The 115343-nt window shown below is 58.9% G+C and carries 87 protein-coding genes and 1 pseudogene (2 of these 88 running past the window's edge); 48 read left to right on the top strand and 40 right to left on the bottom strand.

Going from position 1 to position 115343, the window contains the following annotated elements:
- Both argF and KGB14_RS23995 read left to right on the top strand, forming a co-directional pair.
- Nucleotides 1-551: the 3' portion of an ornithine carbamoyltransferase gene (gene argF / locus KGB14_RS24000; RefSeq protein ID WP_223489111.1), read on the top strand. Its footprint begins 370 nt before the window's first position; 551 of the gene's 921 nt are visible here — the last part of the coding sequence; its start codon lies beyond the left edge, outside the window; it ends in the stop codon at nucleotides 549-551.
- On the top strand, nucleotides 548-1657 hold the full coding sequence (locus KGB14_RS23995; RefSeq protein WP_223489110.1) for an ABC transporter ATP-binding protein: 1110 nt from the start codon (nucleotides 548-550) through the stop codon (nucleotides 1655-1657). Before argF ends, KGB14_RS23995 begins: the two co-directional genes overlap by 4 nt.
- A 173-nt stretch (nucleotides 1658-1830) precedes the next feature.
- On the opposite strand, the gene ybaK is transcribed toward KGB14_RS23995, so the two are convergent.
- Nucleotides 1831-2301 (bottom strand): Cys-tRNA(Pro) deacylase, encoded by a 471-nt coding sequence (gene ybaK, locus KGB14_RS23990; protein WP_223489109.1) that lies wholly within the window; start codon nucleotides 2299-2301, stop codon nucleotides 1831-1833.
- Nucleotides 2302-2670: 369 nt separating this feature from the next.
- Between ybaK and KGB14_RS23985 the strand changes: the two genes are divergently transcribed.
- The 16 genes from KGB14_RS23985 (at nucleotide 2671) to KGB14_RS23910 (ending at nucleotide 22139) form a co-directional block, all read left to right on the top strand.
- Nucleotides 2671-3522, top strand: coding sequence for an MIP/aquaporin family protein (locus KGB14_RS23985; RefSeq protein ID WP_223489173.1), 852 nt, complete (start codon nucleotides 2671-2673; stop codon nucleotides 3520-3522).
- A gap of 76 nt (nucleotides 3523-3598) precedes the next feature.
- The gene (glpK, locus tag KGB14_RS23980) at nucleotides 3599-5104 is read left to right on the top strand and encodes a glycerol kinase GlpK (protein WP_223489108.1); all 1506 of its coding nucleotides are present in this window, start codon (nucleotides 3599-3601) and stop codon (nucleotides 5102-5104) included.
- A gap of 94 nt (nucleotides 5105-5198) precedes the next feature.
- Entirely contained in the window at nucleotides 5199-5954 is a 756-nt protein-coding gene (locus KGB14_RS23975; RefSeq protein ID WP_007898523.1) for a DeoR/GlpR family transcriptional regulator, read from the top strand.
- Between the two features lie 295 nt (nucleotides 5955-6249).
- Nucleotides 6250-7788 (top strand): glycerol-3-phosphate dehydrogenase, encoded by a 1539-nt coding sequence (gene glpD / locus KGB14_RS23970; protein ID WP_223489107.1) that lies wholly within the window; start codon nucleotides 6250-6252, stop codon nucleotides 7786-7788.
- 445 nt (nucleotides 7789-8233) lie between these two features.
- On the top strand, nucleotides 8234-9148 hold the full coding sequence (locus KGB14_RS23965) for a glutamate/aspartate ABC transporter substrate-binding protein (RefSeq protein WP_223489106.1): 915 nt from the start codon (nucleotides 8234-8236) through the stop codon (nucleotides 9146-9148).
- Nucleotides 9149-9342: 194 nt separating this feature from the next.
- Nucleotides 9343-10089 (top strand): amino acid ABC transporter permease, encoded by a 747-nt coding sequence (locus KGB14_RS23960; protein WP_223489105.1) that lies wholly within the window; start codon nucleotides 9343-9345, stop codon nucleotides 10087-10089.
- Nucleotides 10089-10760, top strand: coding sequence for an amino acid ABC transporter permease (locus KGB14_RS23955; RefSeq protein WP_223489104.1), 672 nt, complete (start codon nucleotides 10089-10091; stop codon nucleotides 10758-10760). Before KGB14_RS23960 ends, KGB14_RS23955 begins: the two co-directional genes overlap by 1 nt.
- A complete protein-coding gene (locus tag KGB14_RS23950; RefSeq protein ID WP_223489103.1) occupies nucleotides 10757-11491 on the top strand; it encodes an amino acid ABC transporter ATP-binding protein in 735 nt (244 codons plus the stop codon). Before KGB14_RS23955 ends, KGB14_RS23950 begins: the two co-directional genes overlap by 4 nt.
- A gap of 191 nt (nucleotides 11492-11682) precedes the next feature.
- The gene (locus KGB14_RS23945) at nucleotides 11683-13584 is read left to right on the top strand and encodes a sensor histidine kinase (protein ID WP_223489102.1); all 1902 of its coding nucleotides are present in this window, start codon (nucleotides 11683-11685) and stop codon (nucleotides 13582-13584) included.
- Nucleotides 13581-14909, top strand: a complete 1329-nt coding sequence (locus KGB14_RS23940; protein ID WP_223489101.1) for a sigma-54-dependent transcriptional regulator — start codon at nucleotides 13581-13583, stop codon at nucleotides 14907-14909. Before KGB14_RS23945 ends, KGB14_RS23940 begins: the two co-directional genes overlap by 4 nt.
- Before the next feature lie 8 nt (nucleotides 14910-14917).
- On the top strand, nucleotides 14918-15247 hold the full coding sequence (locus KGB14_RS23935; protein ID WP_223489171.1) for a GlpM family protein: 330 nt from the start codon (nucleotides 14918-14920) through the stop codon (nucleotides 15245-15247).
- Nucleotides 15248-15441: 194 nt separating this feature from the next.
- Nucleotides 15442-17511: a type VI secretion system tip protein VgrG gene (locus KGB14_RS23930; RefSeq protein WP_223489100.1), complete on the top strand. Its 2070-nt coding sequence runs from the start codon at nucleotides 15442-15444 to the stop codon at nucleotides 17509-17511.
- Nucleotides 17508-18362, top strand: coding sequence for a DUF4123 domain-containing protein (locus tag KGB14_RS23925; protein WP_223489099.1), 855 nt, complete (start codon nucleotides 17508-17510; stop codon nucleotides 18360-18362). Before KGB14_RS23930 ends, KGB14_RS23925 begins: the two co-directional genes overlap by 4 nt.
- Nucleotides 18359-19132, top strand: coding sequence for a hypothetical protein (locus KGB14_RS23920; protein ID WP_223489098.1), 774 nt, complete (start codon nucleotides 18359-18361; stop codon nucleotides 19130-19132). Before KGB14_RS23925 ends, KGB14_RS23920 begins: the two co-directional genes overlap by 4 nt.
- A 13-nt stretch (nucleotides 19133-19145) precedes the next feature.
- Nucleotides 19146-19940 carry a hypothetical protein gene (locus tag KGB14_RS23915; RefSeq protein ID WP_223489097.1) on the top strand — a complete coding sequence of 265 codons (795 nt, stop codon included), beginning with the start codon at nucleotides 19146-19148 and terminating at the stop codon, nucleotides 19938-19940.
- 12 nt (nucleotides 19941-19952) lie between these two features.
- Nucleotides 19953-22139: a lipase family protein gene (locus tag KGB14_RS23910; RefSeq protein WP_223489096.1), complete on the top strand. Its 2187-nt coding sequence runs from the start codon at nucleotides 19953-19955 to the stop codon at nucleotides 22137-22139.
- Between the two features lie 79 nt (nucleotides 22140-22218).
- Here the strand turns inward: KGB14_RS23910 and KGB14_RS23905 are convergent, their stop codons facing one another.
- The 3 genes from KGB14_RS23905 to KGB14_RS23895 form a co-directional block, all read right to left on the bottom strand.
- Nucleotides 22219-22884 (bottom strand): DsbA family oxidoreductase, encoded by a 666-nt coding sequence (locus KGB14_RS23905; RefSeq protein WP_223489169.1) that lies wholly within the window; start codon nucleotides 22882-22884, stop codon nucleotides 22219-22221.
- A 167-nt stretch (nucleotides 22885-23051) separates the two neighbouring features.
- Nucleotides 23052-23960 (bottom strand): hypothetical protein, encoded by a 909-nt coding sequence (locus KGB14_RS23900; RefSeq protein ID WP_223489095.1) that lies wholly within the window; start codon nucleotides 23958-23960, stop codon nucleotides 23052-23054.
- Nucleotides 23957-24652, bottom strand: coding sequence for a hypothetical protein (locus KGB14_RS23895; protein WP_223489094.1), 696 nt, complete (start codon nucleotides 24650-24652; stop codon nucleotides 23957-23959). Before KGB14_RS23895 ends, KGB14_RS23900 begins: the two co-directional genes overlap by 4 nt.
- Nucleotides 24653-25295: 643 nt before the next feature.
- Between KGB14_RS23895 and KGB14_RS23890 the strand changes: the two genes are divergently transcribed.
- Complete coding sequence (locus KGB14_RS23890; protein WP_223489093.1) at nucleotides 25296-25652, top strand: DUF6124 family protein; 357 nt, start codon at nucleotides 25296-25298, stop codon at nucleotides 25650-25652.
- A 111-nt stretch (nucleotides 25653-25763) separates the two neighbouring features.
- Here KGB14_RS23890 and KGB14_RS23885 read toward each other — a convergent pair whose 3' ends face one another.
- Entirely contained in the window at nucleotides 25764-26798 is a 1035-nt protein-coding gene (locus KGB14_RS23885; RefSeq protein WP_223489092.1) for an alpha/beta fold hydrolase, read from the bottom strand.
- Between the two features lie 233 nt (nucleotides 26799-27031).
- Nucleotides 27032-29344, bottom strand: coding sequence for a 5-methyltetrahydropteroyltriglutamate--homocysteine S-methyltransferase (gene metE, locus KGB14_RS23880; RefSeq protein WP_223489091.1), 2313 nt, complete (start codon nucleotides 29342-29344; stop codon nucleotides 27032-27034).
- A gap of 120 nt (nucleotides 29345-29464) precedes the next feature.
- Between metE and metR the strand changes: the two genes are divergently transcribed.
- Nucleotides 29465-30382: a transcriptional regulator MetR gene (gene metR / locus KGB14_RS23875; protein ID WP_223489090.1), complete on the top strand. Its 918-nt coding sequence runs from the start codon at nucleotides 29465-29467 to the stop codon at nucleotides 30380-30382.
- A 127-nt stretch (nucleotides 30383-30509) separates the two neighbouring features.
- Here the strand turns inward: metR and KGB14_RS23870 are convergent, their stop codons facing one another.
- The 4 genes from KGB14_RS23870 to KGB14_RS23855 all read right to left on the bottom strand — a co-directional run bounded on the left by KGB14_RS23870 (nucleotide 30510) and on the right by KGB14_RS23855 (nucleotide 33663).
- Nucleotides 30510-31007, bottom strand: a complete 498-nt coding sequence (locus KGB14_RS23870; protein WP_223489089.1) for a GNAT family N-acetyltransferase — start codon at nucleotides 31005-31007, stop codon at nucleotides 30510-30512.
- A 2-nt stretch (nucleotides 31008-31009) separates the two neighbouring features.
- Nucleotides 31010-31648 (bottom strand): LysE family translocator, encoded by a 639-nt coding sequence (locus KGB14_RS23865; RefSeq protein WP_223489088.1) that lies wholly within the window; start codon nucleotides 31646-31648, stop codon nucleotides 31010-31012.
- Nucleotides 31649-31671: 23 nt separating this feature from the next.
- A complete protein-coding gene (locus tag KGB14_RS23860; RefSeq protein ID WP_223489087.1) occupies nucleotides 31672-32106 on the bottom strand; it encodes an NUDIX hydrolase in 435 nt (144 codons plus the stop codon).
- Between the two features lie 201 nt (nucleotides 32107-32307).
- Nucleotides 32308-33663 (bottom strand): HD domain-containing phosphohydrolase, encoded by a 1356-nt coding sequence (locus tag KGB14_RS23855; RefSeq protein ID WP_223489086.1) that lies wholly within the window; start codon nucleotides 33661-33663, stop codon nucleotides 32308-32310.
- Between the two features lie 257 nt (nucleotides 33664-33920).
- On the opposite strand from KGB14_RS23855, the gene KGB14_RS23850 reads away from it, so the two are divergent.
- From KGB14_RS23850 to KGB14_RS23820, 7 genes and pseudogenes are all read left to right on the top strand, one after another.
- Nucleotides 33921-36227, top strand: a complete 2307-nt coding sequence (locus KGB14_RS23850) for an EAL domain-containing protein (protein WP_223489085.1) — start codon at nucleotides 33921-33923, stop codon at nucleotides 36225-36227.
- On the top strand, nucleotides 36224-38098 hold the full coding sequence (locus tag KGB14_RS23845) for a putative bifunctional diguanylate cyclase/phosphodiesterase (protein WP_223489084.1): 1875 nt from the start codon (nucleotides 36224-36226) through the stop codon (nucleotides 38096-38098). The genes KGB14_RS23850 and KGB14_RS23845 overlap by 4 nt, the downstream gene beginning before the upstream one ends.
- Before the next feature lie 44 nt (nucleotides 38099-38142).
- A complete protein-coding gene (locus KGB14_RS23840; protein ID WP_223489083.1) occupies nucleotides 38143-39120 on the top strand; it encodes a cytochrome-c peroxidase in 978 nt (325 codons plus the stop codon).
- Nucleotides 39117-40928 (top strand): DAHL domain-containing protein, encoded by a 1812-nt coding sequence (locus KGB14_RS23835; protein WP_223489082.1) that lies wholly within the window; start codon nucleotides 39117-39119, stop codon nucleotides 40926-40928. The genes KGB14_RS23840 and KGB14_RS23835 overlap by 4 nt, the downstream gene beginning before the upstream one ends.
- Complete coding sequence (locus KGB14_RS23830) at nucleotides 40925-42322, top strand: ATP-binding protein (protein ID WP_223489081.1); 1398 nt, start codon at nucleotides 40925-40927, stop codon at nucleotides 42320-42322. The genes KGB14_RS23835 and KGB14_RS23830 overlap by 4 nt, the downstream gene beginning before the upstream one ends.
- Nucleotides 42323-42557: 235 nt before the next feature.
- Nucleotides 42558-42638, top strand: a pseudogene (locus tag KGB14_RS23825) (helix-turn-helix transcriptional regulator); the annotation flags it as partial.
- Between the two features lie 129 nt (nucleotides 42639-42767).
- Nucleotides 42768-44387 (top strand): FMN-binding glutamate synthase family protein, encoded by a 1620-nt coding sequence (locus KGB14_RS23820; RefSeq protein WP_223489080.1) that lies wholly within the window; start codon nucleotides 42768-42770, stop codon nucleotides 44385-44387.
- On the opposite strand, the gene KGB14_RS23815 is transcribed toward KGB14_RS23820, so the two are convergent.
- The 6 genes from KGB14_RS23815 to KGB14_RS23790 form a co-directional block, all read right to left on the bottom strand.
- Entirely contained in the window at nucleotides 44365-45936 is a 1572-nt protein-coding gene (locus tag KGB14_RS23815; RefSeq protein ID WP_223489079.1) for a glycosyltransferase family 39 protein, read from the bottom strand. The genes KGB14_RS23820 and KGB14_RS23815 overlap by 23 nt on opposite strands.
- Complete coding sequence (locus KGB14_RS23810; RefSeq protein WP_223489078.1) at nucleotides 45937-46902, bottom strand: glycosyltransferase family 2 protein; 966 nt, start codon at nucleotides 46900-46902, stop codon at nucleotides 45937-45939.
- On the bottom strand, nucleotides 46899-47273 hold the full coding sequence (locus KGB14_RS23805; RefSeq protein WP_223489077.1) for a GtrA family protein: 375 nt from the start codon (nucleotides 47271-47273) through the stop codon (nucleotides 46899-46901). The genes KGB14_RS23810 and KGB14_RS23805 overlap by 4 nt, the downstream gene beginning before the upstream one ends.
- Before the next feature lie 143 nt (nucleotides 47274-47416).
- Nucleotides 47417-48985: a glycosyltransferase family 39 protein gene (locus tag KGB14_RS23800; protein WP_223489166.1), complete on the bottom strand. Its 1569-nt coding sequence runs from the start codon at nucleotides 48983-48985 to the stop codon at nucleotides 47417-47419.
- Between the two features lie 32 nt (nucleotides 48986-49017).
- Nucleotides 49018-50526, bottom strand: coding sequence for a glucosyltransferase domain-containing protein (locus KGB14_RS23795; RefSeq protein ID WP_223489076.1), 1509 nt, complete (start codon nucleotides 50524-50526; stop codon nucleotides 49018-49020).
- Nucleotide 50527: 1 nt separating this feature from the next.
- Nucleotides 50528-51469, bottom strand: coding sequence for a glycosyltransferase family 2 protein (locus KGB14_RS23790; protein ID WP_223489075.1), 942 nt, complete (start codon nucleotides 51467-51469; stop codon nucleotides 50528-50530).
- 231 nt (nucleotides 51470-51700) lie between these two features.
- Here KGB14_RS23790 and KGB14_RS23785 point away from each other — a divergent pair, with 231 nt between their 5' ends.
- Nucleotides 51701-52825 carry an OpgC family protein gene (locus KGB14_RS23785; protein ID WP_223489074.1) on the top strand — a complete coding sequence of 375 codons (1125 nt, stop codon included), beginning with the start codon at nucleotides 51701-51703 and terminating at the stop codon, nucleotides 52823-52825.
- A gap of 170 nt (nucleotides 52826-52995) precedes the next feature.
- Here the strand turns inward: KGB14_RS23785 and KGB14_RS23780 are convergent, their stop codons facing one another.
- Nucleotides 52996-54414: an amino acid permease gene (locus tag KGB14_RS23780; protein ID WP_223489073.1), complete on the bottom strand. Its 1419-nt coding sequence runs from the start codon at nucleotides 54412-54414 to the stop codon at nucleotides 52996-52998.
- Nucleotides 54415-55105: 691 nt separating this feature from the next.
- Between KGB14_RS23780 and KGB14_RS23775 the strand changes: the two genes are divergently transcribed.
- Entirely contained in the window at nucleotides 55106-58231 is a 3126-nt protein-coding gene (locus KGB14_RS23775) for a transglycosylase domain-containing protein (protein ID WP_223489072.1), read from the top strand.
- Between the two features lie 160 nt (nucleotides 58232-58391).
- Nucleotides 58392-63308, top strand: coding sequence for an NEL-type E3 ubiquitin ligase domain-containing protein (locus KGB14_RS23770; protein WP_223489071.1), 4917 nt, complete (start codon nucleotides 58392-58394; stop codon nucleotides 63306-63308).
- 21 nt (nucleotides 63309-63329) lie between these two features.
- Here KGB14_RS23770 and KGB14_RS23765 read toward each other — a convergent pair whose 3' ends face one another.
- The 5 genes from KGB14_RS23765 to KGB14_RS23745 all read right to left on the bottom strand — a co-directional run bounded on the left by KGB14_RS23765 (nucleotide 63330) and on the right by KGB14_RS23745 (nucleotide 68973).
- Nucleotides 63330-63830 carry a CS1 type fimbrial major subunit gene (locus KGB14_RS23765; RefSeq protein ID WP_223489070.1) on the bottom strand — a complete coding sequence of 167 codons (501 nt, stop codon included), beginning with the start codon at nucleotides 63828-63830 and terminating at the stop codon, nucleotides 63330-63332.
- 33 nt (nucleotides 63831-63863) lie between these two features.
- Nucleotides 63864-64607: a molecular chaperone gene (locus tag KGB14_RS23760; protein ID WP_223489069.1), complete on the bottom strand. Its 744-nt coding sequence runs from the start codon at nucleotides 64605-64607 to the stop codon at nucleotides 63864-63866.
- A 44-nt stretch (nucleotides 64608-64651) separates the two neighbouring features.
- Nucleotides 64652-65857 (bottom strand): hypothetical protein, encoded by a 1206-nt coding sequence (locus tag KGB14_RS23755; RefSeq protein WP_223489164.1) that lies wholly within the window; start codon nucleotides 65855-65857, stop codon nucleotides 64652-64654.
- Between the two features lie 4 nt (nucleotides 65858-65861).
- Nucleotides 65862-68384: a TcfC E-set like domain-containing protein gene (locus KGB14_RS23750; protein WP_223489068.1), complete on the bottom strand. Its 2523-nt coding sequence runs from the start codon at nucleotides 68382-68384 to the stop codon at nucleotides 65862-65864.
- A 109-nt stretch (nucleotides 68385-68493) separates the two neighbouring features.
- Nucleotides 68494-68973, bottom strand: a complete 480-nt coding sequence (locus tag KGB14_RS23745; protein WP_223489067.1) for a CS1 type fimbrial major subunit — start codon at nucleotides 68971-68973, stop codon at nucleotides 68494-68496.
- A 525-nt stretch (nucleotides 68974-69498) separates the two neighbouring features.
- On the opposite strand from KGB14_RS23745, the gene KGB14_RS23740 reads away from it, so the two are divergent.
- Both KGB14_RS23740 and KGB14_RS23735 read left to right on the top strand, forming a co-directional pair.
- Nucleotides 69499-70080: a PadR family transcriptional regulator gene (locus tag KGB14_RS23740; RefSeq protein WP_223489066.1), complete on the top strand. Its 582-nt coding sequence runs from the start codon at nucleotides 69499-69501 to the stop codon at nucleotides 70078-70080.
- Nucleotides 70077-70868, top strand: a complete 792-nt coding sequence (locus KGB14_RS23735; RefSeq protein WP_223489065.1) for a siderophore-interacting protein — start codon at nucleotides 70077-70079, stop codon at nucleotides 70866-70868. Before KGB14_RS23740 ends, KGB14_RS23735 begins: the two co-directional genes overlap by 4 nt.
- A gap of 126 nt (nucleotides 70869-70994) precedes the next feature.
- Here the strand turns inward: KGB14_RS23735 and KGB14_RS23730 are convergent, their stop codons facing one another.
- From KGB14_RS23730 to KGB14_RS23720, 3 genes are all read right to left on the bottom strand, one after another.
- The gene (locus KGB14_RS23730) at nucleotides 70995-71645 is read right to left on the bottom strand and encodes a Pr6Pr family membrane protein (protein WP_223489064.1); all 651 of its coding nucleotides are present in this window, start codon (nucleotides 71643-71645) and stop codon (nucleotides 70995-70997) included.
- A 2-nt stretch (nucleotides 71646-71647) separates the two neighbouring features.
- Nucleotides 71648-71878, bottom strand: a complete 231-nt coding sequence (locus KGB14_RS23725) for a VF530 family DNA-binding protein (protein WP_007941719.1) — start codon at nucleotides 71876-71878, stop codon at nucleotides 71648-71650.
- A 163-nt stretch (nucleotides 71879-72041) separates the two neighbouring features.
- On the bottom strand, nucleotides 72042-73430 hold the full coding sequence (locus tag KGB14_RS23720) for a PLP-dependent aminotransferase family protein (RefSeq protein ID WP_223489063.1): 1389 nt from the start codon (nucleotides 73428-73430) through the stop codon (nucleotides 72042-72044).
- A 349-nt stretch (nucleotides 73431-73779) separates the two neighbouring features.
- Here KGB14_RS23720 and KGB14_RS23715 point away from each other — a divergent pair, with 349 nt between their 5' ends.
- The 9 genes from KGB14_RS23715 (at nucleotide 73780) to cmoB (ending at nucleotide 85196) form a co-directional block, all read left to right on the top strand.
- Nucleotides 73780-74985: a benzoate/H(+) symporter BenE family transporter gene (locus KGB14_RS23715; RefSeq protein WP_223489062.1), complete on the top strand. Its 1206-nt coding sequence runs from the start codon at nucleotides 73780-73782 to the stop codon at nucleotides 74983-74985.
- Complete coding sequence (locus KGB14_RS28500; RefSeq protein WP_263294733.1) at nucleotides 74982-75113, top strand: FAD-dependent oxidoreductase; 132 nt, start codon at nucleotides 74982-74984, stop codon at nucleotides 75111-75113. Before KGB14_RS23715 ends, KGB14_RS28500 begins: the two co-directional genes overlap by 4 nt.
- Nucleotides 75114-75356: 243 nt before the next feature.
- Nucleotides 75357-76739: a carbohydrate porin gene (locus KGB14_RS23710; RefSeq protein WP_223489061.1), complete on the top strand. Its 1383-nt coding sequence runs from the start codon at nucleotides 75357-75359 to the stop codon at nucleotides 76737-76739.
- Between the two features lie 205 nt (nucleotides 76740-76944).
- Nucleotides 76945-79353, top strand: coding sequence for a glucose/quinate/shikimate family membrane-bound PQQ-dependent dehydrogenase (locus tag KGB14_RS23705; protein WP_223489060.1), 2409 nt, complete (start codon nucleotides 76945-76947; stop codon nucleotides 79351-79353).
- A gap of 302 nt (nucleotides 79354-79655) precedes the next feature.
- Nucleotides 79656-82073 carry an endopeptidase La gene (gene lon / locus KGB14_RS23700; protein ID WP_223489059.1) on the top strand — a complete coding sequence of 806 codons (2418 nt, stop codon included), beginning with the start codon at nucleotides 79656-79658 and terminating at the stop codon, nucleotides 82071-82073.
- Between the two features lie 205 nt (nucleotides 82074-82278).
- Nucleotides 82279-82671 carry a protease inhibitor I42 family protein gene (locus KGB14_RS23695; RefSeq protein WP_223489058.1) on the top strand — a complete coding sequence of 131 codons (393 nt, stop codon included), beginning with the start codon at nucleotides 82279-82281 and terminating at the stop codon, nucleotides 82669-82671.
- Nucleotides 82672-82673: 2 nt separating this feature from the next.
- The gene (locus KGB14_RS23690; protein ID WP_223489057.1) at nucleotides 82674-83309 is read left to right on the top strand and encodes a lysoplasmalogenase; all 636 of its coding nucleotides are present in this window, start codon (nucleotides 82674-82676) and stop codon (nucleotides 83307-83309) included.
- A gap of 154 nt (nucleotides 83310-83463) precedes the next feature.
- Nucleotides 83464-84243, top strand: a complete 780-nt coding sequence (gene cmoA, locus KGB14_RS23685; protein WP_223489056.1) for a carboxy-S-adenosyl-L-methionine synthase CmoA — start codon at nucleotides 83464-83466, stop codon at nucleotides 84241-84243.
- Nucleotides 84240-85196 carry a tRNA 5-methoxyuridine(34)/uridine 5-oxyacetic acid(34) synthase CmoB gene (gene cmoB, locus KGB14_RS23680; RefSeq protein ID WP_223489055.1) on the top strand — a complete coding sequence of 319 codons (957 nt, stop codon included), beginning with the start codon at nucleotides 84240-84242 and terminating at the stop codon, nucleotides 85194-85196. The genes cmoA and cmoB overlap by 4 nt, the downstream gene beginning before the upstream one ends.
- Nucleotides 85197-85329: 133 nt before the next feature.
- Here cmoB and tadA read toward each other — a convergent pair whose 3' ends face one another.
- Both tadA and KGB14_RS23670 read right to left on the bottom strand, forming a co-directional pair.
- Nucleotides 85330-85827, bottom strand: a complete 498-nt coding sequence (gene tadA, locus KGB14_RS23675) for a tRNA adenosine(34) deaminase TadA (protein WP_008014671.1) — start codon at nucleotides 85825-85827, stop codon at nucleotides 85330-85332.
- Nucleotides 85827-87203, bottom strand: a complete 1377-nt coding sequence (locus KGB14_RS23670) for a multicopper oxidase family protein (RefSeq protein ID WP_223489054.1) — start codon at nucleotides 87201-87203, stop codon at nucleotides 85827-85829. Before KGB14_RS23670 ends, tadA begins: the two co-directional genes overlap by 1 nt.
- Nucleotides 87204-88098: 895 nt before the next feature.
- Between KGB14_RS23670 and KGB14_RS23665 the strand changes: the two genes are divergently transcribed.
- Nucleotides 88099-88422, top strand: a complete 324-nt coding sequence (locus KGB14_RS23665; RefSeq protein WP_223489053.1) for a hypothetical protein — start codon at nucleotides 88099-88101, stop codon at nucleotides 88420-88422.
- Nucleotides 88423-88556: 134 nt separating this feature from the next.
- On the opposite strand, the gene KGB14_RS23660 is transcribed toward KGB14_RS23665, so the two are convergent.
- The 5 genes from KGB14_RS23660 to treP form a co-directional block, all read right to left on the bottom strand.
- Nucleotides 88557-88847 (bottom strand): PTS transporter subunit EIIB, encoded by a 291-nt coding sequence (locus KGB14_RS23660; RefSeq protein WP_223489052.1) that lies wholly within the window; start codon nucleotides 88845-88847, stop codon nucleotides 88557-88559.
- Between the two features lie 2 nt (nucleotides 88848-88849).
- The gene (gene ptsP / locus KGB14_RS23655) at nucleotides 88850-91384 is read right to left on the bottom strand and encodes a phosphoenolpyruvate--protein phosphotransferase (protein ID WP_223489051.1); all 2535 of its coding nucleotides are present in this window, start codon (nucleotides 91382-91384) and stop codon (nucleotides 88850-88852) included.
- Between the two features lie 67 nt (nucleotides 91385-91451).
- On the bottom strand, nucleotides 91452-92675 hold the full coding sequence (locus tag KGB14_RS23650) for a maltoporin (protein ID WP_223489050.1): 1224 nt from the start codon (nucleotides 92673-92675) through the stop codon (nucleotides 91452-91454).
- Between the two features lie 108 nt (nucleotides 92676-92783).
- Entirely contained in the window at nucleotides 92784-94433 is a 1650-nt protein-coding gene (treC, locus tag KGB14_RS23645; RefSeq protein ID WP_223489049.1) for an alpha,alpha-phosphotrehalase, read from the bottom strand.
- Between the two features lie 117 nt (nucleotides 94434-94550).
- Nucleotides 94551-95993 (bottom strand): PTS system trehalose-specific EIIBC component, encoded by a 1443-nt coding sequence (gene treP / locus KGB14_RS23640; RefSeq protein WP_223489048.1) that lies wholly within the window; start codon nucleotides 95991-95993, stop codon nucleotides 94551-94553.
- Between the two features lie 237 nt (nucleotides 95994-96230).
- Between treP and treR the strand changes: the two genes are divergently transcribed.
- The gene (gene treR, locus KGB14_RS23635) at nucleotides 96231-96935 is read left to right on the top strand and encodes a trehalose operon repressor (protein WP_008014686.1); all 705 of its coding nucleotides are present in this window, start codon (nucleotides 96231-96233) and stop codon (nucleotides 96933-96935) included.
- A gap of 101 nt (nucleotides 96936-97036) precedes the next feature.
- Nucleotides 97037-100153 carry a membrane-targeted effector domain-containing toxin gene (locus tag KGB14_RS23630; RefSeq protein WP_223489047.1) on the top strand — a complete coding sequence of 1039 codons (3117 nt, stop codon included), beginning with the start codon at nucleotides 97037-97039 and terminating at the stop codon, nucleotides 100151-100153.
- Nucleotides 100154-100251: 98 nt separating this feature from the next.
- On the opposite strand, the gene guaA is transcribed toward KGB14_RS23630, so the two are convergent.
- From guaA to KGB14_RS23610, 4 genes are all read right to left on the bottom strand, one after another.
- A complete protein-coding gene (gene guaA / locus KGB14_RS23625) occupies nucleotides 100252-101829 on the bottom strand; it encodes a glutamine-hydrolyzing GMP synthase (RefSeq protein ID WP_223489046.1) in 1578 nt (525 codons plus the stop codon).
- 99 nt (nucleotides 101830-101928) lie between these two features.
- A complete protein-coding gene (gene guaB / locus KGB14_RS23620; protein ID WP_223489045.1) occupies nucleotides 101929-103398 on the bottom strand; it encodes an IMP dehydrogenase in 1470 nt (489 codons plus the stop codon).
- Nucleotides 103399-103614: 216 nt separating this feature from the next.
- Nucleotides 103615-104163: a hypothetical protein gene (locus tag KGB14_RS23615; protein ID WP_007903617.1), complete on the bottom strand. Its 549-nt coding sequence runs from the start codon at nucleotides 104161-104163 to the stop codon at nucleotides 103615-103617.
- A 164-nt stretch (nucleotides 104164-104327) separates the two neighbouring features.
- Nucleotides 104328-105095 (bottom strand): sulfite exporter TauE/SafE family protein, encoded by a 768-nt coding sequence (locus KGB14_RS23610; RefSeq protein ID WP_223489044.1) that lies wholly within the window; start codon nucleotides 105093-105095, stop codon nucleotides 104328-104330.
- Between the two features lie 100 nt (nucleotides 105096-105195).
- Here KGB14_RS23610 and KGB14_RS23605 point away from each other — a divergent pair, with 100 nt between their 5' ends.
- The 3 genes from KGB14_RS23605 to KGB14_RS23595 all read left to right on the top strand — a co-directional run bounded on the left by KGB14_RS23605 (nucleotide 105196) and on the right by KGB14_RS23595 (nucleotide 109272).
- The gene (locus KGB14_RS23605; RefSeq protein WP_223489043.1) at nucleotides 105196-106119 is read left to right on the top strand and encodes a LysR family transcriptional regulator; all 924 of its coding nucleotides are present in this window, start codon (nucleotides 105196-105198) and stop codon (nucleotides 106117-106119) included.
- Between the two features lie 948 nt (nucleotides 106120-107067).
- Complete coding sequence (gene xseA / locus KGB14_RS23600; protein WP_223489162.1) at nucleotides 107068-108447, top strand: exodeoxyribonuclease VII large subunit; 1380 nt, start codon at nucleotides 107068-107070, stop codon at nucleotides 108445-108447.
- A 3-nt stretch (nucleotides 108448-108450) separates the two neighbouring features.
- Entirely contained in the window at nucleotides 108451-109272 is an 822-nt protein-coding gene (locus KGB14_RS23595) for a M23 family metallopeptidase (protein ID WP_223489042.1), read from the top strand.
- Nucleotides 109273-109408: 136 nt separating this feature from the next.
- On the opposite strand, the gene KGB14_RS23590 is transcribed toward KGB14_RS23595, so the two are convergent.
- A complete protein-coding gene (locus KGB14_RS23590; protein ID WP_223489041.1) occupies nucleotides 109409-109765 on the bottom strand; it encodes a hypothetical protein in 357 nt (118 codons plus the stop codon).
- A 397-nt stretch (nucleotides 109766-110162) separates the two neighbouring features.
- Here KGB14_RS23590 and leuA point away from each other — a divergent pair, with 397 nt between their 5' ends.
- A complete protein-coding gene (gene leuA, locus KGB14_RS23585) occupies nucleotides 110163-111842 on the top strand; it encodes a 2-isopropylmalate synthase (protein ID WP_223489040.1) in 1680 nt (559 codons plus the stop codon).
- 165 nt (nucleotides 111843-112007) lie between these two features.
- On the opposite strand, the gene KGB14_RS23580 is transcribed toward leuA, so the two are convergent.
- The 3 genes from KGB14_RS23580 to der form a co-directional block, all read right to left on the bottom strand.
- The gene (locus KGB14_RS23580) at nucleotides 112008-112799 is read right to left on the bottom strand and encodes an amidohydrolase (protein WP_223489039.1); all 792 of its coding nucleotides are present in this window, start codon (nucleotides 112797-112799) and stop codon (nucleotides 112008-112010) included.
- Nucleotides 112787-113935 carry a pyridoxal phosphate-dependent aminotransferase gene (locus KGB14_RS23575; protein WP_223489038.1) on the bottom strand — a complete coding sequence of 383 codons (1149 nt, stop codon included), beginning with the start codon at nucleotides 113933-113935 and terminating at the stop codon, nucleotides 112787-112789. The genes KGB14_RS23580 and KGB14_RS23575 overlap by 13 nt, the downstream gene beginning before the upstream one ends.
- Nucleotides 113936-114160: 225 nt before the next feature.
- A protein-coding gene (gene der, locus KGB14_RS23570) for a ribosome biogenesis GTPase Der (RefSeq protein WP_150798797.1) crosses the window boundary here: on the bottom strand, nucleotides 114161-115343 show its 3' portion. It continues 287 nt past the right edge of the window; the window shows 1183 of its 1470 coding nt (coding positions 288-1470); its start codon lies beyond the right edge, outside the window — the gene reads right to left on this strand; its stop codon occupies nucleotides 114161-114163.

Raw genomic sequence — 115343 nt, 5'->3', positions numbered from 1 at the left:
ACGGCCTGTCCGATGACCTGCATCCGTGCCAGTTGCTGGCCGACATGCAAACCTTCCTCGAACACCGTGGTTCGATTCAAGGCAAGACCGTGGCCTGGATCGGTGACGGCAACAACATGTGCAACAGCTATATAGAAGCGGCGATCCAGTTCGACTTCCAGTTGCGCATCGCCTGCCCGGAAGGCTACGAACCCAACCCTGAATTTGTGGCCAAAGCCGGCGATCGGGTGAGCATCGTCCGCGATCCGCAGGACGCCGTGCGCGGTGCGCATCTGGTGAGCACCGACGTCTGGACCTCCATGGGCCAGGAAGAGGAAACCGCCAAACGCCTGAAGCTGTTCGCACCGTTCCAGGTCAACCGTGCCCTGCTCGACCTGGCCGCCCCAGACGTGCTGTTCATGCATTGCCTGCCGGCCCACCGTGGCGAGGAAATCAGCCTCGACCTGCTCGACGATCCGCGCTCGGTGGCGTGGGATCAGGCAGAAAACCGTCTGCATGCACAAAAGGCCCTGCTCGAGTTTCTCGTCCCGCCTTCGTACCACCACGCATGAGCCAGCCTTTACTGTTGAACCTGCGCAATCTGGCTTGCGGTTATCAAGACCAGCGGGTTGTGCAAAACCTCAACCTGCATTTGAACGCTGGCGATATCGGTTGCCTGCTGGGATCTTCGGGCTGCGGCAAAACCACCACTCTGCGGGCGATTGCCGGTTTCGAACCGGTGCACGAAGGTGAAATCCAGCTGGGGGGCGAGACCATCTCCAGTGCCGGCTTCACCCTCGCCCCGGAGAAACGCCGGATCGGCATGGTGTTCCAGGATTACGCGCTGTTTCCGCACTTGAGCGTGGCCGAGAACATTGCCTTCGGGATCCGCAAGCACCCGCAAAAGGATCGCGTCACCGAAGAACTGCTGGAACTGGTCAACCTGAAAAACCTCGGCAAGCGCTTCCCCCATGAACTGTCTGGCGGGCAGCAGCAACGTGTCGCCCTGGCCCGTGCCCTGGCACCAGAACCGCAACTGCTGTTGCTCGACGAACCATTCTCCAACCTCGACGGCGAACTTCGACGCAAGCTCAGTCATGAGGTACGCGACATTCTCAAGGCTCGCGGCACCAGTGCGATTCTGGTAACCCACGATCAGGAAGAAGCCTTCGCGGTCAGCGACCACGTGGGCGTTTTCAAGGAAGGTCGCCTCGAGCAGTGGGACACGCCCTACAACCTCTACCACGAACCCCTGACGCCGTTTGTGGCCAGTTTCATTGGCCAGGGGTACTTCATTCGCGGTCAGTTGAGCAGCCCGGAGTCGGTGCAGACCGAGCTGGGTGAACTGCGCGGCAATCGTGCCTACACCTGGCCAATCGGTGGCGCCGTGGACGTGTTGCTGCGTCCGGACGATATCGTCTATGCGCCGGACGGCCCATTGAGGGCGCGGATTATCGGCAAGAGTTTCCAGGGTGCATCAACCTTGTACCGCTTGCAGTTGCCTACGGGCGCGCAGCTGGAGTCGATTTTCCCGAGTCATGCCGATCATCTGGTCGGTGCTGAAGTCGGCATACGGGTAGCGGCGGAACACCTTGTGCTGTTCCAGGCATCCGGCAGCACAGCGGCGCAGATTCCGGTGATCGAATCCGGTGTTCGGCGGTACAGCACCGCCAGCTGACACCAGAATCTGTGTAGGAGCGAGGCTTGCCCGCGAAAGCGTCATGCCAGTCAATGATGATGTCGACTGACACTACGCCTTCGCGGGCAAACCTCGCTCCTACAAGAAATCAGCCGAGCAATATTCTGCCGCTCGCAACCAGCGTCGCCTCCCCAATTCCCACCCTATAGCGCTCAGGCGCGCCCGATATCGGCGAACTTCGCCTGGGTGTGCTCGGCCAGCACTGCGGGCGCCAGTTCAACTTCCAGACCACGCCGTCCAGCGCTGACGAAGATGCTGGAAAAAGGTTGAGCTGAATTATCGATAAAAGTGCGCAAGCGCTTCTTCTGCCCCAGCGGGCTGATACCCCCTAACAGATACCCCGTCGACCGTTGCGCGGCCGCGGGATCAGCCATTTCGACTTTTTTCACGCCAGCGGCATGCGCCAGTGCCTTCAAGTCCAGACTTCCGACGACCGGCACCACCGCCACCAACAATTCCCCCTTCTCACTGGCCGCCAGCAACGTCTTGAACACCTGCGCCGGTGCCAACCCCAGTTTTTCCGCGGCCTCCAGGCCATAGGATGCTGCCTTCGGATCATGTTCGTAACTGTGCACGCGATGTTCGGCACGAACTTTTTTCAACAAATCCAATGCGGGGGTCATGGCAGCTCCAGGCTTGGCGACAGAAGAAAAACACTGCGCAGGATTCTAGGTCATTGATCGATAAAAGGCTCTATTGCGCCGCTATTTCAAGGGATTGGTCAGATCTTCTGCCGTTCGTCTACGTTCTGCCTGCCGCGTGAACGATAGGATCATTCATGTGACTAATAGTTGAAATGTGACCGATAGTTCACTTTCGACCTTTGACAGCAGTCATTCTTGTCTATATTTTTTCGAATCTGAATACTGTACGAATGTTTCACTGCAGCACCCAGCAGTAAGCCGAGCACAGGATGGGGATCCTGCCTCGGTGAAAATCGCGCTTTGACCTTGATGAAAAAGCGCCAGACAACAACAAAAAAGAGGTTTTCAATGACAACTGCTTTACAACAACCGTCGCTCTCAAGCCAATGCATGGCCGAATTTCTGGGTACTGCACTGCTGATCTTTTTTGGTACCGGCTGCGTTGCCGCGCTCAAGGTGGCGGGTGCCAGCTTCGGTTTGTGGGAAATCAGCATCATCTGGGGGGTTGGCGTCAGCATGGCGATCTACCTCACTGCCGGAGTTTCCGGCGCGCACCTCAATCCTGCCGTGAGTATCGCGCTGAGCATTTTCGCTGACTTCGAAAAACGTAAACTGCCCTTTTATATCTTCTCCCAGGTGGCTGGCGCCTTCTGCGGCGCCTTGTTGGTTTACACGCTGTACAGCAACCTATTCTTCGATTTCGAACAAACTCACCATATGGTTCGTGGCACCCAAGCCAGCCTTGAATTGGCTTCGGTGTTCTCCACCTTCCCGAACCCTGCCCTGTCCACGGCCCAGGCGTTTTTGGTTGAAGTGATCATCACCGCCATCCTGATGGGCGTGATCATGTCGCTGACCGACGACAACAACGGCCTGCCCAAGGGACCACTGGCACCGCTGCTGATCGGCCTGCTGATTGCTGTGATTGGCAGCTCGATGGGCCCGCTGACCGGTTTCGCGATGAACCCGGCCCGCGACTTCGGTCCTAAGCTAATGACTTTCTTCGCGGGCTGGGGTGAAATTTCCTTCACTGGCGGGCGCGATATCCCGTACTTCCTGATCCCGATTTTTGCACCGATCGTCGGTGCCTGCCTCGGCGCTGCAGCTTATCGCGGGTTGATCGCCCGCCATCTGCCCGGCGCCATACCTGCTACAAGGGACGCAACACCGGCCATTGACGGCAAACCCAGAACGTCTTGAAACCGTTGGCGCGTGATCCTGCCCAATAAGATCGCGCGCCTGACCTCACTTCCTTATTTCGTCCAAGGCAATCGACATGACCGACATTCAGAATAAGAACTACATCATTGCCCTCGATCAGGGTACGACCAGCTCCCGCGCGATCATCTTCGATCGTGATGCGAACGTGGTCTGCACCGCCCAGCGCGAATTCGCGCAGCATTACCCGCAAGCCGGCTGGGTCGAACATGACCCGATGGAAATCTTCGCCACCCAAAGCGCCGTGATGGTCGAGGCCCTGGCGCAAGCCGGCCTGCATCACGATCAGGTCGCGGCCATCGGCATCACTAACCAGCGCGAAACCACCGTGGTCTGGGACAAGACCACCGGCCGCCCGATCTACAACGCGATCGTCTGGCAGTGCCGCCGCAGCACCGAAATCTGCCAGCAGCTCAAGCGCGATGGCCACGAACAATACATCAGCGACACCACCGGCCTGGTCACCGACCCGTACTTCTCCGGCACCAAACTCAAGTGGATCCTCGACAACGTCGAAGGCAGCCGCGAGCGTGCGCGCAAGGGTGAACTGCTGTTCGGCACCGTCGACAGCTGGCTGATCTGGAAATTTACCGGCGGCAAGGTGCACGTCACCGACTACACCAACGCCTCGCGCACCATGCTCTTCAACATCCACACGCTGGAGTGGGACGCGAAGATGCTGGAAGTTCTCGACATCCCGCGCGAGATGCTGCCAGAAGTTAAGTCTTCGTCCGAAATCTACGGCCACACCAAAAGCGGCATCGCCATTGGCGGTATCGCCGGTGACCAGCAAGCCGCCCTCTTCGGCCAAATGTGCGTCGAGCCAGGCCAGGCGAAAAACACTTACGGCACCGGTTGCTTCCTGCTGATGAACACCGGCGACAAAGCAGTGAAATCCAAGCACGGCATGCTCACTACTATCGCTTGCGGCCCGCGCGGCGAAGTGGCCTACGCCCTGGAAGGCGCGGTGTTCAACGGTGGCTCCACCGTGCAGTGGCTGCGTGACGAGTTGAAAATCATCAACGACGCCCACGACACCGAATACTTCGCCAACAAGGTCAAGGACAGCAACGGCGTGTACCTGGTGCCGGCCTTCACCGGTCTGGGTGCTCCGTACTGGGACCCGTATGCCCGTGGCGCGCTGTTCGGCCTGACTCGCGGCGTACGCGTGGATCACATTATTCGTGCCGCGCTGGAGTCGATTGCCTACCAGACCCGCGACGTTCTGGACGCCATGCAGCAGGATTCCGGCGAACGCCTCAAATCCCTGCGCGTCGACGGCGGTGCAGTCGCGAACAACTTCCTGATGCAGTTCCAGGCCGACATCCTCGGCACTCAGGTCGAGCGTCCGCAAATGCGCGAAACCACCGCGCTGGGCGCAGCGTACCTGGCAGGTTTGGCGTGCGGCTTCTGGGGCAGCCTGGACGAGCTACGCGGCAAAGCGGTAATCGAGCGCGAGTTCGAACCAACGCTGGACGAAACCGCGAAGGAAAGACTCTATGCCGGCTGGAAAAAAGCCGTCAGCCGCACCCGCGATTGGGAACCGCACGAGGGCGCTGAATAAGCCAGGCTGAGAACTCGTATCGGTATGTAACTGGCAGGGAGTGGATTCGTGCGGCATCATGGGCAAATTTTGCACGGCAGCCAAAGGAAGCCCCATGAATCTGCCTCCCCGTCAGCAGCAAATCCTCGAACTGGTCCGCGAACGCGGCTATGTCAGCATCGAGGAAATGGCTCAGCTGTTCGTCGTTACACCGCAAACCATCCGCCGTGATATCAATCAACTGGCGGAAGTCAATCTGCTGCGTCGCTACCACGGCGGCGCGGCCTATGATTCCAGCGTCGAAAACACCGCCTACGCCATGCGCGCCGATCAGATGCGCGATGAAAAGCAGCGTATCGGCGAAGCCATTGCCGCTCAGATTCCCGATCACGCCTCGCTGTTCATCAATATCGGCACCACCACCGAATCCATTGCCCGGGCGTTGCTCAACCACAACCACCTGAAGATCATCACCAACAACCTGCATGTGGCCTCGATGCTCAGCGCCAAGGACGACTTCGACGTGCTGCTGACGGGCGGCAACGTGCGGCGTGACGGCGGCGTAGTGGGTCAGGCCAGCGTCGACTTCATTAACCAGTTCAAGGTCGACTTCGCACTGGTCGGCATCAGCGGCATTGATGAAGACGGTAGCCTGCTCGACTTCGATTACCAGGAAGTACGGGTGTCCCAAGCGATCATCGCCAATGCCCGACAGGTCATCCTCGCGGCGGACTCCAGCAAATTCGGGCGCAACGCCATGATTCGCCTGGGACCGATCAGCCTGATCGATTGCCTGGTCACCGATCAGCAGCCTTCGCCGGCCTTGGCGCAGTTGTTGAGCCAGCACAAGATTCGGCTGGAAGTCGTTTAACCCCCCTCACATCTTAGTTGTCTGTCCGGACGCCATCGCGAGCAGGCTCGCTCCCACAGGTTCAGCGCAACCCTTGTGGGAGCGAGCCTGCTCGCGATAGCAATCCCTGCCGCACCTCTTCTTTCGCGCCCTTACGCGCATCTAAATGTTCGTAAATTTTCCTTTAGCCGCCCTTCGATCAGTATTTTCAATCGAAGTTGACTGGCTGTGGGCGCCTTTATGGGCTAATATTTTCGCAAATGAACATTAATGTTCGAATTCAAATATAGAAATTCAAAAAAACCGAGGCCAGCCGATGCCCACTTCTACCTTGCCTACGCCCCCTCTCGCCGAGGTTTACGATATCGCCGTCATCGGTGGTGGAATCAATGGCGTGGGGATCGCAGCGGATGCCGCCGGTCGCGGCCTTTCGGTGTTCCTTTGCGAAAAGGATGATCTGGCCAGCCACACCTCGTCGGCCAGCAGCAAACTGATCCACGGTGGCCTGCGCTACCTTGAACATTACGAATTTCGCCTGGTGCGCGAAGCCCTTGCCGAGCGCGAAGTGCTGCTGGCCAAGGCGCCGCACATCGTCAAACAGATGCGCTTCGTGCTGCCGCACCGCCCGCACCTGCGTCCGGCCTGGATGATCCGCGCCGGTCTGTTCCTTTATGACCATCTCGGCAAACGGGAAAAACTCGAAGGCTCGAAAAGCCTGAAGTTCGGCCCGGACAGCCCGCTGAAAAGCGAAATCACCAAAGGCTTTGAATACTCCGATTGCTGGGTCGATGACGCGCGCCTGGTCGTGCTCAACGCCATGGCCGCCCGCGAGAACGGTGCCCATGTCCACACCCAGACCCGTTGCGTCAACGCCCGTCGCACCAAAGGCCTGTGGCACCTGCACCTGGAACGCGCCGATGGCAGCCTGTTTTCGATCCGCGCCAAGGCACTGGTCAACGCTGCCGGCCCATGGGTCGCCAAGTTCATTCGTGACGACCTGAAGATGGAATCGCCGTATGGCATCCGCCTGATTCAGGGCAGCCATTTGATCGTGCCGAAACTGTATGAAGGCGAACATGCGCACATTCTGCAAAACGAAGATCAGCGCATCGTCTTCACTATTCCGTATCTGAACCACTTCACCCTGATCGGCACCACCGACCGCGAATACACCGGCGACCCGGCGAAAGTTGCGATCACCGAGGGCGAAACCGATTACCTGCTCAAAGTGGTCAACGCCCACTTCAAGAAGCAAATCAGCCGCGACGACATCCTGCACAGCTATTCCGGTGTTCGTCCGTTGTGCAACGACGAATCCGACAACCCGTCGGCCGTCACCCGCGACTACACCCTGGCGTTGTCGGGCAATGGCGAAGAGGCACCGCTGTTGTCAGTGTTCGGCGGCAAACTGACGACTTACCGCAAACTGGCCGAGTCGGCGCTGGCGCAACTGGCCCCGTACTTCACGCACGTCAAGCCAAGCTGGACTGCCAGCGCCCCCCTGCCCGGCGGCGAAGACATGACCACGCCACAGGCACTGAGCGCGCGGATCCGCGACAAGTTCGACTGGGTACCCACCGAGATCGCCCGTCGTTGGGCCACCACTTACGGCAGCCGCACCTGGCGCATGCTCGAAGGTGTGGAAAGCCTCAGTGACCTGGGCGAACACATCGGTGGCGGCCTCTACACCCGGGAAGTCGATTACCTGTGCAGCGAAGAATGGGCGACCACCGCCCACGACATTCTGTGGCGCCGCAGCAAGCTTGGGTTGTTCACCACCTCGGCGGAACAGGAAAAGCTCAAGGATTACCTGAACAAGGTCGAACAGAACCGCAGCAAGATCGAAGCGGCCTGATCGGGAATCCGGTTAAAACGAAGCCCCTGAATCTCACGATTCAGGGGCTTTTTTCATCCCAGACACCGCATATCCCTTGTGGGAGCGAGCCTGCTCGCGATGAGGCCATTCAATTCAACATCGACGTGGCTGACACACTGCTATCGCGAGCAGGCTCGCTCCCACAAGGGATGAGGTAAACCCAGGATTGCATTCGGTTTTCCGAACGCGACTTGTCGGTCGATTCGGATAACCGGATTACTGATCTTGAAAAAATGCGCCATAAATATTTAATACCTTTATAAATCAATAACTTGACCAACTATGCCTGGCCTGGCACGAGTCATGCTCTAATCTCTTGGACGAATGCCTGTTTGTGCCAACACCTCAGGAGCCATCAGGCATTCGAAGCTGAAAAAGGCCGATGAACTGGCTCCATAAAAAAAACAATGTCGAGGAAAGTTTGATGCGCATCGTTCCCCATATCCTGGGCGCAGCCATTGCTGCCGCTCTGATTAGCACTCCAGTTTTCGCCGCCGAACTCACCGGCACACTGAAGAAGATCAAAGAGTCCGGCACCATCACCCTCGGGCATCGTGACGCTTCCATTCCGTTTTCCTACATCGCGGACGCTTCCGGCAAACCGGTTGGCTACGCCCACGATATCCAGCTGAAAATCGTCGAAGCCATCAAGAAAGACCTGGACATGCCCAACCTCCAGGTCAAATACAACCTGGTGACCTCGCAAACCCGTATCCCGCTGGTGCAGAACGGCACCGTGGACGTCGAATGCGGTTCCACCACCAACAACGTCGAGCGTCAGCAGCAAGTTGACTTCTCCGTCGGCATCTTCGAAATCGGCACCAAGCTGCTGACCAAGAAAGACTCGCCGTACAAAGACTTCCCGGACCTCAAAGGCAAGAACGTCGTGACCACCGCCGGCACCACGTCCGAGCGCATCCTCAAGTCGATGAACGCCGACAAGCAGATGGGCATGAACATCATCTCCGCCAAAGACCACGGCGAGTCATTCCAGATGCTGGAGTCGGGCCGTGCCGTCGCGTTCATGATGGACGACGCCCTGCTGGCCGGCGAAGCAGCCAAGGCCAAGAAGGCGGATGACTGGGTGGTAACCGGTACTCCACAGTCCTACGAAATCTACGGCTGCATGGTCCGCAAGGGCGACGAGCCGTTCAAGAAGGCTGTGGATGACGCCATTGTCGCCACCTACAAGTCGGGCGAGATCAACAAGATCTACGAAAAATGGTTCATGCAGCCGATCCCGCCAAAAGGCCTGAACCTGAACTTCCCGATGAGCAACGAGCTCAAGGCCCTGATCGCCAATCCGACCGATAAAGCGGCTGACGACAAGAAGTCCTGATTTTCTGACTACCCTTATCTCCTGAGAGGGCCCGGCCCTTCCAGGAGTTTGTCACCCCCTGCTGGCATTTTTGGAAACACTCGAACCGGTGGCTGTCGAGCCGTTCGTGTGTGCCTGATCTTCACGATCAGGGCGGGAACGAAGCTTCCCCTGGCGGGTACTTGTACATCGATCGAATCCGAGGGGAGACCCTAATGAATTACAACTGGGACTGGGGCGTGTTCTTCAAGTCCACCGGCGTGGGCAGCGAGACCTATCTCGACTGGTACATCACCGGTTTGGGCTGGACCATTGCCATCGCCATCGTGGCCTGGGTCATCGCCCTGACACTGGGCTCGATTCTGGGCGTCATGCGCACCGTACCGAATCGCCTCGTATCGGGCATCGCGACCTGCTACGTCGAACTCTTCCGTAACGTGCCGCTGCTGGTGCAGCTGTTCATCTGGTACTTCCTGGTGCCTGATCTGCTGCCACAAAACCTGCAGGACTGGTACAAACAGGACCTTAACCCGACCACTTCGGCTTTCCTGAGCGTCGTCGTCTGCCTGGGCCTGTTCACCACCGCTCGGGTTTGCGAACAAGTGCGCACCGGTATCCAGGCGCTGCCTCGCGGCCAGGAATCCGCCGCCCGCGCCATGGGTTTCAAGCTGCCGCAGATCTACTGGAACGTGCTGCTGCCCCAGGCCTACCGGATCATCATTCCGCCGCTCACCTCCGAATTCCTCAACGTGTTCAAGAACACATCCGTGGCCTCGCTGATCGGCTTGATGGAACTGCTCGCGCAAACCAAACAGACCGCCGAGTTCTCCGCCAACCTGTTCGAAGCCTTCACCCTGGCAACGCTGATCTACTTCACCCTGAACATGAGCCTGATGCTGCTGATGCGCCTGGTCGAGAAGAAAGTCGCCGTACCGGGCCTGATCTCCGTAGGGGGTAAATGATGGAATTCGACTTCTCGGGCATCATCCCTTCCCTGCCGGGTATGTGGAACGGCATGGTCATGACCCTCAAGCTGATGGCCATGGGCGTAATCGGCGGGATCATCCTCGGCACCATCCTGGCCCTGATGCGCCTGTCCCACAGCAAACTGCTGTCGAACCTGGCCGGCGCCTACGTCAACTACTTCCGCTCGATCCCGCTGCTGCTGGTGATCACCTGGTTCTACCTGGCGGTACCGTTCGTGCTGCGCTGGATCACCGGCGAAGATACCCCGATTGGTGCGTTCGCCTCGTGCATCGTGGCCTTCATGATGTTTGAAGCGGCGTACTTCTGCGAAATCGTCCGGGCCGGCGTGCAGTCGATTCCCAAGGGGCAGATGGGCGCAGCTCAGGCCCTGGGCATGACGTACGGCCAGATGATGCGTCTGATCATCCTGCCGCAAGCGTTCCGCAAGATGACCCCGCTGCTGCTGCAACAGAGCATCATCCTGTTTCAAGACACCTCGCTGGTTTACGCGGTGGGTCTGGTGGACTTCCTCAATGCCTCGCGCGCCAGTGGCGACATCATCGGCCGCTCCAATGAGTTCCTGATCTTCGCCGGTTTCACATACTTCATCATCAGCTTTGCCGCCTCGCAGCTGGTCAAGCGTCTGCAAAAAAGGTTTGCCGTATGATCTCTATCAAGAATGTCAACAAGTGGTATGGCGACTTCCAGGTACTGACTGACTGCAGCACCGAGGTCAAAAAAGGCGAAGTGATCGTGGTGTGCGGGCCGTCCGGTTCCGGCAAATCCACCCTGATCAAATGCGTCAACGCACTGGAACCGTTCCAGAAAGGCGACGTGATCGTCGATGGCACCTCCATCGCCGACCCGAAGACCAACCTGCCGAAACTGCGTTCGCGCGTGGGCATGGTGTTCCAGCATTTCGAACTGTTCCCGCACCTGACCATTACCGAAAACCTGACCATCGCGCAGATCAAGGTGTTGGGCCGCAGCAAGGAAGAAGCCACCAAGAAAGGCCTGCAACTGCTTGAGCGCGTCGGGCTGTCTGCCCATGCGCATAAGCATCCTGGCCAGCTCTCCGGCGGTCAGCAACAGCGTGTGGCGATTGCCCGTGCGCTGGCGATGGACCCGATCGTCATGCTGTTCGACGAACCGACCTCGGCGCTGGACCCGGAAATGGTCAACGAAGTGCTCGACGTGATGGTGCAACTGGCCCATGAAGGCATGACCATGATGTGCGTGACCCACGAAATGGGCTTCGCCCGCAAAGTGGCGGACCGGGTGATCTTCATGGACGCGGGCAAAATCATCGAAGACTGCAAGAAAGAAGAGTTCTTCGGCGACATCAACGCCCGCTCCGAGCGTGCGCAGCATTTCCTCGAGAAAATTCTGCAGCACTAAGCAGGAAGACACCGCTCCCCAACTAATGTGGGAGCGGACAGCTTTTCGTAGGAGCCAAGCTTGCCGGCGAAGGCGCTCTCAAGGACGCCTTCGCCGGCAAGCCTGGCTCCTACGGATCACCACACAGCAGCTCCCACAGGGGCCCGTGGGTATATGGATATTTGTGTTGTGGTTGACCCAAGGCATCTGTGATGAAATGCGACTCCACTCTCTACCGCGCAGCGCCGCCATCACTCGCCGTGAAACCCCGTCTGATTCGCCATCTGTTCCTGCCGCCGCTGATCATCGCCCTGATGATCGGATTGGGTTACATCGGCTTCTGGGTCAGTGAACACTACGGCATTCGCAGCCTCAGCGAGAACGGCCAGCGTCAGCTGGAGCTGCACGCCCGCGCCGTCGAGAGCGAGATCAGCAAGTACACCTACCTGCCCAGCCTGCTGGAACTGGAATCCAGTGTTTCCAGGCTGTTGGCCGACCCGTCGCCGGAACTCCGGCAGACGGTCAACGAATACCTTGAAGGCCTGAACCGGCGCAGCCGCAGTCGGGCCATTTATGTGATGGACACCACCGGTCGCGTACTGGCCACCAGCAACTGGCGCGATGTCGACAGTTATCTGGGTGAAGACCTGTCCTTCCGCGCCTATTTCCAGAACGCCGTGCGTGGTCAGCCGGGGCGTTTCTACGGCATCGGCAGCACCAGCGGCGAACCCGGCTATTACCTGGCTCATGGCCTGGAAGAGCATGGCAAGATCATCGGCGTCGCGGTGGTCAAGGTTCGCCTCGAAGCCATGGAAGAACGCTGGCAGCGCGCGCGCCTGGAAGCCTTCGTCAGCGACGAGAACGGCATCATCATTCTCTCCAGCGATCCGGCGCGACGGCTCAAGTCGGTGGTGCCGTTGAGCGACGACACCAAGGAACGCCTGGCCCGCAGCCTCCAGTATTACTGGTATCCGCTGAATGAACTGCAACCGCTGGCGCGGGAGAAACTGGCCGAAGGCGAGGAAAAACTGACCTTCCCCGCCAACAGCGAACTGATGTCCGATGAAGAGAACATCAGCTACCTGTCGCAAACCCGACCGCTGAGTGATACCCCATGGAATTTCACCCTGCTCACGCCCCTGCAAGACCTGCGGCGTGAAGCGATCAATCAAGGGATTCTGGTGGCGGTGGCGTTTGCCCTGGTGGCGTTTCTGCTGATTGCCTGGAACGAGCGGCGCAAGGTGATCGCCACCCGCCTCGCGGCGCGGGAAGCCCTGCAGGAAGCCAACAATCAACTGGAGCGTCGGATTACCGAACGCACCACCGACCTGCGCGCCAGCAACGAACGGCTCAAGGGCCAGATCCGTGAACGCCGGCAGGCTGAAGAAACCTTGCGCCGCGCCCAGGATGAACTGGTCCAGGCCGGCAAACTGGCCGCCATCGGCCAGATGTCCACCAGCATCGCCCACGAATTGAACCAGCCGCTGGCCGCCTTGCGGACCTTGTCCGGCAACACCGTGCGTTTTCTGGAACGCGGTCAGCTGGATGTGGCCAGCACCAACCTCAAAACCATCAATGAACTGATCGACCGCATGGGCCGGATCACCGCCAGCCTGCGTTCCTTCGCCCGACGCGGTGACGACAAGGGCCAGGCCAGCCTTGGCAAAGCCGTGGAGGCCGCCCTGCAACTGCTGGGCAGCCGGATGGAAAGCGCGCATCTGCAATTGCACCGCGACTTTGCCGACGTGCAGGTGCAGATCGACCAGACCCGTCTGGAGCAGATTCTGGTGAACCTGATCGGCAATGCGCTCGACGCCATGCAGTCACAACCTCAACCGGCGTTATGGCTTGAAGGCGAGGAATTCGACGGCAAGTATCGCCTGCGGGTGCGCGACAACGGCCACGGCATCGATGCCGAAGCGCGCAAGCATCTGTTCGAACCGTTCTTCACCACCAAACCCGGTGAACAGGGCCTGGGCCTCGGCCTGACTCTTTCAGCGAGCCTGGCTGCCGCCACGGGCGGGCATCTGGGTGTCGAGCACCCCGCCAGCGGTGGTACCACCTTCGTCCTCAGTTTACCGTTGGTAAGCCCCACTCCCGCCGAGCCAATATGAACAACGACCTTAGTGTGCTGATCGTCGAAGACGACCCCCATGTCCTGCTCGGCTGCCAACAGGCGCTGACCCTGGAAGACATTCCCTGCGTGGGCGTCGGCAGCGCCGAAGAAGCGCTGGAGCGGGTCGGCGATAACTTCGCCGGGATCGTCATCAGCGACATCCGCCTGCCGGGCATCGATGGCCTGGAACTGCTGACCCGGCTCAAGGCCCGCGATCGCAGCCTGCCGGTGGTGCTGATTACCGGCCATGGCGACATCTCGATGGCCGTCGGCGCGATGCAGAAAGGCGCCTACGACTTCATGGAGAAACCCTTCTCCCCCGAACGTTTGGTGGATGTTGCCCGCCGCGCGCTGGAGCAACGCAGCCTGGCGCGGGAAGTGTCTTCGTTGCGCCGGCAACTGGCGGAACGCGATTCCCTCGAAGGCCGGATCATCGGGCGCTCGCCGGCCATGCAGAACCTGCGGGAACTGATCGCCAACGTCGCCGACACCTCGGCCAACGTGCTGATCGAAGGCGAGACCGGCACCGGTAAAGAGTTGGTTGCGCGCTGCCTGCACGACTTCAGCCGTCGGCACACCAAACAGTTCGTCGCGCTGAACTGCGGTGGCCTGCCGGAGAACCTGTTCGAAAGCGAAATCTTCGGCCACGAGGCCAACGCCTTCACCGGTGCCGGCAAGCGGCGGATCGGCAAGATCGAACACGCCGATGGCGGCACGCTGTTCCTCGACGAAGTGGAAAGCATGCCGCTGCCATTGCAGATCAAACTGCTGCGGGTGTTGCAGGAACGCACCCTCGAACGCCTCGGCTCGAACCAGAGCGTGGCGGTGGATTGCCGGGTGATTGCCGCGACCAAGTCCGATCTGGATCAATCGAGCAAGGCCGGCGAATTTCGCAGCGACCTGTATTACCGCCTGAACGTGGTAACCCTGGAACTGCCGCCGCTGCGCGAACGCCGCGAAGACATCCTGCAATTGTTCGAACACTTTTTGCAGCAGTCATCCCTGCGCTTCGACCGCGCCGTGCCGGAGCTGGACAATCAGACTGTATCGATCCTGATGAGCCACGACTGGCCGGGCAACGTGCGAGAATTGCGCAACGTCGCCGAACGCTTCGCCCTCGGCCTGCCGGCCTTCAAAAAATCCGGCGCCAGCGGCAGTAACCAGGGCCTGGCCTTCGCCGAAGCGGTGGAAGCCTTCGAACGCAACCTGCTCAGCGATGCCTTGCAACGCAGTGGCGGCAACCTGACCCAAGCCAGTCTGGAACTGGGGATGGCCAAGACCACGTTGTTCGACAAAGTGAAGAAATACGGGCTGAGCCACTGATGGACCTGATTTTCAAAGCAACCCTGGGCGCGGCGGTGGTGGTGATCCTGGCCATGCTGGCCAAGACCAAAAACTATTACATCGCAGGCCTGGTGCCGCTGTTTCCGACCTTTGCGCTGATCGCCCATTACATCGTCGGCAAAGGGCGCTCGCTCGATGATCTGAAAACCACCATCGTGTTTGGCATGTGGTCGATCATTCCGTACTTCGTCTACCTGGCGACCTTGTATGTGATGGTCGACCGGATGCGGCTGGAGGCGTCGCTGGCGGTGGCGGCGGTGGCGTGGTTGATGGCGGCGACGGTGCTCGTAACTGTCTGGGTTCGCCTCCAGGCCTGACCACCAACCGTCGCGAGTACTGTGATGTGTAACAGCATTTTGGGAAGCGTCTGACATCAATTCGTTTAATCCCTTGTTAGCGTGGCATTGAACCCGGCTTCAGGACGTTCAGTTGTGACTGACCATGGAAGGTCTTTTGCACCGGTGCATCAACGTCCCGAAGCCAATGCCACGCATAGGACAAGGAGTCATGGATGTTCGACGCCAACCCACACGCCCGTTTCAGCCTGACTGTCGACGATTTATTGCACGACCTTCAGGTGCTTTCATTCAGCGGCAAGGAATTCATCAGCCAGCCTTACGCCTTTGATCTCGAACTGGTCAGCGAACGACGGGACCTCACCGCGAAAATCCTGCTGCACAAACGCGCCTTTTTGGCCTTCAACGACAGCGGCGCTGGCATTCACGGGCAGGTGTACGATTTTGCCCGAGGCAGCCCGGGTAAACGCCTGACCCGCTACCGCATGACCTTGGTTCCTCAGCTGGCCTATCTGGCGCATCGCACCAACCAGCGGATTTTTCAAAACCTGTCGGTCCCGCAGATCATCCAGCGGCTACTCGCGGAACACGGGATCCTCAAAGACGCCTGCCTGTTCCAGCTCGGCTCGACTTACCCACCACGTGACTTCTGCGTTCAATACCATGAGTCCGATCTGGGTTTCATACAGCGACTGTGCGAGGAAGAGGGGCTGCATTACCACTTTCGCCATCGCCGCGATCAGCATGTGCTGGTGTTCGGTGACGACCAGACCGTGTTTCCCCGACTCGACGGTGCGACGCCTTTCAAGCAGGACAGCGGCATGGTCGCGCAAAAGCCGGTAGTCAATTTCTTTGATGTGTGGGAGCAAACCCGCTCCAACCGAAGCGCTCGCCGCGCCTACGACTTTGAGAAAGCCCGTATCCAGCTCGACTCCGGCTATCACCCCACCCTCGACACTGCCCAGCCGGATCTGGAGATTTACGATTACCCGGGCCGCTTTACCCAGCGTGAGCGGGGTAAGCGCCTGAGTCTGCGTGAGCTGGAACGCCATCGTGCCGATTGCGAGCAAGCGCAGGGGAAAAGCGATCAGGCCTCACTGGCCGCCGGGCACTTTTTGCAACTGTCCGAGCATCCCATTGATGAATGGAACCAGCTGTGGTTGCTGACTGAGGTTCAGCACGAAGGGCGGATGCCGCAAGTCCTCGAAGAGAGTGCGGTGAGTAACGCCGCCGATGTCGAACAGGGTTTTCAAGGCTATCGCAACCAATTCGTCGCCACGCCCTGGGAGGTGTTCTACCGCCCGCCACAGATCCACGACAAACCGAGAATGTCCGGCAATCAAACGGCCGTGGTCACCGGCCCCGAGGGTGAAGAGATCCACTGCGACCAATACGGTCGGGTGAAGGTGCAGTTTTTCTGGGATCGCGAAGGCCGTTACGACGACAAAAGCAGTTTTTGGGTGCGGGTGGCCACCGGTTGGGCCGGCAATGCGTATGGCAGTAGCACACTCCCGCGAGTGGGCATGGAAGTACTGGTCAGCTTTCTCGAAGGTGACCCGGATCAACCAGTGATCAGCGGATGTTTTGTGAACAGCGCGAATCCAGCGCCTTATGAATTGCCCAAGCACAAGACCCGCAGCGTGTTTCGCTCCCGCAGTTCGCCCGACAGCACGGGTTTCAATGAACTGCACCTGGAAGACCGTACCGGCCAGGAGTTGATTTACCTGCGTGCCCAGCGAGATATGGAGCAGAAGGTTGAAAACGACAGCCGCCTGGAAGTGGGCAACGAACGTCGGGAAACCGTTAACGGCGACAGCTTCACCGTACTGAAAGCCAAAGAACATCGAACCATTACCGGGGACCGGCAGGTCCAGCTCCAGGCCAGTGACTACCTGCACGTCGCCGGCAACAGCCACACCCTGGTCGATGGGATGCTGGTGACCAAAGCGGGCCGGGAAATTGTCATCGAGGCTGATTACCTGATTCTGAAAGCGCGCGTGGGTGTCAGTATCAGCACCGGCAGCGAACACTTTGTGATGGGCCCCGGTGGAATTTTCAGCAGCAGCCAAATCCAGATTGGCGGTACGCCCGTGCCGGGCCCGGACGCATCGCTACCGATGCCGGGATCCACTGATGCCTTGTCTGCGCCCCCCGAATTGCCCCCGATCATCGCGCCTTCCCAGAATGAGCTAATGGCGGTCAGTCACGCGCTGGAGGCGGATTTCTGCCCCCTCTGCGAAACCTGCCGGGCTGGCCTCTGCCCGACTGAAGGAGCTGCCGCATGATGGATACACTCCCCCGCCAGTGGATGACCGAACAGCGGCGCTTTGGCCATGAAGTATGTCTGGTGCTGGACTCGGAGAATGAGCGCGAAACGCGCCAGTTATTGCTGAACTCCAGCCAATTTGAACAGTACTTGGGCGTCTACAGCGGCACCCACATCGCTGACCTGGCTGACGCCGGTCCGTTCATTTTCACCTTGGACCAACCCGGCGACCGCCGTATTGACGAACTGCTCGAGCACCCGCAGCGAAACTGGGGCTGGCTGGTCAGCCTGCCAAAAGGCGAACTGCGCAAACTGGTGAGTCACTGGCAGGAGCGCCTGATCATCGGCACGCGTCCCCATCGGGCGCTGTATCGCTTTCACGACAATCGAGTATTGGCTCGCGCACTTGAACATCTGCCTGTCGAGGCTTATCCGGCCTATCTCGGACCGGCGATCAGTGTGTGCTACTGGAACGGTACAGGCTGGAAAACCGCCGTCAGCCCTGCCCCCGGCACGTATCCAGTACCGGATGAACCTCTTTGGTTGCACGCACCGACCCCACATCCGCAGGCTTCAGAGATTCGCCGGCTCAATGCCCACCGCTACTTGTTGGCAGCGCATCTGAAAGCCTACGTCAGACTCGCCGAACTGCATGACCCAGACACCTGGTTACGCGACCGACTGGCCTTGGCGCAGGCATGGGGCTGGCTGGAGCCGGAGCAATTGGCGTTTCTGCTGACCCAGAGTTTGCAGGCGCCCGCGTACACGCTGCCGCCGCACTGGCAGGCGCGTCCTGATGAAACGCCCATTGAGCATTTCGAACGGGTGCATCAGGTAACGGAGTTTTGGCAAGGAGAAGCCCCGCCATGAAACGCGCATTACGAACCGCTAACTTGGGTTGTTGTCTCGCGTTAACCGCAGGCTGTGCCACCAGCCAGCCGAACACATTCACCTTCACCGCCGATTTACCGCCCGACTTCGCCTACCAGGCCATTGCCGCGTATGTGCCCGCCAAAGGCGAAACCTGCACCGTGCCGGGAGGACGAAATACTGAAGTCGGGTACAACATGAAATGGCGTGAAAACTACCAGCCAACCGCTGAAATCGCCCTGCGCCGAACGGTTAGTGGGTGCCCGTTGGTCATTAGCCGCATCAAGCTGGATATCAAATCGGCTTATGGCAAGGACTGGGGAGATCAAAGCGGGGATACAGCTGGGGTCGTCATTCGCGATGAACTGGAGGAGCAGTACAAACGTGCCTTCAACGAGGCAGGTGAAAGTACCTTCTTCGGTGAGTGCCAATGGCTGTTTCGCACCGTCGGGCCAAAACGGCGCATCGTAAAAATCCTTGATTGCAAAAAAACCGATGCGCAGGGCGAACCGGGGCGGGGTCGACCGTTTTCGGCGTACACGCTCGATCAACTGCCGGGGAAAACCGTGAGGATGCGCATCAAGTTGGCTGAAGAGGAAAGGCCAGCCATTGGGGATACATGGGTCAAAGTGCCGAACGGTTGGAAGCGATGCATGGGCGATAACTTCGAAGACCAATACGCGTTTTGCTTTGGCAACTACAAGGACTTCAGCGGCTTTCAGATGCCCGACGGAAAGCAATGCACCATTTACCCAGGCTGCACTGAATAAGGACATCTCCCCCATGACAACGTCGTATCCACTGGTGAAGTCGCTGTTTAAAAGCCCCGTTTTAGGCTGTTGTCTCGCGTTAACCGCAGGCTGTGCCACCAGCCAGCCGAACACGTTCACCTTCACCGCCGATTTACCGCCCGACTTCACCTACCAGGCCATTGCCGTGTATGTGCCCGCCAAAGGCGAAACCTGCACCGTGCCCGGCGGGAGAAATACAGAAGTCGGGTACAACATGAAATGGCGTGAAAACTACCAGCCAAACGCTGAGATTGCCCTGCGCCGAACGGTCAGTGGGTGCCCGCTGGTCATTAGCCGCATCGAGCTGAAAATCTATGGGACTTACGGTAAAGCCCGGGGAGATTTTGGTACGGATATCGCCAGCGTGTTCATTCGCGACGAGGTGGAAGATCGATACAAAGGCATCGTTAACAAGGCGGGTGAAAGCACCTTCGACGGTGAATGCCAATGGCTGTTCCGCACCTCAGGCAAGCCTCGCATCCTTAGAAAACTCCTCAACTGCAAAACGATCAACGCACAGGGCGAGCGCGGACGTGGCCAACCCTTCGCTGCGTACACCCCGGACCAACTGCCGGGAAAAACCGTGAGGATGCGCATCAAGTTGGCTGAAGAGGAAAAGCCAGCCATTGGGGATACATGGGTCAAAGTGCCGAACGGTTGGAAGCGATGCATGGGCGATAACTTCGAAGACCAATACGCGTTTTGCTTTGGCAACTACAAGGACTTCAGCGGCTTTCAGATGCCCGACGGAAAGCAATGCACCATTTACCCAGGCTGTACTGAATAAGGAGATTTCGACATGACGTCATTGGAAAAAGAACTGGAGTCGCCGCTGAGCAGCCGCGTATTGGCGTGCCCCGCACAGGGTCGATGGAGCAGCTTTCAGTTAGTCGACGAGTTCGGCTCTGGCGAACCCTATGCCGGGTTGGCCTACGTCGTAACCGATTCGGAAGGGCAAGAATACGACGGAGTGTTGGATATATCGGGCATGGGAAAAGTGGACAACCACTTTGCCGGCCCTATCTTGCTACTCCTTGACCAAAAATACCAAGGGCATGAAAAGGCCTATGCGTTTTTACAAGGAAGACCTCATTACCCCCTCAAAATCACTGAACTCCAAGTACGCGCCGAGCAAACCCGCTACTTGAACCAAAACTCCACCCGCACCAAAGAAAACCCCGCACAAGCCTGCGCTGATGCTTTTTTTCAAGTGGAAGTGCGCCATCTGGTCAGGCATGCCTCGCATTTACCGCCGCAGGTTTACAGCCATTACCCGATTGAAACGGGGCCGGCGAAGATCATGGGTAAACAGGGTCAAAGCGGTGTTGCTCTCATGCCGCTACAACACACGGTACTGGAAGTGCGCCCGCTACGGGCCTTGCGCCCCATGCTGTCAACCGACGCCGAGTTCTGTGCGCTCAACCTCTATCAACTGGCACTGATGGCCACCTTGAGCTATTGCCCCTTCGGTCAGCAGCCCGATGATCAACCCGTCAGAACCAGGACCGTGAGCTTCCCCCTGCAACCAAGCGTCGGCAACTGGTTCGGGGATGCACTGGCCAAATTCGATGAACTTTGGAAAGTCGATGCGGCGCAAACAAAAGCTTATTACCCACTGTACGAGGATGTGCCGTACTCCAAGCGTTTGGAAATCATGCCATTCGACCCAGATCTCTATCCAGTAAACAAGCCGGAGCTCGAAGGTGACCAGGAACATCCCGCCAAAATTCACTTCTTAGACGACAGGAAACTTGGCTCGGAATCCACCGATACCCAGGCATTCATCACCCATCACGACGAGCTGATCCTGATTTCGGTACGTGGCACCTATGAAATCGTCGCGGATGGCCTGCGCGACGCCGATGCGTTTCAAGTGCCATTTGAAGACACCGACAGCAGGGTACACCGTGGTTTTTACCGGGCAGCGCAGCAAGCCTATAACTTCGTCGTGGAATACCTCGACAGGTTTTATGCTGGTCAAAAACTGCTGATCTGCGGCCACAGCCTCGGTGGCGCAGTGGCCTTGTTACTCTCAGAAATGCTGCGTCGCAGGCCGGAAGCCTACAACATCCAGCTCTACACCTACGGCGCCCCCCGCGCCGGTGATGCCAATTTCGTAAAAGGTGCCAAGGGTCTGGTGCACTACCGCATGGTCGCCCACAACGACCCGGTGCCGAGCGTGCCCGGCACCTGGATGGACACCAAGGTTGACGTTTTCGGGACCGGGGCAGCGCTGACCTTCGTCAACGTGCCCGTTGGCCTCTCGGTATTTGTCGCCGGCATCACTAACTGGAACGGCGAACCCTACGAACACCATGGCACCCTGCATCACGCGATGCCGGTGCAGTTCAGCCGCAAGGAAATGTCCATGATCCTGTGGGAGCCCGGCTGCGACACCATTGCCCAGCATGCCGCCTGCTCGGTGGCCATCCAGCAAAAAAACGGCCTCCCGGATCGACCTTCGCTGCTGACCCAACTGTTTAATGCCGGTAACCACTCGATGGTCGGCAGCTACGTTCCCACCTGCTGGGCATCACTCAAGCGTTCTCAGGAAGCACTGGGGGCAAAACGCTCCCTCGTCACCGACCTGGAGTTTGGATGGGTCGAGCAGGCACTCCAAAGTATTACCGCTCAGTTGCGAGCCAGGCGAGGTCATTTATCGAACCAAACCCTGAAGCACCGACAAACTCACGAAGCGCAAATCAACGCCTTCATGCTTGAGATCGACAAAATACACGTGACGCTCGAACGGCTGAAAACCTTGCGGCGCGAGCGTGTCAGCGAAAAAAAGGTCTATGGATCGCTTTCGACTCAGCCCGAGCGGCTGGCAGAAAACCTGCAACGCTGGCTTGCCCATGCAGAAAATCAAGTCGTTGAGCAGTGGGCCATGGCGCCGAAGAGCGTAAACGAAGACGCGTTATTGACGTCGATCTACGGGCATACCATAGGGGCGCCGCATACCCTCGACATCGATTCGATTACTTGAACAAACACAACCGGGCTTTGCCCGAGCCTCCCGTGTGGCGATGGAGCAAGCTCCCTCGCCACAAAAGCGGCTTGCACGATCAGCTGACAGTACCGCCCTTCGCCTCACTCATGATCTGCCGAATCGCCCCGACAAACGTCTCCACCGGCTGCCCGCCGCTCACCGCGTATTGCCCGTTGAACACCACGGTGGGCACTGAACTCACGCCACGCGACAGCCACAACTGCTCTTCTTCGCGAACCTCTTTGGCGAATTCATCCGATGCCAGAATCGCTTCGGCCCGCTGGCGATTCAGCCCCACGTTTTCGGCGATCTGTGCCAGTTGAGTGTGATCGGAAGGGTTGCCGCCCTCGATGAAATACGCCTGGAACAAGGCGTCTTTCAGATTGAACTGCAACCCTTCCAGCCCCGCCCAAAACAGCAACCGATGAGCATCGAACGTGTTGTAGATGCGGCTGTTGCCGTCGGTGCGAAACGCAAACCCGACCTCGGCGCCGCGCGCGCGGATCATTTCGCGATTCTTCTGCGATTGCTCTGGGGTCGAGCCGTATTTTTCGCTGATGTGTTCGGTGATGTTCTGGCCTTCGGGGGCCATTTTCGGGTTCAGTTCGAACGGCTGAAAACGAATTTCGGCCTGGACTTCATCGCCGAGCAAATCCAGGGCACGGGTCAGGCCGTACAAGCCGACGACGCACCAGGGGCAGGACACGTCGCTGACGAAATCGATTTTCAGGGGGGTACTCATCATTTACCTCACAGGCTTGAATCGCGCCGGAAAGTTCGAACGATACACCCGGAGCTGCCGCAGGCTGCGCTCTTTTGATCCTGACCTTCAGCGGTCTAGAAAAAATCAAGATCAAAAGATCGCAGTCTGCGGCAGCTCGGGTACGGGGTAAGGGGCAGGTTTCTTGGTTACTGCCCGTAAACCTTCTGCAACTGCGCTTGTGTCAACGCATCCTCAAACGGCACCGGCACCGATTTCACTGCCCCGTAGAGGTTGCGATAACGCCAATAGTTTCCGTTGTTGGCCAGTTGATAACCACGCTCGACCACTCGCTGGCCATCAAGGTTATAACGCAAGGTTTCCTGGGCGGCCGCTGGCGGTGTTGGCTGCATCAGGTCAGTGGCCAGAACCCGCATCGATTCATCGATACATTCGTCGAGCACCGCAGTGACCTTCGCCAAATCGAGGTCGCCGTCGTCGATGCACTGCTTGCCACAGCGCCGAATCGGCTGGCTGACGACTTCGATCCGCATGCGATACAGCGCCGAACCGGCAATGTCCTGGACCTGCACCTGATTGATCAGCACGAAACTGCCGCGATCGGGGGTAAGCATCAGTTTGGGTTCAATCACCAAGCGTGCGGTGACCTGCCCTTCTCCTTGCTTGAACCCGGCCACTTGCGAAGCCTGTTGATAGCGCTGTTGCAGACGCTCCTGCAACGGAACGCCTGCAAGCAAATCGGCCATCGGTCGCGCCTCGTTGAGCGCGGTTTTTTCCGCATCGCGCTGCAAGCTGCCGCTGCCCATCTGAGTGTTAATCAGGCTGGCCACCAGCAAGCCGGCAAGCCCGGCACCGTTGCCTGAGCTGGCCACCAGATTATGACTCGACGACGCAGCCTTCAAGGCCGCCTGCGAGTCAATCACGGTGCTGGCACCGACAAAGGATTGCGGCAACTGCACGTCGACCTTAAGCCCGTGTGCCTGGACGTAAGGCAAGGCACTCTGGTCCTTGAAACCGGCCTCGGGGGCCGGTTTTTGCGCACACCCCGTCAGCATCAGCAGGGCCAGCACACCCGCCACTATGGGCAGGCGCGTCATTGCGCGAACGGGGTGATCATTTGCTGACGGCTATTGTCCATAGCCTGATAGAACGCGTTGGACAAGTTGGTATAGGTCGGCTCGTCCCATTCGCCCTGGGCGGCTTGCGTAGCGACAAAGGGTTTGAACCACAGCAGTTTGTTGTCTGCCAGATCGATCACCATGCCCTGCCCGCCCACCTGCGCCATCGGCACGCTGGTCGGCACAACGCTGTAGTAGCTGCGGGTGGCACCGGTGGCGTAGACATTCACCAGCAGCAGACGATCGACGCCGTAGGCGGCCTTGACCGGCGTCATGTCACGGGTCATGTAGCCTTCGCGGAAACTGGTTTCCTTATAAGCCTTCAGGTCGACCGGCTCGTTGATGCGCTTGGCTTTGTAACCCTTGGCCTGCAGCTTGGCGACAAGGACATCCGGCAAGGTGTGAAGGTCGCCCACTTGCCATTTTTCGACGTTGTCACTGAGCTTGCTGTTAACACCCTTGTTGATGGCGTAATCGAGAAGCCCCTGATTGCCGGTCAACGCCAGCACCGGCTCCGGCACCACAGTGATCGCCACGCCAATAGTCGGTTCTTTTGCATCCCAGAACTGCTGGTCCAGCGGTACTGGAGGTTGTACGTGGGCACAGCCAGTGAGGGTCAGGCAGGCGAACAACATCAGTGCTGCCCAGGTGCGTAGAGCGTGAAGATTCATGGATCAAGTCCTTATGATTATTAACGATGCTGCTTATGTCGGCAGCCTCGGCAAAAACCATAGTGGCACATTGATATATTTTTTGACCAGCCGTTCCACTCTCCCTGTGGGAGCCGGGCTTGCCCTAATGCCAGTCAGTTAAGCGAGCAAACCGCTTTTTGTAGGAGCCAGGGTTGCCGGCGAAGGCGTCCTTAAGTGCGCTTTCGCCGGCAAGCCTGGCTCCTACAGGTCCGATTTATCCTTAACTGACTGGCATTAGGGCTTGCCCGCTCCCACAGGTTTTGGGGTGTTTGGGAGGGTGTGTTTAGTTCTGTTTAGCGTTACTTCCTGAAAGCTACAGCGTCTTGCGTCGTCGCCTACAACCACGTCAGAATCCGCCGGCTTGTGCGCCTGGAGGCCCGTCGGTAACTTGGTTCGTGTCACTGATTCCCAGTGATCGGGTTTAGTAGCCCGGCTTTTCCTAACTGGCCGTACAAGTGTCATCTAGTCAGGTATTCGCCTGCACTTGATGGTGGCTGTGCGCATGGTGCCCTCGGGCGCGCCGGTTTGGTCGGTAGCCGGTCTACTAACTTGCGCACAGCTGCCTCCCATTCCGTTTAGTAGCGAGATAGGTTGCGGCTCTACTAAAAGGATTACCGTACCAATGTTCAAAATTACTCCAAACCCGCCGGAAACCGACGACGTTTCCCCATACGAAACCCCAAACTCAAATAAGCTCAACAAAGCCGCCGACCGCGCCCTCGATTACTACCTCAAACCAGTCATTCCCAAAGACACTCCACGCAGACCCAGCACCCTTTACTCCGTCGCCCCCGACGCCGATAACGAAACCCTGCTGGTCAGCGCCTGCGAATCCCTGGCGTCAGCGAGCGTGATGTTGAGCGATTTCGCGGGGCTGCTGAACGGCCCGCAACGCAACACCGTGCTCGGCATCCAGAACTCCGTCATGTTGGGTGAACTGGCGGTGAACCGGATGCTTGATAACTTCGTTCCAACGTAAAACCAGAACCTGTGGGAGCGAGCCTGCTCGCGATAGCGGTCTGTCTGCTACAGCAATGCTGACTGGTCCGCCATCGCGAGCAGGCTCGCTCCCACAATTGGATTGGGGGGGTTATAGAAGATTGTGTTCGACCACTGGATCGATCTGTGCCCAGTGTGAAGTGTCTTCGCGATGGGCCTGCAAGTACGGCAACACCGCCGCCAGCAACGGCGCTTTGAAGGCTTCCTGGAATCGATGCGCCAACCCCGGGATCAGCTTCAACTGACTGCCACGAATGTGCGCCGCCAGGTGCACGCCATGCATCACCGGCAACAGCGGATCGGCAGTGCCGTGCACCACCAGCGTCGGCACGCGCAATTGGTTGAGCAGGTCCACGCGACTGCGCTCGGCAAGGATCGCCATGATCTGGCGCTTGACGCCTTCAGGGTTGAACGCCCGGTCATAAGACAGCGCCGCTTGATGCAGCAACGCCTGCCGATCATCAGTGACCGAAGGACTGCCCAGCGCCGCGAGCAAATCAGCCTGTTGCTCCAGCGCCACTTCGCGATTCGGCGCACCGCGTCGCGCGAGTAACTGCACCAGCGCCGCACTCGGCGCCGGCAAACCTTCGGCGCCCGAGCTGGTCATCAGCAACGTCAGGCTCTCGACCCGCTGCGGTGCCATGGCCGCCATATGCTGGGCGATCATCCCGCCCATGCTGGCGCCCAGTACGTGAAATTGCTGGATGTGCAAGGCATCCATCAGTCCAAAGGCATCGCCCGCCATGTCGGTCAGGGTGTAGGGCGCCGATACCGGCAGGCCGAGTTTGTAGCGCAACACTTCGAACGTCAGGTTGGCGTCGACGGGCTTCTGCCGCCAGGTCGACAGGCCGACATCGCGATTGTCATAGCGAATCACCCGAAAACCCTGCTGACACAACGCGACCACCACCTCGTCCGGCCAGTGAATCAACTGCCCGCCCAGGCCCATCACCAGCAACAACGCCGGGTCCGAGGCACGGCCAATGCTCTGGTACGCCAGGCTCACCTGATCCAGATCGACCCGTTCGGTCGGAACATTGACATCGCAACGAGACGCCGCAAGAGACGGAAAGCCGAATAACACAGCGGCCAGAAAGACCGCTGTGGATAAAAATCGTGCACGCATGAAAAACACCGAAACGCAGAACTCCAGTAGAGCGCGAGTCTGATGAAGTTTGTTCAAGCGCGCTGCCACAGTTACGTGACAGTTTGATGAAGAGTGCTGAACGGTCATTTTCAAGACCGCGTTATCGTTCATCGCGAGCAGGCTCGCTCCCACATTTTTTGATGGATGTCGTACACAAAACCTGCGATCGACCTCAATCCAATGTGGGAGCGAGCCTGCTCGCGATGGCGTCCTTAAGCCAACTGACTCCGCAACTGCCTCGCCGCCGCCACCATATTGACCAACGCCGCCTCAGTCTCCGGCCAGCCGCGAGTCTTCAACCCGCAATCGGGATTGACCCACAACCGCTCCGCCGGAATCCGTTTCACTGCTTTGCTCATCAACTTCACCATCTCGGCCGTGTCCGGCACCCGTGGTGAGTGGATGTCATAAACGCCCGGGCCGATGTCGTTCGGGTAGTCGAACGCTTCGAAGGCCTCCAGCAGCTCCATGTCCGAGCGCGAGGTTTCGATGGTGATCACGTCGGCGTCCATGGCGGCGATGGACTGGATCACGTCATTGAATTCGCTGTAGCACATATGGGTGTGAATCTGGGTTTCGTCATGCACGCCCGATGCACTCAGGCGGAAGGCTTCCACCGCCCAGTCGAGGTATTCCTGCCATTGCGCCCGGCGTAGCGGCAGCCCTTCGCGGAAGGCGGCTTCGTCGATCTGCACGATCTTGATGCCGGCGTTTTCCAGGTCCACCACTTCATCGCGCAGGGCCAACGCCAGTTGCTGCGCCTGGACTTTGCGCGACACGTCTTCGCGCGGGAACGACCACATCAGCATGGTCACGGGACCGGTGAGCATGCCCTTCATGACCTTGTCGGTGAGGCTCTGGGCATAGGTGATCCAGTCGACCGTCATCGGCTTTGGACGGCTCAGGTCGCCGTAAATAATCGCCGGTTTGACGCAGCGCGAACCGTAGCTCTGCACCCAGCCGAAGCGGGTGAACAGGTAACCGTCCAGTTGTTCGGCGAAGTACTCGACCATGTCGTTGCGCTCGGCTTCACCGTGCACCAGCACGTCCAGCCCCAGGCGTTCCTGAATTTGCACCGCGTGGCGGATTTCGCTGTGCATGGCATCGGTGTAATCGTTGGCCGACAGCTTGCCTTGCTTGAAGGCCTGACGCGCCAGACGGATCGAGGCGGTCTGCGGGAACGAACCGATGGTGGTGGTCGGGAACGCCGGCAGTTTCAGCCGTGCCTGTTGTTGTTCGATGCGTTTGGCAAAGGGTGAATGGCGTTGGCTGTCCGCCGCGCCGATGGCGTTGATTCGAGCCTGAATATCCGCCTTGTGGATACGCGGGGATTGGGCGCGACTGGCCGCAATGGCGCGGCTTTCAGCCAGGGCGGTTTGCACCTTGGGTGATTGCGGATCGTTGAGGGCATCACGCAGCACGGCGATTTCACCGCACTTCTGCACGGCAAACGCCAGCCAGCTTTTCAGTTCCGGGTCGAGTTTGTCTTCACGCTCCAGGTCCACCGGGCTGTGCAGCAGCGAGCAGGAACTGCTGACCCACAGGTTGTCGCCAAAGCGTTCCTGAGCCGGTTGCAGTTGTGCCAGCACTTGCTCCAGTTCGCAGCGCCAGACGTTGCGACCGTTGACCAGACCTACCGAGAGAATCTTGTAGGTGGGCAGGCGATCCAGCACTTGGCCCAGTTGATCCGGCGCGCGCACGGCGTCGATGTGCAAGCCTTGCACCGGCAAGCCGACGGCCAGGCCGAGGTTGTCTTCCAGACCACTGAAGTAGGTCGCCACGAGCTTTTTCAGCGGCGAGTATTGAAGGATGTGATAGGCGCGCTCGAAGGCGTTTTTCCAGGCCTGTGGCAGGTCGAGGGTCAGGATCGGTTCGTCGATCTGCACCCACTCCACGCCTTGGCCGGCGAGGCGACCGAGGATTTCGCCATAGATCGGCAGCAGGCGCTCCAGCAGATCCAGCCTATCAAAGTCGTTGCCTTTCGCCTTGCCCAGCCACAGGTAAGTCAGCGGGCCGATAATCACCGGTTTGATGTTGTGGCCCAGGGCTTTGGCTTCTTCGACTTCGTCGAACAGCTGTCCCCAACTCAGTTTGAATTGTTGGTCAACGGTGAATTCCGGGACCAGATAGTGGTAATTCGTGTCGAACCACTTGGTCAGTTCCTGAGCGTATTGCGCCTTGCCATGTTCACCGTCGCAGCAGGCCGCGGTAGCACCACGGGCCATGGCGAACAGGGTGTCGAGTGTCGGCAGGCCGCGGGAATCCTTGGCACTGTCGAAACGTTCGGGGATGACACCGAAGGTCAGAGAATGAGTCAGCACCTGGTCGTACCAGGCGAAGTCGCCCACGGGCAGCAAGTCAATGCCGGCGTCTTTCTGCAATCGCCAATGGGTGGCGCGCAATTGGCGGCCGACGTTTTTCAAGGCGTCCTGATCGAGATCGCCCTTCCAGTAGGATTCAAGGGCTTTTTTCAATTCGCGGTCGGCGCCGATGCGCGGAAAACCAAGTGTGTGAGCCTGAGCCATGGTGAACGTTCTCTCTCTAAAAGATGCTGTAAAACATGGCCCTATTGTCGACACCCAAGCCAACATGAGACAAACTCAACCTTTTCGTGTTGATCACAAGTTTTCCTCATGGAGCCCCCGGTGCTTGAAATCCGTCACCTGAAAACCCTGCATGCCTTGCGCGAAGCCGACAGCCTGGTGGATGCGGCCGACCGCCTGCACCTGACCCAGTCGGCGCTGTCTCACCAGTTCAAGGAGCTTGAGGAACGACTGGGGATGCCGCTGTTCGTGCGCAAGACCAAACCGGTGCGCTTCACCAGCGCCGGCTTGCGCCTGCTGCAACTGGCCGACGCCACCTTGCCGTTGCTGCGCGGCGCCGAGCGTGACATTGCGCGGCTGGCCGGCGGCACTGCGGGGCGTTTGCACATGGCGATCGAGTGCCACAGTTGCTTTCAATGGCTGATGCCGACCATCGATCAGTTCCGCGATGCCTGGCCGGAAGTCGAGCTGGACCTGACCTCGGGTTTCTCCTTCGCCCCGCTGCCGGCTTTGGCCCGGGGCGATCTGGACCTGGTGGTGACCTCCGACCCGCTGGAACTGGTCGGGATCACTTATGTGCCGTTGTTCACCTACGAAGCCATGCTCGCGGTGGCTAACCAGCACCGCCTGGCAAACAAGCCGTACATCGTGCCCGAAGATTTGCTCACGGAAACCTTGATCACCTACCCGGTGGAGCGTGATCGGCTGGACATCTTCACCCGCTTCCTGGAACCGGCCGACATCGAACCGGCCCAGGTCCGCACGTCGGAACTGACGGTGATGATGATGCAACTGGTAGCCAGCGGTCGCGGCGTCTGCGGCATGCCCCATTGGGCGCTGCATGAATACAGCTCACGGGGTTATGTGAAGGCCAAGCGGCTTGGCGAGAAAGGTTTGTTTGCGACGCTCTACGCCGGGATTCGCGCCGACATGCTGGACGCGCCGTACATGCGCGACTTCTTGCTGACGGCCAAGGACACGTCGTTTTCGACGCTGGATGGGGTTAGTGCCGTCCGATAGAACACCACAGCCCCTGTAGGAGCGAGGCTTGCCCGCGAAAGCGGTGTGTCAGCCAACATCAACGCTGGATATGAAGCCGCCTTCGCGGGCAAGCCTCGCTCCTACAGGGGATCGGATCGGGGTGGTTTCAAAGCTCGCGCCACATATGGATCTTGTCGAAGTAGTCTTCGCCCACCCGCACCGCCATGGGCTCGAGGCCGAACTGTACGAAGCCGCAGCGCTGATACAGCTTGAACGCGGCCTCGTTGCCAGCGGTGACGGTCAGCTGGATCAGCCGCAGGCCCTGACGGGTCTGCGCTTCGTCCAACACGGCCTGAACCAGTTGAAAGCCAAGGCCGCGCTGCCGAACCTTGCCTGTCACGTACATGCCAAACAGCGTCGCCTTGTGCCGGGCCTTTTCCCGGGATTCGAAGGCCAGGCCGACGATGCCCGCCAGCTCACCCCCCTCGAACGCCCCGAACACAATGTCCAGCTTGCTGGTCAGGCGCGATTCCCACCAGCTCAGGGGCATCACGGCGCGCTCGCGCACGCTGGAAGTGAACGCCTGGGGATGCAAGTCGTAGGCTTCCAGCATCAGCGCCCGATAATCCAGGGCATGGCTGGCATCAAGTCGCTGAATCCACATGTTCAGGCTACCCGCCGCTGCTCAAGCATCAACCGCACCGCCAGCCCGGACAGCACAAAACCCATGAAGTAACGCTGCACCGCCAACCAGCTCGGGTTGTTGACGAACCAGGACGCGATGCCGGCGGCGAACATTGCGATCAGCAGGTTGACGCTGAAACTCACGCCGATTTGAGTCATGCCCAGGACAATACTTTGGGTGAACACCGAGCCATGCTCAGGCGTAATGAACTGCGGGAACACCGACAGGTAGAACACCGCGATCTTCGGGTTCAGCGCGCTGGTGAGAAAGCCCATGGTAATCAGCTTGCGGGACGAGTCCGCTGGCAGTTGCTGCGCCTCGAACGGCGAGCGCGCACCGGGCTTTACCGCCTGCCAGCCCAGCCACAACAGGTACAGCGCGCCGGCCCATTTCAGCACTTCGTAGGCCATCGGCACCGCCAGGAACACGGCGGTCAAACCCGCAGCCGCGGCGAACAGGTGCACGAAAAAGCCCGCGACCACGCCCAGCAACGACGTCACCCCGGCCTTGCGCCCCTGGCAGATTGAACGAGAGATCAGGTAGATCATGTTCGGCCCGGGCGTGAGCACCATCAGCAACGCCGCGGCGGCAAAAATCAGCAAGTCTTGAAGCGGGATCATGGGCAGTCTCCGTCCTTGGACGATCAGGCGGTTTCGATCAGTGAAGCTCGATAAAACGGCAGGATCTGGTCCCGTGTCAATGGCGCCAGCATGACATCGCCATCGGTGGCCGGATCGATCCAGCACACCTCTTCGATCTCCGCCGCCGGGCAGACTGCTGCATCAATGGTCAGTTGAAAGAGTTCGGCTTGTACGACATGACCTGGCTCATTGGCGGCCGGTGCCGAGAACTGCCCCAGGTAGGCGGCATGCGCCGGATCGATGACCAGCCCCAGTTCCTCTTCCAGCTCCCGAGCGAGGGCGTGGACCGGTTGCTCATGGGCCTCGATCTTGCCCCCCGGCTGCATGAACGCCTGGGTGCCACGCTTGCGGACCAGCAAGGTGCGACCGTCAGGGCCTATCAGCAGGGCCGCGGCAATGCGGATGAGGCGGGGCGAAGCGGCGGATGAAAGCGTCATGGATCGTGATTGGCCTTGGGTAAAAGCCGCAAGGATCACATGAGCGCCGGTTCTTCGTCACGCCGAAAAAACAATTGCCGAGCGCCCCTGTGGGAGCGAGCCTGCTCGCGATGGCGACGGCACATCCTGCATAGATGTGACTGACACACCGCATCGCGAGCAGGCTCGCTCCCACAGTTGATCAGTGCTGAGCCTGAAGACTTAACTGGTTTCGAGAATCGCCTCCACTTCCTCCGGCACTTTCACAAAAATGCTGTACTTGGCCCCCTCCATTGCCTCGAAGGCGATCAGTTTCTCCACCAGCAGCCCATTCAACACCTTGCCGGCATTGAGCAGCAGCATGCCGTTGTCGGCATTGAGGTTGCGCGCCAGGATCATGCCCGCCACCAGATCCCGGGTGGTCAGCACCTTGACCGTCGGATCGGCCAGCGTCACGTCGCTCAAATAAGCTGCGCAGACCTGAATGAAATCCTCCACCAGTTCCGGGTCATAGAGCCGACCGGCGTATTGGCGGATATACACCAGGGCTTCATCGCTGTTCATCTGCCGCTCGAGGATCAACCCACGCTGCAACTCGATGAAATCCACCGCCAGCTTCAGCAACCGCGAACCGAACGGAATCGCTTCGCCCTTGAGCCGATCCGGAAAACCGCTGCCGTCCCAACGCTCCTGGTGATGCAGGATCAGCCGAGCGGCATCCTTCATTGGATCGAGCGTCATCAACAGCGACTCGCTCTGCTTCGGATAACCCCGATAGCGCTCGCGGTCATTGTGATGCAGCAGGTCCGAGGGCGTGCTCATCATGTTGTCGGTCCAGCCCAATTTACCCATGTTGTAGAGCGCCGCCGCCATGGTCAGGTCTCGACTGGTGCCTTCATCCAGGCCATGGAGTTTGCAGTACACCCGCACCAGCTCGATGATCTGCCGGTTGGTCTGCTTGGCAGGTGGCAGACGCAGATTGGCCAGCAACGAAAAGACTTCGGTGCCGGTGACATAACTGCGTTTGAGCTCTTCGTAGGCCAGGTCCAGCATGTCGGCGGTCTGTTGCAGCTCGCTGGTGCGGGCCGCGACATGTTTTTCCAGGGTGGCGTTGAGCAGTTTCAATTTCTCGTTCTGATCCCACGTCTCCTGCACCAGACGCAACCGCTCACGCTCGGAATGCTGATAGGCGAGTGATTGTCGCAACGTCAGCAGCATTTCCTCATCGTGCCAGGGCTTGCTGATGTAACGATGAATCTGCCCTTCATTGATGGCTTTGATGATGGCCGACGGATCGGCGTAACCGGTCAGCATGATCCGGGTGGTATCGGGGTAGAGCTGATGGACGTGAGCCAGCAGCGTGGCGCCGTCCATATTGGGCATGCGCGCATCCGTCATCACCAGATCGACCGGCTGCTGCGCCATGATCTCCAGGGCCTGGGCACCGCTGGTGGCCAGCAGCACCTCGTAGGGCTGGCCGCGCAGCAGGCGGCGCAGGCTGTTGAGAATCGACTCCTCATCGTCGACCAGCAGTAACTTGGGTTTATCGGTCACAGTCGTGGGGAGTTGCTCTTCCATGGCATTACCTCAAGCGAGACGGGGGTCTTTATGTCGCGCGCGGGCGATATCTTCCGGCTTTCCCGCGCCTGACTTACAGGCTAGATGATTTTCCGCCCGACCCCGGAAATGATTCGTTTCAGTCAACCGGGCGAATTGCTGGCCGGGCGACTATGCTCAGACCACTCGGATCCAAAATGTTTCTCGCTCCGTCCAGTGATCAGGGAAGGGATATCCTTTATGAGCTCACCGCACCAAACTGCTGTCGGTCCAGGCGCATGTCAGTGAATACGCTGCTTGCGCGGACTAATCGTCGGGTTCTCATTGTCGACGACACCGCGTCGATCCATGAGGATTTCGCCAAGATTCTCAGCCCTCCATCGATTGAAGACGACAGCTTGATCAGCGCCGAAAATGCTCTGTTCGGGTCTGCGGCGTCGGTATCGTTGCAAAGTTTCGTCCTCGATTCGGCGTTTCAGGGCCGCGAAGCGCTGGACAAGGTCGAAACCGCACTGGCGAACGACTCGCCCTACGCGATGGCCTTCATCGACATGCGCATGCCCCCGGGCTGGGACGGCCTGGAAACCATCGAACGCCTGTGGCAGGTCGATCCCAAGCTGCAAGTGGCGCTCTGCACCGCGTATTCCGACTATTCCTGGGAAGACATCGCCGAGCGGCTGGAGCTGGGTGATCGTCTGCTCATCCTGAAAAAACCCTTCGATGCCATCGAAATCCGTCAGATGGCCAGCGCATTGACCGCCAAGTGGCAAATGACCGAAGACGCGGCCCTGAAAATGTCTTTGCTGGAAAACGCGGTCGAGGAGCGCACCCGGGAGTTGTCCGACGCCAACATCATCGTGCAGAACAGCCCGACCATTCTGTATCGACTGCGGGGCGAACCGTCGTTTCCGTTGATGTACATCTCCCACAACATCACCAAATACGGTCACGTTGCAGCGGCCCTGGTGGCCTCGGCCAATTGGGCTCAGGAACTGATCCATCCCGACGATCAATCGAAAGTCGATACCGCCATGGCCCGGGTGCTGGACCGTCATGCAGCGGGCGCCTCCATCGAGTTCCGGATGCGCACCGGGGACGGTGACTGGCGCTGGGTCGAAAATCGCTATATCCCGGTGCGCGACGATGAAGGCCGCTTGCTCGAAGTCGAAGGCATCATCATCGACATCACCGAACGCAAACTGGCCGAGGAAAAGATCGCCCTGCTGGCCCGCACCGACGGGCTGACCGGGCTGGCCAATCGCGCGACGCTGATCGAGCGGCTGCATCAGGCGTTTGCCGGCGCCCGGCGCGGGGCCGCCCCCTTCGCGATGTTTTACCTGGACCTTGATCACTTCAAACGGATCAATGACACCCTGGGCCATCCGGTGGGTGACCTGCTGTTGCAGGAGGTCGCCAGACGCATAAAAAACTGCGTGCGCGAAAACGACGTGGTCGCCCGACTGGGTGGCGACGAGTTCGCGATACTGCAACTGGACGTCGTCGATCCGACCCAATCGGCGGCCCTGGCCGCCAAGGTCCGCGATGCACTGGTGCTGCCCTACTCTCTGGCCGGCAATGATGTGCGGGTCTCGGTCAGCATCGGCATCAGCAGCTACGCGCCGGTCAGCCTCAGCGCCGACAGCCTGTTGACCCAGGCCGACATGGCGCTGTATCGCTCCAAGGAAAAGGGCCGCAACCAGTATCACTTCCACTCCGAGGAGATCAATCAGGAAGTGGTCGAGCGCATGACCATCGCCAATGACCTGAAAACCGCCATCGAGCACGACGAACTCGAACTGCGCTACTGGCCGGAAGTGGACCTGAGCAGCGGCAAGATCCTCGGCATGGAAGCGCAGGTCAGTTGGAACCACCCCCAGCGCGGTTTGCTGGAAGCTCAGGCGTTTCTACCCGCGGCGGAAAAAACCGGCACCATCATTGCCCTCGGCCACTGGGTGCTGGAGCATGCCTGCCGGCAAATGCGCCAGTGGCGAGACGAGGGTGTGGCACCACCGGTGGTGGCGATAAAACTGTCCCTGGCCCAGCTCAAGAGCGGCCCCGAGCTGATCTATGACGTGTTGCGCACCACCGCGCGCTGGGAGCTGTGCCCCTGGGACCTGCGTTTCGACGTCACCGAAGCGACCCTGGCCCAGACCAAGTGGACGCACAACGATGTGCTGCCCCGCCTGCGTGAGCTGGGGGTGAAGATTGCCATCGACGACTTCGGCACCGAATATTCCTCGTTCGATTACCTCAAGACTTACCAGGTCAATCACCTGAAACTCGCACAGGCATTCATCGACACCGCCGCCCACGACCCGGCCAGTGCGACCACCTTGCGGGCCATCATCAATTTCGCCCGCGAAGTAGGGATCGGCATCATTGCCGAGGGCGTCGAAACCCAGGAGCAGCGCAGTTCGCTGATGGCCACCGGCTCACCGATGAACGCCCAGGGTTACTACTTCAGCAAAGCGGTCAGCAGCCAACAGGCCGCCGAGCTGCTGAAGGCCGGAAGCATCGTGCATATGGGCCACGACACAGGAGCGATAGCCGACGATCCGCGGCGTGCCACGGAGGGCAAGGAATGAAGAGTCTGTTCGTCCAGGCCAACCGGCGCATCCTGATCATCGACGACACTCCCTCGATCCATCAGGACTTTCGCAAGATTCTCGGCCCCGATATCGATGATGAACAGACCCTCGCCGGTACTGAAGCGGCGCTGTTCGGCACCCGACAGGCGGCGCGGCTGACCTTCCAGCTCGACTCCGCTTATCAGGGCGAGGAAGCGCTCGAACTGGTCAAGCTTGCACTGGCAGCCGGTCGCCCTTACGCCATGGCGTTCACCGACATGCGCATGCCCCCGGGCTGGGACGGTCTGGAAACCATTGAACGGCTCTGGAAGGTCGATCCTCACCTGCAAATCGCCTTGTGCACGGCCTTTTCGGATTACACCTGGGAAGCCATGGCCGAACGGCTGGAATTCGGTGATCAGTTACTGGTGCTGAAAAAACCCTTCGACAGTCTGGAAATCCGTCAGATGGCCAGCGCCCTGACCTGGAAGTGGCAGATGGCGCAGGACGCGGCCATAAAAGTGCTGACCCTGGAGCAAACCATCGAAGCCCGGGTTCACGAACTGCTCAAGGTGTCTCATCTGTTGCAGTACGACGTACTGACCGAGTTGCCCAACAGCACGTTACTGGGCGATCGCCTGAACCAGTCTCTTGCCCTGTCCAGACGCCACGACAAACAACTGGCGGTGATGTTTCTGGGGCTCGATCGTTTCAAGCGCATCAACAACGCTTTGGGTCACCCGACCGGTGATGAGATGCTCAAACGAGTGGGGCAAAATCTGGTGGCCTGCGTGCGCGCGTCCGACTCGGTGTTTCGCTACGGCTCCGATGAATTTGTGGTGATCCTGGCGGACATTCACCACCCCCAACAGACCAAGGGCATCGCCGAAAAACTCTTGCACGCCATACGTGCGCCCCAGCATATCGCCGGCCACGATCTGAGCGTGACGGCCAGCCTGGGCATCAGCGTTTATCCCGATGACGGTTTCGATGCCATCGCGCTGATCAAGAAAGCCGAAACCGCCATGCGCAACATCAAGGAAAGCGGCCCGAACGATTTCAGCTTTTTCATCGACGAGATGAACCAGCGCGCCCGGGAACAGCAGAGCATCGAGTCGGGTATTCGCCTGGCGCTCGAACGGAACGAGTTTGTCCTTCACTATCAACCCAAACTCGACCTGGGCAGCGGCAAGGTGGTCGGCGCCGAGGCGTTGATCCGCTGGCAAAAACCGGGGCATGGCTGGGTTTACCCTGCCGACTTTATCGGCGTGGCCGAAGACAGCGGCCTGATCGTGCCATTGAGCAAATGGGTGCTGGCTCAGGCTTGCCAACAAGCCCGTGCCTGGCAGGCGAAGGGGCTGCCCAGGCTCTGCATGTCGGTGAACGTGTCGGCCATTGATTTCCGTCAGCGGGATTTTGTCGAAGGCATCGAACAGATACTCCAACAAACCGGCCTGGAGCCGGCATTGCTGGAACTGGAAATCACCGAAGGTGTATTGATGCAGAACGTCGATGCCACGATGGTCGCGCTGAATCGGCTCAAGGCATTGGGAGTGCGGCTGGCCATCGATGACTTCGGCACCGGCTATTCCAGCCTGAGTTACTTACAACGGTTTCCCATCGATGTGCTGAAAATCGACCAGTCGTTCATTCGTGACCTGAACCGTGACAGCAATGACGCAGCCCTGGTCAGCGCCATCATCAGCCTGGGCAAGAGCCTCAAACTGACCATCATTGCCGAAGGGGTGGAAACCCTCGAACAACTGAATTTTCTCAAGGCCCACCACTGCGAGGAGGGCCAGGGTTACTATTTCAGCAAAGCCGTGGAACCGGATGCCTTCGTGCAATACCTGACGTCGGTGCAGCCCACTCCATCCGCAGCCGAATGAACGATGTGCAACGACACTCAGGCCCTTCGCCAAGGAATCATAAGATGTCGCGCTCCTTCCACTTCCACTTCCACTTCCACTTCCTGTTCCTGGTGCCGCTGCTCGGATGGTGTCTGATCGCCAGCGGCGATCCGCTGGACGAACCGCTCAAACCCTTGCCCGCCATACCCGCGCAGAACCCTTTGCAAGTCGAACTCGGTCAGCGGTTGTTCAACGAGCCGCGCCTGTCGGTCAACAACAGCCTGTCCTGCGCCAGTTGTCATCGACTGGGAAGCGGAGGCGCCGACGACAAGGCGTTGTCTATCGGCTTCAACGGCGCGCCCTTGACGATCAACACCCCCAGCGTGTTCAACGCCAGCCTGAACTTCCGGCAATTCTGGAACGGCCGCGCCGACACCCTGGAAACCCAGGCCCACGAAGTGGTGCAAAGCCCCACCGAAATGGGCAGTAACTGGGAGCATGTGGTTCAGACACTGACCGCCGACGCGGCTTATAAAAGCGCTTTCGTCCAGGCCTACCCGGACGGCGTGACCATGAAGAATGTGCAAAATGCCCTGGCCTCCTACGAACGCACGCTGATCAGCGCCAACTCGCGTTTCGACCAATACCTGCTGGGCAATACCGAGATTCTGACGATCGACGAAAAGTACGGTTACCAACGCTTCAAGGACTACGGCTGCATCGCCTGCCACCAAGGGGTGAACATCGGCGGCAACATGTTCCAGAAGTTCGGGGTCATGGGCGATTACTTCAAGGTCCGGGGCAACCCCACCGAAGCCGATCTGGGGCGCTATCTGATCACCAAGGCTGAAGAGGACCGCAATGTGTTCAAGGTTCCGAGCCTGCGCAACGTGGCCGTGACCGCGCCGTACTTTCACGATGGCTCGGCGAAAACCCTCGAAGACGCGGTAGACGTGATGTTCAAGTTTCAGCTGGGGCGCGTGCCCTCTGACGAAGACAAGACCTTGATCATCAAATTCCTCAAGACCCTGACCGGTGAGTGGGGAGGCAAACCTTTATGAAAACATACCACCGTCGCAACCTGGCATTGCTCAGTGGCCTGGCCTTGCTGCTGGCCTCGACGCTACTGTTCCTGTACCTCAAATCAAGCTCCGACCAGACCGCGACGTATGCCGAGTCCCGGGACCTGATTGGCCAGATCAAGCAGCTCAACGCACAGTGGGAAACCGAGATTCTCAAGGCCAGAATTGCCATCAGCCACAATTACGACCCCCTGGTTACACCGCTGACCGAGATGACCCACCTGTGGGAGCGGTTCGAGACCATGCAGTCCAATCATGGCCGCAATGACTCAACCACTTGGCGTGCCAGCCACGATGCCTACCACGCCGCCATCGAGGAAAAAACCCGGCTGGTGGAGCAGTTCAAATCCCACAATGCGGTGCTGCGTAACTCACTGGCATTTTTGCCCACTGCCGAAGACGACATCCAGCAACCGCTTTCCCAACTGGTCGACGAAGACAAACTGCAACTTCAGAACATTGCCACCGACACCTACGACTTGCTGCTCAGCAGCCTGGAGTTTGCCCAGGTCACCTCCGACGACAGAGCCGCCGACATCCTGGTGGGGCTGAACAAACTGGGGGTGAACAAGCAGCGATTGCCGGAGCAGTTTCATAGCCCGATCGATATTTTGAGTAATCACATCGCACTGATCCTGCGTGAACAACCAGTGGTCAATCGGTTGCTGGAAAACATTGAAGCCATTCCTGTGGCTGAACGGCTGGACGACATCACCAGCCTGCTGAACCAGGATCAGCAATACGCCGATGAAGTCGATCGACGCTATCACTTTTACCTGCTGGTGTTTTCAACGCTGCTGGTACTGGTGCTGGTGTACCTGGCGATTCGCCTGATGCGCAGCTTTGCGGAGACCAACCGGGTCAACAAGGAACTGCAAACCGCTAACGAAGTCCTCGAACAACGGGTCGAAGAGCGCACCCGCGAACTCAAGGATACCCAGAGCGAACTGCTCGACACCGCGCGCCAGGCCGGCATGGCCGAAATCGCCACCAATGTGCTGCACAACGTCGGCAACGTGCTCAACAGCGTGAACATCTCGGCCGACCTGGTCACCCGCAAACTGCGTGGCAGCAAGGCCCAGGGGCTGGGCAAGGCGATGCAGCTGATCAACGAACATCAAGGCGACCTGGGCGTCTTTTTGACTCAGGACGAGAAAGGAAAACTGCTGCCCGGTTACCTGAACCAACTGGTGGACGCCATTGCCCTCGAGCAACAGGGCATGGCCGACGAACTCGCGCAACTGAGCAAAAGCGTCGACCACATCAAGGACATTGTTGCCACCCAGCAGTCTTATGCCGGTGCCAACAGCCTGGTGGAACCGCTGCACATCAGCGAGTTGCTGGAGGATGCCCTGCGCATGAACGCCGGCGCCCTGACCCGACATCACGTCACCGTGGTCAAGGAATACGGCGAGGTGCCGCAGATCATGGGCGACAAACACCGGCTGCTGCTGATCCTGATCAACCTGATCAGCAACGCCAAATACGCCATGTCCGATCTCAGCAACCGCCCTCGGCAAATGACCCTCGGGGTAAAAGTCGTCGAGGACACGATCCTGCAAATCAGTGTCAAGGATGACGGCGAAGGCATCGACCCGCAGAACATGACGCGCATCTTTGCCCACGGTTTTACCACCCGCAAGGAAGGTCACGGTTTCGGCCTGCACAGCTGTGCGCTGGCCGCGATCGAGATGAACGGCCATCTCACCGCCTACAGCGACGGGCCGGGCAAAGGCGCCCTGTTCACCTTGCAGATCCCGCTGAAACCCGTCCTGGAGGAAGCATGAGCGATCTTGCAAACCGACGTATTCTGCTGATCGACGACACGCCTTCCATCCACGAAGATTTTCGCAAGATCCTCACCCCAACGCCGGCGCAACACCTGGAACTGGACGTGATGGAGGCTGCGCTCTTTGGCAGTGAAGTGAAGTCCGCCAGCGCCTTGTTCGAACTGGATTCTGCCTATGGCGGCCAGGAGGGCCTGGGCAAACTCATCCAGGCATTGAAGGAAAACCGTCCTTACGCCCTGGCCTTCGTCGACATGCGCATGCCCGAGGGCTGGGACGGCGCGCAAACGATCGAACACCTGTGGCAGGAAGACCCGCAGCTGCAAGTGGTGGTGTGTACCGCCTACTCCGATTATTCCTGGGACGAACTGCTGGACCGTTTGCAGGCCCACGATCGCCTGCTGATCCTGAAAAAACCGTTCGATAACATTGAAGTCCAGCAGATGGCCAACACCCTGCTCACCAAATGGGACATGACCGAACGGGCCTCCATTCACATGAGCCATCTGGAGCACTTGGTGGACCAGCGCACGGCCCAGTTCAAGCAAGCCAGCGAAGCATTGCAGCGAGAAATCGACGAACGCAAACAACTGGAAAGCCAGTTGGTGCAGTCGGAAAAGCTCGCCTCTCTGGGGCAATTGGCGGCGGGCGTTGCCCATGAAATCAATAACCCCATCGGCTTCATTTCCTCCAACCTCGGCACCCTCGATGGCTACTTCAAGCAACTGCAGGACATGCTCGATGCCTATCGGGAGGCAGAAGCGTCCATTACCTCAAGCGAGGTCATCGACCGTCTCGGCCAGTTACGCGAACGGGTCGAACTGGCGTTTCTGCGCGAGGACATTCCGCTGCTGATCAAGGAGTCCAAGGACGGGATCAGCCGGGTCGGGAAAATCGTCAAAGACCTGAAGGACTTCTCCCGGGTGGACGCCAATCAGGAATGGCAGTGGGCCAATCTGCAACAGGGCATCGAGTCGACCCTGAACATCGTCGCCAATGAACTCAAGTACAAGGCCGATGTGGTGAAGGAGTATCAAGACCTGCCCGACATCGAATGCCTGCCTTCACAAATCAATCAGGTGATCATGAACCTGATCGTCAACGCCTCTCAGGCCATGGGACCGGAACGGGGCACCATTACACTGCGTACCGGGCTTGAGGGTGAAAGGGTATCGATCGAGGTCGCGGACACGGGATCGGGCATCGAACCAGACAACCTGCAGAAAATATTCGACCCGTTCTACACCACCAAACCGGTGGGCCAGGGGACAGGCCTCGGGTTGTCCCTGTCCTATGGCATCGTGAAAAAACACCGGGGTGATATTTCGGTACGTAGCGAAGTCGGGGTGGGCAGCACGTTTCGGGTCGAGTTGCCGGTGCGTCAATCAGCCTGACGACACCCCCTCCCGTAGGAGCTGCCGAAGGCTGCGATCTTTTGATCTTGAGGTCAGCAGGTGCGCCGAAAATCCGAAATTCAAAATCCGAAGATCAAAAGATCGCAGCCTTCGGCGGCGCAGTGTGGCCTATTCGCGGGCAAGCCCGCTCCCACAGATGTATCTGTCGTACGCAAATTCTGTGTTCGCTGAACATCTCTGTGGGAGCGGGCTTGCCCGCGAAGGCGTCAGCCCTGAGAAACACATGTACAGCCAACCAGGGATCAAATCCCAGTCAGAGCTGTTTTCGATTTTTCTCCAGGCGCAGAATGCCTGACGTTTTCTGTTGGAGCGAAGCTTGCTCGCGAAGGGGCCATCAATTTCAACATTGATGTAGGCTGACATACCGCTTTCGCGAGCAAGCTTCGCTCCTACAATCAACCGAGTCCGAACCCAAGGAAACCGTATGAGCCTGTCACTCCTGAGCCGCTACGCCTTCTTTGCCGTCTGTGTGATCTTCACCCTCGCCAGCCTGCCCTTTCTGCAGAACGACTGGCTCTGGCCGATCACCGCGGTCACCGGCGTCCTCAGCCTCGTAGGGCTGTTCGATCTGCTGCAAAGCCCTCACGCGGTGCGTCGTAATTATCCGATCCTCGGCAACATCCGTTATCTGGTGGAGGGCATTCGCCCGGAAATCCGCCAGTACCTGCTCGAATCCGACAGCGACGCCCTGCCCTTCTCCCGGGCCCAGCGCTCGCTGGTGTATTCGCGGGCCAAGAACGAGAGCGCCGACAAACCTTTCGGCACGCTGATCGACGTGTATCAGTCGGGTTTCGAATTCATCGGCCATTCCATGCGCCCGGCGCCGTTGAGCGACCCGAGCGGTTTCCGGGTGATGGTCGGCGGCCCGCAGTGCACCCAGCCGTACTCGGCGTCGGTGTTCAACATCTCGGCCATGAGCTTCGGCTCCCTCAGCGCCAACGCCATTCGCGCACTGAACCAGGGCGCCAAGCTCGGCAACTTCGCCCATGACACCGGTGAAGGCAGCATCAGCGCTTATCACCGGGAGAACGGCGGCGACCTGACCTGGGAACTGGGCAGCGGCTACTTCGGCTGCCGCACCGCCGATGGCCGCTTCGACCCGGAACGTTTCGCCGCCCAGGCACAGACTCCGCAAGTGCGGATGATTGAAATCAAGATGAGCCAAGGCGCCAAACCTGGCCACGGCGGCATTCTGCCCAAGCACAAAGTCACCAAGGAAATCGCCGAAACCCGCGGCATCCTGATGGGCGAAGACTGCATCTCACCGTCGCGCCACAGCGCGTTTTCCACGCCGATCGAACTGATGCACTTCATCGCGCAGCTGCGTGAATTGTCCGGCGGTAAACCGGTGGGCTTCAAGTTTTGCCTGGGCCACCCGTGGGAATTCATGGGCATCGCCAAGGCCATGCTGGAAACCGGCATCCTCCCGGACTTCATCGTGGTCGACGGCAAGGAAGGTGGCACCGGCGCCGCGCCCGTGGAGTTCACCGACCACATCGGCGTGCCGATGCGCGAGGGCCTGCTGTTCGTACACAACACACTGGTGGGTCTGAACCTGCGGGACAAAATCAAACTCGGCGCCAGCGGCAAGATCGTCAGCGCCTTCGACATCGCCAGCGTCCTGGCCATCGGTGCCGACTGGGCCAACTCGGCGCGCGGCTTCATGTTCGCCATCGGCTGCATCCAGTCGCAAAGCTGCCACACCAACAAATGCCCGACCGGTGTCGCCACCCAGGACACCCTGCGCCAACGCGCCCTCGTGGTTCCGGACAAGGCTCAACGCGTGTTCAACTTCCACCGCAATACGCTCAAAGCCCTGGCGGAAATGCTCGCGGCGGCTGGCCTCGATCATCCGTCGCAGTTGTCGGCCAAGCATCTGGTGCGGCGTATGTCGGCGACCGAAATCAAGTTGTTCTCGCAGTTGCATGTGTTTTTGAAACCGGGGGAATTACTGACCGGTGAGGTGAACGGCGAGTTTTATTCGCGGATGTGGCAGATGGCGCGGGCGGACAGTTTTGAGCCTAATGAAGCGGCCGCTGCGTAAGGAGTGATTGCGCGCCAGCTTCAGGGGAGGTTGGCGTTGTATCGAATGTGAACAGACGGGCTTCGACTTCCCCACCATCAAGGGTCACCGTTTGTTTCCATTGTTTTGGAAGCACCGTTGTATTTTCGGTCTGCTCTTTGTCTGTTACCCACCAAATCCTTCCGGCGTTCAGTTTCAATACCCCAACCTCATCGAAAAAGATCCATTTCAAATGTTGGGGTATGAGCGCATATCCGCCCTGATCGTTGCCCCGGACTTCATCCATGGATGACGCGATGTAAAACCTCGGTTGAATGCCTGTTGTGTTGTAGTACCAGAACGGCAAGTAGTACATCAAAGTATCGAACACTATCGTGTCATTCGGTCGGGCCTGCCTGTTGATCTCGGCTGCCAGTGTGTCAACCCTGAAATCTTTGCGTAGAGCCGTTCCATTCAGCCCATCTTCTTGACTGTAAACCGCACGCAGCCCCTGCAATTGTCCCATGACAAAAAACACCACGGCTACGGCAACTAGGAGAGGTCGTTGTCGGCCCCATGTATCCACAGCGACGGCACAAATCATGGGCAGCCCAACTGCTGCGAACACAAGGTATCGCGGAACAAAGACCGGAACGATTAAAGCCACTAGAAAGAGAACAATCAGAGGGATAAAAAAATAGTCGATCAACAACCTACTGAAACGTTGTTCACTTTGATCACTTAAAACAGCCGTTGCGGCACAACCAAGGATCAAGACCAGCGGCACTATGCGCCACCAGGAAGATTCAGCAACCCCATCATTCATCACGGTGAACTGCCAAACGATAGTTGCCACAGACTGCCAGGTCACAGGCGGTATCCACTCGAGTCCATTCATTCCAGTCATCTGATGTATGAAATGGGGTAGCCACGGCAAGTACAACAGGACGATTAAACTATTGACTCCAATCCACCAACGAACAGCGATTACCGTACCACTGGCACTGCGACGGCTGCACCACCAACAGTGCCAATGAACCAAAACACACAAGGCAGCGAAGTAATGCGTGTAGAACGCGGCCGTCATGAGCAGTACATAAATAAGCGGAAAACGTTTTTGCTCAGGTGCCTTGACCCAGCACACCAGCGCCACAGTAGCGCCCATCAGCCAAAAGCTGACCAAGGTGTACATCCGGACTTCCTGGCTGTAGCGAACCGAAATCGGTAGCAAGGCCAATAACAACGCAGCTATCCAAGTCGCCCTTCGCGTCGCCACCAGACTCATCAATTTTACGCAAAGCAACAGCGTGCCGACGTCTGCTAGTGCACTCAGCGACCGCACAGACAAAACGCCATTACCGAATAACAGCATCCAGTAATGCAGAAAGACATAGTAAAGAGGTGGATGCACGTCCCGTGCAGTAATGGTCCAGATCTGCCACGGAGTCTCCTTGGCAAGCAGCAGACTGAAGGCTTCGTCGTACCAGACAGACGGCACGGTGATAGCGTGAAATCGCACGATCAAAGCAAGGGTGATCACAGCGATCAAACCAGCCCCGTCAACAATCAGGTTCGAAGATCGATTCATCATTCAAATAATCCTATTCAAACGAGTCGACTCACCGTGTCGAGTGGCGCACGCCTCAATGCTTTTAATCACATACCTGGGCCGGTGTTTGGATTCCATGTAGATCCGTCCGATGTACTCCCCCAATATTCCGATCCCAATCAACTGCACGCCCCCTAGAAAGAGAATCGCGGTTATCAGGGACGGATAGCCTGGCACTTCATTTCCGTACAAAAGTTTGTCCAGCACCATATAAGCCGCATAGACCAACGCCAGCAGCGAGATGGCGCTGCCGACATAGCTCCACACACGCAACGGCACCGTACTGAATGAGGTAATCCCTTCCAGCGCCAGATTCCACAATTTCCATCCATTGAATTTGCTCTTGCCTGCCGATCGCGATGCACGGTCATACTCGATGACCACCGTTCTAAAACCGACCCAAGCCAGCACGCCTTTCATGAATAGCTGCTGTTCAGGCAGCGTCTTGATCACATCCACCACCTTGCGATCCATCAAACGAAAGTCGCCGACGTTTTCTTCAATCCAAGTAAAAGATATCCAGTTCAGCAGGTGATAAAACATCGCCGCGCAATGGCGTTTTATGTAGCTGTCGGACGAGCGATCCCGACGCTTGGCCAAGACCACTTCAGCGCCTTTTTTCCACTCCGCGATAAGCCGAGGAATGACGTCTATCGGGTCTTGCAAGTCCACATCCATGGGAATAACCACATCCCCACTGGCGTACTCCAGACCCGCGAATAACGCCGGTTCCTTGCCAAAATTACGAGAGAAGTTGATCAGCAATACATTACTGTCGACCAAAGCGATGGCTTGAGCGAGATCCGCCGTTCCATCAGTACTACCGTCGTTGATGAACACGATTTCTACCGGGTACTCGCGCAAGGACGGTTCCTGGCGTACAGCCTGATAGAAACGCCCGATCGCCTGCTCTTCATTGAATACCGGAACAATCAGTGAAATCTTCATGCCTCGCGCTCTCGAAACACAACAAACCGCCAAATAAAGAACCCGAAAAACAGACTCAACGATGAATACGACGCAACGGTCACCAGCCCATGGAACCGCCACACATCAGCAAAACGCCCGATGGCAAAACTCAATACGCCCATGAAGCCGACAAAGAGCAGGTATCCGAATACCGACACTCTTGCATCAAACGTATAAAGCGCATTCACGTAGAAAGAAAATGATGCGGCCACGCAAAACGCCGCAAAGTTACTGGCGGCCTGACTGAGTTCTGCCGCAGTGTTCAGCACGTAAAATATCTGCCAATGAATGAGCGTATTGGCGACGCCGACTACCGCGTAGGGGGTGAATCCTTTCCACAAGGCTTGCATATCAGCGCCTGCCACGTTTCCGTTTTCGTGACCTTTAAACTAAAAGCATGTCCTGCCAGGCGTCTACTGTCAGAAATAACAGGCTGAGCAATGTTCCAGACCAACGGTCATGTTAACGAAGGGGACCCACAATCACCTGACGCTCACCATTCTCCACGCCTGATGATGCGGTTGGGTGCCAATTCAGGCGTTGGTTCCAGGATGAACAAACGGGCTTCGCTGTCCCCTTCCTTTAACGTCAGCACTGGCTTCCACTGTTTGGGAAACAATGCGTCATGTTCAGGACGAGCGTTGCCCGTGACCCACCAGATCCGCTTGGCATTCAGTTTCAGGGTTGAAAAATCATCGAAGAGAATCGAGTCCAGAGGACGGGGAATGAGTGCCCAACCACCGTATTCGGCGGTTCCCCAAAGGGTGCCTGTCGGTGTTTTGAAGGCGTATAACCTCGGCTGAATACCGGTCGAGTTGTAGTACGTGAACGGCAAGTACCAATACAAGTTATCCACGATGATTTCGTCCCCCGGACGGACTTCGCGGCCAAGACCTGCGACCACGGCGTCCAGCCTTGCATCCTTGCGAATGCTTGTCCCGTTCATCTCATCCGTTTGCGCGTAAACTGCCGACAGCCCGTGTGCTTCCGCCAATAAAACAAAAACCATGGCGACAGCGGCAAGGGCGGCGTGGCGTTGGCTCCATGCGTCCAGCGCGAGCGCAACGATAAGCGGCAACGCGGCGGCAGCGAACACCAGGTATCTGGCGTTGAAAACCGGCACGATCAGCGACACCAGAAAAACGCTCAGCACCGGCACAAAGAAATAGCCCACCAGCAAGACACTGAAAGGTCGCTCATGCCGTGCCTTGAGCAGCACCGCAGCGGCGCAAACAACGATCATTACCCAAGGCAACGCACGCCACAAGAATGAATAACTGGCCGAGTCCCCCATCATCACCAGCTGCCAAACGAAGGTCAGCGCGGTTGGCCAGGTGAGCGGCGGTATCCACTCGAGCCCGTCCATCCGCAGCAATTGATCGATGAAATCGGGTAACCATGGCAGGTACAACACGACGATTGCACCGTTAGCCACTATCCACGCACGAACAGGTAATACCGAGCCCCGGACATTGGACACTCGCCAGCAAAAAAGCCAATGAACCAAAACGCACAGCGCGGCGAAGTAATGCGTATAGAAAGCGGCCGTCATCAGCAGCACATAAAGGATTGGATAACGCTTTTGATCCGGTGCCTTTACCCAACACACCAGCGCCACGGTCGCGCCCATCAGCCAGAAGCCGAGCAAGGTGTACATTCGCACTTCCTGGCTGTAGCGCACCGATATTGGAAGCAATGCCAACAGCAATGCCGCTATCCAGGTCGCCTTTCGCGTTGTCACCAGGCTCATCAATTTAATGCACAGCAACAGCGTGCCGACATCGGCCAGTGCACTCAGGGATCGCGCAGCCAACACGCCATTGCCGAACAGCAACATCCAAAAATGCAGCAAGACGTAGTAAAGCGGCGGATGAACATCCCGTGCCGTCGTAGCCCAGATATACGCAGGCGAGCCCTCGGCCAGCAGCAGGCTGTAGGCCTCGTCGTACCAGATGACCGGCACGGTGATGGCGTGAAACCTTGCGAACAACGCGATGGCTACCACCGCCACCAGACCTGCCGTGTCGGCCACCCGGGATGGAACATTTGTGGGAAGGATCATCGATGCGCTCACCGGCAGATCACCCTCGTTGCTCACCACTGAAGTTTGGTGATCGGGGCTGGCTCTTTCATGACGATGAAACCGTAATCGCCCAGCAGATAGATGTGGTAGAACTGGCTCTCCACCAGCGGTAGATAACCCTGGTAACCCATCAGAGTCGCGTTACGCCGTTCCCTCTCCACCTCCACGTTGGTGATGCCCACCTTCGGCAGGTTTTCGGCCAGCATGAAGAAGTTGATGTTCAGCAGATAATGCAAGACCGGCATCTGCTTGAACGAGCCCGCGGCCCCCACCAGCCAGTGATCGGAATAACTCACCGCCAGGTAAATGCGTTTGGCCTCGCGCAATGGCCGCTGAGCCGCAATGTCATGCCCCAGGGAAAATAACGCGCTGGTTGCGAAGGTGTTCTGCACCGTCAGCACGCGACCATAGGCATAAGACAACGACAGCATGGCCAGCAGAGGCACCGCCAACAGCAGCGGCAGCCGCTCATGGATGGGCGCCAGCGCCAGATGGCTCAAATAGAACAACAGCACCAGCAAGACCGCAAACCCCATCAAGGTTCTGGCGCCTTCATTGAAGTCGCGAAAAAACAGCGCAGCCCCCGACACCAGTAAAGTTACAACCGGCACCGTCAGCACGCACGCCAGGCCCATCACGATTTTTCTCAGCCCCGAGTCCTGGCGTTCAATCACGTTGCGGGCCAACCGTGCGCAGCCCACCAGGGCACATAACAGCAGCACGGCGAACACCCAAGTGAATCCACCGTGAAACAGCAGCGCGACTTTTTCCAGCACCCGGCCGATATTGATTTCAACTTGCAGCAAAGGCGCCGCCGCCCAGTTCAGCAACTGGGCGCGATCCAGATTCATGTACGGATAAGCCGTGACGCTGTAGATCAACCCGCCGAGCCCTGCCTGCGCGATTTTCCAGCCGATCAATTCGTACCATTGCGACCAGGCCCACTTGTCATTCGCGCCCCTGAGCAGTTCCAGACAACACAGCCCCAGAAACACATTGAGGCTCACCTGATAGAGCCCCAGCGCCAGTGCAATCAGGAAGGACGGCACCAGCCATTGCAAAATGCGCGAGGGATGACGAAAAGTGATTGCGTAGATCACCGCCACCAGACTCAAGGCATCGGCCGGCCCGTCGTATTGATAAGACAGGTTCTGCAAAAAAAACGGGTTGTACCAGAGTGGCAACAGCACCAGGCAGCGGGACAATGTCGGCTGGGGGTAGTAATGAAACGTCAGACTGGTCAACGCCGAGGCCATGGCCAGCGTGGCAATCAACAGCGGCAACGGAAAGATGTTCGGCGCGGCATGGCTGAAGGTCAGCACGTTGTAGAACAGCTCGGTGAACAACCGCCCCTGCCCCGCCCAGGCAGTACCGGCCGACAAGGAGCGCCAGTTGTCATCGATATAGGAGTAGTCCGCGAGGATCAGTGGAATGACATACACCAGCGTCGCGATCAGGAAAAACCGCCAGACCTGACGGCGCCCGAGTTCTCTGCTTAAAAAGTCGCTCAGTCTGCCCATGCTAAAGCCCGATACGGTCTTTGCCGCCAATGACGTCTTTGACTACATAACGGGGCCGGTGCTTGGCTTCGATATAGATACGGCCGATGTACTCACCGAGGATGCCGATGCCAATCAATTGGACACCGCCAAGAAACAGAATGGCCGTCATCAACGAGGGGTAACCGGGGACGTTGTTGCCGAAGAAAATCTTGTCCAGCACCATGTACACCGCGTACAGCACCGCGAAGATCGAAATGCCGCCACCGATGTAAGTCCACAATCGCAACGGCACGGTGCTGAACGAGGTAATGCCTTCCAGCGCCAGGTTCCACAGTTTCCAGCCATTGAACTTGCTGCTGCCCGCCACTCGCCGAGGCCGTTCGTACTCCACCACCGCCGTGGTGAACCCGGCCCAGGACAGAACACCTTTCATGAACAACTGATGCTCGGGAAGTGCGCGAATCACATTGACCACCTTGCGGTCCATGAGCCGGAAATCCCCGACGTTTTCTTCGATCCGGGTGTAGGAAATCCTGTTCAGCAAATGATAGAAAAGCGATGCGCTGTGTCGTTTCAAATAACTGTCACTGTCGCGATTCCGGCGTTTGGCGAGCACCACATCGGCACCCTTTTGCCACTCGGTAATCAACTGCGGGATGACGCTGATCGGATCCTGCAGGTCCACGTCCATGGGGATCACTGCATCGCCAGTGGCGTATTCCAGCCCGGCAAACAACGCCGGTTCCTTGCCGAAGTTGCGTGAGAAGTTGATCAGCAATACCTGTTCATCGACCTGTGCCAGCGCCTTGGCTTGCTCAGCCGTACGGTCGGTACTGCCGTCGTTGATGAACACGATCTCGACCTCACACGGGTCAAGTTTCAATTCGCGACGCACCGCCTGATAAAACAGACTGATCGCCTGCTCTTCATTGAATACCGGAACAATCAGCGAAACCTTCACATTTCACACTCCTGAGAAAACGAAGTGTAGATGTTCGACAGACGCCCATCAGGGATCGTTCTGGTGGGCGAGTTACCGGGCAGACCGACGGATACACCATTCAATGCGTTCGCTATAGGCATCTGAGACATTCGGTAATATCCGGTCTTTTGCAATTACCTGCGAATCACGCCACCCTGCGCGCCGCACCGCTCGCTCCTACCCAACAACCCCGTTCAAGAGCCCGCCGTCATGACGTTTGAACGCGATCACCGAATCGACTTTTTTCGCGGCCTGGCGCTGATCTTTATCTTCTGGGATCACGTGCCGCAAAACCCGCTCGCGCAGTTCACGGTGCGCAACTTTGGCTTCAGCGATGCGGCGGAGATTTTCGTGTTCCTGGCCGGGTACGCGGCCGTACTGGCCTACGGCAAAATCGCCCGGCGCGACGGGTTCGTGGTCGCCACGGTAAAGATCCTGCGACGCGCCTGGGTGCTTTATGTGGTGCATATCTTTTTGCTGGCGCTGCTGATGGGCATCGTGTTTTTCGCCAACAGCCATGTGCAAACCCGTGATCTGGTGCAGGAAATGGGCTTGCAGTATTTCCTCAGTCATCCGCAGCAGGCGTTGATGGATGAGCTGTTGCTGCGTTTTAAACCAAACCTGATGGACCCGTTGCCGCTGTATATTTTTTTGCTGCTCGGCCTGCCATTGGTGCTGCCGATGCTGCTGCGCAAGGCTGAATACGTGGTGGGGTTGTCGGTGGTCTTGTACCTGCTGGCGCCATGGTTTCAGTGGAACCTGGCGGGCACCGACGGGGGCGTGTGGTTTTTCAATCCGATGGCCTGGCAGCTGCTGTTTATTCTCGGGGGCGCGGCGGCGATTCATGGGCAAAGGCCTCGGGTGCCGCAACCCCGGCCGCTGGCTCGGCAGCCGGTTTTCATCGCCGCGCTGTTCTATTTGCTACTGACCGGGCTAATCGCGCTGTCGTGGAAATGGCCGACCGTGCATGACGCCTTCATGCCCCAACAGCTCGGCGAATGGCTCTATCCAATCAGCAAGACCAACCTCTCGCCGGTGCGTCTGCTGCACTTCCTCGCCCTCGCTTACGTCACCGCCAGGTTGTTGCCGAACACAGGCTGGACGCAACACTGGCTGGCGCAACAAAGCTGTCGCATGGGGCGTTATTCGTTGGAGGTGTTCTGCTTTGGCGTGTTGCTGGCGCCGTTGGCGGACATGCTCAACGCTTTGGGCGGGAACGCGCTGGTGATGCAGATATTCAGCGCATTGCTGGGGGTCGGGTTGATGGCGTTGCTGGGGGGCTGGCTGGATTTCAACAAGCGGTTGAATCGGCCGATATCCGTCGCAACCATTTAACGTCAAAAGATCGCAGCCTTCGGCAGCTCCTACGCCTACCGAGTACACCCGCAATATCGCGGATGTACACAAATCCCGTAGGAGCTGCCGAAGGCTGCGATCTTTTGATCTTGAAAATACAAAAGCCCCGATCATTCAGACCGGGGCTTTTGCATTTCTGGCATTACAACTTACGAAGCCGAACCCACCGCACCGTGCGACACAGTGGTCGGTTGCAACTTGAACACGTAGAACAACACCGTCAGCAGCACCAGGAAAGCCGGCCCGACATACAGCGCCACGCGAGTGTCCGGGAAGTACGCCATCAGGCCGACCACCAGCACCAAAAACGCTAGCGCCAGATACGAGCTGACCGGGTACAGCCACATGCGGTATTTGAGGCCGGCACGTTCGCTGGCGCTCAGGCCTTTGCGGAATTTGAGCTGGGCCAGCAGGATCATCACCCAGGTCCAGATCGCACCGAAGGTGGCAATCGAAGTGACCCAGACGAAGACCTTCTCAGGCACCAGATAGTTAAGCAGCACGCCCAACAGCAAAGCACCGATCGACAGCAACAGCGCGCGACGCGGCACGCCATTCGAGGTCTTGGCGAAAGCGGCCGGGGCCTGGCCGTTCTGCGCCAGGCTGTAGAGCATGCGCCCGGTGCTGAAGATGCCGCCGTTGCAGGACGACAGCGCGGCGGTGATCACCACGAAGTTGATGATGCCGGCGGCGGTCTTGATGCCCAGACGCTCGAAGGTCATCACGAACGGGCTGCCCTGGGTGCCGATTTCGTTCCATGGATAGATCGACAGGATCACGAACAAGGCGCCGACGTAGAACAGCAGAATCCGCCAGAACACCGAGCCGATCGCATTGGGGATGGTCTTCTGCGGGTTCTTCGCTTCACCGGCGGTCAGGCCGATCATCTCGACGCCGAGGTAGGCGAACATCACCATTTGCAGGGACATCAACACGCCTTGCACACCGTTGGGCATAAAGCCGCCGTGGGCCCAGAGATTGGAAATCCCCAGGGCTACACCGTCATTGCCGAAGCCGAACGCGATCACGCCGATGCCGCCGACCACCATCGCAATGATGGTGACGATTTTGATCAGGGCGAACCAGAATTCGAACTCACCGAAGGCTTTCACCGCGATCAGGTTGATCGAGCCCATGCTGACCAATGCGGCGAGTGCCCAGATCCAGCGCGGCACATCGGGGAACCAGACGCCCATGTACACCGCCACCGCGGTGATTTCGGCGACGCAGGTCACCAGCCACAGGAACCAGTAGTTCCAGCCGGTCAGAAAGCCCGCCAATGGGCCGAGGTAGTCTTGTGCATAACGGCTGAACGAACCGGCGACCGGGTTGTGCACCGCCATTTCGCCGAGGGCGCGCATGATCACCAGAATCGCCAGACCGCCGATGATGTAGGAAAGCATGATGGCCGGGCCGGCCATTTCGATGGCCTTGGCCGAACCCAGGAACAGGCCGACGCCGATACAGGCACCAAGCGCCATCAAGCGAATATGCCGTTCACCGAGTTCGCGTTTAAGCGGGCCGCCCTGAGCGGTCTCGCCGTGAGACAAGTGATTGTCGACTGGCATAGGGGTGCAACCTCATCTTGTTATTGGATATGACCGCCGAGCATCGAAGCGCTGACCGATAAACCAGCACTTGCGCGAAACCGGGCCTGCTTCATGGGCAGACGCGTCTTGCAGGACAAAACCTGCAAGATCAGCGGGGCATGCAGTATAAAAAGCTTCCGATAGGGTTTTTCACTCTATAAATCACAACATTCAGCCATAACTCTCGGCAAAAGCCCGGTTTACGGAGTGGCATTACCTGGCTTATGCAGGATTATTCGCAGATAAAACGGCGTTGAGTATTGCACAGCAATGGTGCATCGTCATGCCCAAAACCAGGCAATATTTATCTCTTTAATGCGTCTAGTTCGGCCATTTCAGACGACATCCCCCCTGTGGTGATGGAACTATTGTGGCGAGGGGGCTTGCCCCCGTTCGGCTGCGCAGCAGTCGTTAATCCGTTACACGCGGTATGCCCTGATACAGCACAGGCCTGCTGGTTTTTTAGGACTGCTGCGCAGTCCAACGGAGGCAACTCCCCTCGCCACAGCAAGTCCCTAACCACAGCAAACCCCATAACTACTGCAAGCGCCCTCGCCACAGAGAATGGTGCGTACCCGACATTTGGTTGTTCACAATTTTTTCACCAACGCCAACCACCGTCTAAGCTTCAGACAAGTCCGATCAATCTGCGTGAATGGATCAGTCGACTATGGGCGCTTTATGGCAATCCGATTCGAGTAAAACTGTGGTTCCGACTGAACGTGTGGATGAAGCGCCTTTACCTGAGAAACCCCGTCGTTCCCGACACGGCTGGGGGGCTTTCTGGTTACTGCTGCTGATTATCCTGATTGTCCTGGGCCTCGCCGCAGCCAAGGAAATGCGCACCTCCAGGTTTCAGGCCCGGGAAATCAGTAAATTTGCCGCCTCGCTGAAATACGAGCTCAAACCCGGCCCCAGCGACGCCATTCGTTACCCTGGTGCAGGCCCTTTCGATCAACGTCTGGGTTACAGCGCCCTCGACGAATTTCTGCCGCGCCTGCTCAAGCGCGATTACGTGGTGGTGGCACAAACCCGCTTTTCTCCAGCACTGATGAACTACAGCGACAAGGGCTTTTTCGTGCCCTATGCAGAGAAAATCCAGGCCGGGCTGTCGATCACCGATTGCCGCGCGGCACCGCTGTACCAGTTCAAATATCCACAACAACTCTATTCAAGCTTTGCGGCGATCCCTCCGGTGGTGGTCAACAGTTTGCTGTTCATCGAGAACCGCTTTCTGCTCGATCCCCACCAGCCCCTGGCCAACCCCGCCGTGGACTGGCCACGGTTCGGCATGGCGGCGTGGTCTCAGGTGTCCAAGCTGTTGCGCCTGCCTGGCCAGTCGGCGGGCGGCAGTACGTTGGCGACGCAACTTGAGAAATATCGACACTCACCCGAAGGCTTGACGGTGTCGGGCATGGAAAAGATCCGGCAAATGATTTCCGCCAGCGTGCGGGCCTATCAGGCGGGGCCGGAAACCCTCCAGGCCCGGCAAAATATAGTGCGTGACTACCTCAACAGTGTTCCGCTGTCAGCGGTACCGGGCCACGGTGAAGTGCATGGCATGGCCGAAGGCTTGCGCGTCTGGTACGGCGCCGACTTCAACAAGGCCAACGAACGGCTGGCCAGCCCCGACACGGATCCGAAAAGTCTGGCGGAAAAGGGCCTGGCCCTGCGTGAGATGCTGTCACTGATGATTGCTCAACGCCGCCCCTCCCATTATTTGACCAAGGGCCGTGATGAACTCGCCAGCCTCACCGACAGCCACATTCGCCTGCTGGCACAAAATAGTGTGATCGATGCGCCACTCGCATCGGCGGCATTGGCCAGCCAAGTGACTTACCGAGACTGGGCCACCCAGCCCACCATTCAGCCGATCGAAACCAACAAAGGCATCAGTGTGGCGCGCAGCCGTCTGGGTGGTTTGCTCAACCGTCCGCTGTATGACCTCGACCGCCTCGACCTGTCCGCCACCAGCACCCTGCAAGGCGAACTGCAAAGCCAGGCCACCGCCTACCTCAAGCATCTGGCGGACCCGGCCTATGCAGCGCAAATCGGCCTGATCGGCGAACACCTGCTCACACCCACCAGCACCACGCAAGTGCGCTACAGCTTCACCCTGTTCGAACTGACCCCGGACGGCTCGCGGGTACGGGTGCAGACCGACAGCACCGACCAGCCGTTCGACATCAATGAGGGCAGCAAGCTGGAACTGGGCTCCACGGCAAAAATGCGCGTGCTCACCTCCTACTTGCAAATCATCGCCGAGCTGCACGATAAATACGGGGCAATGACCGTCCCTGAACTGAAAAAAGTCGACATCCCGGACCAGGACCGCCTGAGCAGCTGGGCCGTCGATTACCTGATTCAGAACACCGACCGTGATCTGCCAAAAATGCTCGGTGCCGCTCTGGACCGTAAATACTCCGCCAGCCCCGGCGAAGCTTTTTTTACCGGTGGCGGGCTGCATGTTTTCCATAACTTTCGCAAGGAAGACAACGGCCGCATGCCGACCCTGCGCGATGCCATTCGTGAGTCGATCAACCTGCCATTCATTCGGCTGATGCGCGACCTGGTGCGCTACAGCACCTATTCGGGCCCTAACAGCAGTGCCGAATTGCTCAAGGACGACCAGGACCCACGCCGTCAGGAATACCTGGCTCAGTTCGCCGACCGCGAAGGCACTTCATTCCTGCTGAAGTTCTGGAAGAAATACCGCAACAAGGACACCCAGGCGCGGCTCGAGACCTTTCTCGACGGCATGCGCCCGACACCAATTCGCATGGCCGCGGTGCACCGTTATCTGCTGCCGCAGGCCAGTCAGGAAAGTTTCAACACCTTCGTGCGCTCGCACCTCAAAGGCGCCAAGCTCAATGAAAAACTGACCGACGAACGCCTCGAACGCCTCTACCTGAGCTACGGCCCCGGCGCCTACGACCTGCCGGATCAGGGCTTCATCGCCAAGGTTCACCCGCTGGATCTGTGGCTGATGGGTTACCTGCTGAATAACCCCGACGCCAAGTTCAGCCAGATCGTCAAAGCCAGCGAGTTCGAACGTCAGGAAGTCTACAGCTGGCTGTTCAAAAGCCGCCACAAAGGTGCCCGCGACAGCCGAATCCGCACCATGCTGGAGATCGAAGCGTTCCTGGACATTCACCAGCGCTGGCAGAAAGTCGGCTATCCGTTCGATCACCTGGTGCCCTCACTGGCCACCGCCATCGGCAGTTCCGGCGACCGTCCGGCAGCATTGGCGGAATTGATCGGCACCATCCTCAACGACGGTGTGCGCATGCCGACGCTGCGTATCGACAGCCTGCACTTTGCGGAAAATACACCGTATGAAACCAAGTTGATCAATGATCCGCACGTCGGCAAACGGGTCATGCCGTCCGAAGTCGCCACAGCCATGCGTGAAGCCTTGTCGCAAGTGGTGGATGCCGGCACGGCCAAACGGGTGTCCGGCAGTTTTGTATCGCCGGATGGCAAACCCTTGGCGATGGGCGGCAAAACCGGCACCGGGGACAACCGCATTGAAGCCATTGGTTCGGGCGGGCGAATTCTGAGTTCCAAATCCATCAACCGGACAGCGACGTTCGTGTTCTATATCGGCGATTCACACTTCGGCACTTTGACCGCGTTCGTGCCCGGACGCACGGCCGAAGCCTTCAAGTTCACTTCAGCGTTGCCCGTGCAGGTGCTCAAGGGCATGGCGCCGATTCTCACACCGTACCTGCAACCGGGAAGTGAAACACAGTGCCATCCGGTTCAAACAGCCCAAGTGGTGAACACAAACAGGTAACCCTTATTAAAAGAGGAAGTGCGGTAAGTATTTATTTTATACACCGCGATATTCAATCAATCCTCACAGGAACACTTCGCGGCAACAGCAGATATTTCAACTATTCAAAAAAGCCTTGAACGTTAGACTGAAAACTCTGACCTCACTCAAGACTTTAATGATGACTGAAACAATCGATAACAAAGGACCGCATTACAACTTGATCAAATCGCGCATCGACACTGTCTTCACCGACATGTCATTGGCCCGAAGTGCTGCCTTGAAAAACACTCGACCGCGTCGCGAAGACTGGATGATCAAAGCGACACGTAGTGATCATAGGCGCCTCGCCGCTGCTAACAAGCAGGCCTGGAGTGCGCAAAACGACATCGACAAACAACTGGGCAAGCTCAAGGACATTTATTCGTTCGCCGAGCCGTTGCTCAAGGCCAGGCTTCGCGAACAATACAACGTGGATGTGGATGTCAAAAATACTTATTTAAGATTGTACGCTTCCAAGGAAATGCCTTGGTACACAATTGATCTGCAAAGTGGCTCTACCGCCCGAACCGTTTCATTACTCGACGCCGCATTACACAACTTTGCTTACAATGAAACTTATCAAAGCGATTCAACATTTATTAACAAACTCGATGACCCTCGAGACGTGTACGATGTTTCGCCGATCGAAAAGAAAATCACCGTCAGTCAGTTTCAGGCACTGTGTCGCGACCTGGATATCGGTGCGCAATACAAGGCGCATCTCGAAAGTAACTTGCTGAACAATGAACCGGTGGCCGATGCCTGGCTGAGAATCCAGGTTCAGAAGAGTCAGCAAGCCGCACTTAACGCGGCGGCGCACCTGGCCTTTGTAAAAAAAGACATCAGCCTCGACGCTCTCGCGCTGATCATCGAACTGATTGCCGGCCAACGGGAGCTCAAGCTCAACAACCAGCCCATGCAGGTTTGCGAACTGGGCATCATGGATCTCAAGCTCACCGGCATCCTTCTCATCACCCCGGACGCCAATCGAGCGCAGCGTTCTACCGCCATGATCGCCTACGTTCCCCATGACCCCGAGCACCCGCTCAAGCAATACGGCTCGTCTGTCGAATTCGTGCAAGCGCTGACCCGGCAGCTGCGGGACAACAAGCAGCAGTCCCCCACCGAGCCCAGCTATCGCCAGTTCTTCAGCCAGTTCATCGATCATGAACAACGCGGTCATTTTTTTGCCGGGCTCGAGCAACGTCTCTCCACCGTCAAGTGGTATGCCAAAGAGCCGGGCGATCCGCGTCCCTCGTGGCGCGAGACGGCGATTGACCATCCCAGGCTGCAATTCAGCGCACTGCCGATTACCGCGCCAGTGTGGACGCACGTCTATCAGCTACAGCTGAGCAAAATCCTCAATGACGCCCGGGTTATCGCGGTGTCGACCGCCGACGCGGACAGCAACGCGCGCTGGGCCTGGTGGGAAAACTTCAAAAAGATTGCCTCGGACATTTTCAATGCAGCCTTGTTGGTCCTGACGCCATTCGTTCCGGGGCTTGGCGAACTGATGCTGGTCTACACCGCGTATCAGTTGACTCATGATGTCGTCGAGGGGGTCGTGGATCTGGCCGAAGGCCTGTGGACGGAAGCGGCTGAACACATCGTTGGTATCACTTGCGACGTGGTCCAGTTGATTGCGTTCGGAGCGGGTGCGCAGCTCGCCGGCGAGTTCACGCTCAAAGCCTCGTCATTCATCGATGGCATGAAACCGGTGCAATTGCCCAATGGCGAGCCCCGTTTATGGCACCCGGACATTCAACCTTACGCACATAAGAACCTCGCGTTACCCAAGAACTCCAGCCCTGACGCACTGGGTCTGCATCGCCACGCCGGCCAAGACGTGCTGACACTCGACGAGCGGAAATTCGTGGTGAAGAAGGAGCCCGCCAGCGGACAGCATCGCCTCGAACATCCTACCCGTCCTGATGCCTATGCGCCGAAGCTCAACCACAACGGGCGCGGCGCCTGGACGGTTGAAGGTGAAGAGCCGCGTAGCTGGGATCGCCGGACATTGATGAAGCGCCTCGGCCACGAAACGGATGGCTTCAGTGACGAGCAACTGGAAAATATCCGCCTGATCAGTGGCACCGACGAAGATGCCCTGCGCCGCATGCATGTCGAAAACAGCGAGCCGCCACTGCTGCTCGATGACAGCCTCAAACGCTTTCGGGCATTCGATGACGCGGGCATCGCCGGCCAGCAGGTCCGTGCGGGTCGCCCGATGGACCCGGCGTCCTACTGGTTCGGACAGATGGTCACCGACCTGCCCGGCTGGCCGCACGAGTGCGCCTTGAAGGTGTATCAAAACGCCGACTTCAACGGCATGGCCCGCACCTATGGCAACGCCAACGCCAACGCGAACCAGACGCTGACCATGACGCTGGGGCAGGTCATGGACGGCAAGCTGCCGGACAAGGTCGTCGATTTTCTCGATGAGGCACAACTTGAGCGTCTGGTCGGTTCAAGATTGCCCAAGGAGCAATCTATCCAGGCATTGCGCGATCGCCTGGCTGACGCGGTCGATGGACGCCGGGCCGCGATCAGCGACTACACCTATCGCCTCAGGGAAGCGCGCCGCGATCCACGCATCCTGCAACTGCAACGCCAGTATCCCGAGTTGCCCGGCGCCATTGCCGAGCGCCTGGTGGCCTACGCTTCAAAATCTGAACTCGATACCCTCGATGAGCAACAACGGTTGTCGTCGAGCCTCAGGGACCAGGCTCGAGAATGCGCCTTTGAAACCCGCGCAAACCGGGCCTGCGAAGGCCTTTACCAGCCAGAGCTGCTGACGCCCGACACCGAGCGCCTGGCATTGAACGCGTTGGGTTTGCGCAGCGATCTCTACAACGATCTGCGCATGGAAATACTCAATGGCACGTTCGACGGCCCCTTGCGCTGCAGCGCCGGCCCCGTCAACACCAGCAATGTGCGATTGCTGATACGTGACGAGTTTGGCCGCTACGAGGTTCGCGACAACGACCATCACAAACTCTTCGAAGCCGATAACCTGTACGAGTCGATCCTGCGGGCACTGCCCGAGCGTGCGCGACAGGACCTGGGTTTTCAGCCAGGCCAGGGACGCGATTTCAAGCAATGGCTGATGACCAACACACAAACACCGGCGCAACGCCGCACCTTGTTGCTGGAACCTTCGATCCGCCCGGTACCGGTGCGCGAAACCCAAATCCTTCTGCGCGGCCCCCTGCTGTCCAGGCAACCCAGGACGCTTGAGCGACGCGTGGCGGATCTGTATCCCCATCTGAACGAACATGAAATCGATACGTTTGTCCGTTCCCTGCCGGCCGGGGCCGATCATATGGCGCTGATGAAAGGGCTTGAACAGGAACTGAACGAGCTGCGCAATACCCTGGAGATGTGGAAGGAACGCATGGCCTTGACCCTGCCCGATGAGCCTGCCATTGCGCCAGACGCGGTCAGGCACATCGCCGATCGACTGGTGGAATGCTTTGAGAGAAAGCCCAAGGTATTCGGGGCACGCAGCACTCAACTGGAAGGCGGGTATGCCCTGGACCTGTCCACCGAGTTCTTCGGTCACAAGCTGGAAGCCTGGTGGAAAAAACTGCCTGATATCGGCAAATACCTGGAGCAGATCACCACGCTGAACCTGGACAACATGACCTTCTCGAGTGGCCCCCGAAGCCTGTTGAGAAACTTTACTCAGTTGCGCCAGTTCAGTGCCCGCCGCTGCAACCTGACCCGCCTGCCGGAGGGCGTGGGCAAGATGCCGCTGCTCGAAACCCTGCGTCTGAACGACAACGCCATCACGTTGACGCCCGAGGCGGTGGAACAGTTGCGCAACCTGACGCGCCTGCAAACCATCCGGCTCGATCACAACCCGCTGCGTCTGGCGCCGAACATCGAACGCATGCCCGGCCTCAAAATACTGAGCCTGAACCGCACTGGCATTGACACCTGGCCGCAGGGGCTGACGGCCAAACATCGGCCCCGGGGATTTTTCCTCGACTTGCGGGGTAACCCGATCAAGACCCTCCCGGAGGTCGTCCCGGGTTCGCATAACGCACTGACCCTGGCTCGCACCCGGCTGGACGTCGGCAATCTTGACGATGTAGATCGCGTGACCTATTTCAATCTCCGCCAATCGGTGGGCTTGCCCGAGGGTAATGCCTACAGCCGGCTTGCCGCCGATGCACGGTCCAGCTGGCCGCTCGATCAGGATTCAGCGTTATGGGGCAGTCAGGCTCCGGGTTTGGGCGCCTACCGCGACGAAGCCTGGGATTTCCTCATGCGCGAGCCGAATTCGGCAGGCTTCTTCAGGGTCATCAACAGCCTGACCGAGTCCGCCGACTACCGTACCGGCGGCATGACGCGTGAACTGTTGTCCCGGCGCGTCTGGGACTTGATCGACGCCGCGGATCTGGATGCGACGTTGCGCGAGAATGTGTTCCGGACCGCCGAGGAGCCCACGACCTGCGCGGACGCCGGCAGTGAAGTCTTCAATAACATGGGAATACAGGCGCTCGCCTCCCAGGCGTATTCATATTCCACGTCCGCGCTGGAACTGGAGACCAAACTGGTGACACTGGCCAAAGGCGCCGCACGACTGGACCGGGTCAACGACATTGCCCGAGCCGACTCGTTGTCGCGTCCCAGCAGAGCCGAGGAGGTCGAGATTTACCTGGCGTATCAAACCGCGCTGGCGCAGCGCCTTGATCTGCCCTGGCAGTCCAAAGACCTGTTGCACGGGGACATCGCGGCGGTCAGCGATAGCGCCATCGACCAGGCGTTCGAGACAGTGATGGCCAGAGAAGCAGGCGACGGACTGGTCAATGGCATGCTCGAGCAGCCGTTCTGGGAAAAATACCTGCGTGAGCGCTATCCCTATCAATTCGAGGTCAACGATGAAATCCACAATCAGCAAATGGACCTGCTCGAAGACCAACGCAGCGGTGACGCCGGCATTCCCCTGACCGACGAGGAGTACTCGAAAGCAGTCAGTGACCTGGCCTACAAGCGCCTGGAGCACGGTCGCAATCTGACTCGCGACTTGTTGCAAAAGCACGGGCTGTAAAACCGACACGACTGACGTTGATCAGGCACCGGGCGCCTTGGCGTTGAACAGCAACAGCACGTTGCCGTAGTAATCGCCCGCCCGGTATCCACCGGCGGGCTCCTGCGCTTCGATCTCAAGCAATGCCCGCACACCCACTGCCGCATCGGCTTGCGACACCACGTCCTGGGGAGTGATTTGAGTGCTCAACAGCACCCCGTTGAAGCTGACTCGCAGCACGATCTCCTCGCCCGCCCTGCCGTTCGACAGGTAGGGAGTGGTTTCCAGACGTGCCTGGATCGCGCTGGTGCTGTGCAATACATCAAAATATTTGCGCAAAGAGCCCAGGGATGAGCTGGGGTAATCCCAATGAAGCTCCTGGGTCTGATGAATCCAGCTCGGGTCGGTGGGTACGACGTAAAACGAGCGGGTCGGGACCGTCAGCGACACCTCGAAGGTATGCTGTTCCCGAGCCGCCCACGCCAGCGACCCCGTCAATACGGTGCTCGCCACCAGCGCGATGAGGGTGCATTGTTTGATCATGTTCACTACCCGCTAAGTCAATGGAGCGCGGGCCTATCGGCTCGCGACCGTGAAGGCTTTCTTCTGGTCGCCCTCAACCAGATTGAAACGATATTCACGCCCCTTCTCTTTATCGAAGCCGAACGACTTGCCCGCCAGCACATGGTGCTTGGTGGTCGCGCCGCAGTCGGTCTCCTCGGTCACCGAACAGCTCTTGAACTCATCGACCACGATCACGGTGTTGCCGTTGTTGACGAGCTCATAACGGCTCGCGGTTTCGCTGATGGCGGTGTCGAATCGGGCGTTGGCGGGCCGCACGAAAAAGATCGTGCCGAAGCCGGTCATCACATTGACCCCGGCCGACAAGGTCTTCTTGTAGTCTTCACGCTCTTCACTGCTGACCAGAAACTCATCTTCCTTTTCCGGCACCACGGGCACGAAACGCACACGAAAGTAGCGTTCACGGTCACGCTCGCCCATGAACAACAAACGTGCGCCCTGCATGCCCTGCGCGGGCACGATCAGTCGCGCCGGGCTCGCCATCACGCCATTGCGCGAAGCGCCGTCGGCAGCGGTTTCGACCGGCACCTCCCGCGTTGTGCCGTCAGCGTCGTAGAGGATTTCCAGCACGTTGACCTTGACGAAGGCTGTGGCATCGCCACTGTTGAAAACCCGTTTGAGGTAGGTACTGCTTTTGCCGTCCAGATAGTCATACACAGTGCCAACATTGATTTGCGGCCCCGCCTGCGCCAGGCCGCAGGACAGGCTGAGCAGCCATATTGCAAACACACGATTCATCGTCTTCTATCCTGCAGAAATGTGGAAATGGGCAACCCGGGCGCTCAAACCTCCGAGTCCCAGATGATGGTGATGTTGGTGTAGAGCGAAGCGCCGACTCCGGGCTGGAGCAGCCGATCGATCGCATCGCTGGGGATCTCGAAATGCAACACGCCGACTTGACGATCCACGTACTGACTGGGCTGGAAGGCTTCGGTCCAGACTTCATGGCGTAACGGGAAACGATTCACGGGCGTGCCGTTGTAAGTGATCCCGGCTGGCAAGGTCATGCGGGTCGTCACGTCAGTGACATTGCCCCCGCCAAACATTCGGCAGCGTTCGCCACCGAGCGAGTCCTGACACTGCATCATGACTTTGAAGCGCGACGACGCCGAGATGAAGAACGTCTGATCGCGAAAGATCCTTCGGGGTTTGGGGCCACCGTTGATCCACGTCTGCCAGCCGCCCTCCGGCTCCAGCGCAACCTTGTTGCCGCCCGGTGGCAGATCGACTTTCAGGGTGTGCTGCACGTCCAGCACGAAGTCCAGGGTCAGGGTGCTGTCATCCGGCTTCATATAGGGGCCGAAGTCGAAATCCCCGCTGCTGCCAAGAGCGTACGTCAGCGAACCGGTGTAGAGTCCACTGGACATGCCCAAAGGGTTGGGCGTACGCAGTTCGTAGGCAAAGTCGAAGGTGTCGAAGTACATCCACGGGATCGGGAAAGCGGCCAACTTGAAACAGTAGGCCTCCACCGGAGCCTTCCAGAAAAACCGGTATGTATTCGCCGTGTACATCCCTACCCCGCTGTACTGGCAGGGAGGTGAGGCATTGACCCAACTGCTGGTGGTCCATAGCTTTTGATGACCGGCGAGGTTATCCGTCTCGCCGGTCAGGTTGGCGGCTGAGTCGCTCAGAACGTAGTCGGAGCCAAATCCGGTAATGCGAACCTCGACAATTTCCGTTTCTTGCGTCGCCGGGTTGGTAATCGTCAGTTGTCGCCAATTGGCGGGCACTTTCATCGCAATGCCGTAGTCGATCGGCCCATTTGAGTTGAAACGCACCGGAACCTGAATACTGAACGTCTGGTTATCAGCGCATTGATCCGGATAACTCGCGCAATAGCCGCTGTTGGGCGTTTTATTAATAAATGTATTGTTGTTTGGTTGCGAAGGATCCGGCTGAAATAACGCCCTGATCTCGCGGTTTACCGCCTCTGCCGAGGGCACCGTCAACACGGCCAGCAGCCCTAGCCAACACTTTGATTTGTTCATCATCTCAACCCGCCTTTTGCTCGGTCGACGTGACGTCGGCCAGGGTGTCCGGCGTGCACCGCAGATCGCCGATCATCAACACATTGTTTTCATTGCGATGCCGACTGGCATCGAGACGGAACTGGCACAGCAGCTGGCTGCCCTGACGCACTTCCAGGGTCGGCGACCCGGCGTTCATTTCCATCGAGAAGAAGCCATCGACTTCGGTCACCCCACGACTGGCGTGGTTGATCACGTGGTGGCCCTTGAGCGGCAGACCCTGCGCATTGACCAGTCGGCCAAGCACGGTCAGGGTCTTCATCACCCGGACCTTGCGATACTCCACCCCGCCCTTGTTCAGGTGATAGCGCGTGCGCGCCGGCTCGATCGTGGCGGCAGGCACGCTGTTGCCTTCGAAATCGAAACTCACCGAGCTGTTCTGGTAGGCGGTAATCGGGATGAAATTGCGCCCCGGCCGCAACGCCGCGCTGCCGCCGCTGTAGTCGTCCGCGCGTAACGCGATGTCATCGATGTCCGATTCCACATCGACGATCATCCCCGCGCCACGCATGTCATGCCGGCTGGTCAGCACCATATGCCGACCGCCGACGATCAGGGTGCTGTCCATGTTCAGGCCACCGGTGAGGTTGCCGTTGTAGGACGAGCGCTGGATGAAACCGTCGCCGTTGATCGCATCAGTGCGAAAGTTCGCCAGGCTGGACACGCCCACGCCATAGGTGTCGGTCAGTGCAGTCACCGAGACGTTCTGCAACACATGATCTTTGAGGTCCTTGCGCCAACCGAGGGAGGCGTTGTTGTCGCGGCCGCCATCGCGGGCGGTGCGCGAGCCGATGCTGCCGGTGATCTGCTGGCCCGGCGCACCCAGCGCCACGTTGATGCTCAAATCAACGCCGCGATTGCGCGCCTCGCCGCTGCTGAAACTGCCGGGCCGATCGAACAGCGACAAGCGCCAGTTGGCATCGCTGCCGAACAGCACAGTGCGCTGGTTCCAGCCCAGGTCCAGACCGACGCCTTCGACATTGCCTTCGCTGTGGGCCACACGGGCGTTGATTGAACTCTTGCTGCTGATCCGATGGTTGAGCGCCAGGGACGAGTTGCTGGTCTCGCCGACAAAAACATTCTGCTGACGGACGCGCGTGCCATCCGGCAAGGTGTCGTACAGATTGGTGGTGTCCAGCCAACTGCGGTTGTGGCTGATCACCAGGCTGCCGGCGCCATAGTTATAAAGGCTCTGCAGATCCAGGCCGGTGCCGTGATCCTGCGTCTGGTAAACGTTGGCGTACAGGCTGATGTGATTGGCCAGGGTCCAGTCGATGGACGTGCCTAACTGCATTTTTTCGCGAATCTGCCGCGCCGACGCCCCGACAATCACCCGCGGATGCAGCAGGTAATTGATCGAGGCCCCCGCCGTCGTACTGCCGCTGGCCTGTTGATCCCAGTTACTGAGCAGTTTGCTTTCTTCACCGGCGAACAGGTTGTAGCGCCAGCGCTCGTCAAGATTGCGCCAGTTGTTGGGTTTGTAGACCAGTTCCTGGGTGGTGGACGTGATCTGGCCGTCTTCGATCAGCCGCACCTCCACTTCGTAGATCCCGCCGGGCAGCGGTCGGGTGTCGAGCGTCTGCAAACCGGCGGGTACCGATTGGGTATTGATCAACAGGCCGTCGCGATAGATCTCCACCGAGCCCTGGCGATTGGCCGTGACATAAATCGGATAGACGCTGGGCATGGGACTGTTGATGGCCAGGCTGTCGGAGCTGCCGTACATGACGCCGACGGCCGTGTCGGGGCTGGTGCCGAACGTACGCGGCTGGCGGGTCAGCCCTTCGGAATTGGGGGTGAAATAGCCCAGGCGGACGAAACTGCCTTGCAGTTCGCGCTGGGTGTAAAGCTCGTGTATCGCATGGTAAAGCTTGTCATCCGGACCGCCGAGGCGGGCCAGTTGCATGTTGAACGTCTGGCTCCAGTTACCCAGGCTGCCACTGGCCTCAAGGCCAAAGCGCCCGCCCAGATCCTGATCCTGACCGCCATTGAGATTGAGCTGATTGCGCACCATCAGGCCGCTGCTGCCGTCCAGGGGTTGATCGAAGTACCGCTTGGCTTCGAGGTCGCGCTCAGCGTTTTCGGTGAGGATAGAGACCAACGAATTTTCCAGGTTGTAATGCACCGCCAACACTTGGTCCGGGCAGGAACCGGTGCAGGTGCCCAGCGCCACGCCAGGTTTGAGATAACTGGCCCATTTTTCCCGCTCGGCCGGGCCGTAGCGGTTCTCGCTGGTGTCAGTGAATTCGAGCAGGGTCACGCGATCATCACGGGACAACACCACCATGGCCTCCCCCAGGGGTTGCTGATCCAGTTCGACCCGCACCGCCAGAGGCACATCAAAAAAATGCTCCTCGAAATCGGCCGGCAAACCTTTGGCCTGAGCCAACAAACTTCGTGGTGTCGTACCGACGGAAACAGGAGCCGCCACCGCGCTGGCACAAAACAACAGCGCAAGCGCGGCCGCGATGGGTGTCATCGGGAACATGAACTCGTACTCTGATTACGGACAAGTTGAAGTCCGGCGGACAGCCCTGCTGGGTATCCGCCGGAGAACGCTACTTGAAAAAGTTAGCGCTTAGTGCCTGATCGTTTGATCAAGGGGTGACAGCATCAAAGATCATTGCTACGGCACCGGTGTAATCACCCGGCTGGAAATTGGTACCCACTGCCTTAATGTTCAGCGGTGCACGGAAGTTCACATCAGACTCAGCCTCCCCCACAACCATTTGCGGTGTCAGGGTCAGCACTTTGTTGTTGAACGAGACTTGCAGATCGATCGCTTCGGCGCCGGCGATCAGCTTCGGCAAACTTTCCAGGCTGGCGTGAACCGAGCCGTTGTTGTTGCGCACGTCGAAGAAGCCGTTGACTTCACCCATCTTGCCGGTGGTCGGCTGATAGCTCATGTCCTGGTCCTTGTTGACCAGGTCAGGGTCGGTCGGCACCACGTAGAAACCGTTGGTAGGTACGTGGGCGATGAGGCTGATGGAGTGACGAGCTTCGCCCGCGCCGAAAGCCATGGAAGAACCCAGTGCCAGAACAGCCAATGGAGCAGCAATCGCGAATTTCTTGAACATCGTTCAGTACCTGTATTTATAAAGGATCGAGTCACTGAAAGTTCCAGCAGAACAAAAACCGTCACGAGCAGCCATGTGTTCTTCGGAACTTTCAACGCCGAAGAATGATCAAGCAATCGTTCTGGAAAGTAAGCAGGCAAGTTCCGACAAACATGTAGCCAGAGCACCATTACCTTGGAAAGAAAAAACCTGAAATAACAATAAAATCGCTGACCGACTGTAAGAGACAGACTACAAACAACATAAACTCCGTCATAACCGACAATCCGGATTAAACCAACTTCTGTAAGATCGATACCACACGACCCGTTTATAAAGGAGCAAACCGGATAATTAGAGAGTTAATACTAATTTTGATGTTTCCATCTGAATAAAAATCGTTATTTTTTCGATAGAAATGGATTTTTCATGCGTTATCTCGAAGCCCCCACTGCCGGAATCTTTTTTGACCATTGGTCTGAGGGGCTTGCCTAGCCGTAAAGATATATCTTAAGTTGTATCTAAACACGACGAGAGCAAGCAGAAATGAGAGACCATCATTCCCCCCACCGCGAACACGGTGACGGCCGCGACGGCTTCGAGAAACGCCCGGGACCTGGCCGCGAACGCGGTGGACGCGGGCCACGGGTGTTCGCCCCTGGCGACCTGAAATTACTGCTGCTGGCGCTGATCGCCGAGCAGCCGTGCCATGGCTATGACCTGATCCGCCAGATCGAAAACATGTTCGACGGCGCCTACAGCCCCAGCCCCGGCGTGATCTACCCGACCCTGACCTTCCTTGAAGAAAGCGAAATGATCCTGGGCGATGCCGAGGGCGGGAAAAAACGCTACACAATCACCGACGCCGGACGTCTGTCTTTAAGTGAACAGGCGATTGCCCTGGACGGCGTGCGCACGCGCATCGAAGTCAGCAAGCGCTCATTACGCGGCCATGACCGGCCGGCCGAAATTCACGAAGCGGTGCACAACCTGCGCCATGCCCTGCAAATGCACCATGGCCGCTGGAGCCCGGAAGAAATCCTGCGGGTACGCGACCTGCTCAACAACACGGCCAAAGCCATCGTCGACGGCCCTGTCGTTCAACCCACTTCGGAGAAAGCCGAATGACCGACGTTATCCTGCAATCGCCCTCCATTCATCGTGTCAGCCACGAGATCAAACGTCGTCGTCTGCAAGTGCTGCGGGTGGTCGACCTGACCCCGCGCATGCGCCGGATTACCCTGGGTGGCCCAGAGCTGACTGGCTTTGTCAGCCTCGGAACGGATGACCACGTCAAACTGTTGTTCCCGCAAAACGCAGCAGAGCAAGCGGCACTGGAAACCCTGGTACTCGGGGCAGGCAAAGACAACGGGCCGATGCCGGCGATGCGCGACTACACGCCTCGTCGTTATGACCTGAACACGCTGGAGCTGGACATCGATTTTGTGCTGCACGGCGATGGCCCTGCTTCGACCTGGGCCGAGCAGGCCAAACCCGGCCAGTTTCTGCACATCGGCGGGCCTCGGGGCTCGATGATCGTGCCGGACATCTTCGACAGCTACCTGCTGATCGGCGACGAAACCGCCCTGCCCGCCATCACCCGCCGCCTCGAAGGCCTGGCCGCCAATCGGCGTGCGCTGGTGATCGTGGAAGTGGAAAACGGCGCCGAACAACAACGCCTGGAAAGCGCAGCCCAGGTCGATGTGATCTGGGTGTTGCGTGAAGGAGGCAGGAATAACCTGCTGACCACCGTGCAGCAGATCAAGGTGCCCGCTGGCAATCTGTACGCGTGGGTGGCGACTGAGTCCAAGGTGTCGCGGCAGATTCGTCGGGTATTGCTCGATGAGCACGGCTTGAACGAACAGTTCGTCAAAGCCGTCGGCTATTGGCGGCTGGATGACCGCGACGAGGAATAAGCCTTAAAAGATCGCAGCCTTCGGCAGCTCCTACAGGATTTGTGTTCGCCCGATGATTCACGGGTGTACATGATTCCCGTAGGAGCTGCCGCAGGCTGCGATCTTTTGACCTTCAACAAATATTTATTAATGGCGAAAACGCCGATCCAACCCAATCATCACCAGCGCAATCACCACAAACCCCGCCAACAACCCGCCGGCATTGATGAACACCTGTGGATAACCCAACTTGTCGACATCAATGAACGGATAGGGATAAACCGCCAGCAGATGCCCGCGCCATAACGTATAGCCGAAGTACACCAGCGGATAGATCACCCACACCGCAATGTGCCGCACCCGCAACGTACCTTTGGGCACACAGCACCACCAATAAGCCAGAAACAGCAGCGGCATGACGTCATGCATCAGTTCATCGGCCAGCCATTGCCAGCCTTCGGGATGCCACAAATGGCGTAACAACAGGCTGTACGCCAAACCGACCACGGCGATGCTCACCGCAATTGCACTGCTTACCCACGGCAGCAAAAACCAGCGTCGCGCCGCAGACTCACGGGACGTCAGTTCACAGGTCAGCACCACCGCCACCAGCGTATTGGTCAGCACGGTAAAAAAGCTGAAGAAACTCACCAGCCCACCCAGCAGACTGGCCGCAATACTCCAGCGTGAGTAAAGAATCAGGTACATCTGAATGCTTAAACCGGCCCAGCCCAAAACCGCAGCCACGGCAACACAACGACGCCTCGCGGCAGAACCTGGCGTCGAGGGTATGAGCATGCTCAGACCGGTCGCTTGGTGCGCATCAGCTTCACGTACAAGCGTTCGACCTTCTCCCGCGCCCATGGGGTTTTGCGCAGGAACGTCAGGCTCGACTTGATGCTGGGGTCGCTCTTGAAGCAGCGGATATCGATGCGCTCGGCCAGCCCCGACCATTCGTAGTGTTCAACCAGGGCGTTGAGGATTTGCTCCAGCGTCACGCCGTGCAGGGGGTTGGTGTTCTGTTCGGTCATGCCGGGCCTTCGAGCGATGAAAGGATTGGAAGCCGCGCACCTTAGCCGAGGCCTTCGTGCGGTGGAAGGGCCCCGGAAAAAAGGCATTCGTCAGAGGCTGAATTAACTGTAGGTGAGTTGGCCATCATCTGAGGGACAAACGTCAGGCGATAGCGCCGTCGGCTCAGTAATAACGTCGCGGGTCCGAATCGATCAGGCTGGCCAGCTTGGTCAGGGCAAACCTCAATTCGTCCTGGCTGGTGGGCGACATCAACACCAATCGCACACAGCGGGTATTTCCGCTACGTTCGGCCTGGAACTGGGTGCCACTGAGGACCAACACACCATTGGCACGGGCCAGCATGGCGAATTCGTCGCTGGTCCAAGGCTCGGGCAGCGTCAACCAGACATGGTAGGAGTACGGCTGGGTCTTGAGTTCGACATTGGCGAAGATTTCCTGAGCGATCGCCTGCCGTCCGGCGGCTTCGTTGCGCTGAATGCGGATCAGCTTTTTATCCAACCCCTGCGTGATCACATTGCTGGCCAATTGAGCGGTCAATGGCGACGGCATCCAGACGCTGCTGCGCACCATGGAGGTCAGACGCGACAGCAGTTTCGGCGGGCTATAAAGATAGCCAATCCGCAAGGCCGGCATGATCGACTTCGACAGACTGGTCAGGTACACCGAACGATCCGGGGCAAACGCCGACAGCGGTTTGATCGACGGGTCAGTGGCCAGGAAACCGTAGATGTCATCGTCCAGGATGATGAAGTCGAACTCCTCGGCCAACGCCGCGATTTGCGCCCGACGTTTTTGCGACATGATCGCGGCCGTCGGGTTCTGACAGGTCGCCACGCAGACCAGCATCGCCGGTTTCTCGCGCTGGCACAGTTCGCGCAGCGCTTCGGGAATGATCCCTTCATCGTCCATTGGCACGCCACGCAGACGTCGTTCCAGTCCATGGGCCAGGGAAATGATGCCGGGGTAGCAAAGCGCCTCGCAGAGCACCAGATCACCGGCGTTGGTCAACGCACTCATCGCGACCATCAAACCATGCTGTGCGCCGGCGGTGATCACCACTTGCTGCCATTGTGCATCGGGCAACGAATGGCGCAGCCATTGCGCGCCTGCCTCGCGATGAGCTGGATGTCCGCCATCGGGGGCGTAATCGAGGGCACGGGCAAAATCCGTGCTCTTGGCCATGCCCACCAACGCGTCGCGCAACCAGTACTCCAGCGTTTCGCTGTAAGGCTTGATGATCGAAAGATCCAATAATTCGGACTGCCCCAGATTCAGTGGGGCGGCACTGTTGCTGGCCGGCAGTTCCAGTTGCTGCTGGTTGAGCACATAAGTGCCACGCCCTACTTCCCCCTGCACCAGACGCCGTCGTTGGGCTTCGCTATAGGCCCGGCTGATGGTCCCCGGCGTGACATTCAGCGTGGTGGCCAGCTCGCGCAGGGTCGGCAAACGATCACCTTCGTTCAACACGCCGTTGCTGATATCGCGCGCCAACGCGTCGGCAATCGACAAATACATCGGCTGGCTGAACTCGCTTAGCTGAGGAACCCACATGAATGATCGCTACCCATCGTAGAAATGATGAATACCCGAGAATATCACATGGAGGTTAGGCAACTAATAAATCGACTCAATCCATAAATTGATTCGATTGATGCCGCGATTGATTCGAGCAACACCTCTCACAACAAACTTTCTTCAAAAACATTATTTTATTAACAATCAAATAGTTATGTAAAAAAACCCTGACAAGTAAACACTGATAGCCAAAAAACATACCCTAACAAGTTCCCGGCCTATTGAATCAACTCAATTCATTCAAATACACTCATCACAAATCGAAGCAATCGAAGCAATCTCACTCCTGAACCACCGCGTGCCCGCCACGCCAAGTCGAGACATCATGGACACACTCAGAAAGGATCTATCCCTGTCAGCGATCATCGCAGGCTTCATTGCCGTGATCATTTCCTATGCCGGCCCGCTGATCATTGTGTTTCAGGCGGCCCGGGAGGCACACCTGCCCAATGATCAAGTGTCGTCCTGGATCTGGGCCATTTCCATCGGCAGCGGCGTGACCGGCCTGTTGTTGAGCTGGCGTCTGCGGGTTCCGGTGATTACGGCCTGGTCGACACCGGGCGCGGCGTTGCTGGTGTCGATGCTGCCCACGGTCTCCCTGCCCGAGGCCATCGGCGCCTATGTGGTGGCTTCGGTGATTATCGCGGTGGTCGGCCTGTCCGGTGCGTTCGACAAACTGATGAGTCGCCTGCCCAAAGCCATCGCCGCCGCCATGCTCGCCGGTATTTTGTTTCGTTTCGGCGCCGAACTCTTCACCTCGATCAAGCTGCAGCCGGCGCTGGTGCTGTCGATGATCGCGGCCTACCTGATCTTCAAACGCTTTTCACCGCGCTACGCCATCCTGTCGGTATTGATTGTCGGCGGCGCCGTGGCCGCCTCGTCCGGTGAACTCAACACAGGTTCGATCACCATCGATGTCGCCCACCCGATCTTCATCGCCCCGCAATGGAGCTGGCACGCGATCATCAATATCGGCCTGCCGCTGGCCCTGGTCACCTTGACCGGGCAGTACGTGCCGGGCATGGCGGTGATGCGCACCTCGGGTTACAACACCCCGGCGCGCTCGATCATTTCGGTCACGGCCATCGGTTCAATTTTGATGGCACCATTCGGCTCCCATGGTCTCAATCTCGCGGCCATTACCGCCGCGATCTGCACCGGCCGCGAAGCCCATGAAGATCGCGACAAGCGTTACATCGCCGGGATCGCCTGCGGGGTGTTCTACATTCTGATGGGCACCTTCGGCGCGACCCTGGCTTCGGTGTTTTCTGCCTTGCCCAAAGAGCTGATTGCCTCCCTCGCCGGCCTGGCCCTGTTCGGGGCGATCAGCGCCGGGCTGACCGGCGCCATGGCTGACGAGAAACAACGTGAAGCGGCCCTGATCACCTTCCTGGTCACCGCCTCGGGCATGAGTTTCCTGGGGCTGGCCGCTGCATTCTGGGGGCTGATCTTCGGGCTCGTGGCCCATTTCGTACTGACCTACACCCGGGAAAGCAAAGCCAGTGCCGTCGCCGAGGGCAGCCGACCATGACCGCTCGTTACGACTTCATTGTGGTCGGCGGCGGGATTGCGGGGGTATCCGTTGCCTATGAACTGGCGGCTCTCCGCCGACGGGTGATGCATTTGTGTGAATGCTTCCCGGTCTATCTGTTGAATTAACGGCACTGAAACATAAGCGGGCGGACGCTTAAGTCCGCCTTTTTTTGGCACCACCTGGCACTGCGGCGACCGGTCGCAGCCGACTGTTACCAAATCCGAAATGATCCATGTCAGTAAAAGCCCTTTCTCTATGTGTTACAGAACATTATCCTTACGCCCGTCCAGCTGAAACGCTTCTCCCCTGCTGCATTCCTGCTGCGTTCAGCTCATCCCCTTTAGAAAAAGATCAAGAATTCCTTCTCTATGCCTGATTTTCAAACTCCGCGAGACAGCGCTGTCTTACTCCCTGTGGCCAGTCGAAAAGCCCTGAACCTGATCGGTGGGTTCACCGCATTGAGCCTCGCCACCTGCACCCAGGCTGCGCCGGCCTTCGATAGCGATTCACCGTGGATGCTCGGCGACTGGAACGGCACGCGCACCGAACTTTCGGAAAAGGGCTACGACTTCAAGGTCGATTACACCGGTGAAATGGGCAGCAACCTGCACGGCGGCTACGACCATGACCGCACCGCTCGCTACAGCGACCAGTTCGGCTTTGGCAGCCATCTGGACTTGCAGAAGATTCTCGGCTGGGACGACGCTGAATTTCAGCTGACCATCACCGAACGCAACGGCAACAACATCAGCAACGACCGGATCAACGATCCGCGTGTCGGCGGTTTCACCTCGGCTCAGGAAGTCTGGGGCCGCGGCCAGACCTGGCGCCTGACGCAGATGTGGTATCAGCAGAAATTCTTCGATCAGAAACTCGATATCAAAGTCGGCCGCTTCGGCGAGGGCGAAGACTTCAACAGCTTTCCTTGCGACTTCCAGAACCTGGCGTTCTGCGGTTCCCAGGTCGGCAACTGGGTGGGCGGCATCTGGTACAACTGGCCGGTCAGCCAATGGGCAATGCGCGTCAAATATCACCTGACGCCGGAGCTCTACGCGCAAGTCGGGGCTTACGAGCAAAACCCGTCCAATCTGGATCGCAACAACGGCTTCAAGCTCAGTGGCAGCGGCACTCAGGGCGCGATCCTGCCGGTGGAACTGGTCTGGACCCCGAAGCTCAATGGCCTGCCGGGTGAATACCGTGCCGGTTACTACTACAGCAGCGCCAAAGCCACCGATGTCTACAAGGACAGCAACGGCCAGCCGGCAGCCCTGAGCGGCGAGGCGTACCGCAGCGCATCGAGCAAGCATGGCGTGTGGCTGGGCGTGCAGCAGCAGCTGACCAGCCGTGCCAGTGACAACTCTCGGGGCCTGAGCGTGTTCGCCAACGGCACGATGCACGACAAAAAGACCAACGCTATCGACAACTATGTCCAGGCCGGCGCCGTCTACAAAGGCTTGTTCGATGCTCGCACCAAGGACGACATCGGTTTTGCCCTGGCCCGTGTCCACGTCAACCCGGCCTACCGCAAGAACGCCGAAGCGACCAACCAGGCCCGCGCCGTCCAGGACTTCGACGACCCGTCGTTCCTGCCACCGCAAGACACCGAATACAGCGCCGAGCTCTATTACGGCGTGCACGTCACGAACTGGCTGACCGTGCGCCCGAACCTGCAATACATCCGCCACCCCGGTGGCGTGGACAAGGTCGATGACGCACTGATTGGCGGGATCAAGATCCAGTCGTCCTTTTAAGACTGATGCAAAACCTGTGGGAGCGAGCCTGCTCGCGATGGCGGTATGTCAGTCGACATCAATGCTGAGCCGCCATCGCGAGCAGGCTCGCTCCCACAAGGACCGCATCAACTGAACACTTTTTAACCTGAACCATGCCCACGCCAGATCGTCATCTACAGTGAACTTGCGCGGGACTACTTAAAACGTCACGGAGAACCACACTATGAGCACTGATGGTGCTTTGAGTCGAAGCCGTCTATTGCCGAGCCTGCTCGGTATCGTGCTTCTGCTAATGGGCCTGGCCTTGCTGGCCGGGGGGATCAAGCTGAGCATGCTCGGCGGCTCGCTGTATTACCTGCTGGCCGGTATCGGCCTGGTGCTGACCGGGGGGCTGCTGCTGGCCGACCGTTATGCGGCACTGAGCCTGTACGCGGTGGTGCTGTTCGCCAGTACGGTCTGGGCACTGTGGGAAGTCGGTCTGGACTGGTGGCAACTGGTGCCACGTCTGGCGCTGCTCTTTACCCTCGGCATCGTCATGCTGCTGCCATGGTTTCGTCGCCCATTGCGTACCGGCGAGTTCAACCCGGTCGGCACCGGTGTGCTGAGCGCTGCCGTGGTCATCGCCGGTATCGCCGCGCTGGCCAGCCTGTTCACCACCCCCGGTGAAATCAAAGGCGAACTGGATCGTGACGCCGTGCCTGGCATGACCAACACCGCCCCGGCCATGCCCGACGGTGACTGGAACTCCTACGGCCGCAGCGCCCATGGCGATCGTTACTCGCCACTGGCGCAGATCACGCCGCAGAACGTCAGCAAACTGGTCCCGGCCTGGACCTACCGCACCGGCGACCTGCCAGGCCCGAACGATCCGGGCGAAACCACCGCCGAAAACACCCCGCTCAAAGCCAACGGCATGCTCTATGTCTGCACGCCGCACAGCAAGGTGATCGCCCTGGACCCGGACACCGGCAAGGAACTCTGGCGTTTCGATCCGAAGCTCTCCACGCAGAACGCGGCGAACTTCAAGGGTTGGGCGCACATGACCTGCCGTGGCGTGAGCTATCACGATGACGCCGCCTACGCGTCCGAGCAGAGCCCGACCGGCACGGCCAATGCGCCGGTGACCAGCGTCTGCCCACGCCGGATCTTCCTGCCGACCGCCGACACCCGTCTGATCGCCCTGAACGCCGACACCGGCAAAATGTGCGAAGACTTCGGCAACGGTGGCCAGGTAGACCTGACCGCCAACATCGGCAGCTTCACCGCTGGCGGTTACTACTCCACTTCGCCACCGGCGGTCACCAAAGACCTGGTGGTGATTGGCGGCCACGTTACCGACAACGTCTCCACCGACGAGCCAAGCGGCGTGATCCGCGCGTTCGACGTGCACACCGGCAAACTGGTGTGGAACTGGGACAGCGGCAAACCGGACGACACCACGCCGATTGCCGACGGCAAGGTCTACACCCGCAACTCGCCGAACATGTGGTCCATGTTCAGCGTCGATGAAAAACTCGGCATGCTCTACCTGCCGATGGGCAACCAGACCCCGGATCAGTTCGGTGGCGCGCGTACCCCTGAATCGGAATTGCACGCCGCCGGCCTGACCGCGCTGGACATCGCCACCGGCAAAGTGCGCTGGCACTTCCAGTTCACGCACCATGACCTGTGGGACATGGACGTCGGCGGCCAGCCAACCCTGATGGACCTGAAAACCGCAGACGGTGTGAAACCGGCGGTGCTCGCGTCCACCAAGCAAGGCAGCATCTACGTGCTGGACCGCAGCACCGGCAAAGCGATCGTGCCGATCAACGAAGTGCCAGTGCCACAGGGCGCTGTCGAAGGTGATCACACCTCGCCGACCCAACCGAAATCCGACCTCAACCTGATGCCGCCTCCGTTGAAAGAACGCGACATGTGGGGCGTCACCCCGTTCGACCAACTGATCTGCCGGATCAACTTCAAATCTCTGCGATACGACGGCCCGTTTACCCCGCCATCGCTGCAAGGTTCGATTGTGTACCCAGGCAACTTCGGCGTGTTCGACTGGGGCGGTATCTCGGTTGACCCGGTGCGCCAGATTGCTTTCATGAACCCGGACTACATGGCGTTCAAATCGAAACTGATCCCGGCCGCCGAAATCGCCGCTCAAGGCCCGCGTAAAAGCGAAACCGAAGGCGTGCAGCCGAACAAAGGCGCGCCATACGGCGTCATCCTCGAACCCCTGCTCTCGCCAATGGGCCTGCCGTGCCAGGCACCGGCCTGGGGTTACGTGACAGCGGTCGACCTGACCACCAGCAAAATCATCTGGAAACACAAAAACGGCACCGTACGCGACAGCTCGCCGGTTCCGATCCCTCTGAGCATGGGCGTACCCAGCCTGGGCGGCACCTTCACCACCGCCGGTGGCGTTGCCTTCCTGAGCGGCACCCTCGACCAGTACCTGCGTGCCTACGACGTGAAAAACGGCAAGCAGCTGTGGGAAGGCCGCCTGCCAGCCGGCGCGCAAACCACACCGATGACCTACACCGGCAAAGACGGCAAGCAATACGTGCTCGTTGTTGCGGGTGGTCACGGATCGCTGGGCACCAAGCAAGGTGACTATGTGATTGCGTACAAACTGTCGGAATAAGCGGTAGCGACAGTTAAAGCAAAGGCGACGCCTGTGAGGGGGTCGCCTTTTTTGTGCTCGATTGTTTCAGGTCACCCATCCCCTGTAGGAGCTGCCGAAGGCTGCGATCTTTTGATCTTTTGATCTTTTGATCTTGTGTTCTTGAGGACGCCGGAAGATCAAGAGATCGCAGCCTTCGGCAGCTCCTACGCGCCTGTGGGCGCTGTCAAAACCCTGAACACACACGCTGAAATACCCAGGCCCATTGAAACCACCCCCCACCTGCCCCATCTAAGACCCATACCCTATTGCGCAGGTGCCCCATGACCGACCAGCAAGAATTCCCCGAAGACGCGAGCGAATACACCGAAACAGACAGCGCCGAACACCACGCCACCGGCAAAGGCCTCGCCCTGCCTGGCCAGAACCTGCCGGACAAGGTCTACATCATCCCGATTCACAACCGGCCCTTCTTCCCGGCGCAAGTACTGCCGGTGATCGTCAACGAAGAGCCGTGGGCCGAAACCCTCGAACTGGTCAGCCAATCCGATCACCATTCCCTGGCCCTGTTCTTCATGGACGCCCCCCAGGAAGACCCGCGCCACTTCGACACCAAAGCGTTGCCGGAATACGGCACCCTGGTCAAAGTGCACCACGCCAGTCGCGAAAACGGCAAACTGCAATTTGTCGCCCAAGGCCTGACCCGGGTGCGCATCAAAACCTGGCTCAAACACCATCGCCCGCCGTACCTGGTGGAAGTCGAATACCCGCATCAGCCCACGGAGCCGACCGATGAGGTCAAGGCCTACGGCATGGCGCTGATCAACGCGATCAAGGAACTGCTGCCACTCAACCCCCTGTACAGCGAAGAGCTGAAGAACTACCTCAACCGCTTCAGCCCCAACGACCCGTCGCCGCTGACCGACTTCGCCGCCGCGCTGACCTCGGCCACTGGCAACGAACTGCAAGAAGTGCTCGACTGCGTGCCGATGCTCAAACGCATGGAAAAAGTCCTGCCGATGCTGCGCAAGGAAGTCGAAGTCGCGCGCCTGCAGAAAGAAATCTCTGCCGAAGTTAATCGCAAGATCGGCGAGCATCAGCGCGAGTTCTTCCTCAAGGAGCAGCTCAAGGTCATCCAGCAAGAGCTGGGGCTGACCAAGGACGACCGCAGTGCCGACATCGAGCAGTTCGAGCAGCGCCTGACGGGCAAAGTGTTGCCGCCCCAGGCGCAGAAACGCATCGAAGAGGAAATGAACAAGCTGTCGATCCTCGAGACCGGTTCACCGGAATACGCGGTGACCCGCAATTACCTCGACTGGGCGACCTCGGTGCCGTGGGGCGCGTACGGCGAGGACAAACTCGACCTCAAACATGCGCGCAAGGTGCTGGACAAACACCACGCCGGCCTCGACGACATCAAGGACCGCATCCTCGAATTCCTCGCGGTCGGTGCCTATAAAGGCGAGATCAGCGGCTCCATCGTGTTGCTGGTAGGCCCGCCGGGCGTGGGCAAGACCAGCGTCGGTAAATCCATCGCCGAATCCCTGGGCCGGCCGTTCTATCGCTTCAGCGTCGGCGGCATGCGCGACGAAGCCGAGATCAAGGGCCATCGCCGCACTTACATCGGGGCGCAACCGGGCAAACTCGTCCACGCGTTGAAAGACGTCGAAGTGATGAACCCGGTGATCATGCTCGACGAGATCGACAAGATGGGCCAGAGCTATCAGGGCGACCCCGCCTCGGCGCTGCTGGAAACCCTCGACCCGGAACAGAACGTCGAATTCCTCGACCATTACCTGGATCTGCGCCTGGACCTGTCGAAAGTGCTGTTCATCTGCACCGCCAACACCCTGGACTCGATTCCCGGCCCGTTGCTGGACCGGATGGAAGTGATTCGCCTGTCGGGTTACATCACCGAAGAGAAAGTCGCCATCGCCAAGCGCCACTTGTGGCCGAAACAACTGGAAAAGGCCGGCGTGTCCAAAGGCAGCCTGTCCATCAGCGACACCGCTCTTAAAGCACTGATCGACGGCTATGCCCGTGAAGCCGGGGTGCGACAGCTGGAAAAAAACCTCGGCAAACTGGTGCGCAAGGCCGTGATGAAGCTGCTCGACGAACCGAAAGCCGTGATCAAACTCGGCCCGAAAGACCTGGAAGCCTCACTCGGCCGACCGGTGTTCCGCAATGAGCAAGTGCTGTCCGGCATCGGCGTGATCACCGGGCTGGCCTGGACCAGCATGGGCGGCGCGACCCTGCCGATCGAAGCCACGCGAATTCACACCCTCAACCGTGGCTTCAAGCTCACCGGCCAACTGGGAGAGGTGATGAAAGAGTCGGCGGAAATCGCCTACAGCTACGTCAGCTCCCACCTGAAGCAATTCGGCGGCGACCCGACGTTCTTCGACGAAGCCTTCGTCCACCTCCATGTACCGGAAGGCGCCACCCCGAAAGACGGCCCGAGCGCCGGCGTGACCATGGCCAGCGCCCTGCTCTCGCTCGCCCGCAACCAGCTGCCGAAAAAAGGCGTGGCCATGACCGGTGAACTGACATTGACCGGGCATGTACTGCCGATTGGTGGCGTGCGCGAGAAAGTGATCGCGGCGCGGCGGCAGAAGATTAATGAACTGATTTTGCCGGAGCCCAATCGCGGTAACTTCGAAGAACTGCCGGAGTATCTGAAAGAAGGGATTACCGTGCACTTTGCCAAGCGCTTTGCGGATGTGGCGAAGATTCTCTTCTGAAGATCATGTAGCGCCAAAAAAACCGCCATCGCGAGCAGGCTCGCTCCCACAGGTTTATCGCAATCCTTGTGGGAGCGAGCCTGCTCGCGATGACGTCGGCATTCATAACGCCAAACTCTCGGTTACCGAGGATGTGTCCCGTCACACTTTGTCTCATCTTCAGTTATGCTCGCCGTTCGTCGTGAACGCTGGAGCCGCTGATCTTATGTCCCCCACCCGCCTGTTTGTTCCCCTTGCCCTCATCCTGCTGAGCGCTTGCGCCACGCAATCGAAACAGAACGTGACCGTGGAAAAACAAAGCGAATGCCCGGCGAAACTGCACAATGGGCAAAACCTGATTCTGATCCTGCCAAGCAACCCGACCACGGGTTATCGCTGGGCGATCCAGGATTCGGCCGGTGGCGTGTTGCGTGCGCTCAGCCCCGAGGTCTATAGCAACCCGGAAGATGCCGGGATTGTCGGCAGTGCCGGCATTTCAACCTGGCGCTTCCAGGCCTTTGCCACTGGCACTGGCCGCTTGCGACTGACTTATTCACAACCATGGGCACCGGAAGTTCCGGCCGTGCAAACGTTCGACTGCGCCATCGCGGTTAACTGATCGTGGGCTGGCTGATTCTGGCGCTGATGGGCGCGGTGACCTTTCTGTATGGCCTGAGCGTGCATGCCGCGCTGCTCTGCCTGGTGGTCAAGCCGCTGCCGGTGCTGGCCCTGCTCGGCTGGTTGCACGATGCACCGCCCAGTGACTATCGGCGCTGGATCAGCCTGGGTTTGATTTTGTCCCTGGTCGGCGACGTGTTGCTGGCATGGCCAGGGGATTTGTTCGTGTTTGGCCTTGGGGCGTTTTTGGTCGCGCATTTGGCGTATCTGAAGGCTTATTTGAGTGATTGCCGGCGTCTGGCACTGCTGCCGTTGATCCTCGCGTTGAGCGTGGGCGCGGTGCTGCTGGGGATTCTGATTTCCCATGGGTTGGGCCCATTGCTGATCCCGGTGATCGTCTACGGGCTGGCCATCAGCGCCATGCTCTGGCGCGCCCTGGCCCGACTCGGCACCGACGTGCCCAAACGCTCGGCGTTGCTGGCGGCGGCGGGCGCGGTGGCGTTTGTGTTTTCTGACAGCGTGATTGGCATTAACCGGTTTGTGATGCCATTCCATGCCGCGCCTTACGTGATCATCCTCAGCTACTGGCTGGGGCAATGGGGGATTGCGGCGTCGGCGTTTACCCAGAAACCGCGCTGAATCCATCGCGAGCAGGCTCGCTCCCACAGGTACAGTGCAATCCTTGTGGGAGCGAGCCTGCTCGCGATAGCAATATCACTAACGACGAAGATTCCGGGGCCTGCCTCGGCGCTTTATCAGACAACCCGCGCATCCCCCCGTCAATTTGGCTAAAATGCCGGCCTTTTCCACCTATGCCGCTGGAACCGCCGTGAGCAAAGAATCCGATCGCCTTTTCGCCCAGCCTTTGGCCCAGGTGCCTGACTTCGCCTTTAACGAGGACGTGGTGCGGGTATTCCCGGACATGATCAAACGCTCGGTGCCGGGTTATCCGACCATTGTGGAAAACCTCGGCGTGCTTGCCGCGCAGTTCGCCCAGCCCAACAGCGTGCTTTACGATCTGGGCTCGTCGTTGGGCGCCGTGACCCAGGCCTTGCGTCGTCACGTGCGTACCGATGGCTGCCGCGTCATCGCTGTGGATAACTCCGCCGCCATGGTCGAGCGATGCCGCGAGTACCTCAACGGCCAGGACTCGATGTTCCAGGAGTTGCTGCCGGTGGAAGTGATCGAGGGCGACATCCTCGCCCTGCAATTTCAGCCAGCCTCGGTGGTGGCGCTGAACTTCACCCTGCAATTCATCGCCCCCGACCAGCGCACCGCGCTGCTCGCGCGCATCCGCCAATCGTTGTTGCCCGGTGGCGCGCTGATTCTCTCGGAAAAGCTGCGCTTCAACGACCCCGAAGAACACACGTTGCTCACCGACCTGCACGTGGCCTTCAAACGCGCCAACGGCTACAGCGAACTGGAAATCGCCCAGAAGCGCAGCGCCATCGAAAATGTCATGAAGCCCGATAGCCTCGAAGAACACCGCGAACGCCTGTTGGCCGCCGGGTTCTCGAAAGTCGTGCCGTGGTTCCAGTGTCTTAACTTTGCCTCGTTGATTGCCTTGCCATGATTGATCTGTCCCCCCTCGCCCGCCGCCTGGCCGGCACCCCGCTGGCCGAATGGGCCAACACCCTGCAAGCACAACTCGACAAGAAAATGGAAAAAGGTCACGGCGACCTGGAACGTTGGCAGAGCGCCCTGGATGCGCTGCCAAAGATTCAGCCGAGCGAAGTCGACTTGCTCAACGGTCTGACGCTGGACACCGATTGCGACTTTGAGACCCGTGCCCAGATGCGCACCGCGCTGATGGGTTTGTCGCCCTGGCGCAAAGGCCCGTTCGACCTGTTCGGTGTGCATGTCGATACCGAATGGCGTTCGGACTGGAAGTGGTCCCGGGTAGCTCCGCACCTGGACCTGAAAGGCAAACGCATCCTCGACGTCGGCTGCGGCAACGGCTACTACATGTGGCGCATGCTCGGTGCCGGTGCCGACAGCGTGATCGGCGTCGACCCGAACTGGCTGTTCTTCTGCCAGTTCCAGGCGGTGCAGCGTTACCTGTCCGAACCCAACGCCTGGCACCTGCCATTCCCGTTCGAAGACCTGCCGCCGGAGCTGGAAGGCTTCGACACAGTCTTTTCCATGGGCGTGTTCTATCACCGCCGCTCGCCGATCGAGCATTTGCTGGCGCTGAAGGATTGCCTGGTCAAGGGCGGTGAACTGGTGCTGGAGACGCTGGTGATCGAAGGCGATCAACAGCAGGTGTTGGTGCCGGAAGACCGTTACGCGCAGATGCGTAACGTGTGGTTCCTGCCGTCGGTGCCGGCGCTGGAACTGTGGCTGCGCCGCGCAGGATTCAGCGACGTGCGTTGCGTGGATGTCAGCGTGACCACGGTCGAGGAACAACGCGGAACGGAGTGGATGAAGTATCAGTCGCTGAGCGATTTCCTTGACCCGCAAGATCACAGCAAAACGATTGAAGGGCTGCCGGCGCCGATGCGTGCCGTCATCGTCGCCCGCAAATAAAACACCGATCTCCCAAACAATGGAGATCACTTGTGGGAGCGAGCCTGCTCGCGATGAGGGCCTTTCAGCCAACGAAGATGTTGGATGTTAGTCCGCTATCGTGAGCAGGCTCGCTCCCACAATGGTTCGGTGTTTAGTCTGCTGGCTTGGCTCTACGGGCCTTGAAAAACTCACTCAACACCGCACCGCATTCCTCCGCCAACACCCCCCCCTCATACAACACCCGGTGATTCAAAAAGCCCTGGGTAAAGAACTGCCCCTGGCTCTGCACAATCCCGGCCTTGGGTTCCAGCGCGCCATACACCACCCGCGCAATCCGCGAATGCACGATCAGCCCGGCGCACATGCTGCACGGTTCCAGGGTCACGTAGAGCGTACTGCCCGGCAGGCGATAGTTGCTGGCGGCCTGGGCAGCGGCGCGAATCGCGACCATCTCGGCGTGGGCGCTGGGGTCGTTGCCGCTGATCGGGCAATTGAAACCGCGCCCGATGATTTCACCGTCCTGCACCAGCACCGCACCCACGGGCACTTCACCCAGCGCCGCGCCTTGAGCGGCCAGGGCCAGGGCTTCGCGCATGAAATCACGATCACGGCTGCGGTCGATAATCGCTGCGGGGCGAATCTGACGCATCACGCCACCTCGATGGCGGCCATCAGGCCGGTTTCCATGTGATCGATCACATGGCAATGGAACATCCACACCCCTGGGTTATCCGCCACCAGCGCCACTTGCGCGCGCTCGTTCTTGCCCAACAGGTACGTGTCGGTGAAGTACGGGATGACCTTGTGCCGGTTCGAGGCAATGACCTTGAAGCTCATGCCATGCAGGTGGACCGGGTGCTGATACTGAGTCATGTTCTTCAATTCGAAAATATAGCTTTTGCCCTTTACGAGCTTGGCAATCGGTCGATCGGCGCAGGTCTTGTCGGTGATGTCCCAAGCCTTGCCGTTGATCTGCCACAGACTTGGCGGCTTGCCGTTGTCGACGTTGACCGACACCGAACCCACCCATTCAAAATTGAAGTTGAGTTTCTCGGCATTGGCCAGGTCGGGCTCGGCCACCGGGTTGGCGGGCAGCGCCGGCGGCCACTCGGTCGGCGCATCGGTGTTCGCCACCGAGCGGAAGGTGCCCAGGCGTACCGGGCCGTTGCGCAGGGACAATTCCTCGCCGGCCGGCGGTGCCTTGATCGCCAGACAAATGCGCATACCCGGGCCCAACCAGTATTCCTTGCCCAGTGGGCGCGGTTCAATCGGATTGCCGTCCAACGCGTAGATCTGCGCTTCGACGCCGGGGATATTCAGACGATACGTCAGCGTGTTGTCGAGGTTGAGCAGGCGTACGCGGGTGATCTGCCCGGCGGGCAAGTCGATCACCGCTTGCGAGACGCCGTTGATGGTCGACAGCCCACCCGCCGTGCCGCCACGGGCTGCTTCGCGAGGAATGCTGAACGCGACGAACGCGCCCTCTTCATCGACGTGCCAGCTCTTGAGGCTCAGGGTCTTTTCGTATTTGAAACCGGTGGGCTCGCGCTCTTCGATGATCAACGGACCGACCAATCCGCGACCGAGCTCTTCGCTGCTGTTCACGTGCGGGTGATACCAGTAGCTGCCGGCGTCGGGCACGCGGAATTTGTAGTCGAAGTACTCGCCCGGCAGCACCGGCAATTGCGAGACATACGGCACGCCGTCCATTTCCAGTGGCAGGCGGATGCCGTGCCAGTGAATGGTGGTCGCCACCGGCAGGTGGTTGATGAAGCGCACCCGCAGCCATTCGCCCTGACGCACGCGCAACTCAGTGCCCGGCGCCGATGGGCCGAACGCCCAGGCTTGAGTCTTGTGCCCGGCCACCAGTTCGACGTCCAGCGGGGCGGCGATCAGCTCGTAGTCGTGGCCGGCGTCAGCGTCGGCCATTTTGCCCAGCCAGTAACGCGACGCGCCACCGGCTCCGACACCAACGACAACAAGACCGGCCAGGCCACCGAGGATTTGGCGACGGGTAAAGGACATGAACTCAACTACCTCACGTATCAACCACAGGCGAGGGGCCTGCAAAAGGCGAATACGATACACCTGCGGTTGAGAAACAGTAAGGGCAGCGCGGCGGATGGTCACAGACCTTGGCGAGGCCCTTTGAAAGATCGCAGCCTTCGGCAGCTACTACATTTGATCGGCATACACCCTGTAGGAGCTGCCGAAGGCTGCGATCTTTTCGGGGTCGCGCGGTATGTCTGATGCAATGCGATTGCAGAATGTGTGGCCGCTTCACTGATCGTTACTTAGTCGCCGTCAATCAAGGAATCGCCCTACATCCATTTCCACCTTTCCCGACTTCTTTCCTGATCGATCCCCCGCAAAGTCCCCGCGCCTTATTTTCATGCGTTGTTGGAGCACGTCGCACGCATCGAACAAGAACTCGCTGTTATCTCTGAGACGGATAGATTTTATGACCGCTTCGCGCTCAATCGCGGGCAAGCCACGCTCCCACAGGATTGAAGTTGTTCCCCTATTTGGCGGTCTGCCTCGATTCCGTAGGAGCGAGGCTTGCCCGCGAAGGCGGTCTTACAGTCGGCGAAATTTCTGGGCAATGTCGTCGGAAGTTTCCTTCAAAACGTATCGGTCTCCATGAACTGGTGTGAAGTGAGATCCGTGGATAGTCTTTGGCTGTCACTGCGAATGCAGTGGCAGGGTGTAGGAGCCCTCTCTCATGGTGCAACAGCTTTGTCGTTTGATTGCGGCGCTTAATTCGTGTCCGTAAGATCGTTCGCGGCGGCTGTGCGCGGGACACGCTTCGGCGTGGCCGAGGTCCATGAGTGCTCGGTACTCCTACTCCTGCGCATGGCTGCCACCCAAACCTGTAGGAGGGTGCGTTGGCAGCTCATATTCATACTCATGGAAATTACAAATGACGACGCTAACGCCAGACCCACCCTACGAAAAACCAATTCCCCACCCCGACAACCGCTTCATGGCGCTCACCAGCAACTGCACCGACATGCCCACGCTGTTCGTCGATACCCACGCGCCGATCGATGTTTTGTATGACGCTGCCAGCTATCGAATTCGCGCAGTCACTCAAGTGCTTGAGAACCTGTCCATGCGCGGCTCGGTCGAGTGTGATTCGATGATCCTCAGCGACTTCGCTTTGCTCTGCGCCATTCCGTTGCGGGATGGGTGCGATGTGCTGGATGTAATTGGGCGGCGGTTGCGGGCTCGGCCATTGGAGTAGCGTCGAGCTGTTTCTTGTGGCGAGGGAGCTTGCTCCCTCGCCACAAGAGCAAGATCAAAAGATCGCAGCCTTCGGCAGCTCCTACGGGAGTTTGCGTCGGGAGAGGGGCCGCTTCGCGACCCACAAAGGTCCGGTTATGGCTGAAGGCCGGTGATCAGATGAACAATTCCACCCTCCAGCATCATCACCCCCGGTACCCCCGCCGCCGTCAATGCCTGCCGATCCATCTGCGCCGCATCTCGCAGTTCAACTCGCACCCGGGTCAGCGCCACGTGCTGCTGCGACTTGAGGTTATCCACACCGCCCAGCGCGGCCACGACATTCGCGGCCAAACCGAAAACGGGCTGAGCCACCACTTTCGGCTCATCCACCACCAGATCCGGCGTCAACGCTTTCCAGAACGCCCGCTGCATTTTCTCGAACATGCTCAGTTCTCCAGAACCAGTGAAGTATCGACCGTCGCCTCGTGGTGCAGCCGCAATGCCTCGCGTACCTGCTCGGCACTTTCCAACCCCAGTACTTGCTGGGCGATGGCCTCACAATCCAGCAGGTCCACTTCGCGGACCGCCGCTTTGATCGCCGGAATCAATGGCACGCTCACCGACAGCTCATCCACGCCAAGCCCCAGTAACAGCGGCACCGCCAGTTTTTCCGACGCCAGGGCGCCACACACGCCGACCCATTTGCCATGGGCATGAGCGGCTTTCACCGTGCTGGCGATCAGGCGCAGCACCGACGGGTGAAAACTGTCGGCCTGACTGGCCAACCGTGGGTGATCGCGGTCCATGGCCAGGGTGTATTGGGTCAGGTCGTTGGTGCCGATGGAGAAGAAATCCACCTCGGGCGCAAACAGATCAGCCATCAACGCCGCCGCCGGTACTTCGATCATGATCCCCAGTTTCGGCAGTTCCGTGAGCCCTAATGTCAGCGCCTCTTCTTCAAGCAGCTGACGGGCCAACCGCAACTCGGACAGCTGCGCGACCATCGGCAGCATGATGTGCAGACGAGCCAGTCCGGCGCTGCTCAGAATTGCCTTGAACTGATCGCGCAACAGCTGCGGACGCTCCAGGCACAAACGAATCCCGCGCATCCCCAAAAACGGATTGGTTTCGTGATCCATCGGCACGTAAGCCAACGGTTTGTCACCGCCGACATCCAGGGTGCGCACCACCAGATTGCGCGCCGGGCCCAAGGTGCGGGCGATGGCGCTGTAGGTGGAGGCCTGCTCGTCATGGCTCGGCGCGTGGTTGCGATCCAGATAAAGAAACTCCGAACGCAACAGACCAACGCCCTCGCCGCCCAGCGTCATGGCCTGTTCGGCTTCGACCAGCGACGCGATATTGGCGGTGATTTCAACGTGATGTCCATCACGGGTACAGGCAGCCAGCCCTGCATTGGCCAGCTCGTATTGCTGGCGTTTCTTTTGCTGCTGACGATGGGTTTGCAACTGCTCGATGGCGGCCAACTCGGGATCCAGCTGCAACTCGCCCTTGTCGGCATCGAGCAACACCCGGGTGCCGTTGGCCAGTGCCAACACCTGAACCGGCAAGCCGCAGATCGCCGGCAAGCCGAAAGCCCGTGCAAGAATCGCCACGTGGCTGGTAGCGCCACCGCCGACCGTGGCGAACCCCAGCACCTTGCGCGTGTCCAGGCCAGCCGTTTGGGAGGGCGTCAGTTGCTCGGCAATCAGAATCGCCCCGTCCGGCAACTCCATCACACGATCTTCTACACCGAGAATCAACTTGAGCACCCGTTGACCGACGTCGGCCAAATCCGCCGCTCGTTCGGCCAGCAAGGCATTGCCCAGGCTTTTGAACAAGGCTGCCGTCGACTCGGTGGCCGCTCGCCAGGCGAAACCGGCGCTGTTGCCGGCATCGATCAGTGCCAGGGCCTGATCCAGCAGGCCTGGGTCTTCGAGCAGTTCCTGATGCGCCTTGAAGATGTCTGCCTGGGCGTCACCCGTGGCGTTGTCACGCAACTGCTGCAGGGCCAGAATTGCCGCAGCCAACGCCCGGGACAAGTGCTCGCGCTCTGCCTGAGGACTCACGCCGAACTCACTCACCTCGAGAGTCTGCTGCGCAATCTGCACCACTTGGCCAAACGCCGACCCCGCCGATGCACACACGCCGCGCAGCACCTTCAGCGATGAGGCCTCGACGGCAACCGCCTCAACCTCTGCCACCACCGTCACGGCTTCCCCACAACCGGCGGCCAGCAACTCGGCCAGCGTCTTGATCGCCATTTCGGCATCCGCGCCCGCCGCGCTGACCTGCAGGCTGTCACCATGGGCGGTCTGCAAAGCCATGATCGCCACCAGGGATTTGGCGTTCGCGCTGTCCTGCTGTTTATGCAGGCAAATGCTCGCCGAAAAGCCTTTCGCCGCCTGGGCAAACACTGCCGCAGGGCGCGCGTGCAAGCCGTTGGCATTGGGCAGCGTCACCGGTTTGGAGAACAACGCTTCGCCCTCCTGCGCAATCCGCTCATCGGCCACCACTTCGGATGGATTCAGACTCAGCAGCGGCTGACCACTTTCCACCACACCCGTCTCGGGCGCCAGCCAGGTGAATGGCTCACCACTGACCACCAGCATCAAGGTCAACAAACTGCGGGCGTTCAAGGCAATGTAATCGGCATCGAACTCGATCAGCGCCTGCCCCGTCACCACCCGCTGACCTTCTTCCACCAACCGGGTGAACCCCTTGCCGGCCAGGTTCACGGTGTCGAGGCCAATGTGCATCAACACCTGCACACCGTTGTCGTCAGTGATGCTGACCGCATGCCCACTGGCCTGCACATTGCTGATCACTCCGGCCAGCGGTGCGCACAAAGTTTGCGAGGTCGGATCGATGCACAGACCGTCACCGATCACGCGGCTGGAAAACACCTGATCGGGCACCTGGTCCAGCGGCATCAGTACGCCGGACAAAGGTGCCAGCAGTTGCAATTGTTGGGGTGTGGCCATGACGTCACCTGCTGTTTTGTTCTTTATAAAAGACGCTTGTGATCTCGCGGTACCGGGTAGGCGGTGTTTATTTCCACCAATACTCGACCTGCAATCCGACGTTCGAACCGTGTCGCGCCGTGCCGAAGGTGCCGGTGTCGGACAACGCCGAACCCGCCGCCAGTTCATTGGCCGCCCGTTTGGCCGCCTCGTTCCAGCTGGCATAGGTGTAATACAGACGCACCTCGGGGCGCGCCCAGAATTCCGGGCCCTTGGGCGACCAGGTCGGGGCGAAGGTGAACTTGCTCAACTTGCGCGTCCCGCCCGTGGCTTCGACCTGATCGTGGCCCAGTTCGGTTACCAGTTTGAACTGTTCGGTAATCGCATACGCCGGGCGAATCCCAAGGGAAATCCAGTTCTGGTCGGCTCCGTCCGGGCGAATGTCTTTCTGGTAGACCGCTTCGACCTGCCCGCCGAAACGCGGCGTCACTTGCCAGTCGAAGAACTCCACCACCCGGTAGCTTTTGCTGCTGTCGTCCAACTTCACGTTACCGGTATAGCCCAACCCGGTGCCGGGGCCTTCGCCGTACTGAAAGGCCAGTTTGTTCTTGCCGCCCAGAAAGCCTTTTTGCACATGCTGGGTGGTGATCGCCCAACCACGATGAGCGTCGCGGCTATCGGGCTTGTCGATGTAGCTCAGGCCGAATTCCAGTTCGCCGCCCGGGTTGGTATTGAAGCCGGCGACGTTGAAATCGTGACGGTTGATGTAGTCCTTCTGGTACAGGTTGTCCTTGCGCGAGAAGGCGTAGCTGTACTTCAGATCACCGATCAGCACATCTTCGATACCGCCGCCGGTGGCGCTCTGGTTCCAGTAGTAGAAGTCGGAAATGTGGATATCGTTCCGTTTGTAGTAACGCCGACCGGCCCACAACGAACCGCCGTTGAGGCTGGGCATGTTCGACCATTGCGCGTACATCTGCGGCATGCGCACCGAGCCGTTGTCACCGTTGAACGTCAGGTCCTTGTCGTACTGGTTATACAGCGATGCCATGCCATCGACGCTGAGCACCGAACCATCGTCCAGGGTGTACAGATCCTGGCGCAGTTCAAGTTCGGCGTACTGCTCACATTCGTTACCCAAGCGGTATTTGGTCTGCGCTCCCGGCAATTGGAAACATTGCTGTTTACCGCTGTTAACCGAGGTGCCGACGCCGCTACGCACGTAACCGGCGAACTCCAGCGCCTGGGCCGACAGTGGTAATGCCAGGCACACGCCCGCCGCTACAAGGCTGCGATTTATTGTTGTCTTCAAGTACCACCTCATTATTTTTATTGTGTGATGCAGCAAAAAACGGCGCGCAAAACTCCCCCGCGCAGCGTTCTGCGTGTTTTTTAAAACGGTGCTTTTATTGGTTAAGGGCTAGTGGTGAGTCAGGTGCAGCACGAACGACTCAAACGGCCGTAAAAACACCTGCCGATTGCGCAGCGGACAGTCCGGGTAGTTGCTGATCACCAACCGTTGCCCCATCGCTTCGCTGATCACGTCACCCGGCAGTTCGACTTCGCACGGCGTGCCGTAGAAGTTGTTCAGCACCAGCAAACGCTCGCCATGGCCTTCACGCACGTAGGCCCAGATTTGCGTGTGCTCAGGCAACAACTGCCGATACACACCGTCGGACATCAGCGTTTCACGGCGGCGCAGAGCGATCAGCTGACGGTAGTGATGCAGCACGGAATCCGGGTCGTCGAGTTGGTGCGCGACGTTGATCTGCGCCGCGTTGGCCGGTACCCCGATCCAGGGCTCGACCACACTGAAACCGGCGTTCGGCTCGGCGTTCCAGTGCATGGGCGTGCGACCGTTATCCCGGGACTTCTGCATGATCGCCGCCATGTTGTCGACGTCGCTGCTACCGGCTTCGCGCTTGAGTCGGAAGATGTTCAGGGTTTCGACATCGCGGTACTGATCGATGTGATCGAACCCCGGATTGGTCATGCCCAGTTCTTCACCTTGATACACGAACGGCGTGCCCTGCAGAAAATGCAGCGCCGTGCCGAGCATCTTCGCCGACACCACCCGATGCTCGCCGTCATGACCAAAACGCGAGACCACCCGTGGCTGGTCATGGTTACACCAGAACAGTGCGTTCCAGCCGCCGCCGGCCTGCATGCCGGTTTGCCAGTCGGAGAGAATGCGCTTGAGTGCGAGGAAGTCGAAATCGGCGCGAACCCACTTTTGCAGGTTCGGGTAATCCACCTTCAAGTGATGAAAGTTGAAGGTCATCGACAGTTCTTTCGACTCCGCCCGCGAATAGCGGATGCAGTGTTCCAGACTGGTGGATGACATCTCGCCGACGTTGATCAGGTCATGGCCTTCGAACACTTCACGGTGCATCTGCTGCAAGTATTCGTGGACGTTCGGGCCGTCGGTGTAGAAACGTCGACCGTCGGTATTGTCCTCGGGGAAATCCGCTGGTTTGGAAATCAGGTTGATCACGTCCAGACGGAAACCACCCACGCCTTTGTCGCGCCAGAAACGCATCATCTTGAAGACTTCGGCACGCACCTGGGGGTTGTCCCAGTTCAGGTCGGCCTGCGTGTGATCGAACAAGTGCAGGTAATACTGGCCGGTCTGGGCTTCGTACTCCCAGGCCGAACCGCCGAACTTGGATTCCCAGTTGTTCGGCTGGTCGCGCCAGATGTAGAAATCGCGGTAAGGGTTGTCGAGGCTGCTGCGGGCCTGCTGGAACCAGGTGTGTTCGATCGAGGTGTGATTGACCACGATGTCGAGCATCAATTTGATCCCGCGCTTGCCGGCCTCGGCGATCAGCAACTCGCAGTCGGCCATGGTCCCGTAGCTCGGGTCGATGGCGTAGTAATCGCTGATGTCGTAACCGTTGTCGCGCTGGGGCGAACGCAGGAACGGCGTGATCCACAGGCAATCGACACCCAGCCAGTGCAGGTAATCGAGCTTGGCCACGACGCCGAGCAAATCCCCCGTGGGGTTGCCGGCGTGGCTGTGAAAACTCTTCGGGTAGATCTGGTAGATCACCGAACGTTGCCAGTCTTGCATGGCGGGAATCCTTCGATAAGTTTTGTATTGGGCTTGAGGGCCCCTTCGCGAGCAGGCTCGCTCCCACAGTTGATCGCATTCCAATGTGGGAGCGAGCCTGCTCGCGATAGCGATCTATCAGGCGACCCGATACCCAGGTCGGACAATCCTCATGCTCAACCCGCAGGTCAGAACAAACGGCACGACCATGGCAATCACCATCCCGACCACAAACATCGGGATGAACTGCGGAATGATCGAGATGAAACCGGGCAAACCGCCGACGCCGATCGCCGAGGCCTGGACCTTGTTCAGCGACAGAAAAATGCTGCCCAGTGCCGAGCCGATCAGGGCCGCATAGAACGGAAACTTGTAGCGCAGGTTGACCCCGAACATGGCCGGTTCGGTGATGCCGAAGTAGGCGGATATCGCCGAGGTCGAGGCCATGCTTTTGTCCCGCACACTGCGGGTCATGTAGAACACCGCCAGTGCCGCGCTGCCCTGGGCGAGGTTGGACATGACGATCATCGGCCAGATGAAAGTGCCGCCCTGGGTGGAGATCAATTGCAGGTCGACCGCGAGAAACATGTGGTGCATGCCGGTGATCACCAACGGTGCGTAGAGCAGCCCGAAAATCGCGCCGCCGACCATGGGCGCCAGGTCGAACAGGGTGACCACGCCTTCGGTGATGAGAATCCCCAGATGACGGGTTACCGGGCCAATCACCGCCAGCGCCAGCACACCGGTGACGACGATGGTCGTGATCGGCACCACCAGCAATTGCACCGCGTTAGGCACTCGCGCCCGCAGCCACTTTTCGATGACGCTCATCACGTAGGCCGCCATCAGGATCGGCAGGATTTGCCCCTGATAACCGACCTTCTCGATCTGAAACAGGCCGAGGATGTCGAAGTACGGCAGGCTCTGCCCCTCCAGCCCCGCCACCGCTTTGCCGTAGTTCCAGGCGTTGAGCAGATCCGGGTGCACCAGCATCAGGCCGAGCACGATGCCGAGGATTTCGCTGCCGCCAAAGCGCTTGGCCGCCGACCAGCCCACCAGTGCCGGGAGAAACACGAACGAGGTGTTGGCCATCAGGTTGATCAGGCTCCAGAGCCCGTCAAGTTTCGGGTAGGCGTCCAGCAGGGTCTTGCCCTCGATGAACATGCCCTTGGCACCGATCAGGTTGTTGATGCCCATCAGCAGGCCGGCAATGATCAGCGCCGGGAGGATCGGCATGAACACGTCGGAAAACACCCGCACCAATCGCTGCATCGGGTGGATCTTTTCGACGCTTTTTTGTTTAACGTCGGCGATGGTCGAGGCGGCGAGACCGGTTTGCCGGCGCAACTCGGCGTAAACCTTTTCCACTTCACCGGGGCCAATGACCACCTGGAACAGGCCGCCGGTAAAGAACGAGCCTTTGACCAGATCGATCTGGTTCAGCGTGGCGCTGTTGACCAGACTCGGGTCCTTGAGGGCCAGGCGCAGCCGGGTGACGCAATGCGCGGCCTGCTCGAGGTTGTCGCTGCCACCGAGGCTGTGCAGCAGCTCAGTGACGATATTCGGATAGTCGTGGCTCATGCTTGTTCTTCCACTGTAGTTTTTTGTTATTGGCAGCATGCCGAAGCGAAAAGTACTCGTCTGTACGAGTGATTGCAACAACTCGTACAGACGAGTTTGATTTTGTTTATCCTGAACCCGACAGGCGGCGATATTTCCTACCTCAGAAGTCAAAGAAACCCAAAGCCGCATGGACAAACCCCTACCCTGCCCTTAAGGTTCAAAACCTTGAGCACAGCGCGGCATAGAGCCATCCCCATGAGTAAATACAACCAGATCTACAGCGATCTGCTTGCCAGCATCACGACCGAACGTCTGGAACGCGGCGCCCGATTGCCCTCCGAAACCGAACTGATGGACAGCTATCAAGCCAGTCGCGGCACCGTGCGCAAGGCCATCGAGCAACTACAGGAGCGCGGTTTCGCGCAGAAAGTCCACGGCAAAGGCACCTTCGTGCTGTCGACCAACCCGATCGAATTTCAGCTCGGCGGTATCGTCAGCTTCCAGGAAACCTACCCGCGACTGGGCAACGACGTCAGCACCGAGGTGGTCGAATTCACCCAGATTCCCCTCGAAGGCCCACTGCTCGAACACATCAAGGCAGCAGAAGGCAGCCTGATCACGCGGATCAAGCGCGTGCGGCGAATCGACGGCAAACGGGTGATCCTCGACATCAACCATTTCGTCAGCGACGTGATTCCCGGCCTGTCCCGCGACATCGCCGAACAATCGATCTACGCCTTCATCGAGCAGACCCTGCAACTGCAAATCGCCTACGCCCAGCGCACCATCGAAGCGGTGCCGCGCAGCAAGGACGACCAGCAACACCTGGACCTCGATGGCCAGAGCCATGTGATCGTGGTCAGCAACCAGACTTTCCTACAGGACGGGCGACAATTCGAATACACCGAATCGCGGCATACGCTGGATAAGTTCTACTTTTCGGATGTGGCCCGGCGCTGACACTACAGAACATTGAATCGCGTTGTGCACTACATATGTAGCGCACATTCCTTGAGCGATCGGGTCATCCTCGATGCCCATTTCTCAAGGATAGAGAACGCATGAATCCGATTGAAATCCATTCACTTTCCAACTCCACAGACAAGGCCACTCTCACAACGATCGCCAGCACTGTCGTCAGGTCATGCCCGAGCCTGCAAGACACGGCTCACGAAGTGGCCAGCGATCTCCTCAAAAAATACGGGGTTGTCGGCCTCGATCCGGATCACGTCTATTTCCATCGGTTCAAGGCGGCCCAAAGCAATTCGGCATCGTTCACCGGTTGGGAGCACATCAGCGAAAAACCCTATGAATCGATGACCTTGTCGCAATTGGTCATCCATCGTTTTCGCCCCACCGATCAAGACAATGCAGACCTGTTGGATCTCTACAGTGGCTTCTACGCCGCAGGCCCCGAGGCCGGAGATTTCAATCAGACCAACGAGGTCCGCCTGCATGGCAACGACGTACTCAACTATTTCTGGAGTGTCGATTTCAGCACGCTCTACAACGACAGGCTCAGTGGCTTCTGGAATGACTTCTCCCGTGACTTCAGAACCCTGGCCAAGAGCAACTTCCTCGGCAAAGCCCTTGAAGCTCACGAGCATGGGCAACTGACTGATACAGATTTCCAGAGTGTCATCGCCGCCGTTACTGCAACCCCCGAGGAACCCGTCAGCCTGGCAATGTTGCAGGCTGAATCGCCAGCCAGCGGCGGCCTGCAGGTCCACTCGCTGGCCATCGCCGGCCATGTCGCCACCGATATCCTGCGCATCAGGACACCACAGGGCAGGCAGATCCTTTACGTCCCCGGCGAAGCCGAAGCATTCCACGGGCTGGAAACCGACGTGGATTTGCATTGGTGGGTGATCAATCAGCTGAACACCGAAGCCCCGCGCCACGCCTTCATGAGCCATTTCCCCCTGGCCGATCGCCAAGCCATGAGTGACAACCTCACCGACCTGATGAACAGGCTGGTAAGCGCCTGGGGCAAGTACGATCATCGGCTGATCAATGAAAACAGCGTGAAGATCACGGGCGATGCGTTCAGTTGGCTACGCGACTCGACCAAAGCCGCCATGTTCGAAGAAGCCCGGCTGTCATTGACGTCCAACGGCGACTTACGGAAAAAGTTGTGGATCGGTTATTTGAGCGCCAGTGCAAAAGCCTTCGGCCCTCTGGCCACCATCGGCTGGCCGATAGCCCTGCCCGTCATCGGCGCCAGCCTGGTCAATATGGGGCTTGAGATCGATCAAGCCGTAAATGCCAAGACCTCTGCGGAACGCAAAGCCGGAGTGATCGGCGCGATCACCAGTGGCATCGATACGCTGTTCAATGTCCCATTCCTGATAGGCGCGGGCCGGATACCGGCCGTCGGCGCACAAATCGAGGCAGGTGAAGTGGCCGAGCTGGAGGGACTGAGAGAAAACCTCCCATCTGCGGAACCATTGCCGGAGGTTGCGCAGGGACAAAACGTACTATCGGCAGAGCGGATGGCTCCCTTTGAGGAGGAAACGATTGCCGAAGAAGAAACGCCAATACCAGTGCAATCATTGCTCCCGGACGCGACCAAAGACGCAGGTATCGTGCCGGACCATTACGCCTGCAATGAACTGCTCGAAAGCGTGACCCCAGTCAGCGAGCCCGGAAAATATCAGGGCATCTATCGACTCGACTCGGACCCTTCCACTGCCATCATGATGAATGACATGGCCTATTACGTGCGTTATTTCCCCGATACCGAAGAAAGCGGTCACTGGGCGATCATCGATCCGGCAAGACCCAATCAATTCATCCACTCGCTGCCGGTACGCTTGAATATTCAGGGGGAATGGGAGCTGATGCCACGCCTTGGGCTCAAAGGCAGCGGCAAAAATCTCAGCAAACCCAAGGCAAACCCAATAACGGACTCCACAACGCCACAGGCGGGACCGTCAAGGCTACCCGCTCAGCGCCGACCATTGGTTCCTGCCGTCCCCGAACGTATTGCCACCCGCTACGATGTTAATCCGCAACACAAGCAGCAAATGAAGCCATGGGTCCTGAAAGAGCTGAATAACCGGGGCATGGAGCCTACCCATGAGAGCCTCATCGATTCGTTCACTCACGAGCTTCACCTGACTTCCTTTCGGGGGGCTCTGCTCAGAGACGCACAGGCCTTTGACGCTGATCTGAACTGGACCAGCCTGCCGCCGCGCCCTCCCGTTCCGCTCAACGTCGGCACAAGCGCCGAACTGATAGAACAAACTTTTGCGAAGTTCCAGGGCCTGGTCATCGGTGAAAGCCAGGAACGCATCGCCAGCAGTCAGTTCCTGATCGAGAACATGCCCCTGTTCGCCAGACAAGGCGTCAAGACACTGTATATGCCGCGCTTGCTCAATGACTTCAATCAGGCCGACCTGGATGTGTTTTTCGCAGGCGGGAGCGAGGCCATGCCCCAGGATCTTGAACAATACCTGACAGCACTTGACGCCGATCGACCGGGACCGTTCACCGAGATCGAGGTCGTCAGAAGCGCTCGTCGCAACGGTATCCGTGTCCAGGCCACCGATTGTGCTGCCAGCTTTATCCTCACGTCTCCCGGTTTCTCCGAGGCAGAAAAACAGAGCACCGGTAATTACTTGACGAGCCAGCTCTTTGGCTTTGATCAATCCGTGCGCGGCGCCAGTAAATGGGTCGCCGTAACCGCCCCGGAAAACACCAATACCTTCAGGTCGATCGCGGGCCTGAGTGAACGTAAGCGCGGCCTGGGTTTAAGAATCGAAGAAGTCGGACCGGGACAAGGGCGAGGTATTTCCATCGACTCGGGCATTGAAATCAACAGCACCGAAGTGACTCAAGATCACCTTTTTGTCAGAGCCACCGACACCCTGTACGCCGATCTCAGCCTGCACGTCGATACACCGTTTGCCAACAGAACGCCCGCGCAACTTCGGCGCTTGCTGTACAAACGGGGCATGTATTGCTTCGAACACTCGGCACAGAGCGATACGTTATGGCATCGCAACAGTGCATACCTGCTGACCGAGACACCGATAGAACGCCTGGAAAGCGGTAATTACTACATCAATCGACCTTCATGGCCACGGATTGACCGCAAACCCTTCGCCAGCCTGCATCAACTGTCCCAGGCGCTTCATCACAACGGTATGCGACTTCGAGGTCGTATCCCTGATTAACCCGACGGGTTGAAACCCGCGAAGCAAAAACACAAAACCCCGCCTGAGCGGGGTTTTGTCGGTCATCAATGCCTATTCAGAACAGGCATGCAGGAGGATCACTCCCACTCAATCGTCGCCGGTGGCTTGCTCGACACGTCATAAGTGACGCGGGAGATGCCTTCGATTTCATTGATGATGCGGCCGGAGACAGTTTCCAGCAGTTCGTAAGGCAGGTGTGCCCAACGCGCGGTCATGAAGTCGATGGTTTCCACGGCACGCAGGGCAACGACCCAGGCGTAACGACGGCCATCGCCAACCACGCCAACCGATTTCACTGGCTGGAATACCACGAACGCCTGGCTGACCTTGTGGTACCAGTCGGCCTTGCGCAGTTCTTCGATGAAGATGTGGTCGGCGCGACGCAGCAGGTCGGCGTATTCCTTCTTCACTTCACCGAGGATCCGCACGCCCAGGCCCGGGCCCGGGAACGGGTGACGGTAGACCATGTCGTACGGCAGGCCGAGTTCCAGGCCCAGACGACGGACTTCGTCCTTGAACAGCTCGCGCAGCGGTTCAACCAGCTTGAGGTTCATTTCTTCCGGCAGGCCGCCCACGTTGTGGTGCGACTTGATCACGTGAGCCTTGCCGCTTTTGGCGCCAGCCGACTCGATCACGTCCGGGTAAATGGTGCCTTGGGCGAGGTACTTGATGTTATCCAGTTTGTTGGACTGGGCATCGAACACGTCGATGAAGGTACGGCCGATGATCTTGCGCTTTTTCTCTGGGTCGCTTTCGCCAGCCAGGTTGTTCAGGAACTGGTCCTCGGCGTTGGCGCGAATCACCTTGACGCCCATGTTCTCGGCGAACATGGCCATCACTTGCTCGCCTTCGTGCAGACGCAGCAGGCCGTTGTCGACGAACACGCAGGTCAACTGGTCGCCGATGGCCTTGTGCAGCAGCGCGGCAACCACCGAGGAGTCAACGCCGCCGGACAAGCCGAGCAACACGTTGTCGGTGCCAACCTGGGCGCGAACCTGGGCGATGGCGTCTTCAGCAATCTTCGAAGGTGTCCACAGGGCTTCGCAGCCGCAGATGTCGAGGATGAAGCGCGAGAGGATGCGACCACCCTGCTTGGTGTGGGTCACTTCCGGGTGGAACTGCACGCCGTAGTAGCCGCGAGCATCGTTGAACATGCCGGCAATCGGGCAGCTCGGGGTGCTGGCCAGGATGTGGAAGTCTTCCGGCATCTTGGTGACCTTGTCACCGTGGCTCATCCATACGTCGAGGCCGAACAGGCCATCGGCGTCGATGTGGTCTTCGATACCATCGAGCAGACGGCTCTTGCCGACCACGTCAACGCGGGCATAACCGAACTCACGCAGCTCGGAACCTTCGACCTTGCCACCCAGCTGTTCAGCCATGGTCTGCATGCCGTAGCAGATACCGAAGACCGGTACGCCCAGGTCAAACACCGCTTGCGGGCAGCGCGGGCTGTCGGCTACGTGCACGGACTCGGGGCCGCCGGCGAGGATGATCCCTTTCGGCGCGAATTCGCGAATCGCTTCGTCGTCCATGTCGAACGGATGCAGTTCGCAGTACACGCCGATTTCACGCACGCGGCGGGCGATCAGCTGGGTGTATTGGGAACCGAAATCGAGGATCAGGATGCGGTGAGCGTGAATGTCGAGGGCCATGATTCAGTCTCGTCTAAGTAATTCAGAAACAGTCGTGATTCAGAAACAACTCGGGGCTGAATAGAACAGCCCCGGTTGCTTAACGATTTGCTTGAAGCCTCAACCTACGCGGTAGTTTGGCGCTTCTTTGGTGATTTGTACGTCGTGAACGTGGGACTCGGCCATGCCTGCGCCGGTGATCCGCACGAACTCAGGCTTGGTGCGCATTTCTTCGATGTTGGCGCTACCGGTGTAGCCCATGGAAGAACGCAGGCCGCCCATCAGTTGATGGATGATGGCGCTCAGGGTGCCCTTGTAAGGAACACGCCCTTCGATGCCTTCCGGAACCAGTTTCTCGGCGCCCGCCGAGGAGTCCTGGAAGTAACGGTCGGAGGAACCTTGAGCCTGGGACATCGCGCCCAGCGAACCCATGCCGCGGTAAGCCTTGTACGAACGGCCCTGGAACAGTTCGATCTCGCCTGGCGCTTCTTCAGTACCGGCAAACATCGAGCCCATCATTACGCAGGAGGCACCGGCAACGATGGCCTTGGACAGGTCACCGGAGAAACGGATGCCGCCGTCGGCGATCAACGGAACGCCAGTACCTTCGAGGGCAGCGGCGACGTTGGCGATGGCACTGATTTGCGGGACGCCGACACCGGCGACGATACGGGTGGTGCAGATCGAGCCAGGGCCGATACCGACCTTGACTGCGTCAGCGCCAGCTTCGGCCAGGGCCTTGGCGGCAGCGCCGGTGGCGATGTTGCCGCCGATGACCTGCACTTCAGGGAAGTGCTGTTTGACCCAGCGAACGCGGTCGATCACGCCTTTGGAGTGACCGTGAGCAGTGTCGACCACTACCACGTCAACGCCAGCGTGGACCAGGGCAGCGACGCGATCACCGGTGTCTTTACCGGTACCGACTGCCGCACCAACGCGCAGACGACCTTGATCGTCCTTGCTGGCCAGCGGGTAAGCCTTGGCTTTTTCGATGTCGTTGACGGTCATCATGCCTTTGAGGGCGAATTTGTCGTCGACGATCAGAACGCGCTCGATGCGGTGCTTGTGCAGCAGTTCACGCACATCGTTCTTGTTGGCGCCTTCCTTGACCGTGACCAGACGCTCTTTAGGCGTCATCACTTCACGGACGGAGGCGTCCATGCGGTTCTCGAAACGCACGTCACGGGAAGTGACGATGCCGACCAGGTCGCCATCGTGCAGTACCGGAACGCCGGAGATATTGTGCAGGCGGGTCAGTTCGAACAGTTCACGAACCGTGGCGTCAGCCTCGATGGTGATCGGGTCCTTGACCACGCCGGCCTCGTACCGCTTGACCTTACGCACTTCGGCAGCTTGCTGCTCGATGGTCATGTTCTTGTGGATGATACCGATGCCACCTTCCTGAGCCATGGCAATTGCCAGACGGGCTTCAGTAACGGTGTCCATGGCAGCAGAAACCAGTGGAATATTCAGCTCGATGCCACGGGTAAGGCGGGTCTTGAGACTGACTTCGTTAGGAAGAACCTCGGAATAACCGGGCACTAAAAGAATGTCGTCGAAGGTCAGAGCTTCTTGGCTGATACGCAGCATCGCGGGGGCTCCCGAGCGGGAAAATGGAAGCGCGCCATTATAGTCAGACACCCCCTCGGGTTCAATGTAAAACTCTGTCTATTATTGGCATTACTGACATACGGGAAAACGACGCCCCTGTCGGCGCTGCCGAAGGCTGCGATCTTTTGCTCCTGTTTTTGAAAATCAAGGTCAAAAGATCGCAGCCTTCGGCAGCTCCTACAGGGGCGCCGGCGTTCAGAGTTCGACCTTGACCCAACTCACGGGTTGATCCAGCCAATCGGCAAACTCATCGATAAAGCTCTGCTTGAACCCGGCCTCGAGCCAGTTGTTGAAGATGAAACCCAAGTTGGAAAAACCGCACTCCTGCAAGAACAGAAACCCGTTGATGTCGTCTTCATGCCCGCATTCAGGGCACGTGAAGTTATCGGTGCGCCCTGGCATCCAGTCTTCCAGGCTTTCGAACAGCGCTTCGCCGACTTCCTTGCGGCACTCGGCGCAGCCGGCTTCTTCGAGAAAACCTTTGGCCGGTGTATAGATGCAGCGCTTGGTGATGATCTCCAGGCCATTGACTGGCTCGCCGAACGGCAGCGCGTCAGGGTGCAGGACCACCGCGCGGGCACCGTCGGCGATGGCGTGGGCCATGCGATTGCCGGTGCGGCCACAGGTGGTCAGTTCCTCTTTAATGATGTTCTTGCGCACCAGCCACCGCACGACCGCCCGGGCCCGGGGTTCGTGTACCGGCAGTGTGGAGATTTTCGGGACGATGATGCTTTGCGAGTTCATGGTGCAAGCCTACAAATACTGAATGATCCATCCCTTGTGGGAGCGAGCCTGCTCGCGATGAGGCCATTGCAGCCAACATTGTTGTTGTCTGACCCACCGCCATCGCGAGCAGGCTCGCTCCCACAGGATTAGCGGCCGGCAGCTTAATCCCTGACGAAATCCGGTCAAGTACTCAAATAACGCCCGATCAAGGCAATCCCGCTGGCCAGCACCAGCCAGGTCACCAGCCGCACGAATGCCTCGCGGGACAGTTTCATGGTCAATCGCCGGCCGATCCACAACCCCAGCGCCATCGCCGGCAGCAAACACAGCGCCAATACCAACAAGGGTAGCTCGGCATACACCCCGGCGATGGCAAACAGGCTCAAACGCACCACGGTGCTGCAACTGATCAGCGCACTCTGGGTTGCCCGGGCCGCATCCTTGGGCAACCGACTGTTCAAATAGATCGCATATAAAAAGCCGCCACTGCCAAACAGTGCCCCGAACATCCCGCCCACTGTCCCCATCGGCACCGCCCACCCGGCGGACAATTGTGCCGGACGGGTTTTAATCCACAGGCTGTAAATCGCATAGGCGCTGATAAACAGCCCCATCAACAGCAGCAAAACATCGGATTTCAGGTTCAACAGAAAAACCACCCCCAACGTGCAGCCCACCGCCATGCACGGTAGCAGTCGCAGCAATTCGGGCCTCACCACATCCCGTCGCGAGGGCAGCAGATTGCCGAATGCTGCGACGAAATCCAGCAGCACCAGCAGCGGCACGATTTTCGACAACGGCATGAACAGGATCAGAATCGGCCCGGCCACCAGCGCGGTGCCAAAACCGGCGATGCCGAACACGATATAGGCCAAGCCAACGCCCGAGCCGATCACCAGCCAATCCACCGCACCCCACGGCCATTGGTTTAACAACTCCAGCACATTCATCGACGCCGCTTCCTTTTATTCCTGTGATGACTTTAGCCAGCGCCGAGCGTTGCGACTAATATCTTCAACGTTGACCACTCATCTCGAAAAGGCATATCTGGTGCTTTCAACCCGCCAATTGCGTTACTTCGTGGAAATCGCCGAGAGCGGCAGCTTCAGCGCTGCGGCCGAACGTCTGTTTATTGCTCAATCAGCCCTGAGTCGGCAGATCAAGGACATGGAAAACCGGCTGCAAACGCCGCTGTTCGAACGCACCGCGCGCCAGCCTCGCTTGACGGCGGCCGGTGAAGCCTTTTTGCCTCGGGCCAGAAATCTGCTGAGCGAATTGACCAAGGCCAGCGAAATAGCCACTCAGGTGGGAAACGGTCAGCTCGGCACGTTGCGCCTCAGCCATTCCAGCACCGTCCCCATGAGCGGTCGGCTGCTGCAAGGCATCAGCGTTTATCTGGATCGGCACGTCGGTGTGTCCATGGACATCGCCAAGCTGTCCTCCGAGGCGCAACTGGAAGAATTAGCCGAAGGTCGCCTCGATGTGGGCCTGTTGCGCCTCCCGGTATTGCGTCAGCGCGAAGGGGTGCAGATCGTTCCGCTGTACAGCGAGCGCCTGTTACTGGCGGTGCCACCGAATCATCGGCTGGCTGTGGATAAGTCCGCGCAAGGCATCGATCTGGCGCAGTTGAAAAACGAAGAGTTTATTTCCATCCCTCATCCACAGCGTGGCGGCCTGAGCTATTTGTCTGCCGAGTTGTGCATGCGCCAGGGGTTCTTTCCCCAGGCGGCTCGGGTGGTGTCGCGCAAGACCACGCAACTGCAATTGATTCAGGCCGGGTTCGGCATCGCACTTTTGCCGGAATCGATGCAAGACATCGCACCGCCGGATATCCACTTTCTCCCCTTGGCCGACCCCGATTGCCACAGCACCGTCGCCCTCGCCTATCGGCAGAGCCCCACGGCACTGGTCCAGCAATTCATCCAGCACTTCACCCAATCCCTGCAGGAGCTGCCGAAGGCCGAGATCTTTTGATCTTCAGCCATTCCAGCCTCGCCGGAAATCAACATCAAAAGATCGCAGGCTGCGCCAGCTCCTACGGGGTTTGTGTGCATCCGTTCAATCGCCGGTGTACTCGGTCAATGTAGGAGCTGCCGCAGGCTGCGATCTTTTGATCTTCAGCCACTCCAGCCTCGCCGAAAATCAACATCAAAAGATCGCAGGCTGCGCCAGCTCCTACGGGGTTTGTGTGCATCCGCTCAATCGCCGATGTACTCGGTCAATGTAGGAGCTGCCGCAGCCTGCGATCTTTTGATCTTCAGCCACTCCAGCCTCGCCGGAAATCAACATCAAAAGATCGCAGGCTGCGCCAGCTCCTACGGGTTTGTGTGCATCCGTTCAATCGCCGGTGTACTCGGTCAATGTAGGAGCTGCCGCAGCCTGCGATCTTTTGATCTTCAGCCACTCCAGCCTCGCCGGAAATCAACATCAAAAGATCGCAGGCTGCGCCAGCTCCTACGGGGTTTGTGTGCATCCGTTCAATCGCCGGTGTACTCGGTCAATGTAGGAGCTGCCGCAGCCTGCGATCTTTTGATCTTCAGCCACTCCAGCCTCGCCGAAAATCAACATCAAAAGATCGCAGGCTGCGCCAGCTCCTACGGGGTTTGTGTGCATCCGCTCAATCGCCGATGTACTCGGTCAATGTAGGAGCTGCCGCAGGCTGCGATCTTTTGATCTTCAGCCACTCCAGCCTCGCCGGAAATCAACATCAAAAGATCGCAGGCTGCGCCAGCTCCTACGGGTTTGTGTGCATCCGTTCAATCGCCGGTGTACTCGGTCAATGTAGGAGCTGCCGCAGGCTGCGATCTTTTGATCTTCAGCCACTCCAGCCTCGCCGAAAATCAAGATCAAAAGATCGCAGCCTTCGGCAGCTCCTACAAGGGATCGTGCATTCATCTGGAGATTGCCTTTATCATGCGCCCCATGATTAAAGATCCCTTTGCAAGACTCGGCCTGGACCGTGAAGTCCTGACTGTCAGCCAGCTCAACGGCCGCGCGCGGGTGTTGCTCGAAGACGTGTTCAGCAACATCTGGGTCGAAGGCGAAATCTCCAATCTTGCCCGCCCGGCGTCCGGCCATGTGTATTTCACCCTCAAGGACAGCGGCGCCCAGGTGCGTTGCGCGCTGTTCCGGCAGAATGCCGCGCGGGTTCGCCAAGCGCTGAAGGACGGTTTGGCCGTCAAGGTTCGCGGCAAGGTTTCACTGTTTGAAGGCCGTGGCGATTACCAACTGATTCTCGACACCGTGGAACCGGCCGGTGACGGCGCCCTGCGTCTGGCCTTCGATGCGTTGAAGGAAAAGCTCAGCGCCGAAGGCCTGTTCAGCGCCGAGCGCAAAGTGCCGCTGCCGGCGCATCCGCAACGCATCGGCATTATCAGCTCGCCCACCGGCGCGGTGATCCGCGACATCATCAGCGTGTTCCGCCGCCGTGCTCCGCAGATCCAACTGACGCTGATCCCTACCGCCGTGCAAGGCCGCGAAGCCACCGCGCAGATTGTCCGCGCACTGAAACTGGCGGACGCCCGCGGTTTCGACGCGTTGATCCTGGCCCGTGGTGGTGGTTCGCTGGAAGACCTCTGGTGTTTCAACGAAGAAGCCGTGGCCCGCGCCGTGGATGCCTGCGTGACGCCGATTGTCAGCGCTGTCGGCCATGAAACCGACGTGTCGATCAGTGACTTCGTCGCCGACGTCCGCGCCCCGACCCCTTCCGCTGCCGCCGAACTGCTCGCGCCGGATTCCAGTGATCTGGTGCGTCGGGTCGAAAGCCTGCATCGGCGCCTGGTGATGCGCATCCGCGATCGCTTGATGCGTGACCGACTACGTCTGGAAGGCATGGCCCGGCGCCTGCGTCATCCTGGCGAACGTCTGCGCCAGCAGGCACAACGCCTGGATGATCTGGACATGCGTCTGCGTCGCGCGTTCGAACGTAGCCTCAATACCCGTCGCGAACGTTTGATCCGCCTGGAAACCCGCCTCGCCGGGCAACATCCCGGGAGGCAATTGGCGATGCTTCGCCAGCGCCTCGACAGCCTCGCCGAACGCCTGCCCCGGGCCATGCGCGAAGGGCTAAAATCCCGCCGTCTGCAGCTGCAAAGTCAGATGCAGACGCTGCACGTGGTCAGCCCATTGGCGACCCTCGGGCGTGGCTACAGCATTCTGCTGGACGAGCGTGGCAATGCGATTCGCAGCGCCGCGCAAACCCATACCGGCCAGCGCCTGAAAGCCAGACTGGGCGAAGGCGAGCTGCAAGTGCGGGTCGAAGACAATCACCTGACACCTGTCACCCTTTCTTTACTGGATTGATTCATGCCGCGTTTTTTAGCTCCGCTGCTGTTGCTGTGCCTGACCTTCAACGCCCACGCCGACAGTTACATCACCCGCCTGTTGAACAAACCGGTGCCGGGGGGCGTGGCAGTGGTGAATCTGGGCAGCTCCGCCCAGGCCCCCAAAGCCAGCTATCAAGGCAAACCGGTGCTGGTGGTCAAGGAACAGAACAACTGGCTGGCCATTGTCGGGGTGCCGCTGACCGTCAAACCGGGCAATCAGTCGCTGAGCAGCGGTGGTCGCAACCTGAGCTTCACTGTTGGCAGCAAGCAGTACCCGGAACAGCACATCACCCTGAAGAATACTCAGCAGGTCAATCCGAACCCGCAGAATCTCAAGCGCATCGAGGGTGAGCTGGCGGAGCAGATCCAGGCTTACCGCAGCTTCAGCCCGAACACCCCGAGCAACCTGCTGCTGGACAAACCGGTCGACGGCCCGCTGTCGAGCAAGTTCGGCGTACGTCGCTTTTTCAATGGTGAAGAACGCAATCCCCACGCGGGCCTCGACTTCGCGGTGCCTGCCGGCACGCCGATCAAGACCCCGGCCGCCGGCAAGGTGATCCTGATCGGTAACTACTTCTTCAACGGCAATACGGTGTTCGTCGATCACGGCCAGGGCTTCATCAGCATGTTCTGCCACATGTCGAAAATCGACGTGAAGGTCGGCCAGCAATTGGCCCGTGGCGATGTGGTCGGCAAAGTCGGCTCCACGGGGCGCGCGACCGGGCCGCATATGCACTGGAACGTCAGCCTGAACGATGCTCGGGTGGATCCGGCGATATTTATTGGGGCGTTTCAGCCGTAAATAGTTGTTGAGGCTACCGGCCTCTTCGCGGGCAAGCCCGCTCCCACATTAGATTTTCGGCGTGCACAGAATATGTGTTCACGCCGATCAAATGTGGGAGCGGGCTTGCTCGCGAAGGCGGCCTCATTGGCGCCGCTTATTCCGCCTCAAGGTCCTCGATCCCATGGACCTCCTTGTGCGCCAGACACTCTTTGATCCAGGCCTGGGTTTCCTCCGAGAAACCAGCCAATTCTTCAGGTGTGATCAGCTCATGAGTACACAGCCCCAGCAAATGAGCAGGCGCTTCATTGCGTGAATGACCGAAAACGCCAAACGCCCAATACAGCTCTTTTTGCCCGGCCTTCAGCAGTTCTTCACTGGTTTCAATACGCTCATAAGGCGCCAGGCTTTTATCCAGCACCGTACGCTCGACCTCCTCCATGATCCGGATACACATCCGCTCATGGGCGACCGGGCGCAGTGCGCTATAAAGCTTCCAATCCGATTCGTTCATTGCCAACTCCTGCTTCCCGGTCGTCTGGTTGAGGCTTTAAGAATAGCTGCACCGACCGAACTGCATTCGCCAACCTTCGATTGCGCATCACTCAAACCTCGCGCAAACATCAATACAATCTCCGACTCTCACCGCAATAAAATCTCAATAAAATCGTCTTTTCGAGTATTCCTCTCAATTTTTTTCGACTGCTTGCCATCCTTTTCCCCCGCGGTTAGGGTTGAAGGCATGAAAACCTCTCACACCCTCATTCAGCTCCGCCAGCACCGCAGCCTGTGCCTCGTCAGCGCACGACTGCCAGGCTGAATCGCAGTGCCTCGTCTTACGCTTTTCCCCCAGAACATTTGATCCACCGGCCAGGCCGCCTTTTTTCGGCCCACACAATAAGGATTTCCCGATGAGCATGCTCAAAGACCCGTCTTCGAAATACCGCGCGTTCCCGACCATCGATATCCCGGACCGCACCTGGCCATCGAAGACCATCACCGCAGCGCCGATCTGGTGCAGCTCGGACCTTCGTGACGGCAACCAGTCGCTGATCGAGCCCATGGACGCGGTCAAGAAGCTGCGTTTCTGGAAAACCCTGGTGCAGGTCGGCGTGAAAGAAATCGAAGCCTCGTTCCCGGCCGCTTCGCAAACCGACTTCGACTTCGTGCGTACCCTGATCGAAGGCAACCACATCCCGGACGACACCACCATTCAGGTGCTGACCCAGGGCCGTGAAGATTTGATCGAGCGCACCTTCGAATCCCTGCGCGGTGCCAAGAAAGCCATCGTTCACCTGTACAACGCGACCTCCCCGTCTTTCCGCCGCATTGTCTTCAACCAGGACAAGGAAGGGGTCAAGGCCATCGCCGTGAACGCGGCCAAGCTGTTCGTCAAATATGCCGCCCAACAGCCAAACACCGAGTGGACCTTCGAGTACTCGCCAGAAACCTTCAGCGCCACCGAGCTGGAATTCGCCAAGGAAGTCTGCGACGCGGTGATCGAAGTGTGGAACCCGACGCCTGAGCACAAGATGATCCTCAACCTGCCCGCCACCGTCGAATGCGCCACCCCGAACATCTATGCCGACCAGATCGAATGGTTCGGCCGTCACATCAACCGTCGTGACAGCGTGATCATCAGCCTGCACACCCACAACGACCGTGGCACTGGCGTGGCCGCCACCGAGCTGGGCCTGATGGCCGGTGCCGACCGTGTCGAAGGCTGCCTGTTCGGCAACGGCGAGCGGACCGGTAACGTCGATCTGGTGACCGTGGCATTGAACCTCTACACCCAGGGCGTTGACCCCGAGCTGGACTTCTCCGACATCGACGGCGTGCGCAAAGTCGTCGAAGAGTGCAACCAGATTCCGGTGCACCCACGTCACCCATACGTCGGCGACCTGGTTCACACCGCGTTCTCCGGTTCGCACCAGGATGCAATCCGCAAGGGCTTCGCCCAGCAGCAACCGGACGCCCTGTGGGAAGTGCCATACCTGCCGATCGACCCGGCCGACATCGGCCGCAGCTATGAGGCGGTGATTCGCGTCAACAGCCAGTCGGGCAAGGGCGGTATCGCTTACCTGCTGGAACAGGAATACGGCATCAGCTTGCCGCGCCGCATGCAGATCGAGTTCAGCCAGGTCGTGCAGCGTGAAACCGATCGCCTGGGCCTGGAGATGACGGCTCAGCAGATCCATGCGCTGCTGCACAGCGAGTACTTGCAGGCCAACACCCCGTACGCGCTGGTCAGCCATCGCTTGCAGGAAGAAAACGGTCACAGCGCCGTCGAAGTGGAAGTCTCCAGCAAAGGTCAGGGCGAAACCAACCTGCACTGGCGTGGCAAGGGCAACGGCGCTCTGGAAGCACTGGTGGCCGGTCTGCCGATTCCGGTGGAAATCATGGACTACAACGAACACGCCATCGGCGCAGGCACCAATGCCAAGGCTGCGGCCTACATTGAACTGCGCGTGAACGGTGAGCGTGCGGTGCACGGCGTCGGCATCGATGAGAACATCACCACTGCCAGCTTCAAGGCGCTGTTCAGCGCGCTGAACCGCTCCCTGAGCCAGCCGGAAGCGAAAGCGGCGTAAAGAGCCCTGCGCTGCAACGCAAAAGGCCCCGGGGTGTAAACCTCGGGGCCTTTTTGTTTGTGCTGCTGAAAGATCAAAAGATCGCAGCCTTCGGCAGCTCCTACCTTGGAATGCGATCCCTGTAGGAGCTGCCGAAGGCTGCGATCTTTTCGGGACCACCCGGATTCAGGTGAACTCGAAGGTATCCGCATCCAGATTCGCCGGGAATCGCGTGCGATAAGCCGCCAGATCCGCAGCACTCAGAACGACCTGAAACACGCCATCCGCTTCGCCCGCACTGAGTAGCGTCTCCCCCTGGAAATCCAGGACCTGACTGTCACCGGTATACGCAAAACCTTTGCCATCAGTACCGATGCGATTTACCGCCGCCACATAGCAGAGGTTTTCGATCCCCCGGGCGGGCAGCAAACGGTTCCAGTGCTGACGCCGTGCCCCCGGCCAGTTGGCCGTGTACAACAACAAATCGGTGTCTTGAGGGTCGCGACTCCAGACCGGGAATCGCAGGTCGTAGCAAATCAGCGGGCGCACTCGCCAGCCCTTCAATTCGAACTGCACCCGACACTCGCCCGGGGTGAAATGGTTGTGCTCGCCCGCCATGCGGAACAGATGACGCTTGTCGTAGTGCAACACCTCCCCGTCCGGTCGCACCCACAACAGACGGTTGCGATGGCTGCCGTCAGCCACCTGGACGATGAGGCTGCCGGTAATCACCGCGTCCAATTTCGCCGCCTGAACCCGCAACCATTTACTGGTGGGGCCATTTTCCGGCTCGGCCAGGGTTTCCGATTCCATGGAGAAACCGGTGGTGAACATCTCCGGCAGGATGATCAGGTCCGCGCCACGAGCCTGTTCCAGCAGCGGCTCGAAATGCTGCAAATTGGCCTGACGATCATGCCAGGCCAGGGTGGTCTGGATCAGCGCGACATTCAGATTGGGCAGAGCACTCAGATCACGCATAGTTTTGCCGCTGCTTCTCGCAGGGTCTCCTCGCGTTTGGCAAAGCACAGACGCACCAGGCGCTGGCCTTCGGGTGGCGTCTGGTAGAACACCGAGATCGGGATGCTCGCGACGCCATGTTCGCGGGTCATCCACAGCGCCATCTCGACGTCATTGAGGTCCGGGCGAATCTGCGAATAATCGACAAGTTGGAAGTAAGTACCGGCCACGCGGGTGAAACTGAAGCGCGACGGCGTGAGCAAATCGCAGAACAGATCGCGCTTGGCCTGATAGAAGTCCGGCAACTCTTCGATATGTTCCGGGTGCTCGGCCATGTAATCGGCCAACGCGTATTGCAACGGCGTCACGCCGCAGAAACTGACGTACTGGTGAACCTTGCGCAGCTCCGCCGTGAGGGCTGGCGGTGCGACCACGTAGCCGGTTTTCCAACCGGTGACGTGATAGGTCTTGCCGAACGAACTGACCACAAATGCCCGTTGATAGAGTTCTTCGTGGGCCAATACGCTGACGTGAGGCACGCCGTCGAACACCAGGTGTTCATAGACTTCGTCGCTGATCACATAGATGTCGCGATCGCGGATCAACGCCGCCAACTGATCCAGTTCGGCACGGCTGATCAGTGCGCCGCTTGGGTTGTGCGGGCTATTAAGGATGATCATCCGAGTGCGCGGGCTCAGCGCTTCGGTGAGCTTCTGGAAGTCGATGGCGAAATCTTTCACGCCCAGCTGTACATGAACGCAACGACCACCGGCCAGCTCCACCGAAGGTTCGTAACTGTCGTAGGCCGGATCAAACACAATGACTTCGTCACCGCTGTGGATCACCGCCTGAATGGCGCAGAAGATCGCCTGAGTCGCGCCGGGGGTGACCGTCACTTCGCTATCGGCATCGACATGGGCGCCATAGCTGCGGGCGATCTTTGCCGCAATCTGCTGACGCAACACCGGCAAGCCGGTCATTGGCGAATACTGGTTGTGGCCACTGGCGATATGCCGACCGACCGCATCGCGCAGAGCTTGCGGGCCGTCGAAATCGGGAAATCCCTGGGACAGATTGATCGCCCCGGTTTGCGCCGCGAGTTGAGACATCTGCGTGAAGATAGTGATGCCGACATTCGGCAGCTTACTGGTGATCATCGGTGATTCCCTGGCTCTACACCCGGCTCTACGGCGGCACGGGAGAGCTCGAGAATAGCCCAAACGGCGCCCATAAAAAAAGGGCGCTCTGGCGAGCACCCTCTTTAAAATCCGGTCCTGTAGGAGCTGCCGCAGGCTGCGATCTTTTGATCTTGTCTTTAAAGCAAAATCAAAAGATCGCAGCCTGCGGCAGCTCCTACAAGAGCACGACGCAGAGCGTCTGAATCAGCGCTTGTCGCGGCGCTTCTTGTCGGCCTTTTTGTGGTGCGACATCATGCGGCGTTTCTTGTTGACCTGGCGGTCGGTAAGCGAGTTCTTGTTGCCTTCGTACGGGTTCTCGCCACCCTTGAACTCGATACGGATCGGCGTACCAACCAGCTTCAAGACACGACGGTAGGTGTTTTCCAGGTAACGGACGTAAGACTTCGGCACCTTCTCGATCTGGTTACCGTGAATCACGATGATCGGCGGGTTCGCGCCACCCAAGTGGGCATAACGCAGCTTGATCCGGCGGTTGTTGACCATCGGCGGCGCGTGCTCGCCGACCGCATCTTCCAGAATCTGGGTCAGGCGGTTGGTCGGCCAGCGGGTGACCGCGGACTTGAACGAGTTCTGTACCGACGCGTAGAGGTTACCCACGCCCGTGCCGTGCAGGGCCGAGATGAAGTGGATATCGGCGTAGTCAACGAAGAACAGTCGACGTTGCAGCTCGACCTTCACGAAGTCACGCTCGCTTGGCGTCATGCCATCCCATTTGTTGATCGCGATGACCAGCGCGCGACCCGACTCAATGGCAAAGCCCAACAGGTTGAGGTCGTGGTCCACGACGCCTTCGCGGGCGTCCATCACGAAGATCACCACGTTGGCGTCTTTGATCGCCTGCAGGGTTTTGACCACGGAGAACTTTTCGACTTCTTCGTGGATCTTGCCGCGCTTGCGCACACCGGCGGTGTCGATCAGCGTGTACTTCTCGTCGTTACGCTCGAACGGGATGTAGATGCTGTCGCGGGTGGTGCCTGGCTGGTCATAAACGATGACCCGGTCTTCACCGAGCATGCGGTTGACCAGGGTCGACTTGCCGACGTTCGGACGGCCGATGATGGCGATCTTGATCCCGTCTTTTTCGCTCGGGCCAGGAATGCGCTTGGCTTCCTCACCTTCGGCAACGATCTCTTCTTCGCCGTCTTCCGGCTCTTCTTCGTCTTTCGGGAAGTCGCTCAGGGCGATTTCCAGCATCTGGGTGATGCCACGACCATGAGCACCGGCGATCGGGATCGCGTGGCCCATGCCCAACGGGGCGAATTCGGCGCGGGCCATTTCAGGGTCAATGTTGTCGACCTTGTTGGCAACCACGTAAGAACGCTTGTTACGCTTGCGCAAGTGCTCGGCGATCATCTGGTCGGCGGCG

It is taken from the genome of Pseudomonas sp. A-RE-19 (genome assembly GCF_019956555.1).
GTDB lineage: Bacteria > Pseudomonadota > Gammaproteobacteria > Pseudomonadales > Pseudomonadaceae > Aquipseudomonas.
The sequence above is the reverse complement of the archived record's forward strand: the minus strand, read 5'-3'. Positions and strand labels throughout refer to the sequence as shown.

Coding starts and splice junctions, on each gene's coding strand:
- xseA (WP_223489162.1), top strand. CDS start 107,068: ATGATTAAAGATCCCTTTGCAAGACTCGGCCTGGACCGTGAAGTCCTG.
- KGB14_RS23660 (WP_223489052.1), bottom strand. CDS start 88,847: ATGTTCGAGAAAATGCAGCGGGCGTTCTGGAAAGCGTTGACGCCGGAT.
- guaB (WP_223489045.1), bottom strand. CDS start 103,398: ATGCTGCGTATCAGCCAAGAAGCTCTGACCTTCGACGACATTCTTTTA.
- KGB14_RS23755 (WP_223489164.1), bottom strand. CDS start 65,857: ATGAACAAATCAAAGTGTTGGCTAGGGCTGCTGGCCGTGTTGACGGTG.
- KGB14_RS23775 (WP_223489072.1), top strand. CDS start 55,106: ATGGGCGCTTTATGGCAATCCGATTCGAGTAAAACTGTGGTTCCGACT.
- glpD (WP_223489107.1), top strand. CDS start 6,250: ATGCCCACTTCTACCTTGCCTACGCCCCCTCTCGCCGAGGTTTACGAT.
- leuA (WP_223489040.1), top strand. CDS start 110,163: ATGAGCATGCTCAAAGACCCGTCTTCGAAATACCGCGCGTTCCCGACC.
- KGB14_RS23855 (WP_223489086.1), bottom strand. CDS start 33,663: ATGGAAGAGCAACTCCCCACGACTGTGACCGATAAACCCAAGTTACTG.
- KGB14_RS23820 (WP_223489080.1), top strand. CDS start 42,768: ATGAGCCTGTCACTCCTGAGCCGCTACGCCTTCTTTGCCGTCTGTGTG.
- KGB14_RS23615 (WP_007903617.1), bottom strand. CDS start 104,163: ATGAACTCGCAAAGCATCATCGTCCCGAAAATCTCCACACTGCCGGTA.
- KGB14_RS23590 (WP_223489041.1), bottom strand. CDS start 109,765: ATGAACGAATCGGATTGGAAGCTTTATAGCGCACTGCGCCCGGTCGCC.
- KGB14_RS23800 (WP_223489166.1), bottom strand. CDS start 48,985: ATGATCCTTCCCACAAATGTTCCATCCCGGGTGGCCGACACGGCAGGT.
- glpK (WP_223489108.1), top strand. CDS start 3,599: ATGACCGACATTCAGAATAAGAACTACATCATTGCCCTCGATCAGGGT.
- KGB14_RS23995 (WP_223489110.1), top strand. CDS start 548: ATGAGCCAGCCTTTACTGTTGAACCTGCGCAATCTGGCTTGCGGTTAT.
- KGB14_RS23750 (WP_223489068.1), bottom strand. CDS start 68,384: ATGTTCCCGATGACACCCATCGCGGCCGCGCTTGCGCTGTTGTTTTGT.
- ybaK (WP_223489109.1), bottom strand. CDS start 2,301: ATGACCCCCGCATTGGATTTGTTGAAAAAAGTTCGTGCCGAACATCGC.
- KGB14_RS23665 (WP_223489053.1), top strand. CDS start 88,099: ATGACGACGCTAACGCCAGACCCACCCTACGAAAAACCAATTCCCCAC.
- treP (WP_223489048.1), bottom strand. CDS start 95,993: ATGAGCCACGACTATCCGAATATCGTCACTGAGCTGCTGCACAGCCTC.
- KGB14_RS23925 (WP_223489099.1), top strand. CDS start 17,508: ATGATGGATACACTCCCCCGCCAGTGGATGACCGAACAGCGGCGCTTT.
- KGB14_RS23955 (WP_223489104.1), top strand. CDS start 10,089: ATGGAATTCGACTTCTCGGGCATCATCCCTTCCCTGCCGGGTATGTGG.
- KGB14_RS23975 (WP_007898523.1), top strand. CDS start 5,199: ATGAATCTGCCTCCCCGTCAGCAGCAAATCCTCGAACTGGTCCGCGAA.
- KGB14_RS23610 (WP_223489044.1), bottom strand. CDS start 105,095: ATGAATGTGCTGGAGTTGTTAAACCAATGGCCGTGGGGTGCGGTGGAT.
- KGB14_RS23940 (WP_223489101.1), top strand. CDS start 13,581: ATGAACAACGACCTTAGTGTGCTGATCGTCGAAGACGACCCCCATGTC.
- KGB14_RS23845 (WP_223489084.1), top strand. CDS start 36,224: ATGAAGAGTCTGTTCGTCCAGGCCAACCGGCGCATCCTGATCATCGAC.
- KGB14_RS23965 (WP_223489106.1), top strand. CDS start 8,234: ATGCGCATCGTTCCCCATATCCTGGGCGCAGCCATTGCTGCCGCTCTG.
- KGB14_RS23780 (WP_223489073.1), bottom strand. CDS start 54,414: ATGCCAGTCGACAATCACTTGTCTCACGGCGAGACCGCTCAGGGCGGC.
- KGB14_RS23740 (WP_223489066.1), top strand. CDS start 69,499: ATGAGAGACCATCATTCCCCCCACCGCGAACACGGTGACGGCCGCGAC.
- KGB14_RS23770 (WP_223489071.1), top strand. CDS start 58,392: ATGACTGAAACAATCGATAACAAAGGACCGCATTACAACTTGATCAAA.
- KGB14_RS23865 (WP_223489088.1), bottom strand. CDS start 31,648: ATGATCCCGCTTCAAGACTTGCTGATTTTTGCCGCCGCGGCGTTGCTG.
- ptsP (WP_223489051.1), bottom strand. CDS start 91,384: ATGGCCACACCCCAACAATTGCAACTGCTGGCACCTTTGTCCGGCGTA.
- KGB14_RS28500 (WP_263294733.1), top strand. CDS start 74,982: ATGACCGCTCGTTACGACTTCATTGTGGTCGGCGGCGGGATTGCGGGG.
- KGB14_RS23915 (WP_223489097.1), top strand. CDS start 19,146: ATGACAACGTCGTATCCACTGGTGAAGTCGCTGTTTAAAAGCCCCGTT.
- KGB14_RS23730 (WP_223489064.1), bottom strand. CDS start 71,645: ATGCTCATACCCTCGACGCCAGGTTCTGCCGCGAGGCGTCGTTGTGTT.
- KGB14_RS23720 (WP_223489063.1), bottom strand. CDS start 73,430: ATGTGGGTTCCTCAGCTAAGCGAGTTCAGCCAGCCGATGTATTTGTCG.
- guaA (WP_223489046.1), bottom strand. CDS start 101,829: ATGGCCCTCGACATTCACGCTCACCGCATCCTGATCCTCGATTTCGGT.
- KGB14_RS23910 (WP_223489096.1), top strand. CDS start 19,953: ATGACGTCATTGGAAAAAGAACTGGAGTCGCCGCTGAGCAGCCGCGTA.
- KGB14_RS23580 (WP_223489039.1), bottom strand. CDS start 112,799: ATGCGTGATCTGAGTGCTCTGCCCAATCTGAATGTCGCGCTGATCCAG.
- KGB14_RS23830 (WP_223489081.1), top strand. CDS start 40,925: ATGAGCGATCTTGCAAACCGACGTATTCTGCTGATCGACGACACGCCT.
- cmoB (WP_223489055.1), top strand. CDS start 84,240: ATGATTGATCTGTCCCCCCTCGCCCGCCGCCTGGCCGGCACCCCGCTG.
- KGB14_RS23745 (WP_223489067.1), bottom strand. CDS start 68,973: ATGTTCAAGAAATTCGCGATTGCTGCTCCATTGGCTGTTCTGGCACTG.
- KGB14_RS23870 (WP_223489089.1), bottom strand. CDS start 31,007: ATGTGGATTCAGCGACTTGATGCCAGCCATGCCCTGGATTATCGGGCG.
- KGB14_RS23595 (WP_223489042.1), top strand. CDS start 108,451: ATGCCGCGTTTTTTAGCTCCGCTGCTGTTGCTGTGCCTGACCTTCAAC.
- KGB14_RS23670 (WP_223489054.1), bottom strand. CDS start 87,203: ATGTCCTTTACCCGTCGCCAAATCCTCGGTGGCCTGGCCGGTCTTGTT.
- KGB14_RS23840 (WP_223489083.1), top strand. CDS start 38,143: ATGTCGCGCTCCTTCCACTTCCACTTCCACTTCCACTTCCTGTTCCTG.
- KGB14_RS23985 (WP_223489173.1), top strand. CDS start 2,671: ATGACAACTGCTTTACAACAACCGTCGCTCTCAAGCCAATGCATGGCC.
- KGB14_RS23895 (WP_223489094.1), bottom strand. CDS start 24,652: ATGAATCTTCACGCTCTACGCACCTGGGCAGCACTGATGTTGTTCGCC.
- KGB14_RS23695 (WP_223489058.1), top strand. CDS start 82,279: ATGTCCCCCACCCGCCTGTTTGTTCCCCTTGCCCTCATCCTGCTGAGC.
- KGB14_RS23850 (WP_223489085.1), top strand. CDS start 33,921: ATGTCAGTGAATACGCTGCTTGCGCGGACTAATCGTCGGGTTCTCATT.
- treC (WP_223489049.1), bottom strand. CDS start 94,433: ATGCAAGACTGGCAACGTTCGGTGATCTACCAGATCTACCCGAAGAGT.
- KGB14_RS23885 (WP_223489092.1), bottom strand. CDS start 26,798: ATGCGTGCACGATTTTTATCCACAGCGGTCTTTCTGGCCGCTGTGTTA.
- KGB14_RS23920 (WP_223489098.1), top strand. CDS start 18,359: ATGAAACGCGCATTACGAACCGCTAACTTGGGTTGTTGTCTCGCGTTA.
- KGB14_RS23785 (WP_223489074.1), top strand. CDS start 51,701: ATGACGTTTGAACGCGATCACCGAATCGACTTTTTTCGCGGCCTGGCG.
- KGB14_RS23815 (WP_223489079.1), bottom strand. CDS start 45,936: ATGATGAATCGATCTTCGAACCTGATTGTTGACGGGGCTGGTTTGATC.
- treR (WP_008014686.1), top strand. CDS start 96,231: ATGAGTAAATACAACCAGATCTACAGCGATCTGCTTGCCAGCATCACG.
- KGB14_RS23795 (WP_223489076.1), bottom strand. CDS start 50,526: ATGGGCAGACTGAGCGACTTTTTAAGCAGAGAACTCGGGCGCCGTCAG.
- KGB14_RS23960 (WP_223489105.1), top strand. CDS start 9,343: ATGAATTACAACTGGGACTGGGGCGTGTTCTTCAAGTCCACCGGCGTG.
- KGB14_RS23890 (WP_223489093.1), top strand. CDS start 25,296: ATGTTCAAAATTACTCCAAACCCGCCGGAAACCGACGACGTTTCCCCA.
- KGB14_RS23705 (WP_223489060.1), top strand. CDS start 76,945: ATGAGCACTGATGGTGCTTTGAGTCGAAGCCGTCTATTGCCGAGCCTG.
- KGB14_RS23810 (WP_223489078.1), bottom strand. CDS start 46,902: ATGAAGATTTCACTGATTGTTCCGGTATTCAATGAAGAGCAGGCGATC.
- KGB14_RS23765 (WP_223489070.1), bottom strand. CDS start 63,830: ATGATCAAACAATGCACCCTCATCGCGCTGGTGGCGAGCACCGTATTG.
- KGB14_RS23630 (WP_223489047.1), top strand. CDS start 97,037: ATGAATCCGATTGAAATCCATTCACTTTCCAACTCCACAGACAAGGCC.
- KGB14_RS23760 (WP_223489069.1), bottom strand. CDS start 64,607: ATGAATCGTGTGTTTGCAATATGGCTGCTCAGCCTGTCCTGCGGCCTG.
- KGB14_RS23715 (WP_223489062.1), top strand. CDS start 73,780: ATGGACACACTCAGAAAGGATCTATCCCTGTCAGCGATCATCGCAGGC.
- lon (WP_223489059.1), top strand. CDS start 79,656: ATGACCGACCAGCAAGAATTCCCCGAAGACGCGAGCGAATACACCGAA.
- KGB14_RS23710 (WP_223489061.1), top strand. CDS start 75,357: ATGCCTGATTTTCAAACTCCGCGAGACAGCGCTGTCTTACTCCCTGTG.
- KGB14_RS23835 (WP_223489082.1), top strand. CDS start 39,117: ATGAAAACATACCACCGTCGCAACCTGGCATTGCTCAGTGGCCTGGCC.
- KGB14_RS23735 (WP_223489065.1), top strand. CDS start 70,077: ATGACCGACGTTATCCTGCAATCGCCCTCCATTCATCGTGTCAGCCAC.
- cmoA (WP_223489056.1), top strand. CDS start 83,464: ATGCCGGCCTTTTCCACCTATGCCGCTGGAACCGCCGTGAGCAAAGAA.
- KGB14_RS23900 (WP_223489095.1), bottom strand. CDS start 23,960: ATGACGCGCCTGCCCATAGTGGCGGGTGTGCTGGCCCTGCTGATGCTG.
- KGB14_RS23950 (WP_223489103.1), top strand. CDS start 10,757: ATGATCTCTATCAAGAATGTCAACAAGTGGTATGGCGACTTCCAGGTA.
- KGB14_RS23805 (WP_223489077.1), bottom strand. CDS start 47,273: ATGCAAGCCTTGTGGAAAGGATTCACCCCCTACGCGGTAGTCGGCGTC.
- KGB14_RS23725 (WP_007941719.1), bottom strand. CDS start 71,878: ATGACCGAACAGAACACCAACCCCCTGCACGGCGTGACGCTGGAGCAA.
- KGB14_RS23945 (WP_223489102.1), top strand. CDS start 11,683: ATGAAATGCGACTCCACTCTCTACCGCGCAGCGCCGCCATCACTCGCC.
- KGB14_RS23575 (WP_223489038.1), bottom strand. CDS start 113,935: ATGATCACCAGTAAGCTGCCGAATGTCGGCATCACTATCTTCACGCAG.
- tadA (WP_008014671.1), bottom strand. CDS start 85,827: ATGCGTCAGATTCGCCCCGCAGCGATTATCGACCGCAGCCGTGATCGT.
- KGB14_RS23860 (WP_223489087.1), bottom strand. CDS start 32,106: ATGACGCTTTCATCCGCCGCTTCGCCCCGCCTCATCCGCATTGCCGCG.
- KGB14_RS23905 (WP_223489169.1), bottom strand. CDS start 22,884: ATGAGTACCCCCCTGAAAATCGATTTCGTCAGCGACGTGTCCTGCCCC.
- KGB14_RS23930 (WP_223489100.1), top strand. CDS start 15,442: ATGTTCGACGCCAACCCACACGCCCGTTTCAGCCTGACTGTCGACGAT.
- metE (WP_223489091.1), bottom strand. CDS start 29,344: ATGGCTCAGGCTCACACACTTGGTTTTCCGCGCATCGGCGCCGACCGC.